The 115,343-nt window shown below is 67.4% G+C and carries 101 protein-coding genes, 1 tRNA gene and 1 other RNA gene (1 of these 103 running past the window's edge); 83 read left to right on the top strand and 20 right to left on the bottom strand.

Annotated features, from left to right (window positions below):
- The 5 genes from VF167_13985 to VF167_13965 all read left to right on the top strand — a co-directional run.
- Nucleotides 1-460 carry the 3' portion of a YkvA family protein gene (locus VF167_13985; protein ID HEX6926526.1) on the top strand. The gene continues 26 nt to the left of window position 1, outside the view, so 460 of the gene's 486 nt are visible here — the last part of the coding sequence; the start codon falls outside the window, past its left edge; the stop codon is at nt 458-460.
- Between the two features lie 154 nt (nt 461-614).
- Complete coding sequence (guaB, locus tag VF167_13980; protein HEX6926525.1) at nt 615-2,090, top strand: IMP dehydrogenase; 1,476 nt, start codon at nt 615-617, stop codon at nt 2,088-2,090.
- Nucleotides 2,091-2,109: 19 nt separating this feature from the next.
- Entirely contained in the window at nt 2,110-2,457 is a 348-nt protein-coding gene (locus VF167_13975; protein HEX6926524.1) for a hypothetical protein, read from the top strand.
- The gene (locus VF167_13970; GenBank protein ID HEX6926523.1) at nt 2,454-3,236 is read left to right on the top strand and encodes an enoyl-CoA hydratase-related protein; all 783 of its coding nucleotides are present in this window, start codon (nt 2,454-2,456) and stop codon (nt 3,234-3,236) included. The genes VF167_13975 and VF167_13970 overlap by 4 nt, the downstream gene beginning before the upstream one ends.
- A gap of 1 nt (nt 3,237) precedes the next feature.
- Nucleotides 3,238-3,432, top strand: a complete 195-nt coding sequence (locus tag VF167_13965) for a hypothetical protein (protein ID HEX6926522.1) — start codon at nt 3,238-3,240, stop codon at nt 3,430-3,432.
- Nucleotides 3,433-3,459: 27 nt separating this feature from the next.
- Here VF167_13965 and VF167_13960 read toward each other — a convergent pair whose 3' ends face one another.
- Nucleotides 3,460-4,464 (bottom strand): hypothetical protein, encoded by a 1,005-nt coding sequence (locus VF167_13960; GenBank protein HEX6926521.1) that lies wholly within the window; start codon nt 4,462-4,464, stop codon nt 3,460-3,462.
- A 57-nt stretch (nt 4,465-4,521) separates the two neighbouring features.
- On the opposite strand from VF167_13960, the gene VF167_13955 reads away from it, so the two are divergent.
- Nucleotides 4,522-5,874, top strand: coding sequence for a dicarboxylate/amino acid:cation symporter (locus VF167_13955; protein ID HEX6926520.1), 1,353 nt, complete (start codon nt 4,522-4,524; stop codon nt 5,872-5,874).
- A gap of 84 nt (nt 5,875-5,958) precedes the next feature.
- On the opposite strand, the gene lon is transcribed toward VF167_13955, so the two are convergent.
- On the bottom strand, nt 5,959-8,397 hold the full coding sequence (gene lon / locus VF167_13950) for an endopeptidase La (protein ID HEX6926519.1): 2,439 nt from the start codon (nt 8,395-8,397) through the stop codon (nt 5,959-5,961).
- Nucleotides 8,398-8,695: 298 nt separating this feature from the next.
- Between lon and VF167_13945 the strand changes: the two genes are divergently transcribed.
- The 3 genes from VF167_13945 (at nt 8,696) to VF167_13935 (ending at nt 12,372) form a co-directional block, all read left to right on the top strand.
- On the top strand, nt 8,696-10,204 hold the full coding sequence (locus VF167_13945; GenBank protein HEX6926518.1) for an arylsulfatase: 1,509 nt from the start codon (nt 8,696-8,698) through the stop codon (nt 10,202-10,204).
- A gap of 10 nt (nt 10,205-10,214) precedes the next feature.
- Nucleotides 10,215-11,276, top strand: a complete 1,062-nt coding sequence (locus tag VF167_13940; protein HEX6926517.1) for a glycerophosphodiester phosphodiesterase family protein — start codon at nt 10,215-10,217, stop codon at nt 11,274-11,276.
- A 100-nt stretch (nt 11,277-11,376) separates the two neighbouring features.
- Nucleotides 11,377-12,372, top strand: coding sequence for a sugar phosphate nucleotidyltransferase (locus VF167_13935; protein ID HEX6926516.1), 996 nt, complete (start codon nt 11,377-11,379; stop codon nt 12,370-12,372).
- 31 nt (nt 12,373-12,403) lie between these two features.
- Here VF167_13935 and VF167_13930 read toward each other — a convergent pair whose 3' ends face one another.
- Entirely contained in the window at nt 12,404-13,705 is a 1,302-nt protein-coding gene (locus VF167_13930) for a M20/M25/M40 family metallo-hydrolase (GenBank protein HEX6926515.1), read from the bottom strand.
- 77 nt (nt 13,706-13,782) lie between these two features.
- Here VF167_13930 and VF167_13925 point away from each other — a divergent pair, with 77 nt between their 5' ends.
- Nucleotides 13,783-14,187, top strand: a complete 405-nt coding sequence (locus VF167_13925; protein ID HEX6926514.1) for a hypothetical protein — start codon at nt 13,783-13,785, stop codon at nt 14,185-14,187.
- Nucleotides 14,188-14,193: 6 nt separating this feature from the next.
- Here VF167_13925 and VF167_13920 read toward each other — a convergent pair whose 3' ends face one another.
- Nucleotides 14,194-14,607, bottom strand: a complete 414-nt coding sequence (locus tag VF167_13920) for a hypothetical protein (GenBank protein HEX6926513.1) — start codon at nt 14,605-14,607, stop codon at nt 14,194-14,196.
- Between the two features lie 151 nt (nt 14,608-14,758).
- On the opposite strand from VF167_13920, the gene VF167_13915 reads away from it, so the two are divergent.
- From VF167_13915 to VF167_13900, 4 genes are all read left to right on the top strand, one after another.
- A complete protein-coding gene (locus VF167_13915; protein HEX6926512.1) occupies nt 14,759-16,120 on the top strand; it encodes an MFS transporter in 1,362 nt (453 codons plus the stop codon).
- Nucleotides 16,117-17,244 (top strand): hypothetical protein, encoded by a 1,128-nt coding sequence (locus VF167_13910; protein ID HEX6926511.1) that lies wholly within the window; start codon nt 16,117-16,119, stop codon nt 17,242-17,244. The genes VF167_13915 and VF167_13910 overlap by 4 nt, the downstream gene beginning before the upstream one ends.
- A gap of 26 nt (nt 17,245-17,270) precedes the next feature.
- A complete protein-coding gene (locus tag VF167_13905; GenBank protein ID HEX6926510.1) occupies nt 17,271-18,107 on the top strand; it encodes an HD domain-containing protein in 837 nt (278 codons plus the stop codon).
- Between the two features lie 210 nt (nt 18,108-18,317).
- Nucleotides 18,318-19,379, top strand: a complete 1,062-nt coding sequence (locus tag VF167_13900; protein ID HEX6926509.1) for a HEAT repeat domain-containing protein — start codon at nt 18,318-18,320, stop codon at nt 19,377-19,379.
- 161 nt (nt 19,380-19,540) lie between these two features.
- Here the strand turns inward: VF167_13900 and VF167_13895 are convergent, their stop codons facing one another.
- Entirely contained in the window at nt 19,541-21,973 is a 2,433-nt protein-coding gene (locus VF167_13895) for a glutamine--tRNA ligase/YqeY domain fusion protein (protein ID HEX6926508.1), read from the bottom strand.
- A gap of 142 nt (nt 21,974-22,115) precedes the next feature.
- Between VF167_13895 and VF167_13890 the strand changes: the two genes are divergently transcribed.
- From VF167_13890 to VF167_13850, 9 genes are all read left to right on the top strand, one after another.
- Complete coding sequence (locus VF167_13890; GenBank protein HEX6926507.1) at nt 22,116-22,985, top strand: sugar nucleotide-binding protein; 870 nt, start codon at nt 22,116-22,118, stop codon at nt 22,983-22,985.
- Between the two features lie 84 nt (nt 22,986-23,069).
- Nucleotides 23,070-24,506, top strand: a complete 1,437-nt coding sequence (gene gltX, locus VF167_13885) for a glutamate--tRNA ligase (GenBank protein HEX6926506.1) — start codon at nt 23,070-23,072, stop codon at nt 24,504-24,506.
- 152 nt (nt 24,507-24,658) lie between these two features.
- On the top strand, nt 24,659-25,309 hold the full coding sequence (lexA, locus tag VF167_13880; GenBank protein HEX6926505.1) for a transcriptional repressor LexA: 651 nt from the start codon (nt 24,659-24,661) through the stop codon (nt 25,307-25,309).
- Entirely contained in the window at nt 25,302-25,853 is a 552-nt protein-coding gene (gene tadA / locus VF167_13875; GenBank protein HEX6926504.1) for a tRNA adenosine(34) deaminase TadA, read from the top strand. Before lexA ends, tadA begins: the two co-directional genes overlap by 8 nt.
- A gap of 89 nt (nt 25,854-25,942) precedes the next feature.
- Entirely contained in the window at nt 25,943-26,494 is a 552-nt protein-coding gene (pyrR, locus tag VF167_13870; GenBank protein HEX6926503.1) for a bifunctional pyr operon transcriptional regulator/uracil phosphoribosyltransferase PyrR, read from the top strand.
- On the top strand, nt 26,495-27,469 hold the full coding sequence (locus tag VF167_13865; protein HEX6926502.1) for an aspartate carbamoyltransferase catalytic subunit: 975 nt from the start codon (nt 26,495-26,497) through the stop codon (nt 27,467-27,469).
- Nucleotides 27,466-28,755 carry a dihydroorotase gene (locus VF167_13860; GenBank protein ID HEX6926501.1) on the top strand — a complete coding sequence of 430 codons (1,290 nt, stop codon included), beginning with the start codon at nt 27,466-27,468 and terminating at the stop codon, nt 28,753-28,755. Before VF167_13865 ends, VF167_13860 begins: the two co-directional genes overlap by 4 nt.
- Entirely contained in the window at nt 28,752-29,870 is a 1,119-nt protein-coding gene (locus VF167_13855; GenBank protein HEX6926500.1) for an HD domain-containing protein, read from the top strand. The genes VF167_13860 and VF167_13855 overlap by 4 nt, the downstream gene beginning before the upstream one ends.
- A 22-nt stretch (nt 29,871-29,892) precedes the next feature.
- Nucleotides 29,893-30,873 (top strand): zinc ribbon domain-containing protein, encoded by a 981-nt coding sequence (locus VF167_13850; GenBank protein HEX6926499.1) that lies wholly within the window; start codon nt 29,893-29,895, stop codon nt 30,871-30,873.
- An 89-nt stretch (nt 30,874-30,962) separates the two neighbouring features.
- Here VF167_13850 and rpsT read toward each other — a convergent pair whose 3' ends face one another.
- Nucleotides 30,963-31,223: a 30S ribosomal protein S20 gene (rpsT, locus tag VF167_13845; protein HEX6926498.1), complete on the bottom strand. Its 261-nt coding sequence runs from the start codon at nt 31,221-31,223 to the stop codon at nt 30,963-30,965.
- A 186-nt stretch (nt 31,224-31,409) separates the two neighbouring features.
- Here rpsT and VF167_13840 point away from each other — a divergent pair, with 186 nt between their 5' ends.
- From VF167_13840 to VF167_13800, 9 genes are all read left to right on the top strand, one after another.
- Nucleotides 31,410-32,060 (top strand): site-2 protease family protein, encoded by a 651-nt coding sequence (locus VF167_13840; protein HEX6926497.1) that lies wholly within the window; start codon nt 31,410-31,412, stop codon nt 32,058-32,060.
- Nucleotides 32,057-32,815 (top strand): segregation/condensation protein A, encoded by a 759-nt coding sequence (locus tag VF167_13835; protein ID HEX6926496.1) that lies wholly within the window; start codon nt 32,057-32,059, stop codon nt 32,813-32,815. Before VF167_13840 ends, VF167_13835 begins: the two co-directional genes overlap by 4 nt.
- Nucleotides 32,805-33,347 carry an SMC-Scp complex subunit ScpB gene (gene scpB, locus VF167_13830; protein ID HEX6926495.1) on the top strand — a complete coding sequence of 181 codons (543 nt, stop codon included), beginning with the start codon at nt 32,805-32,807 and terminating at the stop codon, nt 33,345-33,347. Before VF167_13835 ends, scpB begins: the two co-directional genes overlap by 11 nt.
- Nucleotides 33,337-34,215: a pseudouridine synthase gene (locus tag VF167_13825; protein ID HEX6926494.1), complete on the top strand. Its 879-nt coding sequence runs from the start codon at nt 33,337-33,339 to the stop codon at nt 34,213-34,215. Before scpB ends, VF167_13825 begins: the two co-directional genes overlap by 11 nt.
- A gap of 133 nt (nt 34,216-34,348) precedes the next feature.
- Entirely contained in the window at nt 34,349-35,341 is a 993-nt protein-coding gene (locus tag VF167_13820; GenBank protein HEX6926493.1) for a MoxR family ATPase, read from the top strand.
- Nucleotides 35,342-35,343: 2 nt separating this feature from the next.
- Nucleotides 35,344-36,282 (top strand): DUF58 domain-containing protein, encoded by a 939-nt coding sequence (locus tag VF167_13815; GenBank protein HEX6926492.1) that lies wholly within the window; start codon nt 35,344-35,346, stop codon nt 36,280-36,282.
- Nucleotides 36,279-37,286 (top strand): DUF4381 family protein, encoded by a 1,008-nt coding sequence (locus VF167_13810; protein HEX6926491.1) that lies wholly within the window; start codon nt 36,279-36,281, stop codon nt 37,284-37,286. Before VF167_13815 ends, VF167_13810 begins: the two co-directional genes overlap by 4 nt.
- Nucleotides 37,283-38,269 carry a VWA domain-containing protein gene (locus VF167_13805; protein HEX6926490.1) on the top strand — a complete coding sequence of 329 codons (987 nt, stop codon included), beginning with the start codon at nt 37,283-37,285 and terminating at the stop codon, nt 38,267-38,269. Before VF167_13810 ends, VF167_13805 begins: the two co-directional genes overlap by 4 nt.
- Nucleotides 38,266-40,023, top strand: a complete 1,758-nt coding sequence (locus tag VF167_13800) for a VWA domain-containing protein (protein ID HEX6926489.1) — start codon at nt 38,266-38,268, stop codon at nt 40,021-40,023. Before VF167_13805 ends, VF167_13800 begins: the two co-directional genes overlap by 4 nt.
- 62 nt (nt 40,024-40,085) lie before the next feature.
- Here the strand turns inward: VF167_13800 and VF167_13795 are convergent, their stop codons facing one another.
- From VF167_13795 to VF167_13770, 6 genes are all read right to left on the bottom strand, one after another.
- Nucleotides 40,086-43,430: a VCBS repeat-containing protein gene (locus VF167_13795; protein ID HEX6926488.1), complete on the bottom strand. Its 3,345-nt coding sequence runs from the start codon at nt 43,428-43,430 to the stop codon at nt 40,086-40,088.
- Between the two features lie 302 nt (nt 43,431-43,732).
- The gene (locus VF167_13790) at nt 43,733-45,289 is read right to left on the bottom strand and encodes a RagB/SusD family nutrient uptake outer membrane protein (GenBank protein HEX6926487.1); all 1,557 of its coding nucleotides are present in this window, start codon (nt 45,287-45,289) and stop codon (nt 43,733-43,735) included.
- 42 nt (nt 45,290-45,331) lie between these two features.
- Nucleotides 45,332-48,328, bottom strand: coding sequence for a TonB-dependent receptor (locus tag VF167_13785; protein HEX6926486.1), 2,997 nt, complete (start codon nt 48,326-48,328; stop codon nt 45,332-45,334).
- A gap of 609 nt (nt 48,329-48,937) precedes the next feature.
- Complete coding sequence (locus VF167_13780) at nt 48,938-50,218, bottom strand: ABC transporter permease (GenBank protein ID HEX6926485.1); 1,281 nt, start codon at nt 50,216-50,218, stop codon at nt 48,938-48,940.
- Nucleotides 50,211-51,152 carry an ATP-binding cassette domain-containing protein gene (locus VF167_13775; GenBank protein HEX6926484.1) on the bottom strand — a complete coding sequence of 314 codons (942 nt, stop codon included), beginning with the start codon at nt 51,150-51,152 and terminating at the stop codon, nt 50,211-50,213. Before VF167_13775 ends, VF167_13780 begins: the two co-directional genes overlap by 8 nt.
- Before the next feature lie 153 nt (nt 51,153-51,305).
- Nucleotides 51,306-51,542, bottom strand: a complete 237-nt coding sequence (locus tag VF167_13770) for a cation transporter (GenBank protein HEX6926483.1) — start codon at nt 51,540-51,542, stop codon at nt 51,306-51,308.
- Nucleotides 51,543-51,677: 135 nt separating this feature from the next.
- On the opposite strand from VF167_13770, the gene upp reads away from it, so the two are divergent.
- The gene (gene upp, locus VF167_13765; GenBank protein ID HEX6926482.1) at nt 51,678-52,316 is read left to right on the top strand and encodes a uracil phosphoribosyltransferase; all 639 of its coding nucleotides are present in this window, start codon (nt 51,678-51,680) and stop codon (nt 52,314-52,316) included.
- A gap of 37 nt (nt 52,317-52,353) precedes the next feature.
- On the opposite strand, the gene VF167_13760 is transcribed toward upp, so the two are convergent.
- A tRNA-Ile gene (locus VF167_13760) sits at nt 52,354-52,427 on the bottom strand.
- The gene (locus tag VF167_13755) at nt 52,418-52,591 is read right to left on the bottom strand and encodes a hypothetical protein (protein HEX6926481.1); all 174 of its coding nucleotides are present in this window, start codon (nt 52,589-52,591) and stop codon (nt 52,418-52,420) included. The genes VF167_13760 and VF167_13755 overlap by 10 nt, the downstream gene beginning before the upstream one ends.
- A gap of 237 nt (nt 52,592-52,828) precedes the next feature.
- On the opposite strand from VF167_13755, the gene VF167_13750 reads away from it, so the two are divergent.
- Entirely contained in the window at nt 52,829-54,460 is a 1,632-nt protein-coding gene (locus VF167_13750) for an HD domain-containing phosphohydrolase (protein HEX6926480.1), read from the top strand.
- A 115-nt stretch (nt 54,461-54,575) separates the two neighbouring features.
- Nucleotides 54,576-55,157, top strand: a complete 582-nt coding sequence (locus tag VF167_13745) for a hypothetical protein (protein ID HEX6926479.1) — start codon at nt 54,576-54,578, stop codon at nt 55,155-55,157.
- Nucleotides 55,158-55,414: 257 nt separating this feature from the next.
- Here VF167_13745 and VF167_13740 read toward each other — a convergent pair whose 3' ends face one another.
- The 3 genes from VF167_13740 to VF167_13730 all read right to left on the bottom strand — a co-directional run bounded on the left by VF167_13740 (nt 55,415) and on the right by VF167_13730 (nt 60,540).
- Nucleotides 55,415-56,521, bottom strand: a complete 1,107-nt coding sequence (locus tag VF167_13740; protein ID HEX6926478.1) for an alpha-hydroxy acid oxidase — start codon at nt 56,519-56,521, stop codon at nt 55,415-55,417.
- The gene (dgoD, locus tag VF167_13735) at nt 56,515-57,720 is read right to left on the bottom strand and encodes a galactonate dehydratase (GenBank protein ID HEX6926477.1); all 1,206 of its coding nucleotides are present in this window, start codon (nt 57,718-57,720) and stop codon (nt 56,515-56,517) included. The genes VF167_13740 and dgoD overlap by 7 nt, the downstream gene beginning before the upstream one ends.
- 471 nt (nt 57,721-58,191) lie before the next feature.
- Nucleotides 58,192-60,540, bottom strand: a complete 2,349-nt coding sequence (locus tag VF167_13730; GenBank protein HEX6926476.1) for an EAL domain-containing protein — start codon at nt 60,538-60,540, stop codon at nt 58,192-58,194.
- A gap of 286 nt (nt 60,541-60,826) precedes the next feature.
- Here VF167_13730 and secD point away from each other — a divergent pair, with 286 nt between their 5' ends.
- The 40 genes from secD (at nt 60,827) to VF167_13530 (ending at nt 101,970) form a co-directional block, all read left to right on the top strand.
- A complete protein-coding gene (secD, locus tag VF167_13725) occupies nt 60,827-62,497 on the top strand; it encodes a protein translocase subunit SecD (GenBank protein ID HEX6926475.1) in 1,671 nt (556 codons plus the stop codon).
- A gap of 12 nt (nt 62,498-62,509) precedes the next feature.
- Nucleotides 62,510-63,478, top strand: coding sequence for a protein translocase subunit SecF (gene secF, locus VF167_13720; protein ID HEX6926474.1), 969 nt, complete (start codon nt 62,510-62,512; stop codon nt 63,476-63,478).
- Between the two features lie 83 nt (nt 63,479-63,561).
- Entirely contained in the window at nt 63,562-64,323 is a 762-nt protein-coding gene (locus VF167_13715; GenBank protein ID HEX6926473.1) for a TatD family hydrolase, read from the top strand.
- Between the two features lie 11 nt (nt 64,324-64,334).
- Nucleotides 64,335-66,116: a DNA mismatch repair endonuclease MutL gene (gene mutL / locus VF167_13710; protein HEX6926472.1), complete on the top strand. Its 1,782-nt coding sequence runs from the start codon at nt 64,335-64,337 to the stop codon at nt 66,114-66,116.
- Complete coding sequence (miaA, locus tag VF167_13705) at nt 66,113-67,153, top strand: tRNA (adenosine(37)-N6)-dimethylallyltransferase MiaA (protein ID HEX6926471.1); 1,041 nt, start codon at nt 66,113-66,115, stop codon at nt 67,151-67,153. The genes mutL and miaA overlap by 4 nt, the downstream gene beginning before the upstream one ends.
- Entirely contained in the window at nt 67,150-68,316 is a 1,167-nt protein-coding gene (gene bshA / locus VF167_13700; GenBank protein ID HEX6926470.1) for an N-acetyl-alpha-D-glucosaminyl L-malate synthase BshA, read from the top strand. The genes miaA and bshA overlap by 4 nt, the downstream gene beginning before the upstream one ends.
- A gap of 54 nt (nt 68,317-68,370) precedes the next feature.
- Nucleotides 68,371-69,180, top strand: a complete 810-nt coding sequence (locus VF167_13695; GenBank protein HEX6926469.1) for an undecaprenyl-diphosphate phosphatase — start codon at nt 68,371-68,373, stop codon at nt 69,178-69,180.
- Nucleotides 69,177-70,028: a carboxylating nicotinate-nucleotide diphosphorylase gene (gene nadC, locus VF167_13690; GenBank protein ID HEX6926468.1), complete on the top strand. Its 852-nt coding sequence runs from the start codon at nt 69,177-69,179 to the stop codon at nt 70,026-70,028. The genes VF167_13695 and nadC overlap by 4 nt, the downstream gene beginning before the upstream one ends.
- The gene (locus VF167_13685; GenBank protein ID HEX6926467.1) at nt 70,025-70,828 is read left to right on the top strand and encodes a biotin--[acetyl-CoA-carboxylase] ligase; all 804 of its coding nucleotides are present in this window, start codon (nt 70,025-70,027) and stop codon (nt 70,826-70,828) included. Before nadC ends, VF167_13685 begins: the two co-directional genes overlap by 4 nt.
- A gap of 131 nt (nt 70,829-70,959) precedes the next feature.
- Nucleotides 70,960-72,261, top strand: coding sequence for a 3-phosphoshikimate 1-carboxyvinyltransferase (gene aroA, locus VF167_13680; GenBank protein ID HEX6926466.1), 1,302 nt, complete (start codon nt 70,960-70,962; stop codon nt 72,259-72,261).
- Nucleotides 72,258-72,950, top strand: a complete 693-nt coding sequence (gene cmk / locus VF167_13675; protein HEX6926465.1) for a (d)CMP kinase — start codon at nt 72,258-72,260, stop codon at nt 72,948-72,950. The genes aroA and cmk overlap by 4 nt, the downstream gene beginning before the upstream one ends.
- A gap of 132 nt (nt 72,951-73,082) precedes the next feature.
- Entirely contained in the window at nt 73,083-75,125 is a 2,043-nt protein-coding gene (locus VF167_13670) for a 30S ribosomal protein S1 (GenBank protein HEX6926464.1), read from the top strand.
- A 132-nt stretch (nt 75,126-75,257) separates the two neighbouring features.
- Nucleotides 75,258-76,808, top strand: a complete 1,551-nt coding sequence (locus tag VF167_13665; GenBank protein HEX6926463.1) for an acyl-CoA carboxylase subunit beta — start codon at nt 75,258-75,260, stop codon at nt 76,806-76,808.
- A gap of 177 nt (nt 76,809-76,985) precedes the next feature.
- On the top strand, nt 76,986-78,488 hold the full coding sequence (accC, locus tag VF167_13660; GenBank protein HEX6926462.1) for an acetyl-CoA carboxylase biotin carboxylase subunit: 1,503 nt from the start codon (nt 76,986-76,988) through the stop codon (nt 78,486-78,488).
- Entirely contained in the window at nt 78,485-79,843 is a 1,359-nt protein-coding gene (locus tag VF167_13655) for a class I SAM-dependent RNA methyltransferase (protein ID HEX6926461.1), read from the top strand. The genes accC and VF167_13655 overlap by 4 nt, the downstream gene beginning before the upstream one ends.
- The gene (locus tag VF167_13650) at nt 79,843-80,340 is read left to right on the top strand and encodes a biotin/lipoyl-containing protein (protein HEX6926460.1); all 498 of its coding nucleotides are present in this window, start codon (nt 79,843-79,845) and stop codon (nt 80,338-80,340) included. The genes VF167_13655 and VF167_13650 overlap by 1 nt, the downstream gene beginning before the upstream one ends.
- A 5-nt stretch (nt 80,341-80,345) precedes the next feature.
- Entirely contained in the window at nt 80,346-81,989 is a 1,644-nt protein-coding gene (locus tag VF167_13645) for a methylmalonyl-CoA mutase family protein (protein ID HEX6926459.1), read from the top strand.
- A gap of 90 nt (nt 81,990-82,079) precedes the next feature.
- Nucleotides 82,080-82,388 carry a zinc ribbon domain-containing protein gene (locus VF167_13640; protein ID HEX6926458.1) on the top strand — a complete coding sequence of 103 codons (309 nt, stop codon included), beginning with the start codon at nt 82,080-82,082 and terminating at the stop codon, nt 82,386-82,388.
- Nucleotides 82,389-84,080 carry an arginine--tRNA ligase gene (argS, locus tag VF167_13635; protein HEX6926457.1) on the top strand — a complete coding sequence of 564 codons (1,692 nt, stop codon included), beginning with the start codon at nt 82,389-82,391 and terminating at the stop codon, nt 84,078-84,080. It abuts the gene before it with no gap.
- Between the two features lie 21 nt (nt 84,081-84,101).
- A complete protein-coding gene (locus VF167_13630; protein HEX6926456.1) occupies nt 84,102-85,031 on the top strand; it encodes a PfkB family carbohydrate kinase in 930 nt (309 codons plus the stop codon).
- Nucleotides 85,024-86,058, top strand: coding sequence for a phosphoribosylformylglycinamidine cyclo-ligase (gene purM, locus VF167_13625; protein HEX6926455.1), 1,035 nt, complete (start codon nt 85,024-85,026; stop codon nt 86,056-86,058). The genes VF167_13630 and purM overlap by 8 nt, the downstream gene beginning before the upstream one ends.
- A 5-nt stretch (nt 86,059-86,063) precedes the next feature.
- Nucleotides 86,064-87,182 (top strand): hypothetical protein, encoded by a 1,119-nt coding sequence (locus tag VF167_13620; GenBank protein HEX6926454.1) that lies wholly within the window; start codon nt 86,064-86,066, stop codon nt 87,180-87,182.
- On the top strand, nt 87,139-88,281 hold the full coding sequence (gene ribD, locus VF167_13615) for a bifunctional diaminohydroxyphosphoribosylaminopyrimidine deaminase/5-amino-6-(5-phosphoribosylamino)uracil reductase RibD (protein ID HEX6926453.1): 1,143 nt from the start codon (nt 87,139-87,141) through the stop codon (nt 88,279-88,281). The genes VF167_13620 and ribD overlap by 44 nt, the downstream gene beginning before the upstream one ends.
- A 1-nt stretch (nt 88,282) precedes the next feature.
- Nucleotides 88,283-88,927, top strand: a complete 645-nt coding sequence (locus VF167_13610) for a riboflavin synthase (GenBank protein HEX6926452.1) — start codon at nt 88,283-88,285, stop codon at nt 88,925-88,927.
- Nucleotides 88,928-89,105: 178 nt separating this feature from the next.
- Nucleotides 89,106-90,410, top strand: a complete 1,305-nt coding sequence (locus VF167_13605) for a bifunctional 3,4-dihydroxy-2-butanone-4-phosphate synthase/GTP cyclohydrolase II (GenBank protein HEX6926451.1) — start codon at nt 89,106-89,108, stop codon at nt 90,408-90,410.
- On the top strand, nt 90,376-90,855 hold the full coding sequence (gene ribE, locus VF167_13600; protein ID HEX6926450.1) for a 6,7-dimethyl-8-ribityllumazine synthase: 480 nt from the start codon (nt 90,376-90,378) through the stop codon (nt 90,853-90,855). Before VF167_13605 ends, ribE begins: the two co-directional genes overlap by 35 nt.
- Nucleotides 90,852-91,265 carry a transcription antitermination factor NusB gene (gene nusB / locus VF167_13595; protein ID HEX6926449.1) on the top strand — a complete coding sequence of 138 codons (414 nt, stop codon included), beginning with the start codon at nt 90,852-90,854 and terminating at the stop codon, nt 91,263-91,265. The genes ribE and nusB overlap by 4 nt, the downstream gene beginning before the upstream one ends.
- On the top strand, nt 91,262-92,386 hold the full coding sequence (locus tag VF167_13590) for a glycosyltransferase family 4 protein (GenBank protein HEX6926448.1): 1,125 nt from the start codon (nt 91,262-91,264) through the stop codon (nt 92,384-92,386). The genes nusB and VF167_13590 overlap by 4 nt, the downstream gene beginning before the upstream one ends.
- A 7-nt stretch (nt 92,387-92,393) precedes the next feature.
- A complete protein-coding gene (hprK, locus tag VF167_13585) occupies nt 92,394-93,359 on the top strand; it encodes an HPr(Ser) kinase/phosphatase (GenBank protein HEX6926447.1) in 966 nt (321 codons plus the stop codon).
- Nucleotides 93,352-93,771 carry a hypothetical protein gene (locus tag VF167_13580; protein HEX6926446.1) on the top strand — a complete coding sequence of 140 codons (420 nt, stop codon included), beginning with the start codon at nt 93,352-93,354 and terminating at the stop codon, nt 93,769-93,771. Before hprK ends, VF167_13580 begins: the two co-directional genes overlap by 8 nt.
- Nucleotides 93,746-94,234 (top strand): PTS sugar transporter subunit IIB, encoded by a 489-nt coding sequence (locus tag VF167_13575; protein HEX6926445.1) that lies wholly within the window; start codon nt 93,746-93,748, stop codon nt 94,232-94,234. The genes VF167_13580 and VF167_13575 overlap by 26 nt, the downstream gene beginning before the upstream one ends.
- Nucleotide 94,235: 1 nt before the next feature.
- Nucleotides 94,236-94,904: a PTS sugar transporter subunit IIC gene (locus VF167_13570; protein ID HEX6926444.1), complete on the top strand. Its 669-nt coding sequence runs from the start codon at nt 94,236-94,238 to the stop codon at nt 94,902-94,904.
- Complete coding sequence (locus VF167_13565; protein HEX6926443.1) at nt 94,901-95,650, top strand: PTS system mannose/fructose/sorbose family transporter subunit IID; 750 nt, start codon at nt 94,901-94,903, stop codon at nt 95,648-95,650. The genes VF167_13570 and VF167_13565 overlap by 4 nt, the downstream gene beginning before the upstream one ends.
- Entirely contained in the window at nt 95,650-95,919 is a 270-nt protein-coding gene (locus VF167_13560; GenBank protein ID HEX6926442.1) for an HPr family phosphocarrier protein, read from the top strand. The genes VF167_13565 and VF167_13560 overlap by 1 nt, the downstream gene beginning before the upstream one ends.
- Nucleotides 95,920-97,704: a phosphoenolpyruvate--protein phosphotransferase gene (gene ptsP, locus VF167_13555; protein ID HEX6926441.1), complete on the top strand. Its 1,785-nt coding sequence runs from the start codon at nt 95,920-95,922 to the stop codon at nt 97,702-97,704. It begins immediately after the preceding gene.
- A gap of 51 nt (nt 97,705-97,755) precedes the next feature.
- Nucleotides 97,756-98,937 (top strand): methionine adenosyltransferase, encoded by a 1,182-nt coding sequence (gene metK / locus VF167_13550; protein ID HEX6926440.1) that lies wholly within the window; start codon nt 97,756-97,758, stop codon nt 98,935-98,937.
- An 86-nt stretch (nt 98,938-99,023) separates the two neighbouring features.
- Complete coding sequence (locus VF167_13545) at nt 99,024-99,545, top strand: bifunctional nuclease family protein (GenBank protein ID HEX6926439.1); 522 nt, start codon at nt 99,024-99,026, stop codon at nt 99,543-99,545.
- 4 nt (nt 99,546-99,549) lie between these two features.
- Nucleotides 99,550-100,545, top strand: coding sequence for a hypothetical protein (locus VF167_13540; GenBank protein ID HEX6926438.1), 996 nt, complete (start codon nt 99,550-99,552; stop codon nt 100,543-100,545).
- Between the two features lie 6 nt (nt 100,546-100,551).
- Complete coding sequence (recO, locus tag VF167_13535) at nt 100,552-101,346, top strand: DNA repair protein RecO (GenBank protein ID HEX6926437.1); 795 nt, start codon at nt 100,552-100,554, stop codon at nt 101,344-101,346.
- Nucleotides 101,347-101,466: 120 nt separating this feature from the next.
- Nucleotides 101,467-101,970, top strand: coding sequence for a hypothetical protein (locus VF167_13530; GenBank protein HEX6926436.1), 504 nt, complete (start codon nt 101,467-101,469; stop codon nt 101,968-101,970).
- Nucleotides 101,971-102,027: 57 nt separating this feature from the next.
- Here the strand turns inward: VF167_13530 and VF167_13525 are convergent, their stop codons facing one another.
- Together VF167_13525 and VF167_13520 are read right to left on the bottom strand one after the other, a co-directional pair.
- Nucleotides 102,028-102,387, bottom strand: a complete 360-nt coding sequence (locus VF167_13525) for a C4-type zinc ribbon domain-containing protein (protein ID HEX6926435.1) — start codon at nt 102,385-102,387, stop codon at nt 102,028-102,030.
- 16 nt (nt 102,388-102,403) lie between these two features.
- Nucleotides 102,404-102,856 (bottom strand): PTS sugar transporter subunit IIA, encoded by a 453-nt coding sequence (locus tag VF167_13520; protein ID HEX6926434.1) that lies wholly within the window; start codon nt 102,854-102,856, stop codon nt 102,404-102,406.
- Nucleotides 102,857-103,064: 208 nt separating this feature from the next.
- Here VF167_13520 and dusB point away from each other — a divergent pair, with 208 nt between their 5' ends.
- Together dusB and ssrA are read left to right on the top strand one after the other, a co-directional pair.
- Nucleotides 103,065-104,060 carry a tRNA dihydrouridine synthase DusB gene (gene dusB, locus VF167_13515; GenBank protein HEX6926433.1) on the top strand — a complete coding sequence of 332 codons (996 nt, stop codon included), beginning with the start codon at nt 103,065-103,067 and terminating at the stop codon, nt 104,058-104,060.
- Between the two features lie 418 nt (nt 104,061-104,478).
- Nucleotides 104,479-104,855, top strand: a transfer-messenger RNA (tmRNA) gene (gene ssrA / locus VF167_13510).
- A 102-nt stretch (nt 104,856-104,957) separates the two neighbouring features.
- Here the strand turns inward: ssrA and VF167_13505 are convergent.
- Nucleotides 104,958-107,261, bottom strand: a complete 2,304-nt coding sequence (locus VF167_13505; GenBank protein ID HEX6926432.1) for a CDC48 family AAA ATPase — start codon at nt 107,259-107,261, stop codon at nt 104,958-104,960.
- Between the two features lie 431 nt (nt 107,262-107,692).
- Between VF167_13505 and VF167_13500 the strand changes: the two genes are divergently transcribed.
- The 6 genes from VF167_13500 to sucC form a co-directional block, all read left to right on the top strand.
- A complete protein-coding gene (locus VF167_13500) occupies nt 107,693-108,547 on the top strand; it encodes a hypothetical protein (protein ID HEX6926431.1) in 855 nt (284 codons plus the stop codon).
- A gap of 131 nt (nt 108,548-108,678) precedes the next feature.
- Complete coding sequence (gene rfaE1, locus VF167_13495; protein HEX6926430.1) at nt 108,679-109,692, top strand: D-glycero-beta-D-manno-heptose-7-phosphate kinase; 1,014 nt, start codon at nt 108,679-108,681, stop codon at nt 109,690-109,692.
- Nucleotides 109,693-109,705: 13 nt separating this feature from the next.
- Nucleotides 109,706-110,110: a RidA family protein gene (locus tag VF167_13490; protein ID HEX6926429.1), complete on the top strand. Its 405-nt coding sequence runs from the start codon at nt 109,706-109,708 to the stop codon at nt 110,108-110,110.
- Nucleotides 110,111-110,150: 40 nt separating this feature from the next.
- Entirely contained in the window at nt 110,151-111,527 is a 1,377-nt protein-coding gene (locus VF167_13485; protein ID HEX6926428.1) for a phosphomannomutase/phosphoglucomutase, read from the top strand.
- A gap of 3 nt (nt 111,528-111,530) precedes the next feature.
- Nucleotides 111,531-114,215: a UPF0182 family protein gene (locus VF167_13480; protein HEX6926427.1), complete on the top strand. Its 2,685-nt coding sequence runs from the start codon at nt 111,531-111,533 to the stop codon at nt 114,213-114,215.
- A 277-nt stretch (nt 114,216-114,492) separates the two neighbouring features.
- A partial coding sequence (gene sucC / locus VF167_13475) for an ADP-forming succinate--CoA ligase subunit beta (protein ID HEX6926426.1) occupies nt 114,493-115,343 on the top strand: 851 nt, incomplete at its 3' end.

Here is a 115,343-nt window from a genome sequence, read left to right as displayed (position 1 = left end):
CGAGGTCACGCGCTTCGACGCGTCCGCGACGGGCAACGGCGACCTGCCCTCGATCCAGCGACCGCGGCTGCGGCGTCGGGAGCGCGCCGAGGTTCGAGATCGCGAGACGATGAAGCAGCTCATCCGCGACCTGCCGAAGTTCCTGAAGCTGCTCTGGGCGCTGTATCGCGATCCCCGGGTCTCGCTGTTCGACAAAGGGTTGGTGCTGGCGACCATCGCGTACATCCTCATGCCGATGGATTTCGTCCCGGACTTCATCCCGGTGTTGGGTCAGGTCGATGACATCTACCTGCTCGCCCTGGCACTCGACCGCCTGCTGAACAACGCCGGGGTCGACGTGCTGATGGAGCACTGGGAAGGGGAGATCGCTAGCCTGGAGATGGCGATTGCCGCGCTGGACAAAGCGGGGTCGTTCCTGCCGGAGCAGGTGAGGAACCTCCTGCACCAGAAGGTGACATGAGCGAGGCCGCGCGCGGTTGACTCGCCCTCCTGCTCCAGCTAATATCCCGCATGGAGCACCCGAAAACCAAAGTCTCAGTCGACGCTCGCCGTGTCTCGAGCCTCCTCCGCGGAGGGGCCGGGATGGGCGAGCGTCCTGCTTATCAGGAGGGGTCATGATCCGGTCGCAGAACTACCCCGCGCGAATCATCGGCGAGGGGCTCACCTTCGACGACGTCCTGCTCGTCCCCCGTCACTCGACGATCCATCCGACCCAGACCGACGTCAGCACCCAGCTAACGCGTCAGATCCGCCTCGCGATCCCGCTCATCTCCGCCGCCATGGACACCGTCACCGAGTCGCGCATGGCGATCGCCATGGCTCGCGAGGGCGGGTTGGGCATCATCCACAAGAACATGACGATCGAGCGGCAGGCGGAGCAGGTCGACCGGGTCAAGCGCTCGGAGAGCGGATTGATCCTGACGCCCGTGACGATCGGCCCCGACGAGCCGCTGCGTGAGGCGCTGCGCCTGATGGACCAGTACTCCATCAGCGGCGTCCCGGTGGTGCAGGAGGACGGGCGCCTGGTGGGCATTCTCACCAGCCGGGACCTGCGCTTCGAGACCGACATGGAGCGGCCGGTCAGGTCGGTGATGACGCGCGAGGAGCTGGTGACGGCACCGGCGGGCACCTCGATCAACGAGGCCGAGGGCATCCTGCAGCGGCATCGTATCGAGAAGCTGCCGGTGGTCGACGAGGAGGGTCGGCTGCGCGGGTTGATCACCTACAAGGATATCATCAAGCGACGCCAGTTCCCGAACGCGAGCAAGGACGAGAACGGAAGGTTGCGGGTGGGCGCGGCGATCGGGGCCTCGCCGCACGACCTCGATCGTGCGCGGGCGCTGGTGGATGCGGGGGTGGATGTGCTGGTGGTGGATACGGCGCACGGCCATGCGGAGGCGGTGCTCAGGGCTGTGGGCCGCGTGCGAGAGGCCTTCCCGGATACCCAGCTCATCGCTGGCAACGTGGCCACCCGCGAGGGAGCGCGGGCGCTGCTGGAGCGCGGGGTCGATGCGGTGAAGGTCGGGGTGGGCCCGGGGTCGATCTGCACCACGCGGGTCGTGACCGGGGTGGGCGTACCCCAGCTCACCGCGGTGATGGAGGCGGTCGAGGGAGTGGAAGGGGAGGTGCCGGTGATCGCGGACGGCGGTATCAAGTACTCGGGAGATATCGTCAAGGCGCTGGCGGGTGGCGCGCACTCCGTCATGATGGGCTCGATGTTCGCCGGCACGGAGGAGAGTCCGGGCGAGGCTTTCCTGCTCGAGGGGCGCCGCTACAAGACCGTGCGCGGAATGGGAAGCCTCGGCGCGATGCAGGAGGGTTCGGCGGACCGGTATTTCCAGGACAGCGCGGACGCGCGGAAGTTCGTCCCGGAGGGGATCGAGGGCCGCGTGCCCTACAAGGGGCCGGTCGCGGACACCATCTACCAGCTCGTCGGCGGACTCCGCTCGGGAATGGGATACCTAGGCTGCGCCAACATCGATGAGCTGCGCACCGAGACCCGGTTTGTGCGCATTACGGGTGGCGGTCTACGCGAGTCACACCCGCACAACGTGACCATCACCCGCGAGGCTCCCAACTACAGCCTGTAGGGGGACGGAGGCGTTGCCGATGCCCAGAGTCCAGCTCCGCTACCTCGCCCACGCCCGCTCGGGCGACAAAGGCGACACGGCGAACGTGGGCGTGATCGCCCTCCACCCCGATTACTACCCGATCCTCGTCGAGGCGCTCACCGTGAAGCGGGTAGCGGAGCACTTTGCGGGCATCGCCCACGGTGGGGTGGAGCGCTTCGAGCTGCCGAACCTGCACGCTCTGAACTTCCTGCTCCACCAGGCGCTGGGAGGTGGCGGTACGGTATCCCTCAAGACGGACGCTCAGGGGAAGACCCTTTCTACCGCAATGCTCCGGATGGAGATCGACGTCCCCGAGGAGATCGCCAGGAGGGTGGCGCCGAAATGAGCTCTGACCGGGCGGATCCGCTGCTGGTGGAAGTCGAGGAGGGAGTGGCGTTTCTCACCCTGAACCGCCCGGAGAAGAGGAACGCCCTCAATGCGGTGCTGGTCGGCCGCCTCCGGGAGGCGATCCCGGAGCTGGAAAACGACGACGCGGTGAGGGTCCTGGCCCTCCAGGGGGCGGGGAAGGACTTCTGTGCGGGGGCGGACCTGCGCGAGATCCAGCGTGCAGCGGATGGCCCGGTGACGGAGAACCTCGCCCACGCGGCAGTGCTCGGCGACCTGTTCATCCAGCTCCGGAAGTCACCCAAGCCGAGCGTCGCGATCGTACGCGGGAGGGCTCTGGCGGGTGGGTGCGGGCTGGCGAGTGCCTGTGACCTGGTTCTCGCGGAGCGATCGGCGAGGTTCGGCTACCCCGAAGTGGGGATCGGCTTCGTTCCGGCCATGGTCATGGCGATCCTGCGTCGCAACGTCGGCGAGAAGAGGGCATTCGAGCTGGTGGCGCTGGGCGAGACGATCGACGCGGCTGAGGCCGAACGGATCGGCCTGGTGAATCGCCTGTTCGAGGATCAGGAGCTGGAGGCGGGTGCCGCGGAGCTGCTGCGGACGCTTGCCGGCCGAAGCGCGACCGCGGTCGCGCTGTCCAAGCGCCTGCTGTACGATCAGGAGGGCATGAGCTTCGACGCCGGGATCCGGGCCGGCGCCGAGATCAACGTCATCGCCCGCCTCACCGCCGACGCCCGTGCCGGGATCGCCGCCTTCCTATCGCAGCGCGGCGGAGGCTGAGGTGTTGTTCCGCCCCAGTCGCGAGCCCGGCAACCCCCGCTTCGTGAACTGGCGGGTGGGTCTCTTCTTTCTGGGCGCTGGGATCTGGATCGGGGCGCTGATCACGGGGCGCCCCGAGTTTACCGGAGTGGCGATCGCCGTGCTCTTCCTGGGGTTGGTCCTCGGGCTGATCGGGCGACGAAGCGGATCGGATTGAGCAGCGGTCAATCGCGATCGACGCAAGCTACCTGACCACGTGACGCGCCATGCCCACCACGTCCACACGCTCGCCCTCGATCTCCACCCACCCGCTGACCGTGTAATGGGCTTCGACCCCGCGCCTGCCGGTGCGCTCTACCTGACCGGTTTCGGCCGTGAACTCGTGCGCCTCGATCCGGCCGCGAATGCCGGCGGCCGGGACCATCAGGTCCCATCCAGCGGGAATCTCCCGGCGAGCTTCCAGAACCGGTCGGCCGCCGCGGTGGGTGAGCTGAACGCCGCTCCATTCACGGGTGCTATCAGCAGTACGCAGCAGGGCGAAAGCGGGGGCCTCGGTCCCTGGCCGATCCGCCGGAGCCGCACTGCCCAACAGGAGCACGAGCGAGTCTCCGCCAACGAGTAGCAGTTGCTCGCTGACGCCGGGTGGATCGGCGCCCGGTCGGCGCAGGTAGACCAGCTCCAGCACGGCGCCCGCCGAAGTCTCGCCCCCGACGCGCAGCGTCCCGCGGGCAAGCTGCACGTGCGAGGCGGGCCCCCGGCTCCACTGGCCGAGATTCGGGCCTAATTGCAACGCCAGGCTTTTCCCTCCGCGGCGGAACCAGAGGGCCTCGACTTCCGCCGCGTCGCCGGCAGCGATGCGCAGGGGGCCGTGCGGCACGACGGCCCAGGGGCTTCCGTGCGCCCCCGTGGTCCACTGCTCGTTCAGGAAGGTATCCCACTGGGCGCCGTGGCCCAGCCACCCGCGCACCTCTCGCGAGCGGTTGCCGGCGTCGTCCGTGGTGCTAAAGGCTAGCACCGACACCAGCGGCTCGGCACCGCGCTGGCCGGCGAAGATGAGCTCGCGTGTGTGCCTCGGAGGGACCGCGGCGGAGTCGGTGGCCGTGGCAGATGGGTCGACGCCACCATCCGGGGCGCAGGCCGCCAGGTGCAGGAAAGCCGCGGCCGCCCACGCGTGCCGCAGAGCGCGGACTGGCCATTTCCTGCTCCGCCCAGCGCGGGAGGGGTCGCCCAATCCAGCTTGCTCCGACACCGCGCGCGGCTCTAGTTTCGCGGCATTTCTCTGCCCGTCCACCGAATCGCTCTCAGGATGCAGCTCTACACGAAGATCACGATCGGGCTCGGGCTCGGGGCCGCTGTCGGCATTGCCGTCAACCTGACGGGATTCGCCGAGACCCCGTTCTGGGTGGCCAACGCGCTGCCCCTGCTCACCTTTGTCGGTAACGCCTTCATCCGCGGCATTACCATGATCGTGGTGCCGCTGGTGGTGGCGTCGCTGCTGATGGGGGTCGCCTCCCTCGGAGACATTCGCAAGCTCGGGAGGATCGGCGGGAAGACCGTCACCTACTACATGGCAACGACGGCGATTGCGATCACCGTCGGCTTGCTGCTGGCCCTCGCGGTTCGCCCCGGTAGTCGCATCGATCCCGTATCGCGAGACGAGCTCAGCCGGGAGTTCATCGGGCAGGCTGAAGGAACCGTCCAGGTGGCGGCGGCGAAGCCAGGAACGCTCGACGTGTTGCTCAACATGATCCCGAGCAACCCGGTGCAGGCGGCGGCCGAGGGCAACATGCTCCCCCTGATTATCTTCGTGCTGATCTTCGGAGCGGCCGTCTCGCTGCTGATCCCGGAGCGTCGTGACGCCGTGGTGACCTTCTTCGCCGCGGTAAACGACGCCTCGATGATCATCATCGACTGGATCATGCGGCTCGCCCCGTATGCCGTGTTTGCGTTGATCTCCGCGGTGGTCAGCCGGTTCGGGCTGGACGTGCTGCAGAGCCTGGCGATCTACGCCGCAGTGGTGGTCGGGGGACTTCTGCTGCACATGCTGGGCACCTACAGCCTGATGGTGGGTGTGCTCGGCCGGATGAACCCCCTGGAGTTCTTCCGGCGCATCCGGGGAGTGCCCCTGATCGCGTTCTCCACCTCGTCGTCCAACGCCACCCTCCCCGTCACCATGGAGACGGCGGAGGAGGAGCTGGGGATCTCGAAGGGAATCTCCTCTTTCGTCCTTCCCCTCGGGGCGACCATCAACATGGACGGCACGGCGCTCTATCAGGGCGTCGCGACGGTGTTTATCGCGCAGGTGTACGGTGTCGATCTTCACCTTTCCGAATTGCTGACGATCGTCCTCACCGCGACGCTGGCCTCGATCGGAACCGCAGGGGTTCCGAGCGCCGGCATCGTGATGCTGATTCTGGTGCTGCAATCGGTTGGGCTGGGAGGGCAGGCCGCCGCGGGCATCGCGCTCATACTCGGCGTCGACCGAATCCTGGACATGCTCCGCACCGTCACCAACGTCACCGGCGATCTGAGTGCCGCGCTCATCGTCGCCCGCTCGGAAGGCGAGCCGCTGAGTCCGAGGCGGGTCGAGCACGAGATCGAGCTGGGCCCGCCAGCCGGCATCGAGCCGGCCGATGCCGCACGCGAGACGGACGGCTGAGACGCGGGGAATTCCGAAGAACAGCGGGGTGACGCAGTCCCGCGGCCTCGTCGCGATGGCCGACGGTCGTCGGCGTCGGCCCGCTTACGCGTCGTCGTTCGGGGATTCGGAGCTCTTCGAGTCCTCTTCCTCCTCCTCGCGCCCCCGGGCGGCCGCGCGGGCCCGGCGGCCGCCGCTGCTGGCAGGGGTCCGCCGGCGCTGCCTCCGTGTGCGCTCTTTCGCGGTGAGCGCCAGGTCGAAGACCTCGTCCATGTGCTCCACCATGTGGAAGTGCATGGACTCGCGCACGTCCTCCGGCACGTCCCGCAGGTCCCGCTCGTTGCCTGCCGGGAGCACGACGTCGTAGATGCCGGCCCGGTGAGCGGCCAGCGTCTTCTCCTTCACCCCGCCGATCTCCAGGATCCTTCCGCGCAGGGTGACCTCTCCGGTTACCGCGATGTCGTGCCGTACAGGCCGCTCCGACAGCGACGACGCGATGGCGAGGGTGACCGCGACGCCCGCGCTCGGGCCGTCCTTCGGGGTGGCACCCACCGGAAAGTGAATGTGGAGGTCGGTCTCCCCAAAGAGCGAATGCGCGATTCCTAGCCGGTCGGCCCGCGAGCGAACGTATGAATAGGCGGCGTTTACCGATTCCCGCATCACCTCGCCGATCAGCCCGGTGATGATGAGGCGGCCGGTGCCGGGCATCCGCAGGGCCTCGATGAACATCAGCTCACCGCCCGCCGCGGTCCACGCGAGGCCGGTCACCACGCCGATTTCTGGCCGGCTTTCGGCTTCGGTCGGGAGATAGCGGGGAAGCCCCAGCACCTCCTCGATCATGTCGCGCGAGAGCGTCCAGCGGGTCGCCTCACCGGTCGCCTTCTGGTGGGCGATGAAGCGGAGCACCGCGGAGAGCGAGCGCCGAAGGTTTCCGAGCCCGGCATCCCGCGCGTACCCGCGGGTGAGGAAGACCAGGGTGTCTTCATCCACCTCGATCTGCTCGCCGGTGAGGCCGTGCTCTTCCACGAGCGCGGGGAGGAGGCACTTGCGGGCGATCTCGACCTTCTCCTCGGGGGTGTAGCCGGCGATACGGATCTCGATCAGGTGGTCGCGCAGGCTGCGGGGCACCCGGTAGAAATCGATGGCCGTTGCGATGAAGATCGTGTTGGTCAGGTCGAAAGGGAGGTCCAGGTAGCGATCGAAGAACCCTTCCCGATTGGCGGGATCGAGGAACTCTTCCAACGCCTCCACCGGATCCCCCTCCACGTTTCCCAGCCCGACCTCGTCCATCTCCTCGAGCAGGTAGACCGGATCGGCCACGCCCGCCTCGCGAAAAGCCGAGATCAGCTTGCCGGGTTGGGCGCCGCTGCGTGAGCGGCGGATCCCGATCAACTGACTCTCGCCGCGTCCGCCGAGATCAACCCGGACCAGAGGTCGATTGAGTCCGCGCGCCACCGCCTCCGCCAGCGTGCGCTTGCCCACGCCGTACGGCCCGACGATGCAGGGGACCAGCCCGGCTACGCTGCCGCGCAGGGTCGCCACCGAGAGCACCTCCAGGATCCGACGCTTCACGTCTTCGAGCCCCAGGTGGCGCTCGTCCAGCGCCTCGCGGACGGCCTCCAGGTCGATCTCGGCGTGGTCGCTCAGTCGCTCCCAGGGAATGTCCAGCACCACATCGACATAGTTTCGGATCTCCATCGCCTCACTGGAGCCCGGCGCGATATTGCGCAGCCGCTCGGCCTCTCGACGAGCGACGGAGGCGATGTTGGAGGGGAGGCCCGCCCGGTCGATGCGGCGCAGGAGCTCGACTGAGTCCTTCTCGGCTGGATCGATCTCGCCGAGCTCTGCCTGAAGCGCGGAGATCTGCTTGCGGATCTCCGCCATGCGCGGACCCGGGCGGCCCTTCCCCGGGGGCATTGCGGTCTCTGCCCCGTCGACTTTCGCAGCGCTCTCGGCGCGACTCTGGACCTTCATCCACTCGCGGTCCAGCACCTCTCCCACGTAGTCCAGCCTCTCCCGCACATCCAGCCGCTGGAGGACCTGGTCTTTGTCGGCCACGCTGAAGTGCGCCAGGGTCGCGACCAGGTCGGCGAAGCGGCCGGGGTCGCTGGCGTTGCGCCGCAGGATGCGGGGGACTTCGGCAAGTCGCTCCACCCGTGCGCCAATACCGCCCAGCGTGGTGAGGATCCGCTCGATCCGCTTCTTCGCCTCCTCCTCGGGGATGCTCGTTTCCTCCACCAGCCGCGGAAAAGCCGTGTAGTAGCCGTTCTCGAAGCGCACGTTCTCCAGGTGGACGCGAATGATGCCCTGGAGTGTCGCCTGGACCAGGTTGCCCGGCAGGTTCAGGCGGTTCAGCACGCGGGCAATGACCCCCACCTTCTCCAGCGAGGCTGGTGGGATCTCGTCCTCCTCTTCCTCGGTGACGACCAGCGCCACGACCAGCGACTTGCCCGGGTGGAGGCCGAGGACTTCGACGTTCGGCGGGAAGCCGACCTGCAGCCCGGTCGCCCCGGTAGGAAAGATCACGGTGCTGGTGATCGGCATGACTGGGATCCGGTCCGGCAGTGCGGATCGGAGGGATTCGATCGGGTCGAAATGGATCCTCTTGCTCTTCGGCATCGGTGCGGGCGCGGGAGATTCGTTCGCGTTGTGCTTCTCCGACCGAGCGAGCCGCGCCGCAAGATACAATCCGCCCGCAGTACTTGCCGGGATTGTTGCTTTGGTGCACCGTACGCGAGGCGGCGCGCCAGCTGGCCTTCACAGATCAGCCGCTGTCGATCCCGGTGCAGTTCGTGCCGATCGTTCGGGGCTGACGCGCGCCAGGCGTTCCTTGGAGGCGACCGTGACCCGATTCTGCCGCTTGTTCGCGTCCGTCGTTACCGCGGTCCTGACCGCCGGGGCGACTACGGCCTGCTCCGGATTTTCGTCGGAGTCGCGTCCGGAGGCGCTGCGCCAGGCAGCGCTGCCGCCCAACATCATTCTCATCCTGGCCGACGATCTCGGTTCGGCCGATCTCGGTGCGTATGGGGGCACCGCCATCTCGACGCCGTCGCTCGATCAGCTTGCGGCCGAAGGCCTGCGGTTCACCCGTGCGTATGCCGGCAACACGGTTTGCGGGCCGTCGCGCAGCACGCTGATGACCGGCCTGCACATGGGCCACACGCCGGTGCGGTCGAATACGGGCGGTGTCTCGCTGCGCGACGAGGATGTCACGCTGGCCGAGGTTCTCAAGGCAGCAGGCTATGCCACCGGAGGTTTCGGAAAGTGGGGCCTGGGTGAGATCGGTACGCCGGGGGTGCCCGAGCGGCAGGGATTCGACGAGTTTTTCGGCTTCTACCACCAGATTCACGCGCACGAGCACTTCCCCGCCTTCCTGTACCGGAACAGTGAGCGTGTCGAGCTGCCGGCCAATCGTGGCTTCTACGACGGTTCCTTCGGCGAAGGGCGTGGCGTCGGCCCGATACCGCCGCAGTCGCCGTCCGGGGAGCGCTATCAGTTCGCCCACGCGCTCATCGTCGAGCGCATGAAGGAGTTCATTCGCGCGCACCGCGACCGGCCGTTCTTCGCCTACGGCGCATGGACACCGCCGCACTCGCGGTGGGAGGTGCCGGAAGACGATCCGGCCTGGCAGCTTTACGTCGATCGCCCCTGGCCGCTCGAGGCGAAGGCCGCCGCGGCGTTCACGTCGATCGTCGACCGGCACGTCGGCGAGATCGTGGCGCTCGTCGACGAGCTCGGCATTGCCGATCGCACGATTATCCTGTTTGCCTCCGACAACGGCGGCCTGACGACGCTCAACCGTGAGCCGCTGCAAACGAACGGGATCCTGCGTGGCGGCAAGACGACGCTGTGGGAGGGCGGCCTGCGCGTGCCGTTCATCGTGCGCTGGCCGGGGCGGATCAAGCCCGCGACGACGGATCATCTGACGTATTTTCCGGACCTGCTACCGACGATCGCCGAGCTTACCGGCGCATCGGAACACGTGCCGGCGAACATTGACGGGCTGTCGCTCGTTCCGGTGCTAGTTGGTGCCGAAGCCGCCGGACGCGCGCCCGAATCGCATGACTACCTCTACTGGGAAGACGCGGATATCGACTGGACCAGCGTCCGGTATCTTGCCGAAACCACGCTGCGGCAGGCCGTGAGGAGCGGACCATGGAAAGCGATCCGGCCGGGGCCCGGCGCGCCACTGCAGCTCTACGATATCGAACGCGATCCAGGCGAAACGACCGACGTGGCCGCCGATCATCCGGACGTCGTCGCGCAGATCGAGGCGTGGATGCGCGAGGCACACGTCGAGCCACCTCCGCAGGACGAACCGCCCCGGCTCGAAGGGCGTATGTACCGCTGAGGGGACGGCCATGAGGCGCACGACGTTCGTCGTCCTGTCCGCCGCGGCAGCGGCCGCGGCCCTGGCCGTCCTCGCGGCGGCGCTGACGGCGGCTCACCCCAGGACCGCGCAGGTGCGTGCGGTCGATCTACACGTTTTCGCGCTTGAAACCGTCGACGACCTGCGGGCGCTGTATCGCTACCAGCCCGACGGTCCACCGCTGCTGCACGCACATCGCGGCGGTGCTCGGCCGGGCTTTCCGGAGAACGCGCTGGAAACGTTCGAGAATACGCTCAGACACACGTGGGCGGCGCTAGAGGTCGATCCGCGGTGGACGCGTGACGGCGTGCTCGTGCTCTTTCACGATCCGACGCTCGAGCGCACGAGTACGGGGCACGGCCGCGTGGCTGACCACACGTGGGCGGAGCTCCAGCAACTACGGCTCAAGGATCCTGATGGCACCGTCACGCCGTACCACATTCCCACGCTCGATGAGGCGCTCGCGTGGGCGAAGGGGCGGACCGTGCTGCTGCTCGACGACAAGGGCGTCGACATCCTCGAGCGTGCCCGCGCCGTGCAGCGCCAGCAGGCGCACGCGTGGGCGATCGTCATGGCCTACAGTTTCGACGACGCTCGGCGCCTGTACGAGTTTGACCCCGACATCCTGATGCAGGTCTTCCTGCCGGACGCAGCAGCGGTCGAACGGTTCGAGGCCACCGGGGTGCCGTGGCGGAACGTGGTGGGCTTCGTGACGCATACCGAGCCGTCCGAGCCCGATATCTTCCAGCGGCTTGCGGCCAGAGGCGCGCTCGGCGTGCTCGGCACCTCACGCACGGTCGACCGTGCGTACCTGGCGGGGAAGATCGATCGTGACGGCTTTGTCGCCGGCTACCGGCGTGCCATCGCCTCGGGGGCGCAGATTGTCGAAGCCGATCTGGCCGTCGAGGCGGGTGAGGCGCTCGAGCCGCTGCGGGCGGCGGCAACTGCAAAGCGCGGCTTCTTCCGGATTCAGGCGCGGCCGTCGATTCTCCCTTCTGCGCTCCTCGGTGGTCTAAGGTCGGGTCCTGTCTCCGCGGCCCGGGACCTGCTTTGACGCCAAAACCAGGCAAGCCTATCTTCCGCGCGCGCCGGGGTGGACCGAGCCCCGAGCCCGCTTGGACCCAACCGTTGGCATCGAGAGGCAAGGAGAGACCGTGAAAGTCGTCATTCCTCTGGCGGGGAAGGGAACGAGGCTACGGCCGCACACGCACGTGACGCCCAAACCGCTGCTTCGCGTCGCGGACAAGCCCGTCATGAGCTACATCCTCGACGACCTGCGGGAGCTCGGCGTCCACGAGGCGGTGTTCATCACCGGCCACCTCAAGGAGCGGGTCGAGGAGTACATGGCCGAGGAGTACCCTGACTTCCGGGTGCACTACGTCGAGCAGCCTGTGCAGAATGGAACTGCCGGCGCGGTGCAGCTCGCCCGGCCGTACATCGACGAGGATCTGCTGATCATCTTCGTCGACACGCTTTTCGATGCGGATCTCAGCGTCGTCAAGCGCCTGCCGGACGACGTGGCGGGCGTGATCTGGGTGAAGGAGGTGGAGGACTACCAGCGGTTTGGCGTGGTGGTGACGGACGAGGAAGGCAACATGCGGCAGATCATCGAGAAGCCGTCGGAGCCGATCTCCCGTCTCGCCAATATCGGCCTCTACTACATCCGCGACTGGAAGCTGCTCTTCGAGGGGATCGACCACACCCTGAATTCTCCCCCGGGGCCGAGCGGTGAGTACTACCTGACCGATGCTTTCCAGTACATGATCGACCGCGGGGCCAAGATCCGCACGATCCCCGTGGAGGGGTGGTACGATGCCGGGAAACCGGAAACGCTGCTGGAGACCAATCGCCACGTCCTGTCGACGCGTCGCGCGGCGCGACCGCCGGAGCGGCCGGGCGTGGTCGTCCACGACCCGGTCTACGTCGCTGACGGGGTGGAGCTGGACGATGTGGAGATCGGGCCCAACGTGACGGTGGGGAAGGGGAGTCGGCTGCGAGGCTCCCGCCTGCGTGACACCATCATCGGCAAGAACTCCCGTCTCGTCGACTGCAACCTGCACGATTCCCTCGTGGGCAACGAGGTCGAGCTGGTGGGGGTGAAGGGGCGGGTGGACGTCGGGGATCACTCGATCGTCAAGCTCGAGGCATGATCGGGAAGCCGGCGCCGACCCTGGCGCCGGCTCACTCCACTCCCGCTGCGCAGAGCACGGTCAGCAGGGCCCTCTCCAGTCCGAGCACACCCTCCCGGTTGCAGAACCACTCCTCGGTGGTGTGGATGCCGCCGGACTCTCCCCCCGCGCCCAGGGCCACGGCGGGGATTCCCAGAGACAGCGGCACGTTCGCGTCGGTCGAGGAGGCCACCAGCTCCGGTCGGGCACCCACCATGCGGGTTGCCGCCACCGCGGCGCTCACCAGCGGCGCCGTCTCGGGGATCTGACCGGAAGGGCGATCTCCGATCACGCGGACAGTCAGCTTCAAGGCCTCCGATCCGGCCCGCCGCTCGCGGTTCTCCCCATCGACCACTTCCTGGAAAGTCCGGCGACACGCCTTCTCGAGCTCGGCGACGGCCTCACTGGCCTCCCCACGGAGATCCAGCTCGAGCCAGGCGGTCGCCGGAATCGCGTTGACGGTGGTGCCCCCGCCAGCCCGCGCGACGGTCAGCGTCACCTTTGATCGCGCGGGGCCGTGCAGGCGCAGGATCCGATCGATTCCGCGGCCGAGGGCGTGCAGGGGATTCGGTGCGCCCCAGTCGGACCAGGAATGGCCGCCCGGGCCGGTGATCTCCACCCTCAGCCGCCGCGCCCCGATGGCCCGGTGCACGATGCGGCGGATCCCCGATCCGTCCAACGCGATGAACGCGGAGGGGCGGGCCAGGTTTCCACCGGGCCGGAAGAGGTGCTTCGCGCCGCGCAGATCGCCGATCCCCTCCTCCCCGACCGTCCCCGCGAACCAGATCGGAGCCCGCGTCCGCATCCCGCTCTCCACCAGGACGCGCGCCACGGTGAGGAGCGCCGCCACCCCGCGCGCGTTGTCCGTCACGCCGGGAGCATAGACCCGGTTTCCAACGTGGCGGGGGATCAGGTAAGTCTCGGGTCCGAAGACGGTGTCGAGATGCGCCGACAGGACCACCGGAGCCAGTTCCGGTTGGCTCGCTCCCGGCAACCCGGCGAGGACGTTACCGACCTCGTCGACGTGCGGGCGGCACAGGCGTAACGCATCAAAGCGCTTACGGACGAACTCGGCCCGCTGGCCTTCGTGGAGCGAGGGAGCCGGGATCGTGACGATCCGGAGCTGCTCCGCGAAGGTCTCCTCTTCGAGTTGACGAATGAGCGCTCGCGCGCGCCTGGCCGCGGGTCGCGTCAGCAGATCGTTCAGGTTCATCGGCTCGGATGCGGGAGGGCGATCCCGCCCATTGTGGCTCGCGGCAGGAATGTCCGTCAACTCGCGCAGCACGGTGATCCGCGGTCGGTCCGCCGACGGCACGGCTGGTGCGGACGCCCGTGGCGAGAAGCGCTCATGATCGCCCCCCTCGTGCCCACCAGCCTCGAACCGGAACGGCCGTGAAACGCTGGAGAGGAAGAATCGCCGCGTGGGAGCAGGCCCTGCGGCGTGCCCCGCTGGGCGTCGTCGTTCTCGGCACCATCCTCGGTCTGCTGGGGGCCGGATCCCTGCTCGGCGGGATCTATCTCGCGCTCGCCCGTCCAGATATCGGCTGGCGCGTGTGGCTCGGCGTGCTGGCTATCGGTCCGCTTTCCCTCTACGTCGCCGTACGACTGGTGAGCCTGGCCGCCTGGACCTGGTCGACGATGATCGTCCTGCTCGTGCTGTTGTTGATCTCCTCATGTGCGCGCGCCTGGATCACACCCGAGATCCCCACCGTTCCGATCTTCGAGATCCTGATCGAGCTGGCCACGCTGGGATACCTGGCCAGCCCTTCGGTCCGCCGGGCCTTCGGCCGAGCCTGATCCCGATCACTGCGTGCTGGCCGGGATGTTCGACTCCAGGGGGGACCGGCCGATGGCCATCACCCCACCGATGATCAGCAGGATCGCCAGCCCCACGCCCGCGAGTCGCAGGAGGTGGGCGCGGCGGTGTTCAGTCGTCTTACGAGCCATAGAACCGGCGGCGTGGGCGGCCACGACGGCGAGGATCATCATCATCAGGTGACCCATCAGCGCCCCATAAAAGATCCCGGCAACGATGAGGCCGAGCCCCAGCAGGACCTGCAAATCGAGCACGCCTGTGAAGACGGACATCGTGATTCGGTCAGCCCTGGTGGCAGCGCGCCGGGTAGCGAGCCCGTGCGCAGCGAGCACGATCACCACGAGGGCCATCAACAGCACGAGGTAGCGAACTCCCGAATGCGCGTGATACAGGGCAGTCATGGTCGGGGATCGATAGTGGTTGCAGGGTTCAGCGGATGACCATACCACCGGCGGCTGGGCGGGGCAACGCCCTGCGATCTGGCTGCACCGCACACCGCAAGTATATTCCACGCCTTCTGACAGACCACCTCCCTCCACTCGTATCCGCTCGATGATCGACGACCCGCAGCCCGCGAAGCCTCGCGCCGTCCTCGCCCGCCTCGGGCTCGACCGGCCGGAGCTGCGCGCCTGGGCAATGTACGATTGGGCAGTCTCGTCCGTGCAGACGACCATCATGGTCGCCGTCTTCCCGATCTTCTACAAGCTCGTGGTGGCGCGTGACCTTCCCGACGAGGTGTCCACCGGCTACATCGCGGCGGCGAACAGTGTCGCCATGGGGCTGATCGCCGTGCTCTCTCCCGTGTTGGGTGCCCTCGCCGACTACACGGCCGCGCACAAGCGACTGCTGGGTCTCTTCATGGGTCTGGGGGCCTCGGCGGTGGCTGCCATGTTCTTCCTTCGCCAGGGCCACGTCTGGCTGGGCTTCTGGCTCTTCGTGGCCGCCCTCGTTGGCGCCGCGGGGAGCATGGTCTTCTACGAGTCGCTACTTCCCCACGTCGCCTCCGAAAACGAGATCGACCGCGTCTCCACTGCGGGCTACGGGCTGGGGTACGCTGGAGGCGGAACCCTGCTGGCGCTCAACCTGGCCTGGATCCTGTTCCCGGGAGCCTTCGGGCTGAGCTCCGCGGACTCGACCCTGCCGACGCGGCTGGCCCTGCTCTCGGTGGCGGCGTGGTGGGTGCTCTTCTCCGTCCCACTCTTTCGGCGGGTGGCCAATCCCCCGCGAACCCTCGAGCCCGACGAGACGCCGCGCACGCAGCCGGTGCGGGGCGCCTTCATACGCCTCTGGGAGACACTGCGGGCACTACGAGGCTATCGACAGGCCTTCCTGATGCTGCTGGCCTTTCTGGTCTACAACGACGGGATTCAGACCATCATCAAGATGGCCACCGCTTACGGGACCGACCTGGGGATCGGTCAGAACGCTCTGATCGCGGCCATCCTGATCGTGCAGTTCGTTGGAATCCCCTTTGCCTTTCTCTTCGGCATGCTCGCCGGTCGCATCGGCACCAAGCCGGCCATCTTCACGGGTCTCGCAGCCTACACGGCGATCAGCATCCTCGGCTATTTCATGACCAACGCGCTGCACTTCTTCGTGCTGGCAGGACTGGTCGGTATGGTGCAGGGAGGAACTCAGGCCCTCAGCCGCTCGCTCTTCGCCAGCATGGTACCGCCGCACCGGTCGGGTGAGTTCTTCGGGTTCTTCAGCGTGTTCGAGAAGTTCGCGGGCATCTTCGGACCCCTCTTCTTCGCGGTGAGCCTGGCCGTCACCGGGTCGAGCCGCAATGCGATCCTCTCCGTGATCCTCTTTTTCGTGGTGGGTGGCTTGCTGTTGGCCCTGGTGGACGTACAGGAGGGGCGGAGGGTGGCGCAGGAGGCGGAACTGGGTGTGCGTGAGGTAGGCGCGGCATGACGTTCAGCGGGTCGGTGACCGACGGGAGCGCGCTCACCGTGGGTCGGGCCACCGTGGAGGTCTTCCGCATCTACGACGTGGCGGAGGAGATCGACCTGGTCGCGGTCGAGTCGCTGCTGGTTCAGCAGCAGCCGGTGGCCCGGATCCGGCTACAACGTGTGGCGCCGAAATCCATAGCCTTCGGTGATCCACCGGTGGTGACGGATCTGGTTGCTCCTCCGCTGGATGTGGGAGGGGTACGCGCGCTCACGCGGGCGTCGGCCCGCATCTACGGCTTCGGCGCGATCTCACTCTCGCTGGAGGTGGTGATGCCGGGCGCGATGGAGTGGCCAGGGTTCGAGCGTTTTGCGCGCGAGGCCGAGCGGGAGGCCGCGCTCCTTCCCTTCTGGCGCACGGGCCTGGAGCGCCTGCTCACGGTGCTCGCGCCGGCTCTCGAGTCGCCGCTCAGCAGCTACATGGAGGAGGACTACTGCGTCGTGACCGTGCGCTCGCTGGAGCCGGCGACTACCGCCGAGGAGCTGATGCAGCGTGTCGATCTGATCCCGCTGCTGACGCAGGAACCCAAACCGCTGGGGCCGGCGGCCAGGCGCGACGTGTTCCGCTACACGCACTCCTATTACCGCGACGACCTGGTGATCCTGACGTGGGATCGGGCGTTCGTCCTCGAACCGTCGGAGGACGACGACATTGCCGACCTGCTCGAAGTGGCCAACGCTCAGCTTCTGGAGCTTCGCTATTACGACGCGCTGCTCGACTCCGAGCTGCCGGATACCTACCGCCAGGCCGCCGAAGTGCGGACTGCCAACGCGCTGTTCAGCCGCCGTTATTCCCGCGCGGCAAACCAGATGCGTGCGCTGGTGGCTGAGGTGACCGAGATCACCGAAAAGGTCGACAACGCCTTGAAGGTCACCGAGGACGTCTATCTGGCGAGAGTCTACTCGAGTGCCCTCGAGCTCTTCCGCGTGCGCTACTGGGCGGAGTCGATCGATCGCAAGCTGGCCCTGATCCGCGACACCTACACCGCCCTGTATGACGAGGCGATGGCGACCCGGGCCGAGTGGCTGGAAGCGGCTATTGTTTTCCTGATCGTCCTCGAAATCGTAATGGCGTTCGTCTTTACCTGATTTCGTTCAACAGACCGAGCAAAGCGATGAGTGAAGATAGAGGGGATGCGGGCTTTGACCGCACTGTGGAGGGGCGGTTCGCGCAGCGGGTCGTCTTCAACGTGCCAGGGCGCGGGAACCCGAAGTTGCGGCATATCATCGAGCGGGTGAACAGCGACGACGACCTCTATGCCCTATGGCTGGCGGCGAACGTCAACGCGGTCGAACGGTTGGGAATGACGGACCACGGTCCGGTCCATGTGAAGATCGTGATGAACATCGCGGACAAGCTCTACCGCCTCCTCGCCGATCACGGAGTGGAGGCAGGGGTGATCCGCAACTACGGTCTGTCGCGCGACGACGCGGAAGTGGTGGTAGTGCTGGCCGCCCTGCTGCATGATGTGGGAATGTCGGTCCACCGCAGCGATCACGAGGCCTTCTCCCTGTTCATTGCGGAGCCGAAGGTGCGGGAGCTCCTGGCGGATCTCTACGACGGGCCGACCGCCACGATCATCCGCAGCGAAGTGCTGCACGCGATCATCGCCCACCGCTCCGGCGGGAGGCCGCTCACCCTCGAAGCCGGCATTGTGCGCGTGGCGGACGCGCTGGACATGGCCAAAGGCCGCTCCCGAATTCCCTTTACGGCCGGCTCGATGAGCATTCACTCGATTTCCGCCGCCGCCATCGAGGCGGTGCACATCGAGAACGGCTCCGACCGCCCCGTGCTGGTGCGTATCGACCTTTCCAACTCCGCTGGAATCTTCCAGCTCGATCAGCTCTTCCGGGAGAAGCTCGCCGGCAGCGGTCTGGAGGGGTACATCGATCTGGAGGTGAATCTGGTGGGCGAGGCGGAGAAGAGGCTGGTGGAGTCGTACAGGCTGTGAACGGCGGTTATCCGTTGGACGTTATCCGCTATCCGTTATCAGCGATCCGCTATTCAGTTGCAGTTATCAGTTAGCACCTGGCGGTTCCCCGGCCTCCAGCCAAGCAGATCCCCTGGCGGTGAGGCTGCATAACGGATGACTCGTCCCGACGGATGACGGACACCGTACAACGGATAACGGATAGCGGATAACGGATAACCCCCAACAATCATGGCCCCCCGCCACCATCTCTCCACCACCGCCGCCCTGCTCGCCCTGCTCTGGGGAGTTTGCCCCGCTCTGCACGCGCAGGACGTGCGACTCGACACCATCCCGGTGGCGGTGGTGGATCTGTACGGCCTGAGTACGGTTTCGGAGGTCGTTGTCCGGCGGGCGCTGGCGATCGCTCCGGGTGCTCCGATTCCTGATTCCGCAGCCAGAGCTGCGGCGATCGCGCGGGTCGAGAGCATTGCGGGGGTGCGGAGCGCGCGCTTCAATGCGGTCTGTTGTGCCGATTCCCGAGGCTTGCTGGTCTATGTAGGAATCGAGGAGGAGGGCGCGCCCACGTTTCGCTTCGCGCCGGCGCCGACGAGTGACATTCGCCTGCCGGACGAGGTGGTGGCTGCGGGGGAGGCGTTCGCAGTCGCCTTCGCGGATGCCGTCGCTCACGGCGACTTCGCCGAAACCGACACCGCGGGTCACGCGATCATGCACTGGCCGGCTGCCGGGGCGGTGCAGCGCCGCTTCGTCGATCTCGCCGCGGAGTTCGCCAGCGAGCTACGAAACGTGCTGCACAACTCCGCCCATCCCGAGCAGCGCGCCCTCGCCGCCCAGGTTCTCGGTTATGCACCGGACAAGGCTGCAGTCGTTTCCGACCTCAGCGACGCGCTGCACGATCAGGATGAAACCGTGCGGAACAATGCGGCGAGGGTGCTCGCGCTCATTGCGCTGCTCGCGCAGCGACGCCCCGAGCTGGGCATCGAGGTGCCGTACGAAGCCTTCCTCGCTATGCTGCAATCCCCCGTCTGGACGGATCGCAACAAGGCGTCCTTCGCCCTGGCGCAGCTCACCACGAACCGCGATCCGGAGCTGATCTCGATACTCCGCCAGCGCTCCCTCCCCGCGCTCCTGGAGATGGCGCGCTGGAACCACCTTGGCCACGCCGGCCCCGCTCTCACCATCCTGGGGAGGATCGCCGGACTGCCGGAAGCCGAAATTTCCGCAGCGCTCGCCGCTGGAAATCGGGAGGCGATTCTCGCGGCGGCGGAAGAAATCACGGATGGCGAGCCGTGACCGCGTACTCACGGTGCTCAGCCGGTTGGCTAAGGTGCGAAGGGCCAGGCCCCGATCTCGGAGCCGGCCCCTCGGGCCCGACCTATAGCTGAAAGCTGATAGCGGTCAACGGACAACGGATACCGGATAACGGATAACGGATAACCCAAAGCGCCAACCACTCACCCAGTCTTCTCCGCTACCACCTCTCTCACCACCTCCGGATTCGCCCGGCCGCCGGAGCGCCGCATGACCTGGCCGATGAAGAACCCCATCAGACCCGTCTTGCCCGCGCGATACTCCTCTACCTTGTCAGGGAACTCCGCAAGGACGGCGATCACCAGCGGCTCGAGCTGACCGCGGTCGCTGATCTGCCGCAGGCCCAGTTCGTCCACGATGGCGGATGCGGAACCCTCGCCATGCACCAGCCGAGCGAGCACTTCCCGGCCTCCGCTGCTGGAGATCGTGCCCGTCTCCACCAGCTCCACCAGCTCGGCCAGGCTCTCGCCGGTGATGGGTAGCTCCGCAACGGCCCTCCCCTGCGCCTCCCGCGGCAACTCGTGAATGATCCAGTTGGCCACCGCCCGCGCGTCCACGCCGGTCGCGATCGCCTCGTCGAAGAGCGCCGCCGTGGCTCCGTCGCGCGTCAGGATCTCCGCGTCCTCCGCGGACAGGCCGTAGTCCTCCCGGTACTGCTTCCTGCGCTCTACCAGGCGCGGGTCGCGTGCTGGCTCGGCGCTGCCGGCCCGCGGCTGGGTCCGGGCGGGGGCCTTCTCGGCCGTCTTGGCCTTTCCCTCTCTGGTCTTCTCTTCCTTCCGCCGAGGCCTCGTCGTCGCCGGCGTGGTCTCCGCCGCTGCTGCCGCCCGCTCGTGCTCCGCGCGCGCCTTCGCCCAGGTGTCGCGTAGCGTCACCGTGCGATTGAAGACGAGGTGGTCGGGCGCGCTATCGTGCAGGTCGCTGCAGAAGTAGCCGAGCCGCTCGAACTGGTAGTGTGAACCGGGAGGATCATCGCGCACACTCGGCTCGATCATCGCCCGGTCCACCACGACCAGCGAGTTGGGATTGAGATAGTCGGTGAAGTCGCCCTCCGCTTCGTCCGGATCGGGAATGGTGAAGAGACGATCGTAGAGGCGCACCTCGCAGGGGAGGGCGTGCTCCGCGGAGACCCACTGGATCGTCCCCTTGACCGTCTTTCCTTCCCGGGCCTTCCCTCCGCGCGTCTGCGGATCATAGGAGCAGCGGAGCTCCACGACCCTCCCGCTCTCGTCGTGCACCACCTCGTCGCAGCGAATGATATAGGCGTAGCGCAGCCGCACCTCGGCGCCCGGGGAGAGACGGTAGTAACCCTTCGGAGGATCTTCCCGGAAATCCTCGCGGTCGATGTAGAGGACTCGGGAGAAGGGAAGCTTCCGGGACCCTTCGCGACCGACGTCGTGGGGGAAGTAGGGAGCGTCCAGATGCTCCACTTCACCCTCCGGGAAGTTGGTGAGTACCACCCGCAGCGGGTCCAGCACGCAGAGCACACGCGGTGCCTTGGTGTTCAGGTCGTCGCGGATGGCGAACTCCAGCTTGCCGATATCCACCCGGTTGGCAGTCCGCGCCACTCCGATCGTCTCGCAGAAGTTGCGGATCGACTCGGGGGTGAACCCCCTCCGCCGCAGCCCGGCGAGGGTGGGCATGCGCGGATCGTCCCATCCGCTCACCTTCCCCTCCCGCACGAGCTGCAGCAGCTTGCGCTTGCTGGTGATGGTGTACTCGAAATTCCGCCGCGCGAACTCGTACTGCCGGGGGCGGGAGTTCTCCGGGATTCCAACCGGCCCACCGCGGGGGATGTTGTCTACCACCCAGTCGTACAGCGGACGGTTGTTCTCGAACTCGAGCGTGCAAAAAGAATGGGTGATCGACTCGATGGCGTCCTCGATGGGGTGGGCGAAGTCGTACATCGGGTACACGCACCACCGGTCGCCCGTCCGGTAATGCGCCGCGTGGCGGATGCGATAAAGGATGGGATCGCGGAGCAGCATGTTGGGGGAGCTCATGTCCAGGCGCGCCCGCAGCACGTGCGCTCCATCCGGGAACTCGCCATCCCGCATCCGGCGGAAGAGGTCGAGGTTCTCCTCGACGGTCCGATCGCGGTACGGGCTGGGCCGTCCGGGCTCCGTCACGGTTCCCCGGTACTCGCGGATCTCCTCTTCGGATAGCGAGTCGACGTACGCCTTGCCCTCGCGAATGAGATGCTCGGCGAAGGCGTACATCCGCTCGAAGTAGTCCGAGGCGAAATAGAGGTGCTCTCCCCAGTCGTAGCCGAGCCAGCGGATCAGGTCGATCGCTGACTCGACGTAGATCATGTCCTCGGTTTCCGGGTTGGTATCGTCGAAGCGGAGGTGGCAGCGGCCGCCGGTCTCCGCCGCGATGCCAAAGTTCAGCACGATCGACGTGGCGTGACCGATGTGCAGGTACCCGTTCGGTTCCGGGGGAAAGCGGGTCACGATGAAGTCGTGCTTGCCGCTCCGGAGGTCCTCCGCCACGATGTTGCGGAGAAAATCCTGCCCCGGGCCGCCGGTAGGGGCCTCGGGCGTGCGTACCATGTCGGCTTTCGCGTGCGTGCTGTCCACGATCCGCCGTTGCTCGTGTCGATGGTGCGTTTGACCCCGCGTCACGCGAGATCGCACGATCGCGGAAAGAAACCTTGAATTTTACTCTTTGGCGGGCGCGACAACAACCACGCGCAGGCCCGAAACACCCACGAAAAAGGGTATGCGCCGAGTGATCGTGACGGGTGGGGCGGGTTACCTGGGCCAGGCAGTAGTGGCCGCTGCCCCGGATGACTGGGAATGCCACGTCACGGAGCGAAGGACGCCCGCGCCGCGCGGAATCCGCCATCCCTGTGATCTCGCCGATGCCGAAGGAGTCGCAGCCCTCTGGTCGCAGCTCCACCCGGACCTGGTGATCCACACCGCCTACGGCACGGAGGACGGAGAGCGCGACATCTGGCTCGCCACCCGCAACGTCGTCGACGCCACGATTGCGGTCGGCGCCGACCTCCTGCACATGAGCACCGATCTGGTGTTCGACGGGGAGAGCGGCCCGTATGGCGAGGACGCGGAGCCCTCCCCGGTGCACGAGTACGGCCGCTGGAAGACACAGGCCGAGCGCTACGTGCGCCAGCGGGCGCCGACCGCCGCGGTGGTGAGGGCCTCGCTCATCACCTCGTTCGACCCGCCCGACCCCCGCACCGCCTGGGTGGCCGCGGGCCTGAGAGGGGAGACCGCGGTAACCCTCTTCGTGGACGAGATCCGTACGCCGATTTTGCGGGAAGACCTCGCGACGCAGATCGTCGAGATCTGCCAGTTGCCGGCCCTGGACCGCTCAGGCGTCTGGCACCTGGCCGGGCCGGAGTCGCTCAGCCGCTATGCCATCGGAGCGCTCGTCGCGAGCGCGTATGGCCTGTCCACGCAGCGGCTGCGCGCAGCACGCAGCCCGCGCGATCAAGATACTGCGCGACCGCGCGACATTCGCCTGCTGACCCGCCGGGCCGATGCTGTGCTCTCGCATCGCCCCCGCTCGCTCAGCGAGGCGGCCGCCCTGGCGAGCGCGGCGCTGGCGCCCGCCGCGGCGGGCCGATAAGATCGTGAGCTTTCCCGCGCCCACCGCTTGTGCGGGATATCGCCGCCGCTGGATGGGTTGAAGAGGAGTCTGGAGAGAAGGAGCATGACGGATCGCCCGAGGTTTCGGTTCGCCCCGAGCCCCACCGGATATCTGCACGTCGGAGGTGCGCGCACGGCGCTGTTCAACTGGCTGCTGGCGCGCCAGCTCGGGGGTGTCTTCGTTCTGCGGATCGAGGATACAGACCGGGAGCGATCCAGCGACGAGATGACCGAGGCCATCCTCGACGGCATGCGATGGCTGGGCCTCGATTGGGACGAGGGCCCCTTTCACCAGGCGGACGGATTCGAGCGACACCGGCGGGAAGTGGATCGCCTGCTCGAGTTGGGTCACGCCTATCGGTGTTTCTGCACGCCCGAGCAGCTGCAAGCACGGCGCGAGGCGCTCGGGGAGGAGTACCGCTACGAGCGTACCTGCCTCGCGGTGCCGCCCGAAGAGTCCGAGCGGCGGATGGCCGCCGGAGAGCCGTTCGCGGTCCGTTTCCGCGTGCCCGAGGGGTCGACCGAGTGGGACGACCTCGTGCACGGGCCCACCCGCTGGCGCAATGAAGACATCGAGGACTTCGTGATCCTGCGCACCGACGGCACGCCGATCTACAATCTCGCGGTCGTATCCGACGATATCGCCATGCGGATCTCGCACGTGATCCGCGGCGACGACCACCTCTCCAACACGCCGAAGCAGATCCTCCTCTACCGGGCGCTGGCGGCGCCGGTGCCGCGGTTCGCGCACCTGCCGATGATCCTGGGGCCGGATGGAAAGCGCCTCTCGAAGCGGCACGGCGCGACGTCCGTCGGGGAGTACCGGGAGCGCGGGTTCCTGCCGCAGGCGCTGGTCAACTTCCTCGCTCTCCTCGGCTGGAACCCAGGGGACGAGCAGGAAATCATGACGGTGGACGAGCTGGTTCAGCGATTCAGCCTCGAGCGCGTCAACAAGAAGAGCGCGGTCTTCGACCCCGAGAAGCTCGAATGGATGAACGGCCAGCACATCTCCCGTCTCTCGGGTGAGGAGCTGCTGCCGCTGGTGGCGCCGCGCCTGGTGAAGGCCGGCCTCACGACCGAGGAGGAGATCGCCCAGCGGCGCACGTGGTTCGCCGAGCTCCTCGACCTGCTGAAGCCGCGTGCGAGGACGCTCGACGGGTTCGCGCCGCAGGCCCGTGCCTACCTGGCCCCGGTGATCGAGTACGAAGAAGCGGCGGTGGCGAAGCACTGGAAGGAGCCGGAGCCCACGATCCGGCGCCTGGAGGCGGCGCGCACGGCCCTCAACGAGGTCGAGCCGTGGGAACCGGCGGCGGTGGAGCAGGCGCTACGGGAGGCCGCGGAGGGGCTCGGCGAGGGTTTCGGCAAGATCGTGCACCCCCTGCGGTTGGCATTGACCGGCGCGGCCGTCAGCCCCGGCATCGACGCGGTGATCGTGCAGATGGGGCGGGAGCTGGTGCAGCGCCGTATCCAGGCCGCGATCGAGACTCTGAGAGACCGCTGAGACTTCCGAAGATCGGCCCGGCAAACCCCTCTCTGTGCCTGGTCAGGGAGAACGTTGACACCCCAGAATGCCCCGTCTAACTTCGACGGATGGGGGCCGGCGTCGGCGGTTTCCCGCCTTTCCGCACAGGTTCTTCTTCATCGGAGGGGGATATGCCGGAGCCACTGTCCAAGATGGAGCGCCGTATCCTCGACTACCTCATCGACTACCTGAAGCGGAACACCTACCAGCCCAGCATCCGGGAAATCGGCAAGCGCTTCGGCATCAAGTCCACCAAGACCGTCTCGGAGTATCTGCAGTCTCTGGCGGACAAGGGGTACATCGAGCGGGAAGCCTCGCGGTCGCGGGGCGTTCGTATCGTCGGTCTGGAGCTGCAGCGACCCGACACCATCACCATCCCCTACTACGGAAAGATTGCGGCGGGTCAACCCGCCCTGCAGCGCGACCACGTGGACGCGGAGTTCTCACTGGACCCGAAGCTCGCCGGCACCGCCGAGGCGTTCTTCCTGGAGGTGCACGGCGACAGCATGGAGGGCCTGGGGATCCTCGAAGGAGACCTGGTGCTGGTGGAGCCGGTGCGGGAGGGCGAGGTCCAGAACGGCGAGATCATCGCCGCTCGCCTGGGTGGGGAAGCCACCGTCAAGCGCTACTTCCGCCGCAACATGGACGTCGTTCTCGAGCCCGCCAACCCGGACTACGCCCCCATCCTGGTGAAGGAGTACGAGGACTTCGCGGTCCTCGGCAGGGTGGTCGGTCTCTTCCGGCGCTTCACTGCCCAGCACACGCAGGCGATCGGTGCGTAAAGGGGTGAAGCCGGTCGATCAGGGCACGGTCGGGACCCCGGCGGCGCAGCCGGGGTCCTTTTCTTCGTCCCCCTTCGCGGAGGAGGACGTCCGCTGGATGCGCGAAGCCCTGGCCGAGGCTCGCGCCGCCGCCCTCGACGACGAGGTCCCTGTGGGGGCTGTCGTGGTGGGGCCGGAGGGCGAGGTCACGCGCAGCCGGAACCGGATCCGTGCGGCGCACGATCCCACGGGGCACGCGGAGATGGTCGCCCTCCGCGCCGCCGCGGCTGCGGTGGGCGATGCCCGCCTGCGCGAGCTCACCCTGTACGTGACCCTGGAGCCGTGCGCAATGTGCGCCGGAGCGATCGTGCTCGCACGCCTGCGACGCGTGGTCTTCGGTGCTTACGACCCCAAGGCGGGAATGTGCGGATCGCTCGAGAACATCGTCCAGGACCCGCGCCTGAACCACCGGGTAGAGCTGCTCGGCGGCGTGCTGGCGACCGAATGCGGCGAGGAGCTGAGGCGATTCTTCCGGGCGCGAAGGCGCGGCGGAGCGACACAGTGATCGAGTGCGCAGGTCGACCCTCCCGGCAGCCGCTACGAACCCCTATCTTCCGGCACCGGAGCTGACCGGACACCCCACCCGCGGAAGGCATGAGCGAACAAGAACGCCAGGTCCTGCTCGACGAGCGCAGCCTGGAGCGCGTGCTCGCGCGCATGGCGCGCGAGGTCGTGGAGAAGGTTGCCGATCTCGATTCCCTGGTCCTGATGGGGATCCATCGCCGCGGCGTGGAGCTCGCCCGGTGGATCGCCGCCGACATTGCACGGACGGAGGGCATTCCCATCGCCACGGGCAGTCTGGACATCACCCTCTACCGCGACGATCTCATGGCGATCGGGCCGCGGCCGGTGGTCGGGGAGACGCGCCTCCCGGATGGAGGGATCGACAACAAGATCGTCGTCATCGTCGACGACGTACTCTATACCGGTCGCACCGTGCGCGCCGCCCTCGACGAGCTGGCCGACTTCGGGCGACCCCGCCGAACCCTCCTTTGCGTCCTGATCGACCGCGGCGGACGGGAGCTGCCGATTCATGCGGACATCGTTGGAAAGCGGTACACGGTCGAGGGGCGCGACCGGGTCGAAGTGCTGGTCAAGGAGGTCGACGGACGGATGGGTGTTGAACTGGTGAAGGGAGGGAGTTAGGTGGCTCAGGCGCTCTTTCCCCCACTCGGAAAGGACCTCGTAGGGCTGGAGGGGCTCACCCGCGAGCAGATCATCGGGATCCTGGACACCGCGGAGCCGTTCAAGGAGATCTCCGAGCGGCCGATCAAGAAGGTCCCTGTTCTGCGTGGGAAGACCATCGTCAACGCCTTCTTCGAGAACTCGACGCGCACGCGCATCTCCTTCGAGTTCGCCGAGAAGCGGCTCTCCGCGGACACGGTGAACTTCTCCGCCGGAGGCTCCTCGGTGGCCAAAGGGGAGACGCTGGTGGACACCGCGCGCAACCTCGAGGCGATGCGGATCGATATGGTGGTGATTCGCCACAGCTCCTCGGGCGCGGCGCGCTTCCTGGGCGAGCGCATCGCCTCCAACGTGGTGAACGCCGGAGACGGAAAGCACGAGCACCCCACCCAGGCGCTGCTGGACATGCTCACCATCCGCGACCACCTCGGGCGGCTCGAGGGGGTGAAGGTGTGCATCGTCGGCGACATCCTGCACTCGCGCGTGGCACGCTCCAACATCATCGGCCTGCGTACAGTGGGCGCTGAGGTGGCGGTCTGCGGTCCGGCCACCCTGATGCCGGCCAGGATCGAGGAGCTGGGAGTGACCGTGTTCCGCCGGGTGGAGGAGGCGATCGAGTGGGCGGACGTGCTCAACGTGCTGCGGCTGCAGCTGGAACGGATGCAGGCAGGATTCGTCCCTTCGCTACGTGAGTACAACCGGGTGTTCGGCATCACCGAGGAGCGGCTCGCCCGCGCGCCGCGGCAGCTGCTGATCCTCCATCCCGGCCCGATGAACCGCGGGGTAGAGATCGACTCGGCCGTGGCCGACGGGCCCCATTCGGTGATCCTGCAACAGGTGACCAACGGAGTGGCTGTGCGCATGGCGGTACTCTACCTGCTGGCCGGCGGAAAGCCCGAGGCGGCGGAGGCGGCGAAAACCGAGGTGGCGCTGTGAGCCGGGTCCTGATCACCGGTGGTCGGGTCGTCGACCCGTCCCAGGGACTCGACCAGGTGTTGGACCTGCTCCTGGTCGACGGCCAGGTAGCCGAGCTCGGGGAAAATCTCACCGCCCCGGAGGGCACGGAGCGGATCGACGCGCGCGGCCTCGTGGTCACGCCCGGGCTCATCGACGTGCACGTACACCTGCGCGAGCCGGGTGGCGAGCATAAGGAGACGATCAGAAGCGGGGCGCGCGCGGCGGCGGCGGGCGGTTTCACCGCCGTGGTGGCCATGCCCAATACCAGCCCTCCCATCGACAACCCGGCGGCTGTGGGGTTCGTTCGTGCGGCGGGGATGCGTTCCGGCGGCGCCCGCGTCTATCCGGCGGGGACCATCACCGTGGGCCAGAAAGGCGAGCAGCTCGCCGAGTTCGGCGAGCTGCAGGAGGCCGGCGCCGTCACCGTCACCGACGACGGCCGGCCGGTGATGAACGCCGGGGTGATGCGCCTCGCCCTCGAGTACGCGCTGTCCTTCGATCTGCCGGTCTCCGTGCACGAGGAGGATCTGAATCTCTCCTACGGCGGCTCGATGAACGAGGGGATCATCGCTACCCGTCTGGGACTGACCGGCATCCCGAACGCCGCTGAGGACGTCATGATCGCCCGTGATCTCTTTCTGGCGGAGCTGACGGGCGGGCGCCTGCACATCCAGCACGTTTCGACGCGCGAGGGAGTGCGGATGATCCGTGAAGCCCGCGCCCGAGGCGTCCGGGTGACCGCGGAGGCTACGCCGCACCACTTCACCCTCACGGACGAGGCGATCGAATCCTACCGCACAAACGCCAAGATGAACCCGCCGCTTCGCTCGGCGGAGGATCGTGACGCGGTGCGGCAAGGCGTGGCGGATGGAACGCTGGATGTGATCGCCACGGACCACGCCCCCCATCACTACGACGAGAAGGAGCAGGCGTTCGAGGACGCGCCGAACGGGATCGTGGGGCTGGAGACCGCGGTGGGGCTCTCGATGTCCGAGCTGGTGCACACGCGCCTCATCGACCTCCCGACGTTGGTCGAGCGGATGAGCTGCGCGCCGGCCCGTGCCTTCTCTCTGCCGGGGGGAACCCTGCGGCCGGGGTCTCCAGCCGACGTGACCCTGATCGACCCCGACCTCGAGTGGACGATCGACCCGGAGCAGTTCCTCTCGTTGAGCCGGAATACCCCCTTCGCGGGCCGCCGCGTGCGGGGGCGGGCGGTGCGGACGCTGGTGGGCGGAGTCACGGTCTGGACCCTTCCTTCTCGATGAGCGGCGACGCCGCGCAGGCGGGCGTGCCGATCCCCAGGCGCCTCACTCCGCGGGAGTTCTGCGATGGTCATCCCCGGACGCGGGTGGCCGACCTTCGCGACGGCGACGAGGTGGTCGGCATCTTCATCGTCCACGAGGCCCGGCGGGCGGAGTCGCGTGCGAACAAGCCTTACCTGCGGCTCGTGCTGGGCGACGCCACCGGCACCATCGACGCATTCGTCTGGGACGAGATCGAGCGATGGGAGGCCGCCTGCGTGGCCGGCAACGTGGTCGGCATCCGTGGCAGGGTAGGGAGCTTCCAGGACCGGCTGCAGCTGAAGGTGCTTTCTGTCGACGAGCTCGAGGCTGAGCCCTCCGACTTCGAGCTGTTGCTGCCCACCTCGCCGCGGCCCAGGGCCCGGATGGAGGCCGAGCTCGATGCGCGCATCGCCTCGGTGCGCGACCGAGGCCTGCGAAAGCTCCTGTACCGCTGTGTGGGTCGCGGGACCGAATTGGGCCGCGCCTTCCGGGTACACCCCGCCGCGCAGCGGAATCACCACGGCTACCTGGCGGGACTGCTCGAACATTCCCTGTCCGTCGCGGGCTCGTGCGAGCAGCTGGTCGAGCATTATCGCGAGCAGGGGGTAGAGCTCGACCGTGACCTGCTGGTCACGGCTGCGTTGCTCCACGACATCGGCAAGGTTCGGGAGTTGAAACCTCCGCCGCTTTCGGGGTACACCACCGAGGGACGGCTGCTCGGTCACATCGTGATCGGGATTCAAATGGTCGCTCGCGAGGCCGAGACTATAAGTGACCTCCCGCGCGACCGGTTGCTCCTTCTCCAGCACCTCATCGCGAGCCACCAGGGCCGACCGGAGTGGGACAGCCCGCGTACCCCGCAGATGCTGGAAGCGCTGGTGCTGCATTACGCCGACGACCTCGATGCCAAGCTGAACGCAGCCCGTCAGCTCCTTTCTGGCGTGGAGGAAGGCGATTGGTCGGCTTACGACCGGTCCTTCGGGAGGGCGTTCTTCAGGCCCGAGTCGGCGACGCCGCCCGAGCCGGCCACCGAGCAGGAGCCACGAACGCCGGAGCTCGGCTTCGACCTCTTCGCCGGGGAGCAGGGCGCATCCTGATTGCCTTTTCCCTTTTACGAGCATGACTCCTTCCGAACAGCAGCAGACGGGAACGGAGACCACGGCCGAGCTATTGGCGCGGCGGACCCAACTCCAGGAATGGCTTGCCCGACTGGACGAGGTGGGCAGTGATATTCCCGCCCAGGTGGCCCGGCGCGTCCGCGAGGACTACGAACAGCGGCTGGCGGCGGTGATGGCCGAGCTGGCCGCGCACTCGGAGGCGCTGGCCAGCGATCGCGAGCGCCTCGAGGAACGGCTCCTTGCTGCGGCCGAGCGACATGATGCCGCGATCGAAGCGCTGGAGGAGGCGCGTCTGCGGCACAGGATCGGCGAGCTCTCCGACGAGCACTGGGAGGAGCGCCGTCCGGGGTTGGAAGCGGAAGTTGCCGCCGCGGCCGAGGAGCGCGCGAAGACGGAGCGCGAGATGGCCGCGCTGGACGACCTCCTCCGCCAGGTCGCGGTAGGCACTCATGATGACGAGGCTACAGTTGAGGACGGTGGTCCTGCGGCGGCGACGCCTGCGGACGGGCCGGCGTGGGACGCGGATGCTCCGGTCTCCGAGGCGCCGCAACCTACCTCGTTTGCCGACGCCGCGGCCGAGTGGGATCCCGATCTGCCGCTCCTGGAAGAGGTAGTCGTACCCGCGCCGCAGGAGGACTCGGCGGAGGGAGGGGAGGGATCCCGGGAGGGATCTGCGCATCCGCCCCAGGCCTCCTTCGGCGGCGTCGCCGCGCCGGACGATGAGCTGGTGGAGATCACGGCCTTTGCCGCGGAGGCGGAGGCGCTCGCCAACGAGCTCGACCCGGAGCATCGCGACGACGACTACGCATTCCTCCAGGAGCTCGATCGGGCGATCGCCGCCACGGCGCCGCGCGCTCCCGCCGAGGAGGACGTGCCGTCTGCCGAGACCCGCCCGCAGCCCGGATTGAAGTGCCCGGAGTGCGGCTACTCCAACGATCCGGCCGCCTGGTACTGCGGCGTGTGCGGCGTGGATCTGGGATGATCCCGCCCTCGAGGCGCCTATCGTGAACAAGGAAAAGCGCCCCGCCGGAGGGATCCGGCGGGGCGCTTCGTCCGCTGAACGGCGTCGATTCAGACGCTGACGCCGCGCTCTCTCGCCACGCGGGAGAGCTTCGACTTGAGGCGCGCGGCCTTGTTGGGGTGAATGAGCCGCTTGCGGGCAGCGCGGTCGAGCAGGGACTTAGCCTGCAGGAACGCGGCTTCGGCCCCCTCACCCTCTGCCAGGCGGGCCTTCTTGATCGCGGTGCGGAGCCGGGAGCGGGCTGCCTTGTTCCGCTGCTCACGGATCTTGTTGGTCCGCATCCGCTTCTCAGCGGACTTGACGTTCGGCAAAACAGGCCTCCGGTGGAACGAAAGGGTAATCGTCAATCTTCTGACACAAGCGTTAAGAATAGACGTAGAGCGGAGAGATGTCAACGCATTGCCGCCTTCGGGCGTGCACGCGCGCAGTCGGGGAGGGTGACGATTTCCCGGAAGGGCGGCTTTGACATGCCTTCGTGCCCGCGCTAGCTTCTCGCCATGCAAGACCTGATCATTCTCCTACCTGTCCTGATTTTCTCGATCGTGGTCCACGAGGTGGCCCACGGGTGGGTGGCGCGGCAGCAGGGTGACCCCACGGCATACATGCTGGGGCGGATCACCCTGAACCCGATCCCGCATATCGACCCGATCGGAAGCATCCTGGTCCCCGTGTTGCTCGCCCTGGCCCCGGGAGGGCTGATCTTCGGCTGGGCGAAACCGGTTCCGGTCAACCCGCGCAACTTCCGCAATTACAAGCGAGGAGACATCCTCGTGTCGCTCGCCGGGGTGGCGTCGAACTTCCTGCTGGCGATCGCCTTCACGGTGGTGATGGCGCTGAGCGAGTGGCTGCTGCGCCTGGTGCCGGACCTGACGACCACCTGGCTGATCCTGCGGACCATGGCGCAGTACGGGGTCTACATCAACTTCGTGTTGATGCTCTTCAACCTGGTCCCGATCCCGCCGCTCGACGGCTCGCACGTCTTCGCCTACCTGCTGCCTACGCGTCTCGCCTACCGCTACCGGCAGATCGGCATGGGGGGGACGGTCATCGTGCTGCTCCTGCTCTGGGTGACCGGCTTCACCTTCCTGCTCGTCCCCCTCAACTGGCTGTACGGTGCGGCGATGGTGTTCAAGGGAATGCTGGTGTGACGTCCGCTGCCGCCGCCGCACAGCTCGAAGTCGATCCCTTCGTCGTAGGCCTTGACCGCTTCCAGGGGCCGCTGGACCTCCTGCTGCACCTCATCCGCAAGCAGGACATCGACATCTTCGACATCCCCATCGCTCGCATCACGGCCCAGTTCCTCGCCGCCATCCGGGAGGTGGATCGGTTGGAGCTCGACCGCGCGGGCGAGTTCGTGGAGATGGCGGCGACCCTGGTGCGGATCAAGGCGCAGATGCTCTTCCCGCGTCACGAGGAAGAAGACGCGGAGGATCCACGGGCCGACCTGGTGAGGCGGCTGCTGGAGTACGAGCACTTCCGCGAGGCGGCGGATCGACTTGAACAGGCGGAGCGGGAGCGCGCGCGCCACTTCCCTCGCGGGTTCACCGAGCCCCGTGCAGTACCTTCGCTGGCCGAAGCGCCACTCGAGGTCACCTGGGACGAAGTATGGGCAGCGGTGCTCGCGCTGGTGGAGAGGCTTGCGGAGCCGGAGCCCGGCTACACCTTCGCTGCGAGGCCGGTACGGATCGAGGAGAAGATGGAGCACGTCCTGGCCGCGCTGCGGCGGCGCGAGCGCATCGAATTCGCCACCCTCGTGGCGCCCTGGGGTACGCGCATGCATGCGGTCGCCTCGCTGCTCGCCTGCCTGGAGCTGAGTCGACGCAGTCTGCTGCGGCTACGACAGAGCGCTCCTTTCGAGGCGCTCTGGGTGTATCGAGCGAAGGTTACGGACGATGCGGCCTAGCCGGATCATCGAAGCGGTTCTGTTTGCCAGCGAGGCGCCCCTGAGCGCTGAAGAACTGGCCCGTGCGGACCCGGCGTTCGACGAGGAGGTAGTGGAGCGCCTCATCGCCGAGCTGCGGGCCGAGTACGAGCGCGAGGGGCGAGCCTTCGACATCTACGAGATCGCCGGAGGCTACCAGCTGCTCACCCGACCCGAGTTCGCGTCCATCCTCGATCGGTTCCATTCGGTTCCCGTGTCGCCCAAGCTGTCGACGCCGGCCCTCGAAACGCTGGCGATCATCGCTTATCGGCAGCCCGTCGGGCGGGCGGAGATCGAGGAAATCCGGGGCGTGGGATCCGGAGGGGTACTACGCACGCTGCAGGAGAGAGGGATCATCGACGTGGTCGGCCGCGCGGAAACGCTCGGGCGGCCGCTCCTTTATGGCACGACCCCCGCGTTCCTCGCACACTTCGGCTTCCGGTCGCTGGCCGATCTGCCGCGTCCGGAGGATCTTCCCGTCGTTCTTGCGAGGGCCAACGGGGATGGACAGTAAGACGGTCCGGCTACAGGCTTACCTCTCCCGCGCCGGTGTCGCCTCCCGTAGAGCTAGCGAGGAGCTCATCCGCGCAGGCAAGGTGCGGGTGAATGGCGCGGTCGCCGAGCTGGGGATGAGCGTGGATCCCGCGGCCGACGTGGTCGAGGTCGAGGGGCAGGTCGTCGCGCCCCAGCGCACGCAGTGGGTAGCGATCCACAAGCCCAAGGGGTACGTGACCACGCGTGAGGACCCGGAGGGGAGAAAGACGGTGTACGACCTGCTCCCCGAACACCTCCGGCACCTCTTCCACGTAGGGCGCCTCGACCGTGACAGCTCGGGCCTCCTCCTGCTCACCAACGACGGGATAGCGGCCAATCGCCTGTTGCACCCGCGGTACGGCACCACCAAGGAGTACTGGGCCGACGTCGAGGGGCTGCCCACCGACTCCGCACTACGGCAGCTGGTTACCGGTGTGGAGTTGGAGGACGGTACGGCCAGGGCCGAGTCGGTGGAGGTGCGGAGCGAGGTCCGGCCGGGGGTGATCCGCCTGGCCGTCGTCATGCGGGAGGGGAAGCGACGGGAGGTGCGCAGGATGCTCGAGGCCGTCGGGCATCCTGTGCGTCGGCTCTTCCGCCGGCGCTTCGGGCCGGTCGAGATTGGCCGCCTGGCGCCGGGCAAGTGGCGCTACCTGACGGCAGAGGAGATGGCGGCCCTCGGCAGCAAGGACGAGCGTCCGGTAGCGCCGCCCCGCGGGCCTCGCGGACCTCGCGAATCTCGGGGCGGCGCACGCCGGGGGCGGCCGAAGCAGAAGCCGGTGGCGACGGAGACCCAGGCGCCCCGGACAGACTCCCCGCCGAGGGGTCGTGGCAGGCGCGGGAATCGGTGAGGTCGGTGCGAGGTAAGGCCTCGCCTCCGCGCCGAGATATCCTGTCCTCCGTGTCGTCGCCGCGAGCACGTCGCTGTCGAGAAGCTGCCGGCGCACGCGCTGAAGTGCGTCAGGCTACACCAGCACTGGACCCATGGAACGCACTGCTGCTGACCGCGAAGTCCCGTCTGCCCCTGCCGGCGATACCCTGACCCGGCGGATCGTGGGGGAGGTGCACAAGCGGGTGGTCGGTCAGGAGTACATGATCGAGCGGCTGCTGATCGGCCTCCTGACCGGTGGGCACGTGCTGTTCGAGGGAGTGCCGGGGCTGGCGAAGACGCTCACCGTCAAGACCCTCTCCGAGACGATCGACGCAACCTTCTCCCGCATCCAGTTCACTCCGGACCTGCTGCCGGCCGACGTGATCGGCACGGTTGTCTACAATGTGCGGACCGGCGAGTTCGTCCCGCACCGCGGACCAATCTTCGCCAACATCGTCCTGGCCGACGAGATCAACCGGGCGCCGGCGAAGGTCCAGGCGGCACTCCTGGAGGCGATGCAGGAGCGGCAGGTCACGGTAGGCGGCGACACCTTCGCGCTGCCGGAGCCCTTCCTCGTGCTCGCCACCCAGAACCCGATCGAGCAGGAGGGGACCTACCCGCTACCGGAGGCGCAGGTCGACCGCTTCATGCTGAAGGTGGTGGTCGGGTATCCCTCACGGGAGGAAGAGAAGGAGATCCTCCGCCGGATGTCCGGCGGTGTGCCGATCCCGGTGGAGGTCGTGGCCACGCCCGCCGAGATACTGAAAGCCCGGCGCGCGATCGCCCAGCTCTACCTGGACGACAAGATCAGCGACTACATCATCGACCTGGTCGCCGCCACGCGCGACCCCGCGTCGCTCGGCCTCAAGGACCTGGTGCCGCTGATCGAGTTCGGGGCCTCGCCCCGGGCAACGATTGCGCTGGCCATGTGCGCACGAGCTCACGCCTTTCTGCGCGGGCGAAGCTACGTGATCCCGGAAGACGTGAAGGCGGTTGCTCCCGACGTGCTGCGCCACCGGGTGATCGTGACCTACGAGGCGGAGGCCGAGGAGATTACCTCCGACGACATCGTGCGGCGCGTGCTGGCGGCGGCTCGGACTCCCTGAGCATGCTCCGTCGACCCACGCCCGAGCCGCTCCGCCGTGATCCGATCCCCGCCTCGCGCGAGGTCCTGCGGCAGGTCCGCCGCATCGATCTGCGCACCCGAGGGCTCGTCAACTCGCGCTTTTCCGGCGAGTACCAGTCGGTCTTCAAGGGGCAGGGGATCGAGTTCGCCGAGGTCCGCCAATACCTTCCTGGCGACGACGTCCGTTCCATCGACTGGAACGTCACCGCACGCCTGGGCGAGCCCTACCTCAAGCGCTACCACGAGGAACGGGAGCTCACCGTGCTGCTCGTGGTGGACTTCTCCGGCTCGCAGCGCTGGGCCTCGCGCGGCCGGCTGAAGTCGGAGGTGGTAGTGGAGGTGGCAGCGACCCTCGCCATGTCCGCCATTCGCAACAACGACCGCGTGGGGCTGCTGGTCACCACCAGCGCCGTGGAGTGGTTCGTACCTCCTCGCAAAGGGCGCCGGCACGTCCTGCGGCTGGTGCGCGACCTACTGGCATTCGAACCCCGGGATCGCGGCACCAACCTCTCGGCGGGGTTGGATTACGCACTCCGGCTCGCCCCCAGCCGCTCCATCATCTTCCTCTTCTCGGATTTCCGGCTGGGTGACGGCTGGGACGAGTTCGGCAGCACGCTGACCGCGGCGGCGGCCCGCCACGACGTCGTGGCCGTGCACCTGGCGGATCGGCTCGACGAAGCCCTGCCCGCGGTCGGTCTCATCGAAGTGCGCGACCCGGAGACGGGCCAGGTGACCCCCCTCGACACCTCCTCCCGTCAGGCTCAGGAGGCATTCGCGAAGGCAGTATCGCGCGATGCCGAGGAGGCCCGGCGCCTGTTCCGCCGGCGACGCGTGGACGAGATTCGCTTGCGGACCGACGCCCCGTTCGGCCGCGAGCTGCTCGCCTTCTTCCAGCGTCGGGAGCGACGTCGACGGCGATGAACGCGGCGGGATTGCTCGCGTGGGCCATCGCGTTGGCGACATTGCTCCAGGCACCTCCGAACGTCCAGGACCCGGCGGACGGCGATTCGGCCGCCGTGGGCAGGGCCGCTGTCCCACCGTCCCAGCCTTCCACCTTCCCGCTGACCGCAAGTGCCGGAATCGCCCCCGATACGGTCACCGTGGGCGATCACTTCCGGGTGCGCCTGCAGGTCGCCGCACCCGAGGGTGCGACGGTGGAATTCCCGCCTTTCCGCCTGATCGAGCCGGTGGAAGCGGCCGACTCCCTGCGGGTCGCGCGCGATTCCGCGGGCCACTGGATCGCCACGTACACCCTCGTCGCCTGGACCCCTAGTGACTCGCTGGTCGGATCCTTCCCCATTCGGGTTCGCGGGGCCGACGGTGTAGTCAGTGACCGGCGCGTGCGGCTCCGCCTACCGATCGTTCGCTCTGTCCTCCCCGCGGACACTTCGCTACACGTCCCTCGTCCCGCCAAGGCAGTGCTCCCGATGGCGCAGCCCGTCCCGGTGGGGCGTGGCTGGGTCGTCCCCGTCGTGTTGCTGCTGGTGCTGGTTGCCGGAGTTGCGTGGCTCCTTCTGCGCGGGCGCTCCAGGGCCGGACACAGGGAGGTCGACCCGCGCGCCGCCGCACTTGCCTCACTGGATGCCATCGCGCGCGAGCGTCTGCCGGAGCGAGGGCTGATCGAGGAGTACCACGTGCGTACCTCGCGGGTGCTGCGCCGGTACATCCGCGAGGCGGCCGGTGTGGGAGAGGACCTCACCACTACCGAATTGATCGACCTTCTGGAGCGCACTGGCCACGACGGGGCGCAGGTGGCCGCCCTGGCGAGCCTGCTCTACCGCGCCGACCAGGTCAAGTTTTCCGGCCGCGTCACGGATTCCGAGCTGGCGGAGATCCGGATGTATGAAGAGCAGATGCGCAGATGGGTTTCGGCCTGGCCGCCAGCACCGGCGGACGCGCATCCGGGGCGTAAGGAGGCCGCATGAGCCTCGGCTGGGGCGAACCCCTCTGGTTGGCCGGGCTGGTGCTGATCCCACCGTATCTGTGGTGGCTGCTGCGGGGCCGGCGCGCGTATCTGCCACTTCCGTCCGCGGCAGAGCTCGGCGCAGCCTCGACGACGGCGCGGTGGCTCGTCCTGCTTCCACTCCTGCTGCGCGGGCTGGTTCTCGCCTTGCTGCTGGTGGCGCTGGCGCGGCCGCGCACCCCTGGGCGCATCGTCGAGGACGCCAGCCTCGGCGTCCCGGTCGTAGTCGCGATCGACCTCTCCTCCTCCATGCTCGCGGAGGATTTCCAGCCTCGCAATCGCCTCACCGTCGCCAGGGAGACCGTCGCTTCCTTCATCGAGGGACGCACGAGGGATCCGATCGGTCTGGTCGCCTTCGCCGGGGAGGCCATCACCGTCTCCCCGGTGACCACCTACCGCCCCGTGCTGCTCAATGCCCTGCGTGGGTTGACCGTGGGACTGCTCGATGACGGCACCGCCATCGGTGACGGACTCGCGATCGCGGTGAACCGGCTCCGAATGCTGCCGGGGCGTGAGCGCGTGGTGGTGTTGATGAGCGACGGCGAGAACAACCGCGGCGCCATCGCGCCGCTGGACGCGGCGGCGGCCGCAGCCGCGCTGGGGGTGAGGGTCTTCACCATCGGTGTGGGATCTCAGGGAGTGGCGCGCGTGCCGGTGGAGCGGGTAGGGGGAGACCTCGTCTACGCGGAGCAACCGGTGGGGATTGACGAGGCCCTCCTGAGGCAGATCGCCGAGATGACGGGTGGTCTGTACTTCCGCGCCACCAATCCGGCTGCGCTGCGCGCGATCTACGAGGAGATCGATCGCATGGTCGCGACGCCGCTGGAGGAGCGTCGACGGGTCCTGTACGAAGAGTGGTATCTACCGGTTCTGCTGGCGGCCGGCCTGGTGCTGGCGATGGAATGGCTGCTCCGTGGCTCGCGTTGGGGGGTGGTACCCGGATGACCTGGCATCCCACCGTTGGCCTGGCGTTCGGAGCCGCGATCCTGCTGCTGGTGGCGGGCGGCCTCTTCCTGCACCTGCGTCGGCGTCGTCGGGTCGCGGAGGCCTTCGGCGATCCTATGCTGCTAACTCGCCTCGTCGGGGTCGACCTGCGGCGCGTTCCCTGGTCGAGGGTGTTGCTGGTGATCGGCGCGGCGATGGCGCTGGCGGGTGCCCTCGCCGATCCGCGGTGGGGAATCGGGGAGGCGGATAGCTCGGTGCGGGGTGGACCGGTCGTGCTGGTGATCGACGTGTCCAGCTCGATGCTGGTCGAGGACGGGACGCCGACCCGACTCGCCGCGGCGCGGACGACAGCGGCGGGGCTCGTTTCAGAGCTTGCAGGGGTGCCGGTGGGGATCGTGGTCTTTGCGGGTCGGGCCTACGCACTCGCCCCTCCCACCCGCGATGCGGGCGCCATCGACCTGTATCTCGACGCGCTCGACACGCGCATGATCACGCAGACGGGGTCGGCCCTGGCCGGGGCGATCCGGCAGGGCGTGGGGCTGCTGCTGGCCGGGGGAGGGGAGGGAGGCAGCCTGGTGGTGATCTCCGACGGGAACACCATGGAGGAACGCGACGATCTGGAAGAGGCGATCAGCCTCGCGCGCCGGGCCCGCATTCCGATCGTCACCGTCGGGGTGGGTTCGGTCGAAGGGGGGCCCGTGCCCGATCTCGACCCGGCGACGGGCGAGCGAATTGGATACAAGCAGGACGCGGTCGGCCGGCTGGTGCAGTCGCAACTCCACGAAGGCCTGTTGCGGGCCATTGCTTCCGGGACGGGCGGCGAATACCTCCCGATGGGTGAAGCGTCCGCGGAGCGCCTGGCCCGGCTGGTGAGGGGGGTGGCGGGCTGGGGAGCCGGGCAGGAGGTGTCGGGGCCGCCACGCTTTGCCTGGCTCGCAGTGCTCGCCCTGCTTCTGCTGGCGTTGGAGGCTCTTCTCGCCCGTGGCCTTAGAGGCCGGTTGGTCAGGAGGAACCTGGGCGGCGGCGTCGCGGCCCTGCTGCTGGCCCTCTCGGCGGGCTGCGCCGATCCCCGGGCTCCGTCCCCGGAAGCGGCGGATCAGCCGGTCGATTCGGTTGCGATGTACCGCCGAGTCGCCGCCGCGCAGCCCGGTGAGTCGGTGCCGCTTTACAACCTCGGAACCGTCCTCCTGCAACGGCAGCGCTTCGAGGAGGCCCGACCCCCGCTCGAGGCGGCCACCCGGGCTGCAGAGCCGGAGCTTCGTCAGCGCGCACGCTACAACCTGGGGAACACCCGGCTCGAGCCCTTCTTCACCCCGGGAGGCGCCGCTCCGCGGGATCGCGAGGAGCGCCTTCGACTTCTGCGCGACGCGATCGAAGACTACCGACAGGCCCTCCGGCTGGATGCGGACGACGTGGACGCGAAGTGGAACCTCGAGCTGGCGCTGCGCCTCATGCGGGATGAGCGGACGCGGCCACCCGAGCCCGAGCCGCCCGATCCCCCCGAGCCGGAAGGGCCTGGCGCCGGCGGTGGAGGTGGTGGAGGAGGCGGCGGAGCCACTGGTGATGGCGGCCGAGGGGGCGGCGGTGCCGGCACGCAGGATCCACTACCTCAAGCCGGGTCTGGTGGACTGGATCGCCCCAGTATGAGCCGCAAGGAGGCCGAGGAACTACTCCAGCAGGCCGCGAATCGCGAGGTGGGGGTCCAGCGGGAGACGCTGGAGAAGCCGCAGCCGCGCGGAGGAATAGCGCACTGAGCGAGTCGACACCAGCTCTGCGATTGTCCGCGCGGGGCGCATGCTGCGCGGTCGGCGGTTGCTCAGCGTGCCGCGCTCAGCAGCACGGGCACGTCGTTGTTCCGGGCAATGAGAATATGGCTTTCGCCGTCCGGTCGCCGGACCACGCCCATTCCGCGCACCTCCCCCTCCACCGAGAGCCCGCTTTCCGCTGGATCCACCGCCTCGAATCGTCCGCCTCCCAGGCCGAGGAGCAGCACCCCATAGGTCGCGTCGTATGCGCCCCGCAGGGGTGTGACGCCGCTGAAGTTACCCCCCAGCAGGAGGTCCACCACTCCGTCGCCGGTGAGATCCGTCGCCAACGACGCGTAGATCGGTGCGAACTGAGCTTCCGCCGGCAGCGTCTGCAGGTGGAAGCGCCCGTTCTCGTCGCGCAGGGCAACCGAGCTCGCGAACTGCCGCGCCTCGAAGGCCTCTGCGCTCTCGATCTGATCGGGGGTGAGGATCTCGTCGAGCTGACTGGCCCCGAAGGACGCATAGGTCGGGAAGCGCTCGCGCAGCGGCGGGATCGCCTCGAGCAGCTCGTCGCGCCCCAGCAGCGGATAGCTCTCCTGCCCGTGGAAGAGGGTGATGATCTGCTGCAACTGCCCGGTCCGCGCGAAGTCTCCGACGAACATCCGCACCGGCTGTTCGGCCGATCCGCGGATGTACGAGTTCAGGCCCAGGTTGCCGAGCACCAGGTCTTCACGCCCGTCTCCATCCAGGTCGGCTGCCTGCGCGTGGTTCCACCATCCCTCCGTGCCCGCCAGCCCCACCTCCTCGGTCCGCTCGACCAGCCTACCCCCTTCCACCCGGAAAAGGCGAACCGGCATCCACTCGCCCACCACCACCAGCTCCCGCGGTCCATTCTGCCCCGATTGCAGCCACGTCGCCGAGGTGACCATGCCCACCTGCCGCAACTCGGGGGCGAGTTCGTCAGTGACGTCGGTGAACCGTCCGCCATCGTTGCGGAGTAGGTAACTGCGAGGGATCTGTCCGTAGGCGCGCGCCACGACCCGCCCGCCGACGAACAGGTCGGTGTCGCCGTCGCCATCAAAGTCGCCGGGCGCCACGACGGAGCCGTTCTCGAACATCGGTGGGAGAGCCTCCGCAACTCGGGTGAACTCGCCCTGTCCATCGTTCAGGTACAGGCGGTCGAGCAGCGCCTCCGAGTTGCCCCAGAACTCGTTTCCTCCACTCACCACGTAGAGGTCGAGCGCCGCATCTCCGTTGGCGTCGAAGAAGGCCGCATCGACGTCCTCGTGCAGGCTATCCGCGCGAAACGTTGCTTCCGAAATGGGCAGAAAGCTTCCATCCGGGCGCTGCGCGAGCAGCCTGCTCGGCTGCCACTTCGCTCCCCCGAGAAACACGTCGTCCAGACCATCTCCGTTGACATCCCCCACTGCCAGCGCCGGCCCTTCCCGCGAGACCATGTGCGGCATGAGCGGCTCGCGGTTGAAGTCGAAGTACTCGTTCTCCTCGTGCGCGTAGGCGAGGCCTTGGGGCAGGGGCACCTCCTGGATGACCGGCTGCGCGTCTCCAGACATCCCTTCATCTCCTGCTAAGCCTAGCTCTCCACCTACCGCGTCGAAGTAGTCGCCCGCCGCGTCCTCCTGCGAGAGGGTCAGCGTGGTATCTGCCGGCACCGCGGTGAGCACCTGGAAGCGTCGATCCGGCCAGATGACCACCAGGGAGTCGACCCGCTCGGCAGCGCCAAGTCCGAAATGCACGCGAGGATCCACGGACGACTGGAATCCCCGCGTGGGCACCTGCTCCGCCATCTGGGTGACATCCCCGTGCCGGACGATCACCTTCGCTCCGATCCCGGCGGTGTTCCTCTCGCTGCCGCGCAGGCTCACCTTCAGGTAGTGGTTGCCGCCAATCTCGCGCGCCCGATTCCGGTAGATGGAGGCCGGCGCCCCGATATTGTTGACGACGAGGTCCAGCGCGCCGCTGTTGTTCAGGTCCACGTAGGCGGCGCCGTTGGAGAAGCCGGCTTGGCCCAGCCCCCACGCCTCGGCCATGTCCGTGAAGGTGAGGTCGCCGTTGTTGTGGAAGGCGAAATTCGGGATCGCCACCTGCGGCATATGGTCGCGTACCGCGAGGTTCTCCCTGGTGATTCCGGCCGCAAGCGAGCGCTGCACCGACGCCTGGCCGACGAACTGGATGTAGTCGAGGTCGTTGGGCCGTCTGAAGATGCCGTTGGTGACGAAGAGGTCCTTCAGGCCGTCGTTGTCGAGGTCGGCGAACAGCGTCGCCCAGCTCCAATCGGTGGCGTGTACGCCCGCGAAGTAGCCGATCTCGCTGAAGCTTCCGTCGCCGCGGTTCAGCTGCAGGGTGTTCCGGGCGTACTGGGGATGGTAGCCGAGTTGCTGGCGCAGCTGGAAGGTCCGGAAGCTCTCCGCGTTGGCGGAGGTCTTGAGAATCTCCTCGCGGGTGGGCAGCATGTCCGCGACGTAGACGTCCGGCCGGAGGTCGTTGTTGAAATCGGCCGCATCGACCCCCATCGAGAAGCGGCTCGTGTGGCCCATCGCCTCGCGCAGTGACTCCGTGAAGGTGCCGTCGCAGTTGTTCCGGTAGTAGAGGTCGTCCCCCTCGAAGTCGTTCGCGACGTAGATGTCGATGCAACCGTCGCCGTTCAGGTCGCTGGCCACGACCCCCAGGCCGTAACCCTCTGCGTTCGACAGGATACCGGCGGCCCGGGTCACGTCCACGAAGTGGTTGCCGTCGTTGCGGAAGAGGCGGTCGCCGGCGGTGGGGTGGGGCGTCAGGTTACGTGGGGTGCCGCGCTCGTCGTGTGTCGAGTGGTTGAGGAGGTACAGGTCGAGGTCCCCATCCGCGTCGTAATCGACGAAGAGAGCCTGGGTGGAGTATCCCGCGTATTCGAGGCCGTACTCCGTGGTGCGATCGGTGAAGGTTCCGTCGCCGTTGTTGACGTACAGGATGTTCCCTCCCCGGGAGGAGAGATAGTCCACGCCCGACACGTAGATGTCGAGCGCCCCGTCGCCGTTCACGTCGGCCATGGTGGCCCCGCTCGTCCAGCTGTCCGGACCGGCCACGCCCGCCCGCTCGGTGACGTCCTCGAAGCGGTAGTTCCCGTGATTGAGATAGAGCCGATCGGGACCGAGGTTGGCGGTGAAGAACAGGTCGGGGTACCCATTCCCATCCACGTCTCCCACGGCCACGCCCCCGCCATTGTAGTAATACAGGTAGTTGAGGATGTTCAGCTCCGGATCGACCGGGAGATCGTTGCGGAAGGTGACCCCGGTCTGCTCAGGTGGCAGCAGCTCGAAGAGCGCCTCGTCCGGCGCGTCCCGCGAGCAGCCCATCCACAGCCAGGAGCAAAGAAGCAGAAGCGTACCGATCGGTCCGGGGCGAGGTATCACCATCGTCGCTGGTCGAGAGCTCGGGGGAAGGGGAGCGCCGGGAGCGCGCATGTGGCACTCGGCGCGGCGATTTCGCGCCGCCGTCGCGCTCGGACCTGAGTGCGCTCGGCAAATTTAAGAGCCGGATGGGCGTGGAGGGAAATGTCAGTCGTCGGTTGTCCGGGATCGTGCTTTGGTCCAGCTGCCGCCGGGCTGTTCTGAAGCGGGAGGGCTCTATCAACATGACGCCCCGCCCGGCGAGCCGGGGCGGGGCGCCAGCGGGTCCGGCCATCGCGGGCCGGACCCGACCGGTTGAAGGTGGAACGTCAGTAACCCGGGTTCTGCGTGAGCAGCGGATTCGCGTCCAGCTGCGTCTGCGGGATCGGCATCAGCACCCGGAAAGGTTCGGTCTGAGGCTTCTCGAACCACGGGTCGGTCCACTTTCCGTGGCGGATGAGGTCCGTCCGCCGCTTCGCCTCGTCCATCAGCTCGAAGAGGCGCTCATCCAGGATGGCGTCCCGGACCTGCGCCTGCGACAGGCCGGCGGGCAGCGGCTTGTCCGGGTCGAACGCCCGGGCTCGCACCTGGTTGATCAGGTCGATCGCTTCCGCGGTGCGACCCAGCTCATTCGCGGCTTCCGCCTTGATCAGGTACATCTCCGCCAGGCGGAAGATCGGGAAGTCGTTGCCGTGGTTGCGCAGCTCGGCGTTCGGGTCGACCGGCCACTTGTAGACGCGGGCTCCCTCACCCTCCGTAGCCTGGGTGATGTCCCTGAAGTCGACGGTGAACACCAGCCGCGCCCCCGAGCGGTCGTTGACGGGCGCACCCGTCACGAGGTGCACCTGCGGTCCGACCAGGAAGATGCTCTTCCGTAGGTCGTCGTCGTCGAACTTCTCGTAGGTCGGCGGCTCCACGGCCCGTCCGTTGAACGGCGACGGGTCGTACATGTTGTAGTGCATCCGGTCGCTGATGAAGTCGATTCCGACCCCGGTCAGCGGCGCCCTCGCCGAGACGAAGACGATCTCCGACGAGTTGAAGTTGTCCGCCCGGAAGTTGGCGAACCAGTCCTCTTCCAGGGCGTAGGGGCCGTTGATGACACGATCGGCTGCGTCGTAGGCATCCTGCCAGCGGGCGGTCCCGCGCTGCAGCCCGGCCTCGGTCACCTCACCCGTGAACACCTCGGCGTTCAGGTAGAGCGATGCCAGCATCGCGTCCACCGCGCCGCGCGTCACGCGCCCGTAGTCCGTGGACGGCCACGAGACCGGGAGAACGTCACGCACCGCGAGGAGCTCCTGCTCCACGAAGTTGAACACTTCCGCCCGGCTCGCCCGCTCCCGCGGGGCGATCTCGGTCTCCGTGACGATCGGCACCCCGCCGAACAGGTCCATCAACACGTAGTAGAACCAGGCTCTCAACGCCCGGGTCTCCGCGACGATCACGTCCTTGTCCGCAATCGGCAGCGGCTCGATGGCCTCGAGCAGGACGTTGGCGCGGGCGATTCCCTGGAAGGCCTGGTTCCAGGCGCCGTTTACCGTGCCCAATCCGGAGGGGCTGTTCGGCGTCCACGCCTGGCGCTGCGCTTCCAGGTGGGTCCCGTTGTCGTACCAGTCCTGGCCGCGGGTGGGAATCACCTGCTCGTCGGAGCTGATCGTGTTGACGTAGTGGTAGTTCCCCGTCGCGACCGAGTTCAAAGAGTTGTAGACCGCCGCCACCCCTGCCCGAACCTCCTCTTCGTTGTTGTAGAAGCTGTTCGGGGTGATGGCGCTGAACGGTTCCTCATCGAGGTCGGTGCAGCTCACCAGCAGCGCGAGCCCCGCCAGCAGGCCAGTGGCCGCCGCCCGCGCGCCTCCGCCGGACCAACCCTGCTTTCGTATGGTCATCATCTGCGTTCGCCTCTGTAGGAATGATCTCGTCCCGGTCTGTCCCTAGAAACCAAGGCTGACGCCCAGCGTGAAAGTGCGCGGATTCGGGTAGTTCAGGTAATCGATGCCGCGCGAAGCCAGGCCTGCGGCGGTGTGCGCTTCCGGATCGTAGCCGCTGTAGTCGGTGATCAGGAACAGGTTATCCGCGGAGAGATACACCCGCGTGTCATTCGCTTGCGGAATCAGCCGCGTGAGCGGAACGCGATACCCGAGGGTGATGTTCTGCATGCGGATGAAGGAACCGTCCTCGATCCACCGCGAGGAGAAGATCGCAGGCTCGCGGATGCCGGTCGGATCGTTCAGGGCGGACTTCAGGAAGTTCTTATCCTGCAGGGCGTTGCCCTTGGTCGAGTAGACCAGGGCGGTGTTGTTGAGAATGTCCTGGCCAAAGACGCCGCGGACGAGGAAGCTCATGTCGAAGCGTCCGGCCACGAGCTGTCCGCGACCGCTCAGCGAGAAGTCCGGGTTGGCGTCGCCGAGCACGCGGTAGTCGTCGGCGCCGGGGCTGGTGGTCTCCCCGACGAGCCTGCGGCTCACCTCGTTGCCTTCTTCGTCGAGGGTCACCTCGTAGTCGTTGAACAGCTGCTGACCAGCCGAGTTGACGCCCACGAACTCGGGGCCGAAGAAGGTTCCCAGCGGATGTCCCGGCATGATGCGCTGAGACACCTGGCCGCTCTGGCCCTGGCCGCTCACGTTGCCGGTGGTGATGAAGGCCGCCTCACCCAAGCTGACGACCTCGTTGCGCTCGACCGACCCCACGATGCCGAGCGTGAGCGACAGGTTTTCCCGCCGGATGGCGTTGGCGTCGAGCGCGAACTCCACGCCGCGGTTCTCGACCTCACCGACGTTCTCCAGCCGATTGGACTGCACGGCCGGCTGCGGGACCGGCACGGTGAGGAGCAGGTCGTAGGTGTTCTTCTGGTAGTACTCGATCGACCCGAAGACCAGGTTGTCCAGCAGCCCGTAGTCGATCCCCACGTTCCACTGCTCCGTCTCCTCCCAGCGGAGGTTCGGGTTGGGGTTCCGGTTGGGGGCGACGCCGATCACCACCTGCTCCCCGAAGGCGGCGCGTGAACCCGGAGTCAGCGTGATCAGCGACGAGTACGGGTCGATCTCCTGGCTCCCCTGCAGGCCCCAGCCGGCCTTGATCCGCAGCTCCGAGAAGGGGCTCCCCTGCATGAAGCTCTCCTGGGCCAGCGACCACGCACCGGAGACCGCGGGGAAGACCGCCCACTTGTTCCCGGCGCCGAACCGCGAGGAGCCATCCCGCCGGAGCACGCCGGTCAGGAAGAAGCGGCCGTCATAGCTGTAGTTGGCGCGCGTGAAGAAGGAGACCAGGCGGCTGTCGGTGCGCCCCGACCCGGAGGGCTGCTGCACACCGCCCGCTCCCAGGTTGTAGTAGCCAAAGGCGTCGGTGATGAAGTCCTGCGCCTCGGTATTCGCGGTGACGGTCGAGTAGTCGTTGAACTCGTATCCGCCGAGCAGGTCGAAGGTGTGAGGGCCTCCGCTCAGATTGTACGTGAGGTACGACTGGAACGTGTTAGTGGTGTTCGCCCGGGTGGCGATGAGCGCCTGACCGTTGGTGGTCGCCCCCAGCGGGTTGTTCTTGGGATAGTAGGCGCTGCGTACGCCGTCGCTCCGGTCGGTGCCGAGGTTGAGCTGCAGCGTCAGGTTCGGCAGCAGGTCGAAGTCGGCGGTGACGTTACCGAGGATGCGACGCGAGGTCCCGTCGTCCTTGATCTGCTCGGCAATGGCGACCGGGTTGCGGATGGTCACCGCGCCGGGGCCGATCTCGAAGAACTGCTCCACGCCGGTCTCGGGGTCGACGACCGTCACCGGGTGGGTCGGGTTCATGATCAGCATGTTGGTGAACGCGGTCCCGGTGAACCCAGCCGTGTTCTCGTACGGAACGTAGTCGTTCTTGACCTGCGTAGCATTCAGGTTCAGGCCCAGGCGCAGACGGCCGTTGAAGGCCTCCTGGTCGGCACTGACACGTCCGGACAGGCGCTCCAGGCCGCTGCTGCGGACCACGCCCTCCTGGTTCAGGTAGTTCAGCGAACCGCGGTAACGAGTCCCGCCCGACCCGCCGGAGAAGGAGAGATTGTGGCTGTGCGTGATTGCACTGCGCAGCAGCTCGTCCTCCCAGTCGGTATTCGCCGTGCCGAGGTTGTCGAGCCGTGCGGGATCGAGCTGGCCGGCCGCGACCTGCTCCTGTACGAACTCGCGGTACTCGTCACCCGTGAGCACGTCCAGCTTCCGCGAGGGGCTCGAGGAGGCGATGTAGGTGTCGTAGACGAGCTGCGTCTGTCCCTCTGTGCCACGCTTGGTGGTGATGAGGATGACGCCGTTTGCACCACGGCTGCCGTAGATGGCGGTTGCCGAGGCGTCCTTCAGTACGGTGATCGATTCGATGTCATTCGGGTTGAGCATGCTGAGGGGGTTGCGCGGGAGCGAGTTGTTCTGACCCAGGCTTCCCGGCTCGACCTCGGTGTTGTTGATCGGCACACCGTCGATCACGTACAGCGGCTCGTTGCTGGCGCTGATCGAGGTGCCGCCGCGGATGCGAACGTTGACACCGGCCCCGGGGCCGCCGTCGTTCTGGACGATCTGCACACCCGCAACCCGCCCTTCGATCAGCTCCGTCGGCGCGGTCACCTGGCCGACGTTCGCCTCGTCGGCATTGACGGTGGCGACCGAACCTGTGATCGCCTCACGCCGCTGCGTGCCGTATCCCACCGCCACCAGCTCCTCCAGCATCACCGCGGAAGGCTCCAGGGTGAAGTTGGCGGTGGCGGTGCCGCCGGCGGTCACCGTCACGGATTGCTGCTGTGTCCCGTAACCGATCAGCGATGCCTGTAGCTGGTGCGTACCGGCCGGAACCTGGGTCAGCTCGAAGCGCCCGTCCGGCCCGGTCACGGTCCCGCGTTGCGTTCCGAGGATCACCACGCTCGCACCCGCCAGCGGCTGCTGAGAGCTAGCGTCCACGACGGTGCCGCTCACGGAGCCGGCCTGCGCCTGGGCGCCAGAGACCGGTACCGCGAGCAGTAATAGCAGGAACGCTAAGATGAGACGAGTGAGTGACATGTGCATGCCCTCCGGAGTAAGGGAGCGGTAGCCGCAACGCCGACGGGCGTTCGGCCTTTTTCGCGGCGGCGACGAATCGCAGGGGCCGCCGGGTTGAGGTGGAAGGATGGGCCCGAGCCACGCGGACCTCAGCCCGGGGGGAAAGCCGAGGTTGGGGGTGGAAGAATCGACGTAAACCATGTTGCGGTCGGTAGATCGCCATGCGTTTACGTGTATGGATACTGGTAACGGTCGTGCGGATCAGGACAGGCGCACCTCCAGGTTAAGCGGTTTGGAAAGGTATGACCGCGGAACCCGCCGCGGGTGCCGCGGAGCGGTGAGGTCGACGTACCTGGATCGAGTGCATGTGCGGAGGCCGGGAGGGAACGCCGCGGGTGCCGGGTTCCGCGCCGCTATGCGGCAACGGGAGAGCACACCCACGGATACGGTGGCCGTAGATCGGGTGCAGTATCATGCAAAAATCGCGCTACGTCAATGCTCCTTTCCGATGACCGATATCGATACAAAATCAAGAGATGCGCCCACTCAGGCGGTACGTAGCCAGCGCAGGAGTTCCGCAAACGAAGGACGCTTCCCGGTGCTCAGGATGCCAATGCGATAGATCTTCCCGGCGAGCGAGCCCAGCACCAGCACCGAGGCCAGCAGCAGCACCAGAGTGGCCGCCGTCTCCAGCGACCCGGTGCCCCCGGCGCCGATACGCATGGGCATCGCCAGCGGCATGGTGAGCGGTATCCAGCTGAGCACCAAAGCCAGCGTGCTCTGCGGCGCCGAGACGATCACGCCCGTCATCATCATGGGGATGATCAGCGGCATGATCAGCGGGAAGGTGAAGCGCTGGGCGTCTTCGGAGCTGGCCGCGGCGGCACCGGCCGCGGCGAAAAGGCTCGCATACAGGAAGAACCCGAGCAGCAGGTAGCCGATCACCATTGCCACCAGCGAAAGCTCGACGCGCGAGAACAACCCGGACACCATTCCGGGCTCCGCTCCGCTGGCGCTCAGGATCGGCTGCACCGGCCCCACCAGCGCCACCGCGAGCCCGATCCAGATCGCGATCTGCAGCAGCGCCGCCAGCCCGACGCCCAGGACCTTGCCCAGCATCAGATGGGAGGCCTTGATGGACGACACCAGGATCTCGGCGATCCGGTTCGTCTTCTCCTCCTGAACGCTCTGCAGTACCTGCACCCCGTACAGCAGGATCAGCATGTACAGCGCGAATCCCACCATGATCGAGAAGAGCATGCCGGCTTCGGCGCCCTCGCCGGTCTCCCCCTGGCTGGTCAGGCGCGCCGCGTTCAGCTGCACCGGCGCCATCACCTCGGCGAGGATCGCGGCGTCGATGCCCGCTGTCTCGAGCCGCCGCGCCTGAACCGCGGCGGTGGCTGCGTCCCTCACCCGCCTCTGGAAACCCACGTCGGTCACCGTCCGCGCGCGATACTGCAGCGCGCCGCCCTCTACGACGTCTTCCGGGATGATGATGAAGCCGTCGAGCCGCTCGGTCACCACTGCCTGGACCAACGAGTCCAGAGTCGCCGGCGCGGGTGAGGTGATCACGCTGGCGTACACGCGATCATCGTTTTCGTCGGCCGATTCGGAGAGAACGGCGGCGAGCTCCGCGCCTAAGCCGGTGCTCGATTCGTCCACAATGCCGAGGAAGCGGTCCTCGCCGCCCGCCCAGCGCGTCGACAGGACGGGCAGGAGCAGCACGAGCAGGAAGAAGACGGGCGTGAGGATCGTGCTGAGCAGGAAGCTCCTGGAGCGGACCCGCTCGAGGAATTCGCGACGCAGGACGATGGCGAGCTCACGCATGCGCCACCTCCGCATGTCGGGGCGACACCCCCTTGCGACCGACCTTGGCTACGAAGATCTCGTGCAGTGATGGCTGCACGTGCTCGAAGCGCACCAGCGGGGTTTTCAGCCCGCTCACCGCGGCCAGCAGCTCGCGAGCGTCCTCGTTGCGGCGAAGCTCCAGCTCCCAGCCGTCCTCGGTGGGAGAGATCGAATCACAGGGGACGCGCTCGATCAGCGCGCGGGCTTCCTCCGTGACTGACTCGAACTCGATCCGCCAGCGCCGACCCTGGTGCTGGCGTCGAACCTCGCGCAGCTCGCCGTCCAGTATCTTGCGCCCTTCCGCGATGATGCAGACGTATTCGCAGAGTTGCTCGGCCTCGGCCATGTTGTGGGTGCTGAAGATGACGGTACGTCCGTTTCGCCGGGCCTCCAGCATCGTCTCCCGCAGCACCTCCTGGTTCACGGGGTCGAGCCCGGAAGCGGGCTCGTCCAGCACCAGCAGGGCGGGGGAATGCAGTACGGTGCAGATGAACTGGACCTTCTGCTGCATTCCCTTGGAGAGTGTCTCCACGCGCGAGCGCCGCCAGTCCTGTAGGCCCATTCGCTCCAGCCAGCGATCGCCCGCCGCTCGCGCCTCGCTGGCCGTCATCCCCTTCAGCCGACCGAAGAAGACGATCACGTCCAGCACCCTCATCTTCCGGTAGAGGCCCCGCTCCTCTGGCAGGTAGCCGACCTGGCGGAGGATGCCCCGATCCTCGAAGGGATCGACGCCGAGCAGCTCGGCCCGGCCCCGATCACGTGCGATGATCCCCATCGCCATCCGGATGGTCGTGGATTTTCCGGCGCCATTGGGACCGAGAATGCCGTAGATAGTGCCGGCCGGAACGGTCAGGCTCAGGTCATTTACGGCGAGGTGATCGGCGTACCTCTTCGTGAGACCTGTAAGCTGCATTGCGGTCTGCATCAGGCGAGACGTTCGGCGTGACCGTGGTAGGAACGGGAGCGGGAAGCCAAACCGGCGCGGACAGGAGAGATGACCGCGCCGGTGATCGCTCCGGCGGAAAGATAGGAAAAGTAGGACGAAGCGAAAGGTGACCCGAGTCGCTCAGGGGGCGCCGGCTACATCCTGGCCGGCAAGCTCCGCTTCGTAGCCGCTCTCCCGCACCGCCTCGACGAGTTGTTCGGGGGCGACGGCGGACTCCTCGTACTCGACCTCAGCCGCCCCGGACTCGAGGTGGACGGTGGCGTTCCGCACACCCTTCTGGTTGAGGAGCGCCTTCTCTACCGTCTCGACGCAGTGCCCGCAACTCATCCCCGCCACGTTCAGGCGAGCTGTTCTCATGGTCCTCCTCGTGTGGAAGGTGACCCCCGACGCCGGGGCAGATTTCGTACCGATGGCGCGCGTCGCCGTGCGCGTTGCCTGAAACGATCGTCCCCCCCTAGAATGCGGCACGCCAACCACTCCCCAGGGATCGCCGTGACCGAATTTCCGAACCTGGTGGTCCTCGACCATCCGTTGATCCGCCACAAGCTCACGGTGCTGCGTGATCGGCGTACCTCCAAGAAGAAGTTCAAGGAGATGGTCGACGAGATCGCGATGTTGATGGCTTACGAGGTCACCAAGGATCTCCCGCTCGAGGAGGTGGAGATCGAAACCCCGCTCGAGGCGACTCGCCAGTGGCGCCTCAAGGGGAAAAAGCTGACCGTGGTGCCAATACTCAGGGCAGGGCTGGGAATGGTGGAGGGGGTGGTGCGTCTGATGCCCTCCGCCCGCGTGGGCCACATCGGGCTCTATCGCGATCACGACACCCTGCTCCCGGTGGACTACTACTTCAAGATCCCCCGGGACCCGGAAGCACGCGAGTTCATCGTGGTGGACCCGATGCTAGCAACCGGCGGGTCCGCCGCGGCCGCCGTCGCCGCTCTCAAGTCGCAGGGAGCGTCCCGCGTCCAGTTCATGTGCCTGGTCGCCGCACCGGAGGGCGTGCGGAAGATGCTGGAGGAGCATCCCGACGTTCCGGTGTACGCCGCTGCCCTGGACCGCGAGCTGGATGAAAACGGATACATCCGCCCCGGCCTTGGCGACGCCGGGGATCGGCTCTTCGGCACACGATAAACCCCCTGACGCGCCTCAGCGCGCCAGGGGGCGAACATGGGCCTGGTGGGACTCGAACCCACGACCTAGCGATTATGAGTCGCGTGCTCTGACCGACTGAGCTACAGGCCCGTGGCGCGACCAGGCGCGCTTTCTTCAACGTACGGCAATTCAAAAAAGATAGTAGAACCGCCGGGCGCGATCAACGCGGGTTTACCGCGCCCGCGTTTCGGTCGGCTGATCCGGCCGAGCGTCAGGCCGCGGGCCGGCTGGTCGATGCCGTTCTCTTGGGTCATGGGGTCTCCGCTCTTCGGCGCGAGACACCGGCGAGCACTTCCGAACGCTCCCCCTCCTAGGCGACAAAATGCAAGGACTCCGCACAGGAGTGATCCTAAAGGTACGTTCCAAGGGCGACGATACTGGGGAGACAGGGGCACGATGCGGTCGCGGGGGCCGGAGTCGACTCCCGGGCTTCTGCGGTTGGGGCGTAACGAAGTATGCGGAAGGGGATGTGGTGACACCCTGGTTCTGCGGTGAAGCAGTCCGGTGATGGAGCGAGAGCGGCGATGAGGCAACTGGTGGAGGCGGCCCACGAGTCCACCCGCGCCGGGCGCTGGGACGAAGCGCTGGCCGCCTACGAGGCGGCGCTCGCCGACGCCCGCCGCTGGGCGCGCCCCGATGATGTCGCTGACATCCTGCGACGCGTCGGGTCCATCTACGCCGCCCGCGGCGAAATCGAGGTGGCCGCAGATCTCTTCGAGGTCAGTCGGCTGGTGGGCGAGCTGAACGAGCTCCCCTCGATGGTGGCCAAGGCGTTGATCGGCCTCGCCTCGATCGTCCAGTCGCGCGGAGAGCTGGACGAAGCGGAGGATCTGTACCTGCGCGCCGGCGCGCTCGCCCAGTCGGTCGGCGACCTGCGCACCGCGGGAATGGCCGAGCAGAATCGCGGCGTCCTCGCGAACATCCGGGGCGACGTGGTCGAGGCGATCAATCGCTACGAGAGCGCGCTCGCCCGACACGAGGCGCTCGGCGACCACCGACTCGCCGCCCTCACGCTGAACAACCTGGGGATGGCGCACGTCGACATCGGCCGCTTCGAGGCAGCCGATCGATGCTTCCGCGAGGCGCTCGACCTGGCCGACGCGTGCGGCGAGACCCGCGTCCTGGGCATGGTCTCCCTGAATCGGGCCGAGCTGCTGCTCAAGCGACGCGCGTTCACCGAGGCACGCGACACCTGCGACTTCGCGGTGGAGATCTTCAAGTCCCTGGGGGCCCTGCCCAGCCTCGGCGAAGCGCACAAGTTCTACGGCGTCCTCTACCGCGAGACGAAGCAGCTCGAGCTGGCCGAGATCGAGTTTGATCGGGCGGTCGAGCTCGCCCGGCACTGCGAGGATCGGTTACTGGAGGGAGAGACGGAGAGCGAGCGCGCCCTCCTCTACCTCGCGAGCGGTCGCAACGCCGACGCCCTGCGCAGCCTGAATCGATCTCATGCGATCCTCAGCAGCCTGCAGGCGCGGCGCGAGCTCGCGGATCTCGATCAGCGCCTCGACCTGCTCGAGGAGACCTTCCTCAAGGCGGTGAAGGCGTGGGCCGAGACGATCGAGTCCAAGGACATGTACACGGCGGGGCACTGCGAGCGGGTAGCGGACCTCGCCTGCATGCTCGCCGAAGCGGTGGGGATCACCGGCCGAGAGCTGACCTGGTTCCGGATGGGGGCGATGATGCACGACGTGGGGAAGATCTCCGTCCCGGCCGACATCCTCAACAAGCCCGGGCCGCTCACGGCTGAGGAGCGGGCGGTGATGGAGGCCCATACCTCCGCCGGAGACGAAATCGTTGCCGGGCTCAGCTTCCCCTGGGACATCCGGCCGATCGTTCGCAGCCATCACGAGCACTGGGCCGGAACCGGCTATCCCGACGGTCTGGCCGGGGAAGAGATCCCGCTGCCAGCGCGTATCCTGTGCGTTGCCGACGTGTTCGATGCGCTCACCACCGCCCGATCGTACAAGCCCGCATACGGACTCGAGGAGGCGTTGCACATCATGGGTGAGCAACGGGGCCGCATCTTCGACCCGCACCTCTTCGACCTGTTCGTCGCGCTGATCCGCAGTCGCGAGGCTGAGGTCCGAACACCGGATTCGAGCCCCGCGAGCGCACCCTGCTAACCCTTCTTACCGTACCGGCGAGCGTGGCGGCGACGAACGATCGCCGCGCGCCTGTCCGGATGACGATCCGGGTAATCCACCCGGGCGTTCTCCTCTACTCTTCCTGGAGGCTCGGATGATCCGCACGTCGCTCCGCCTGTTCGCGCTGGTCGGCACCCTCGTCGTCTCGCTATCCGCCTGCGCCGATGGCGGCTCCCCGCTCGAGGTCCGCTCCGCCCTGGATGTGCGCGTTGGCGGTCCGTACCTGTCTCTCTCTCCGGTGCAGCATACCGTGCGGGTACTGGAGCGCTCGGTTCCCCTCTCCGAGGACCTCGTCGTGTCGAAGGTGATCGGAAGCTCGGGCGGTGTGATCGAGCTACCGGCCGCGGGGCTGCGCCTTACCGTGCCGGCGAATGCGCTCCAGCGGCCGACCGAGATCTCCGTTCGCGCCCACGCGGGGACGCTCGTCGCCTATTCCTTCGAGCCGCACGGGACGCATTTCGCCCGCGTGGTGACCGCAGAGCAGTCACTGGCAGGAACCGTTGCGGAAGGCACCAGCGTCCGCGCGAGCGCGCGCGGCTACTTCTCCGACCCCGAGTCGGTCGATTGGGATTCCAACCGCGCCGCCGTCAGCGAGGTGAGCCTAGTACGCGAGGCCGGTGAGGCGGTGGAATTCTATCTGAATCACTTCTCCGGGTATCTGATCGCGATCGATTGAGAACGGCCGGTGATTCGTTGACCGTTGTCCGCATTGGCCTTTGGCCGGAAATACGAATTACGAATTACGAATTACGGACGTAGAACCCTTCAGCTTACGCTGTGGGGCGGTGAGGCGCCTTCCGCCGTCCGGGACCCTCAATTCTTCCGTAGGGCAATATCCAGCACAATCCGGCGGGAACGCCGGCACAATTCGTAATTCGTAATTCGTAATTTGGTGCGAACGGACAGCGGATAGCGGCTAGCGGCTAACCCCCTCTACCACACCACTCCCGCATCCACCTCGCCCACCGACGCCCGTCCGCACAGCGCGAGGGCCAGCTCGAGTTCGCGCACGAGTATTCGCACAGCGCGCTCGACACCCGTGGCTCCGGCGACTGCCAGGCCGTAGAGGTAGGGCCGGCCGATGAGCACGGCGGCGGCCCCCAGCGCGAGCGCCTTGACCACGTCGGTGCCGCGCCGCACGCCTCCGTCCATCAACACGGGGACGCGGCCGTCGACGGCGGCGCTCACCTCGCGGAGTGCGTCGATGGTGGCGGGAAGGGTATCGAGGTTCCGCCCGCCATGGTTCGACACGATGATCCCATCGACCCCCTCGGACACGGCGCGCTTCGCGTCGGCGGCGGTAAGGATGCCTTTGAGCAGGAGCGGGACGCGCGCGGTCGCCTTCAGCCAGCGCACGTCCTCCCAGGTGGCCACGACTCGTTCGGGCGTGAGGATCTCGCGGCGTCCGCGGTTCAGGTCGTCGAGGTGAGGGGTGGAGACCCCGGGCGGCAGCCGGAAACGGCTGCGCGTCTGCCGGTCTCGGACACCGATCACGGGGGTGTCCACGGTGAGCACGAGGGCGTCCACGCCGGCCGCTTCGACCCGCTGCACGAGAGCCTCGGAGGCCCCGTGGTCACTCTGCAGGTAGAGCTGGAACCAGAGGGGAGCGGTGGCCGCCGCGGCGATCTCCTCGATGGACGTGTTGCTGCCGGTGCTCACCACCCAGGTGGCGCCCGCGGCACCGGCTCCGCGGGCGGTGGCAATCTCCCCCTCGGGGTGGATCACCCGGTGGTACGCAGTGGGGGCCAACAGGATCGGGAAGGGAAGCGTCCGCCCCAGCAGCGACATGCGCAGATCGATCTGCCGCACGTCCTCCAGCACGCGCGGGCGCAGGCGGATGGTGTTGAAGGCCGAACGGTTCCAGCCGAGGGTGATCTCGTCCGCCGCGCCGCAGCTGACGTACTCGTACGCCATCCGCGAGAGGCGGCCCCGGGCCGCCACCTCCAGATCCTCCAGGTTGAACACCGAGCCCAGCGGATCCGCCTCCCGTTCACGCAGCGGCCGCGGACCGCCTTCAGGGCGGGAAGCCTCGTTCACCATTCGGTGATGGCGCCGTCGGCGGTGCGCCAGATGGGGTTGCGCCACCGGTGTCCGATCTTCGCCATCTCGCGCACCCTTGCCTCGTCGATCTCGATCCCCAGGCCCGGGCCGGTCGGCCGCTCCACCCAGCCGTCGCGCACCGCGAAGACCTCCGGCGAGACGAGATAGTCGAGCAGGTCTGCCCCCTCGTTGTAGTGAATCCCCAGGCTCGTCTCCTGGATGATGGCGTTGATGGAGGCGAAGTCGACCTGCAGCGCGGCTGCGAAGGCGATCGGTCCAAGCGGACAGTGCGGCGCGAGCGCCACGTCGTACGCCTCGGCCATGGCGGCAATCCGACGCACTTCGGAGATGCCGCCCGCGTGGCTCACATCGGGCTGAACGATGTCCACTACCCCTGCCTCGAGCACGCCCTTGAAATCCCAGCGAGAGAACATCCGCTCGCCGGTGGCGATAGGGATGCTCGAGTAACCCTGCAACGCCGCCAGCGAATCGTTGTTCTCGGGGAGCACGATCTCTTCCACGAACATGGGACGGAAAGACTCCAGCTCGCGCAGCAGCACCTTCGCCATCCCTCGGTGGACCCGTCCGTGGAAGTCCACGCCGATCCCGAAGTCGGGGCCAACCGCGTCGCGCACGGCGGCCATCCGATCGATGACCCCTTCAACGGCGCGGGGCGAGTCGATCCATTCCATCTCGGGGCAGGCGTTCATCTTCACGGCGCGGTAGCCAGCCTCCGCCCGGCGCAGAGCGGCCTCGGCCGCGCTCTCGGGCCGATCGCCGCCGATCCACCCGTAGACCCGCATGCGCTCGCGCACCGCTCCCCCCAACAGGTCGTGGACGGGCACCCCGAGCGCACGCGCTCGGATGTCCCACAGCGCCTGGTCGATGCCGGCGATCGCGCTCATCAGGATCGGCCCGCCGCGGTAGAATCCGCCCCGGTAGAGCGTCTGCCACAGGTCCTCGATGCGGGCGGCGGACTTGCCGATGATCAGGTCCGCCATCTCCAGGACCGCGGCGTGCACCGTATCTGCTTTCCCCTCGACCACCGGCTCGCCCCAGCCGACCAGCCCCCCTTCCGTGGTGAGTTTGAGAAAGAGCCAGCGTGGCGGGATCTTGAAAAGCTCGAGCGACCGCACCCTCAGGTCGCGCTCGTCGGAGGAAGAGAAATACTCGGCGGTGGCGGATGGACTGGCAGTCATCTGGCCTGGCAGTTCGATCGGGTGACGAATGCGGATAACCTGGGGATAGAATGCCACTGCCTCAGCCATCCCGCACCCCCCAGGACCACACCTATCGGTCTGCTATGGTAAGACCGTCTCTGCCAAGGTGAAAAGAATTCCGACTGCTGGAAAAAAATTCGCGATATCGGGACCGCAGCGGGGAGTACGGGAAGCTGTTGGTGACCGAGAAAAGCCAATAAATACAATGACTTATCGAAAATCGACGCGAAATGTAGGGTGGTGGTCCGTGGCTTGCTGCCTTCCTGAGCAAGCTCGAGAACCCTTTCTTCCGCGCCTCAGGGACGGGAGCCGATGTCCAAGCTTCTCCTCCGGGAGCGACATCCGATCGCAGATCCGCACGTGGCCGCGCAGAATGCCTTGCTCGTGTGCCGTCCGCGCGGGTACTGCGGCCCGTTCATCAACCAGGAATACTACAACGCCTTCCCGGATTCACTCTGGAACGGAAAAGGGGATTGTGTCCTCTGTGGGAGCACGCGGGACGTGGCCCGGGAGGAGGCGTTGAGAGACAGGGTGCTGCGGGGCTAACTCTCCTGCGAGTCCCGCAGTAGACCGCGCGGAGTCGTCCGGCTCCGCGCGGTCCTCGTTTTTCAGCACACTGGACAGCGGGGCCGGATTCGCCGGTTGGCGACGGGTCGACGGGGCGAAGAAGTCCTGCACTGCCTGCGCGGCGAGCGGGGGAGAGATCAGGTAGCCCTGCGCCTCGTCGCACCCCAGGCGCCGCAGCTCGTCCAGCTCTTCGGCATACGAGACGCCCTCGGCGATTACCCGGAGTCCCGCGTCACGGGCGAGACGGATGACCCCTTCCACCAGCTTCGCCCGGCGTCCATCCGTGCGCAGTGCCTCCACCAGGGATCGATCGATCTTCACCCCCGCAATCGGTAGCCGGTCCAGGTAACGGAGCGAGGAGAGCCCGGTGCCGAAGTCGTCCAGGACCAGCGGGGTTTCGAGGGCGCGCAGCTCCTGGAGGGTCTCGGTCGCGGCTTCGGCGCCGACCATCACCGATGCTTCCGTGATCTCCAGGCGAAGGCGCCGGGGGGGCAGGTCGGCAGCCCTGAGCGCCTCGCGCACCCGATCCGCCAGGCCGCGCTGGCCGAGCTGCTTCACCGAAAGGTTTACGGCGACCCAGGGAGCGGGAGAGTCGCCCTGTGCCTCCCAACTTCGTGCTTCCCGGCAGGCCTGGCTCAGGACCCACTGACCCAGCTTCAGGATGAGGCCGGTCTCCTCGGCCACCGCGATGAAGTCGTTAGGGTGAAGCTCCCCCAGCTCGGGGTGATCCCAGCGGACGAGCGCCTCGAACCCCACCACGGCGTTGGAGCCCAGCTCGATGATGGGCTGGTAGTCGATCCGGAACTGCCCGGTCTCCAGTCCGCGCCGCAGGTCGCTCTCGAGACGGAGGCGCGAGACAGCCTCACGATGCATCTCCCGGTCGAACACCTCGTACCGTCCCGGGCCGGCTGATTTGGCCCGATACATCGCCATGTCCGCCGCCTGCCAGATGTAGTCGGCCTCCGTCATGTGGGTGGCGCTCTGCACTACGCCCACGCTGGCGGAGGTCACGATCTCGTAGCCTCCGAGCTGCACCGGCTGGGAGAGCGCGCTCAGCGTGCGGTTGGCCACATCGATCGCGGTGTCGCCGGCCCCGGTATTCTCGAGCAGAATGGCGAACTCGTCACCGCCGAAGCGGGCCACCGTGTCGCCCGGACGCACGCAGTCCAGCAGCCGGGAGGCCACCACGCGGAGCAGCTGGTCCCCGACGTGATGACCCAGGCTGTCGTTCACGATCTTGAAGCGGTCCAGATCGAGGAAGAGAACCGCGAAGCGTAGCAGCGGGTTCTTCCGCTGCTTCTCGATCGCGTTGGACAGCCGCTCGTAGAAGAGCGTCCGGTTCGGCAGACCGGTGAGCGGGTCGCGCATGGCCACGTCGAGGAGGCGGCGCTCCGTGCGCCGCCGGTCGGTGACGTCCTCGCAGCAGGTGACCAGGCCGACCGGCTCGCCGGACGCGTCGGTGACCACGTCAGACCAGAGACGCACCTCGAATCGTGAGCCGTCCTTGCGAACGTTCACCGTTTCCCGGGTCCAGCTCAACGCCTCCTCCGGCTTCAGCGGATCCGTCTGTCGGTGCTCCGGCGGGCCGAGGACGCTCGCGGGCATCCCGATCATCTCTTCGACGGAATAGCCGTGCATGCGTGCTTCCGCCGGATTCGTGTACACGATCCGGCCGGAGAGGTCGGTGACCGTGACCCCCAGCGGCAGGTTGTCCACCGCCTTCGCCAGCACCCTCACCACCGTCTCCAGAGCACGCCGCTCCTGCTCGCCGACCTCGGCCAGCAGGTCCTGGGGCGTCAGAGTGGCGAGGTCCTGGAGGGCCAGCCGCTGCTCGGGGGTCCAGCGGCGTTCGACCACGTCCATCACGTAAAGGCAGCCATGGATCGCGGGAGCCTGAGAGCTGAAGGGAACGCCGAGGAAAGATCGCGGGAAGGTCGCCTCCCCGTCGGGTCTGTCGACTGTGCGGATCAGCTCGAAGGGCTCCCCGCGCAGAACCACCTGGCGCGCGAGCTGGGCGACGACGACCTCCGCATCGACCGGTAGGCCGCGGCACAACAGGCTTCCGCTTCTGCCCTGCTCGTCATCGGCATCCTGCACCAGGTAGACTCCGGCATAGGGTGCGCTGGTCGCAAACCGCGCCAGCCGCAGCAGGATGTCGGTTCGCTCACCCTCCTGCGGGGAGCGGCGGCGGTCCGACTCGGGGGACAGTGATCGGGCGGGTAAAGCGGTCACGGGCTCGGTGATCGGTTGCTGGGCTCTGGCTCGCGCCGGTGGCGCGGCGGCCACCTCCCTTCGCGGGTGCAGGACAGGGTGCAGGACCCCCGCATTGGAGGGTCGGCCGGTTCGCTGAAGAGCTTGAGTGACGCTGCCGAATCCGTGTCTCCTCAACCCCGGTCGCGAGTTGACAATGAGGGATCGTGCCGGGTAACTTCCGGAATTCCGGTCGCGGCCCGCCGGCCCCAGGGCGGCGGGCCAATGCTTTCCTTCTTCCTCCCCGGTGGGAGCGGCAACCTCTCCGATGTTCGAATCGCTCAAGTCGCGCTTCATCCTGATCTTTGCGTTCGCGGCGCTGAGCGTCTGGACGCTGGTCCAGCAGGGTGTGCTTCTCGGCCTCGACCTCAGGGGCGGGACGCACCTGGCGGTCGAGATCCTGGATCCGACCAATGCGCTCTCGTCAGAGCAACGGGCGGACGCGATCGATCGCGCACTCCAGATCATCCGGACGCGCGTGGACGAGTTGGGGGTCGCCGAGCCCACCATTCAAAAGGCCGGGGATCAGCGCATCCTGATCGAGCTCCCCGGCGCGACTGCCGAGGACCAGCAGCGGGCGAAGGACGTCATCCAGCGCTCTGCTTTCCTCGAGTTCCGGATCGTCCGCCCCATCTCCGAGCTGCAGGATGTGCTGCCCCGGATCGACCGGTTCGTGGCGCAGAAGTACGGGACGGGCCCGGTGACCGCCGACAGCGCGGAAGCCGAGGCTGCCCCGGGAGGTATCGCCGGAATCTTCGAGCCGGGCGGGGAAGGGGCGGACAGCGCGGCCGGCGCCGCGGGCGACAGCGCGGCCGACGCCGCTGCCGAAGGTACGGCCGCGGAAGACACCGGCGCGCGTGCCAGCAGCGATACCGCCGCGTCGGCGAGGCCCTTCAGCTCGAAGCTGGCGGCGACGGGCGGGGGCGAGATGCTCGCCGTGGCGGTCGAGGATCTCCCTGCCATGGAGCGCTACCTCGCCGATCCCGAGGTGCAGGCGCTGCTCCCGCGCGGCACCGAGCTGGTGTTCGGCTATCCGCAAGCGCCTCCGGGTGAGGAGGAGCAGTTCCGACCGCTCTATCTGCTCGAGACCGAGCAGATGATGACCGGCGAGGAGCTGGAAGACGCGCAGGCACAGCGGGATCCGCAGTTCGGTTATCCGATCGTGACTTTCCAGCTCAGCCGGCGCGGAGGGCGCGCATTCGAGCGCGCGACCGGCGCGCACATTGGCGAGCAGATGGCCATCGTCCTCGACAACCGGGTGTTCAGCGCCCCGGTGATCCAGTCGCAGATCGGCACGAACGGCCAGATCGAGATGCAGGGGAGCACCATCGAGGAGGCGCGTGACCTCGCACTGGTGCTGCGGGCCGGCGCGCTGCCGGCGCCGATCACCATCGTGGAGGAGCGCAGCGTGGGTCCCTCGCTGGGTGCGGACTCCATCGAACAGGGGATGCTCGCCGGGGCGATCGGCATTGCGCTGGTCGTGATCATGATCGTCGGCTACTACCGTATCTCCGGCGTCATGGCGGTGCTGGCTCTGGCGCTGTACGTCCTCTACATGCTGGGCATCCTCTCCAGCCTCCGGGCGGCGCTCACCTTCCCGGGCATCGCCGGCATCGTGCTCTCCGTGGGTATGGCGGTGGACGCGAACGTGCTCATCTTCGAGCGAATACGGGAGGAGCTTGACATCGGCAGAAGTGTGCGGCCGGCGGTGAACGAGGGTTTCAAGAACGCCCTACCGGCCATCATCGACTCGAACCTGACGACACTGATCACCAGCCTGATCCTGTTCCAGTTCGGAGGGACGGGCCCGGTGCGCGGCTTCGCGGTGACGCTCGGCATCGGCATCGTCGCGTCCATGTTCACCGCGATCTTCGTGACGCGGACCTTCTTCATGCTATATCTGGAACGGCGCGGTACCTCCGCTCCCCTCAGCATCTGACCGGGCCACCTCATGCGCATCTTCGAGAACGCGAACTATCCGTTCCTGGCCTGGCGCCGCCGCGCTTACATCGTTTCCGCCGCCCTGCTCCTGGTCAGCATAGGCGCGATGGTGAGGAACGTGCTCGATCCCTCGCTCCGGTCCTGGGCCAACTACGGCGTGGACTTCACCGGCGGTACCATCGTCCAGGTGAGCTTCGCCAATCCGACGGACGTGGAGGACATCCGCGCGATCGAGGGGGCGGGTGACTGGGAGATCTACCGGTACGGCACCGGGGACGAGTTCATCATCCGCATGCCGACCTTCGCACAGGGCACTGAGCAGGACGCCTCGGAGGTCGTCAAGGCCACGCTGGACGCGGAGTTCGGCGAGAACGCGGCGACCGTCGTGCGGACCGAGGCGGTGGGGCCGAAGGTGGGGCAGGAGCTGCAGCGGAAGGCGCTGCTCGCCATCCTGCTCTCCCTCGGCGCTACGATGATCTACCTCGCCTACCGCTTCGAGTGGCGGTTCGGGCTGGCGGCGGTGATCGCGACCGCCCACGACGTGCTGCTCACGCTGGGTTACATCGCGCTCTTCCGCACCGAGGTGTCGCTCTCGACCGTAGCGGCAATGCTGACGGTCGTCGGCTACTCCCTGAACGACACCATCGTGGTCTTCGACCGGATCCGGGAGAACCTCCGTCTGCCGCATCGCGGGCAGACGCATACAGAGATCCTGAACCGGTCGGTCAACGAGACGCTCCCGCGGACGGTGCTCACCGGGCCGTCCGTCCTGGCGACCTTGCTTTCCCTCGCCTTCCTCGGCGGGCCGGTAATCCGGGACTTCGCCCTCGTCCTGATCGTCGGAACGGTGGTCGGAACCTTCTCGTCGATCTTCGTCGCCACCCCGATCCTGCACCTCGTGGAGCAGAAGTGGCCGCATCGCGAGAAGAAGATAGGTAGTTCGGCGTCGGCCTCGCGCCGGCAGTCGGCGACGGTCTGACCGACGCTCCCGACGTTACCTCCCGAGCCGTCGCGACGACCGCGGCGGCTCGTGCCGTATCGACCGGAGAAGCCAGCAAACGGATGATCGATTCCCACGCCCACCTGACCGACGAGCGCTTTGGCGACGACGTCAACGAAGTCATCGCCCGCGCCGGTGCCGCCGGGGTGGAAGTGATCGTCACGGTGGCTACCTCCACGGCCGATCTGCACCAGGCGATCGGCCTCGCGGAGCAGCACCCCGCGGTGTACGCGACCGCGGGGATCCATCCGCACTCCGCAGGCGAGTGCTCTGGTGACACGCTCGAGGAGGTGAGGAGGGCGGCTGCGCATCCGCGCGTCGTGGCGATCGGCGAGACCGGCCTCGACTTCCACTACGACTTCGCCCCACGGGCGGCGCAGATCGACTGCTTTCGCGCGCAGCTGCGGCTCGCGCGTGAGCTCGATCTCCCGGTGGTGGTCCACGCACGCGAGGCGGATGACGACGTCGCCCGCCTGATCACCGAAGCAGGGCCACAGGTGCGCGGGGTGCTGCACTGCTTCTCCAGCGGTGCGGCGCTGCTCGAGTGTGCCCTCGAGCTGGGCTGGTACGTCTCCTTTGCCGGGATGATCACCTTCAAGAAGTTCGATGCCGTCGACCTCCTGCGCCGGGTGCCGCTTGAGCGGCTGCTGGTGGAGACAGACAGCCCCTACCTCGCCCCCGTGCCATTTCGTGGCAAGCGAAACGAGCCGGCGTACGTCACGCGGGTGGTCGAGGTCGCGGCGGAGCTCCGGGGCGAGGAGCCCGCGCAGCTCGCCCGGGCCACGGCTCGAAATGCCCGGCTCTTCTATCGGATTCCCGACTGAACGGTTCAGCGATGGCTCGCAGAATCCGGATCCTGCCGGACAGCCTCGTCAACCAGATCGCCGCCGGCGAGGTGGTCGAGCGCCCGGCGTCGGTGGTGAAGGAGCTGGTAGAGAATGCGCTCGACGCGGACGCTACGCGCATCTCCATCGCCATCCGTAACGGCGGCAAGACCGAGATCCGGGTAGCCGACGATGGCTGCGGGATGAGTCGCGATGACGCGCTGCTCAGTCTTGACCGCCACGCAACCAGCAAGCTGGACGAGCGCGATGACCTGACCGCCATTCGCACCCTCGGCTTTCGGGGTGAAGCGCTGCCATCTATCGCCTCGGTGTCGCGGTTTACGATGGAGACTGCCGAGAGCGGCGCCGAGGGCACTCGCATCAGCGTGACCGCGGGACGCATCAGCGACGTCGCCGCTTGCGCCCGTCGGCGCGGCACCACCGTGGTGGTGCGCAGCCTGTTCCACAACGTGCCTGCGCGCGCGAAGTTCCTCCGTAGCTCCGCCGCGGAGGCTCGAGCGGTCAGCGAGGTGGTGACGACGCTGGCACTTGCCCACCCCGGCGTCGCTTTCGACCTGGAGTCGAACGGCAAGGAGCTTCTCTCCGTCGAGCCCACGGCCGATCTGCGGGTGCGCGTCGCCGCGCTATGGGGGGAGGAATACGCCGGCGAGCTTATTCCGGTCAGCGCCGTGACCGAGGCGGTCCGGGTGGACGGGCTGGTGCAGCGTCCCCGCAGCGCCACGCCGGGGGGACGCCGGGCATACCTGTACGTGAACGGACGCTCGTTCGCCGATCGAGCCCTCCTTCGGGCGGCCGATCGGGCCTATGTGACCACGATTGCCCCCGGATGCCGGCCGGCCCTGTTCCTCTTCCTCCACGTCGCTCCGGAGCGGGTCGACGTGAACGTCCACCCGACGAAGGCGGAGGTCCGCTTCCGCGAGCACGCCGCGGTGGAGGCCGCGGTTGAGGAGGCGGTGCGGGCAACGCTGCGCACGTTGGAGAGCTCGCCCACCCTCGGCCGTACAGGCCGGGTGGCAGAGACGCGGCCGCCGCGGGTGCCGACACCCGTCCCCGGCGCCGAAGAGCTGGCGCCGCGCGGCAGGGGCGAGGCGGCCCCCCAGATGAGCCTCTTCGTGGCTCCGGCGGTGGACCCCGCTGCGGGCGAGGCGTCGGGCGAGGACTCCTCTCAGGCCGGACCGCTGGAGAACGATCCGGGCGCCGTCCGCCCGATGCTCTGGCAGATTCACAATACCTATCTCCTGGCGGAGACTCGGTCCGGGCTGATCATCGTAGATCAGCATTCTGCGCACGAGCGCGTGCTGTACGAGGAGATCATGGCCAGCTTCGACGCGGGGGATCGTGAGTCGCAGCGGCTTCTCTTCCCGCTCACCCTGCGCCTCACCCCAGCCGAGCTGGCGTTGGTGGAAGAGCTGTCGGGCCTTCTCACTCGCATCGGGTTCGAGATCGAGCCCTTCGGCGGCAATACCATCATCGTGCACGCGGTGCCGCAGCCGCACCCCTACTTCGACGCGGAGCGCTGCCTCCGAGAGATGATCGCCGAGCTCACGGATGGGTCGCCCTTGGTCGACGCGGCGCGAAACCAGCACCAGCGGCTGGCGCTCACCTTCGCTTGCAAGGGGGCGATCAAGGCGGGACAGCGGCTCTCCCAGACGGAGATGAGCGAGCTCTTCGACCGCCTCTTCGCCACCGAGCTACCCTACCACGACATCCACGGTCGACCCACCATCATCCAGCTTCCCCTGGCGGAGATCCACAACCGCTTCCGGCGATGAGCGGCCCCGGGAGTCCGGCTGCGCTTGCCATCGTGGGCCCTACCGCCTCGGGCAAGACCGCGATCAGCATCGAGGTGGCCCGCCGTCTGGATGGTGAGGTCATCTCCATGGACTCCCGTCAGGTCTATCGCGGGATGGACATCGGCACGGCCAAGGCGACGCCCGAGCAGCGCACCGCGGTCCCCCACCACGGCCTCGATCTGGTCGATCCCGACGAACGCTTCAGTGCCGGAATGTTCGCCCGCCGTGCGCGCCGCTGGATCCAGGAGATCCGCGGGCGGCGCCGCGTGCCGATCCTGGTCGGGGGGACCGGATTCTTCCTCCGCGCCCTCACCAACCCTATCTTCCGCGAGCCCGATCTGGACCCGGAGCGCCGCGCGGCGCTGCGTCGCTTTCTGGAGCAACAGCCCACCGAGGAGCTGGAGCGATGGCTCTCCCGGCTCGATCCCGAGCTGGGGGAGCGATTTCGTGCGGGCACCGGGGGAGGCGGGAGGCAACGAATCCTGCGCGGCCTGGAAATGGCACTGCTCACCGGATTCCCGCTGAGCTGGTGGCAGCGGCACGGTGAACCCGAGGCGCCGCCGGTCCCGGTGCAGGTATTCGTGCTGAACCCGCCGCGGGAGCGGCTATTCGCCGCGATCGATGCGCGCGTCGACGAGATGCTGCGCCGGGGACTGCTCGAGGAGGTGCGAGCGCTGGCGGAGCGCGGCTACCACGGAAGGCACCCCGGGATGAACGCCACCGGCTACATCGAGCTGCTCCCGGTGCTGCGGGGCGAGAGGGATCTGGAGAGTGCCGCCGATCTCGTGCGTCGTAACACCCGGGCGTATGCGAAGCGGCAGCTCACCTGGCTGCGCCACCAGCTCCCGCCCGGGGCGGTGTGGCTCGACCCGCTCGAGCCCGGGAGCGATCCCGTCCAGCGGATCGTGGAGGGCTGGCTCGCCAGCCAGGAGCACGCAGGCAAAGAGCATGATCGGTACGGGAACCCGAACCAGGCCCGCTCCCGTGAGACCCAGGAAGGACGAGATCCGGTATGAAGATAGGGATCACCTGCTACCCCACATATGGCGGCTCGGGCGCCATTGCTACCGAGCTGGGGATCGAGCTGGCGGAGCGGGGGCACGAGGTACACTTCATCACCTACGCGCAGCCGTTCCGTCTGCCGCGCTTCATGGAGCGCGTCTACTTCCACGAGGTGGAGACGATCCGTTATCCGCTCTTCGAACACTCCTCCTACTCCCTCTCGCTGGCGGCGACCATGTACGAGGTCGCCATGCGCCGCGATCTCGACCTGCTCCACGTCCACTACGCGATCCCGCACTCGACCTCCGCCTGGATCGCGCAGCAGATGCTCCCGCCAGGGCATAGCCTGAAGATCATCACGACTCTGCACGGCACGGACATCACGATGCTCGGGCAGGAGCGGTCCTTCTGGGAACTGATGCGTTTCTCGATCGCCAAGTCGGACGGGATCACCGCGGTCTCGGAGTACCTCAAGCGCGAAACGGTCGACCGCTTCCACATTCCCTCCCGCGCGGTGGAGGTGATCCCGAACTTCATCGATCCGGCGGTCTACGATCGCGACCGCTATCCCTGCCGTCGCTCCGCCTTTCTGGCGGACGGGGAGAAGCTGCTGATCCACGTCTCGAACTTCCGTCCGGTAAAACGGGTGCGTGACGTGATCGCGATCTTCGAGCGGGTGCAGCGCCAGGTGCCGGCGAAGCTGCTGCTGGTGGGCGATGGCCCGGAGCGCACTGAAGCGGCCGCGGAAGCGGATCGCCTGGGGCTGGAGGACCGGGTGATCTTTCTGGGGAAGCAGGATACGGTGGCGGAGCTGCTCGCCTGTTCGGATCTCTTCCTGCTCCCCTCCGCCACCGAGTCGTTCGGGCTGGCGGCGCTGGAGGCGATGGCGAGCGGCACCCCCGTGGTCGCCACCGCGGTGGGCGGGCTGCCGGAGGTGGTGGAGGACGGCGTCACGGGCTTCCTCGCCCCCCTGGGAGATGTGGAGACGATGGCCGAAAAGGCGATCGAGATCCTGCGGGACGCCGAGCGCTGGTCGCAGATGAGCGCGGCTGCGCGCGCGGTCGCCACCGAGCGGTTCAGCGCAGAGCGGATCGTCCCGATTTACGAGCGGTTTTACGAGACGATCCTGCAGCGGAATGGTGAAACGAGAGTGCAGGGCGGGGTGGAGCATGGCTAACCGCGGATCGGCGACGCGAGCCTCGGCGGGAGGACCGGTGGGGAAGGTGCGCCGGTGATCGATCTCCTGCTCATCAAGGCGTTCATCCTGGGCATCGTCGAGGGAGCGACGGAGTTCATCCCCGTTTCCTCGACCGGCCATCTGATCATTGCGAGTGAGTGGCTGGACTGGAAAGGCGACCAGGCCGACGTCTTCATCGTCTTCATTCAGCTACCGGCCATCCTCGCCGTCGTGTGGCTGTACCGGAAGAAAATCTGGGAGGTGATCCGGACGCTGCCCTCGCGCTGGCAGAGCCGGCGGCTGGCATACAACCTGGTGCTGGGGACGCTTCCGGCCGTAGTCGTGGGGCTTCCCACCGACCGCTGGGTGGAGGAGCACCTCTACACGGTTCCCACCGTGGCCGCCGCGCTCATCGTCGGGGGATTGCTGATCTTCTGGATCGAAGCGAAGCACCATCGCAGCTTCGTGGAAAGCATCGATGACATTCCGATGCGCCTCGCGCTGGGCGTCGGGATGATCCAGGTGCTGGCGATGCTCTGGCCGGGCCTCTCCCGCTCTGCCGCAACCATCATGGGGGGACTCCTGCTCGGCCTCTCGCGCGTGGCGGCGACCGAATTCTCCTTCTTTCTGGCGATTCCCGCGATGGTCGGTGCGACCGCGGTGAAGCTGTGGGAGTACCGGGAGCTGATGACACCCGCCGACGTTCCCGTCTTCGCGGTGGGTGCCGTCGTCTCCTTTGTCTCGGCCCTGATCGCAATCCGGGCTCTGGTCGCCTTCGTGTCGCATCACAGCTTCCGCGGCTTCGCCTGGTACCGCATCGCCATCGGGGTGCTACTGCTGTTCGTCTTCTGGGGGCCGCTATGAAGCCGTACGCCATGCTCTCTACGCACGAGTTGGTCCTGGCGGCGCTCGCGGAGGACATCGGCGATGGCGACCGCACCACGCTGTGGACGGTTCCCGCGGGCGCCGTGGCGCAGGCGCGGATCGTGGCCAAGGCGCCCGGAGTGATCGCCGGGATCGAGGTCGCCCGTGAGGTCGTATGCGCCGTGGATAGATCCGTAGAAATGTCCCCCCAGGTGAAGGATGGAGATTCGGTTGAAGCTGGGGACCTGGTGATGACGCTGCATGGGTCCGCGCGCTCCCTTCTCTCCGCCGAGCGGGTGACGCTGAACTTCCTGCAGCGGCTCTCGGGGGTAGCCACCCTCACGCGGGAATACGTTCGGCGGGTCGAGGGCACCGGCGCGCGCATCCTCGATACGCGCAAGACCACCCCGGGAATGCGCCTCCTCGAGAAGGCGGCCGTCCGCGCCGGCGGCGGGACGAACCACCGGATCGGGTTGTTCGACATGGTCCTGATCAAGGAGAACCACATCGCGGCGGCGGGAGGGATTACCGCCGCCGTGGAAGCCGTGCGGGCGCAGAACCGGGAGGGGCTCCGGGTGGAGGTGGAGACCCGGAACCTGGAAGAAGTGGACGAGGCGCTGCGCGCCGGGGTAGACGTCATCCTTTTCGACAACATGCCCCTGGAGATGCTTCGCGAAGCGGTCGCACGCGTGCGAGCATCCGGCACCGGAACGCGGACGGAAGCCTCCGGCGGCGTCACTCTGGAGACGGTGGGCGCTATCGCTCGCACCGGGGTGGATTTGATCTCCGTGGGGGCGCTAACGCACTCGGCCCCTGCCCTGGACCTGTCCATGTTGATCGAGGGATGACGGACGAGCCCGCCGCCACATGGGAGGGGTGTGAGGCGGAAGCGCTGGCGGAGCGGTGGGGCGCACCGGCCGTGCACCTCTTCCGGCGGGTGGGATCGACCAACGACGTGGCTCGGGGGCTGGCGGCGGCCGGGTGCGAGCCGGGCACGGTGGTCATTGCCGAGGAGCAGGTGGCCGGGCGCGGCCGGGCGGGGCGTGTCTGGTCTTCTCCGTCCGGCCTCGGCCTCTGGTTCTCGGTGGTGGTGACCCCGCTGGACGCCGCCTCCACCGCGGTCCTCCCGCTACGGGTCGGGCTTGCCGTAGCTCAGGCGCTCGACCATTTCCTGCCGGGGGAAACGGTAGGCATCAAATGGCCCAACGACCTGGGGGTGGCCGGGCGGAAGCTGGGGGGCATCCTGTGCGAGGCCGCGTGGGAGGGGACAGTCCTGCGCGCGTTGGTGGCGGGCGTGGGGCTCAACGTACTTCACGCCGAGGGCGATTTTCCCCCAGAGCTGCGTCCGCTGGCGACCTCGCTGCGCCTCGCCGCGGAGTTGCCCCCGCAACGGCTCGACGTGGCCGACCGTGTGATCGCGGCGGTCGTTGCCACCGCCCGGCTGCCCGAGCCGCTGGACGTTGCGGGGCTGGCCAGACGGGACCAGTTGCGGGGGCGAGCGATCGCGGTCGCGGATCCGGCGACCCGGCGGGTCATCGTGGAAGGGGTGGCCGCCGGCATCCTCGCCGATGGATCCCTCCAGGTGCACGGCCCCTCCGGAACGCGGTCCGTGCGGTCGGGGACTGTGTGGCTGAAAGCTCGAGGTTGACGACTCCCGGCAGCGCACAACCCGAATCGTAGCCTGAGTCGACGGAGGGCGCTCATCGCTTGCTTCCATCCCCGGGCGACGCCACGTTTCCGGCCACAGCCGGTGTCGATCTGTCATCTTCCAGGACGAGAATGACGAGCACCATTTCCGCCGAGGTTCGCGTACCCGGCGATAAATCCCTGACGCACCGAGCCTTGATGTTCGCCGCCGCCGCGCGCGGCGAGAGCCGACTCTCCGGCCTGCTCGCGGGGGCGGATTGTCGGAGTACCGCGGCCGTATTGCGCGCCCTCGGCGTTTCCATCCCACCCCTCCCCGCGGACGGGGGTGAGCTGCGCATCAACTCCGTGGGGATCGAGGCGTGGCGGGCGCCAACCGAGATCCTCGATTGCGGAAACAGCGGCACCACGGTCCGCCTGATGATGGGGCTGCTCGCGGGGAGACCCTTCTGCGCCGCGCTCACGGGCGACGCTTCGCTGCGCTCGAGGCCGATGCGGCGGGTGACCGAGCCTCTGAGCCGGATGGGGGCGAGAGTGAGCGAACTGGGAGATCCGGATCGTCTGCCAGTGGAGCTCTGCGGGGGCGTCCTCCAGCCGCTCGCCCACCGCTCGCCAAAGGCGAGCGCACAGATCAAGAGCGCGGTCCTGCTTGCCGGCATCTCGGGTCGCGTTCCAGTGGAGGTCTGGGAGCCGGGGCTCTCGCGCGATCACACCGAGCGGATTCTCCGCTCGCTCGGCGTGAGCATCACGGGTGAGGCGCCGGCCGAGGGCGGCTGGCGGGTCAGCTTGGAGCCGCCCACCGGTCCGCTGCCCCCCCTGGAGATGGACGTGCCGGGCGATCCTTCCTCGGCTGCCTTCCTGATCTCCGTTGCGCTCCTTGCCCGGGACGGCGAGCTGCTCGTTCCGAACGTGGGGATCAACCCCACCCGGACCGGCTTCCTGACGGCGGTGGGGCGGATGGGAGGACGGGTGGAGGTACTCAACCAGCGCGAATCCGGCGGGGAACCGGTGGCGGACCTGCTGGCGCGACCGGCCCGCCTGCGGGGCATCGAGATAGGCGGGGACGAAGTGCCCAGCATGATCGACGAGCTGCCGGTGCTGGCCGCGCTGGCGGCCCGGTCAGAGGGGGAGACCATCGTTCGCGGCGCGGAGGAGCTGCGGGCGAAGGAGAGCGACCGCATCACTGCGGTGGTCGACAACCTGCGGGCGATCGGCGTGGAGGCGGAGGAGCTTCCGGATGGCTTCATAGTGCGCGGCAGCGACCGGCCTCTGAAGGGCCGGGTCCGCACCTACCACGACCACCGCATCGCCATGGCCTTCGGGGTGCTCGGGGCCTTACCCGGGGTGGAGCTGGAGATCGAGTCGCCGGAGATCGTGGACGTATCCTTCCCCGGCTTCTGGGAGACGGTGCGGGGGCTGGGAGGAAGACGGTCGTGAGCCGTCGAGAACGGGGGATCATCGTCGCCATCGACGGGCCGGCCGGCTCCGGCAAGAGCTCTACCGCCCGCGCGGTGGCGACGGAGCTGGGCTACCTGCACCTCGACTCCGGGGCCTTCTACCGGGCCCTCACCCTGGCGGCGCTGGAGGCCGGGATCTCTCCGGAGCGCTGGCCGAGTCTCGATGGCGACGATCTCCGCTCCCTGGGGGTGGAGTGGAAGGTGACCGATGACGGCATTCGCCTGCGCGTGCGCGGGCGCGACGTCACCTCCGATCTGCGCTCTCCCGAGGTGAACGCGCACGTCTCCGCCATGGCGGCTGTTCCAGCGGTACGAGATTGGCTGTTGGAGGCGCTCCGCGCGGTGGGCGAGGGTGGAGGGCTGGTGGCAGACGGCCGGGACATCGGCACGGTGGTCTTCCCCGATGCCGAGCTGAAGATCTTCCTCGTCTGCGATCCCGCGGAGCGTGCCCGGCGTCGCCTGCTCGAGCAGGGAGTGTCGGCTCCGAGCGCGGAGGAGATCGAGGGCGAGGCGGCTCGACTCGAGGAACGAGACCGGCTCGATTCCACGCGCGCCGTTGCACCGCTCCTGCGAGCCCCGGACGCCGTGCAGCTGGACACCACCAACCTCGATTTTCCCACGCAGGTTCGGGCGATCACCCGCCTCGCGCGCGACCGCCAGTCAGGTTGACACCCTCGTCACCGATGGGTACATTTGAACGTTTCTCTATGGAGGACCTGGTCTTCCACGTCCATCACCTCTCACCCATTCGAGTGACCTGAGAGACCGGGTCGTTCGAATACGGAAGGCAGCATCTTTTTCATGGTCGATCAGACGACGCAGGAGCAGACTCCCGACCTCCACGTCAACCCGTCGCCGACGGACGGGGTTGCCGTCGACGACGAGCTCACCACGAGTGAGATCGCCGAGCGTGCGCGCTCGGTGAACATCCGCCCCGATCTCTTCGATGAGGAGGAGTACGACCCCGAAGAGTACGAGGCGATGCTGGAGATGTACGAGAACACCCTCACGAACATCGAGGAGGGTGAGATCGTGAAGGCCCGCGTCCTCCGCGTAACCGACAAGTCGGTGATCCTGGATGTCGGGTTCAAGAGCGAGGGGTCTGTCAACCGCGACGAGTTCAAGGATCCCGATGCGCTGAAGCCGGGTGACGAGGTCGAGGTCTACCTCGAGAATCTCGAGGACGAGGACGGCGTGGTGGTCCTCTCCAAGAAGAAGGCCGATTTCCTGCGCGTCTGGGAGAAGATTCGGGAGGCCTACGAGCAGGGCACTCCGGTTCCGGGGGTGCTCACCCGCAAGATCAAGGGCGGCGTGACCGTCGACCTGATGGGCGTCGATGCCTTCCTGCCGGGCTCGCAGATCGCGCTGCGTCGGGTTCCCAACATCGAGGACCTGATCGGCGAGACCTACGACTTCAAGATCATCAAGCTCAACAAGCGCCGGCGGAATATCGTGGTCTCCCGCCGCGTGCTCCTGGAGGCGGAGCGCGAGGTCAAGCGCGAGAAGCTGAAGAAGGAGCTGGAGGTCGGGCAGGTTCGCCGCGGCGTGGTCAAGAACATCACCGACTTCGGTGCCTTCATCGATCTGGGGGGGATGGACGGCCTGCTCCACATCACCGACATGAGCTGGGGGCGGGTCGGTCATCCCAGCGAGGTGGTGTCGATCGGCGACGAGCTGGATGTGAAGGTGCTCGACATCGATTGGGAGCGCGAGCGCCTCTCGCTGGGCCTGAAGCAGCTGCAGCCGTACCCGTGGACCGACGTGGACAAGAAGTATCCGGTCGGTTCGCGTGTCCGCGGGCGGGTGGTCTCGATCACCAACTACGGCGCCTTCATCGAGCTGGAGAAGGGTGTCGAGGGGCTGGTGCACATCTCCGAGATGAGCTGGACGCGCAACGTCCGCCATCCGAGCAAGATGGTCTCGCTCGGAGACGAGGTCGAAGCGGTGGTGCTGAAGGTCGATCCGCAGGAGGAGAAGATCTCCCTCGGCATGAAGCAGATCGAGGAGGATCCGTGGCACACCCTGCCGGAGAAGTACCCGGTAGGGACCCGGCTCACCGGCAAGGTGCGCAACCTGACCTCCTTCGGGGCTTTCGTCGAGATCGAGCCGGGCATCGATGGCCTGGTGCACATCTCGGACATGAGCTGGACGAAGCGGATCCAGCACCCCTCCGAGGTGGTTCGCAAGGGCGACGACGTCGAGGTGGTCATTCTGGGTGTGGACGCCGACAACAAGCGCATCTCCCTGGGCCTCAAGCAGACGCAGGAGGATCCCTGGGGCGAGATCGCGCAGGCGTACACACCGGGCAGGCAGATCACCGGCACCATTTCCCGCCTGCAGGACAAGGGCGTGGCGGTGGATCTGGGCAACGACATCGAGGGCTTCGTCCCGCTGTCGCAGATCGGGGTCACCGGGCTGCAGAACCCCGCGGACCTCTTCGCCGAGGGCGATGTCCTCGAGATGGAGGTCACCGAGGTCGATCCGGAGAATCGTCGGATCGTGCTGAACGTGCTGCGGGTGCCCAAGCTCGAGTCGGGTGAGGTGATCCAGCCCGCCAGCGCTCCGGCGCGCTCGGGGGAGGCCGAGGCGTCCGCGGAGGCCCCGGGGGAAGCTCCCGCGGCAGAAGCCGTCGAGGGGGCTGTGGCCGAGGCCGCGCCCGCGGTGGAGGAAGAGGCGCCTGCGGTGGAGGAAGAGGCACCTGCGGTAGAGGCCGGTGGAGACTCGGCCGAGGAGCCGGTCGCCGAGGCGGAGCCGAGCTCGGAGCCGGCTGCAGAGGCGCCGGAGGCTGCGGCGCCCGAAGAGGCTGGGAGTGAGGAAGAGGGAGAGGCGGAAGAGCAGAAGTAGCCTCTTCCCGGTCAGAGCAGGAAAAAGGGCGCGGAGCCTTCGGGTTCCGCGCCCTTTTCTTTGCGGTCGATCCGTTGCAGGCGCTATTATCCGGCGGTCCTCTACGACCGGAACCCGAGATCGGAATGCCGCATGTCGATGCGTCGGAAGCTGGAGGAGCTCGAGGAGCTGCGCAGGCAGGCTGAGCTCGGTGGGGGAGAGAGACGGATTGCCCAACAGCACGAGCGCGGGAAGCTGACCGCGCGCGAGCGCCTCGCCGTCCTCCTGGACGAGGGATCGTTCGTCGAGCTCGATCGCTTCGTGGTGCACCGGGCAAGCGGTTTCAACCTCGAGAACGAGAAATACCTGGGAGACGGGGTGGTGACCGGGTACGGGACCATCCAGGGTCGGCTCGTCTACGTCTTCTCACAGGACTTCACGGTCTTCGGCGGCTCACTCTCGGAGGCGCATGCGGAGAAGATCTGCAAGGTTCTCGATCTGGCCCTCAAGAACGGTGCGCCGGTCATAGGTCTGAACGATTCAGGCGGTGCGCGGATCCAGGAAGGGGTGGTCTCGCTGGGCGGCTACGCCGACATCTTCCTGCGCAACACCCTGGCCTCCGGCGTCGTCCCGCAGATCTCGGCGATCCTGGGCCCCTGCGCCGGGGGCGCCGTCTACTCGCCGGCAATCACTGACTTCGTCTACATGGTGTCGGGGACGAGCTACATGTTCGTCACCGGGCCGAACGTGGTGAAGACGGTCACCCACGAGGACGTCACCATGGAGGAGCTGGGTGGGGCCGCCACCCACGCCTCGAAATCGGGCGTCGCGCACTTCGCTTGCTCGAGCGAAGTCGACTGCCTCCAGCGCATCCGCCAGCTCTTCGACTACATCCCGCAGAACAACCAGGAGGATCCGCCGCGACGGGAGACTCAGGACCCTTTCGACCGGGCCGACGAGGAACTTCTCGACATCGTTCCCGATCACCCCAGCAAGCCCTACGACATGCACGCGGTGATCTCCCGAGTGGTCGACGACGGCATCTTCTACGAAGTGCATGGAGACTATGCCGCCAACATCGTCTGTGGCTTTGCCCACCTGGGCGGGCATTCGGTAGGGATCGTCGCCAACCAACCGGCCGTGCTCGCGGGCGTGCTGGACATCGACGCTTCGGTGAAGGCGGCGCGGTTTGTACGCTTCTGTGACGCCTTCAACATCCCCCTGCTCACCTTCGAGGACGTGCCCGGCTTCCTACCGGGGGTGGGGCAGGAGCACAGTGGGATCATCCGCCATGGGGCGAAGCTGCTCTACGCCTACTGCGAGGCCACCGTGCCGAAGGTTACCGTGATTACCCGCAAGGCCTACGGCGGCGCCTACGACGTGATGAGCTCCAAACACATCCGCGGGGACATCAACTACGCCTGGCCGACGGCGGAGATCGCCGTGATGGGACCGAAGGGCGCGGTGGAGATCCTCTACCGCCGCGAGATCGCCGCCGCCGAGAACCCCGCCCAGCGGGCCGCCGAGCTGCAGCAGGAGTACGCGAACCTCTTCGCCAACCCCTACGTCGCCGCCGCGCGAGGGTACGTGGACGACGTGATCGATCCGCGGGAGACCCGGGCGCGGGTGATCAGCGCCCTGGACATGCTGCAGAACAAGCGGGACTCGAACCCGCCGAAGAAGCATGGCAACATCCCGCTGTGAAGAGTCGTGCTTTCTGGCAAAAGCCTGAGTCTACCACAGGAGGACACGGAAGGGTTGCGGAGAGGACGCAGAGGATCGTTTCGATCTACCTGGAATTCCTCCGACTCTCAGCGCGTGGTTATAGCAATTCTGGATGAACAATTACAAACCGTTGTAATTGCTTAATATAGATTAATATTGTTCAAGAAGATTCTAGTAGCCAATCGGGGTGAGATTGCCCTGCGGATCATCCGCGCTGCGCACGAATTGGGCGTGCGTGCGGTGGCGGTGTATTCGGAGGCGGATCGGCTGGCGCCGCACGTGCTGGCGGCGGACGAGGCGTACCTGATCGGGCCCGCGCCCTCGGCGCAGAGCTACCTGCGTATCGATACGCTGCTCGAGGTGGCGCAGCGCTCCGGGGTGGAGGCGGTGCACCCCGGCTACGGCTTCCTCGCCGAGCGCGCGCCGTTCATCCGGGCGGTGGAGGACGCGGGACTGCGCTTCATCGGGCCCTCCGCGACGGCGGTGGAGGAGATGGGCGACAAGACGGCGGCGCGGCGGCGGGTGATGGCTGCGGGCGTGCCGGTCGTGCCGGGCACCAGCGAGCCCGTGGCCGGGGCCACCGACGCCGCACGGGTTGCCTGCGAGGTCGGTTTTCCCGTGCTGCTGAAGGCGGCCGCCGGGGGCGGCGGGAAGGGAATGCGGGTGGTCCGCGAGGAAGGGGAGATCTCCCGCGCGCTGGAGGCGGCGCGCAACGAGGCCCGCTCTGCCTTTGGCGACGACTCCATCTACATCGAGAAGTTCCTCGAGGGGCCTCGGCACATCGAGATCCAGGTGCTCGCCGATGCGCACGGCAATACGCTGCACCTGGGCGAGCGCGAGTGCTCGATCCAGCGCCGTCACCAGAAGATGATCGAGGAAGCCCCCTCCCCGGTCCTCACCCCCGAGGAGCGGGCACGCATGGGGGAGACCGCCGTCGCCGCCGCGCGCGCGGTAGGCTACGTAGGCGCGGGCACCGTCGAGTTCCTCTACCAGGATGGTGACTTCTATTTCCTGGAGATGAACACCCGCATCCAGGTGGAGCACCCGGTGACCGAGATGGTGACCGGCATCGACCTGGTGCAGTGGCAGATCCGCATCGCCGCCGGCGAGCGCCTTCCTTTCTCCCAGGAGGAAATCGCCTGGACCGGGCACGCCATCGAGTGTCGGATCACCTCCGAGGATCCGGCCAACGGCTTCCTGCCCTCGACCGGGCAGATCCGCGAGCTCGGCGTCCCGGGCGGGCCGGGCGTACGGTGGGACGGCGGGATTGCACCCGGGTTCGAGGTGGGTCTGCACTACGATCCCATGTTGGCGAAGCTGATCGTGCACGGACCGGATCGGCCGAGCGCGATCGAGCGGATGAAGCGGGCGCTGCGCGAGACACGCCTGGTCGGGGTGCACAGCAGCATCCCCTTCCACCTGGCAGTCATGGACGAGCGGGATTTCCGTGCCGGCCGGCTCGACATCCGTTACCTGGATCGTCACCAGGCAGATCTTCTCGAGGCGGGCCCCGACGCCGAGGCCATTCGCGCCGCGGCGCTCGCGGTGGCGCTGCTCGAGGAGGAAGAGCGTGAGCGAATCCGGGTGCGGCCCGCCAGCGGCGGGACCGCCGGCGCGCCATCCCCCTGGAAGCGTTCGGTGGGTTGGAGGGGGCGGTGACCAGCGACAGCGGGGGACGAGGTCGCCGTCCGCGGGCTCCCATGCAGGGGCGGGTGGTGCCCCGCCGGCGGCCTGCGCCGCGCGCACAGGTGTCGATCGAGTCGATCGCGGCGGGGGGAGAAGGGGTTGGCCGACTCCCGGATGGGCGTGCGGTCTTCGTGCATCGAACGGCCCCGGGCGACACGGCCGAAGCAGAGGTAGTGGAGTCCCATGCTCGCTGGGCGCGTGGGCGGCTGCTGCGAGTGCTCACCCCCGGGGCCGGCCGTCGCGAGGCGCCCTGCCCGTTCTACCGGCGGTGCGGCGGGTGCACTCTGGAGCACCTGCGGTACGAGGCCCAGCTCGAGGCCAAGGGGCGCATCGTCGCCGACGCACTGACGCGGATCGGGCACCTTCCCGTCGACCCACCCGCGGTCGTCCCTTCGCCCCGCACCGAGCGGTATCGCAACCGCGTCTCCTTCGCCCTGCGCAGGGCGGAACGGGGGCGGGTGCTCGCCGGCTTTCACGCCCTGGCCTCACCTGACGAGATCGTCGATGTCGACGGGCGCTGTCTCCTGCCGGAGCCAGCGATTGCCAGGGTATGGGATCTCTTGCGAGAGCACTGGGGCCCCGACGCCCAGCGCCTCCCCTCGGGCGAGCAGCTCCGATTGACGCTGCGGTCGACTACGGCCGGGGCGGTGTCGCTACTGGTCGAGGGGGGCTTCTCCCCTGGACGCCCGCAGGAGCTGTTGGAGGCCGTGGAAGGCCTGAAGGCGATCTGGCATCGGCCGCCGGACGGGCGAGCGAGGCTCCTGGCGGGATCACCCGCCCTCGAGGAACAGTGGGGTGGCGAAATCATCGCTGTCGCCGCCGACGCCTTTCTCCAGGTGAATCGCGAGGCCGCGGCGCTGCTGGAGGCCCACGTGCTCGAGTTGGCGGGTGACGTAGCGGGCCGGCGGGTGGTGGATGCCTACTGCGGCGTGGGGATCAATGCCCGCCGCCTGGCCCGAGCGGGTGCCCAGGTGGTCGGCATCGAGCTCGACCGAGCAGCGATCGCGGCTGCCCGGGAGCCGCAGGTGCAGGGCGCCGAGTTCCTCGAGGGGACGGTCGAAGCGCTGCTGCCGGAGGTACTTCCCGCCTCGCTCGTGATCCTCAATCCCCCGCGCAGTGGGGTGGCACCGGAGGTCGTGAACGCATTGCTCGAGTCACCCGCGGAGTCTGTCATCTACGTCTCCTGCAATCCCGCCACCCTGGCGCGGGACGTGAGCCGGCTGGCATCGCACTACCGGCTCCAGGACGTGCGAGCCTTCGACCTCTTCCCTCAAACCGCGCACGTGGAGACCGTAGCACTGCTCACCCTCGACCAGGGTCTCGCCTGATGCGCTACTACGTCACGCTCGCGGGGCGCACGGTGGAGGTCGAGCTCACGGACGGGCGAGCCCTGGTGGACGGCCAGGAGGTCGATGTGGAGCTCGCCAGCGTGCCGGGGAGCACGCTCAGGCACCTGCGGGTGAACGGCGTCGGTCACACCCTGGATGTTCGCCGCGGCGAAACCCGAGGGGAATGGGAGGTCGGGGTGGGCGGGCGCAGCTTCGCGACCTCCATCGTCGACGAGCGCACGCGTGCCATACGTGAGCTTGCGGGGACGCACGCGACCCGGACGGAGCGAACCGTCACCGCACCGATGCCGGGTCTGGTGGTCCGGGTAGAGGTCGAGGAGGGGCAGGCGGTCAGAGCGGGGCAGGGGGTGGTTATCGTCGAGGCGATGAAGATGGAGAACGAGCTTCGCGCCCCGGGTGACGGCGTAGTGGCCCGCGTGGAGGTGACCGCGGGACAGACGGTGGAAAAGGGCGCCGTGCTGATCGTACTGGAGTGACTCGCATGGAGAAGCACCCGGAATCCCAGCGTGCTCGCTGGGAGGAGGAGACGCTGAAGCCGGCGCTCGCACAGCATCCCGAGCGCCGCGAGCGCTTCATGACCTCCAGCGACATCGAGGTCGAGCGGGTTTACGATCCGCTGTCGAGCCCGGTCGACTACGCGCGCGACCTGGGGTATCCCGGCGAACCACCGTACACACGGGGCATTCAGCCAACCATGTACCGCGGCCGCCTCTGGACCATGCGCCAGTACGCCGGCTTTGGCACCGCCGCGGAGACCAACGAGCGATTCCACCTGCTCCTCGCCGCCGGACAGACCGGGCTCTCCACCGCTTTCGACCTGCCCACCCAGATGGGCTACGATTCGGACCACCCGATGGCGGTAGGCGAGGTGGGTCGAGTGGGTGTCGCGATCGACACCCTCGACGACATGCGGGTGCTGCTGCAAGGCGTGCCGCTGGGGAAGGTCTCCACCTCGATGACCATCAACGCCACGGCCGCCATTTTGCTCGCCCTGTACGTGGCGGTGGCCGACGAGCAGGGGGTCCCGCGGGCGCAGCTCTCCGGCACCACCCAGAACGACATCCTCAAGGAGTATATCGCGCGCGGCACCTTCATCTTCCCGATCGAGCCGAGCCTGCGCCTGGTCACCGACATCTTCGCCTTCTGTCGCGACGAGCTGCCGCGTTGGAATCCGATCTCGATCTCCGGCTACCACATCCGCGAGGCCGGATCCACCGCCGTGCAGGAGATCGCGTTCACCTTCGCCAACGCCGTGGAGTATGTGCGCCGCGCCCAGGCGGCTGGCCTTCGCATCGACGATTTCGCGCCGCGCCTCTCCTTCTTCTTCGCCGCGCACAACGACCTCTTCGAGGAGGTGGCCAAGTTCCGGGCCGCGCGGCGCCTCTGGGGACGGCTGGTGCGGGAGAGATTTGGCGGATCGGAGAAGAGCGCGCGCCTGAGATTTCACACCCAGACGGGAGGCTCCACCCTCACCGCCCAGCAGCCGCTCAACAACGTCGTCCGGGTTGCCGTGCAGGCGCTCGCCGCGATTCTCGGGGGAACGCAGTCGCTCCACACGAACGGCTACGACGAGGCGCTCTCGCTTCCTACAGGCGAGGCGGCCACACTCGCCCTGCGCACCCAGCAGATCCTGGCGCACGAGTCGGGCGTCGCCTCGACGGTGGACCCTCTGGGTGGCTCCTACTACGTCGAGGCGCTGACCACCGCGATCGAGGAGAAGGCCGTGCGCTATCTCGAGGCGATCGAGAAGCTGGGCGGGGCGTCTCACGCGATCGCCTACATGCAGGAGGAGGTTCACCGCGCGGCCTACGAGCACCAGCTCGCGGTGGAGTCCGGCGATCGCATCGTCGTGGGCGTCAACGCCTACCAGGAGGACTCCGGTCCTGCTGAGATCGAGCAACCGGACTACAGCGCTTTCGAGGCCGCCCAACGCGAGCGGCTCGCCCTCCATCGTCAGCAGCGCGATGCCCGCCTGGTCGCTGACCGCCTCAGCGCCCTGAGAAGCGCGGCGGCCGGCTCGGAGAACCTCGTGCCGCTCATCATCGGCGCGGTGAAGGATGGCGTGACCCTGGGGGAGGTCAGCGACGCGTTCCGGGAGGTGTGGGGAGTGTATCGGGCGGCGTAGGGGGGTCGGCGCGTTGCCCGAAAGTTAGAGAATAGTTAAATTTTCTTGTTTGTCGTTGTGCCCGTTCAGGTATCCGGGAGACCAGAGTCCATGCCTACGTACGAGTATCGCTGCACGGCCTGTCAGCACGAGTTCGAGTTGTTCCAGCGAATGTCAGACGAGCCGGGGGCGGATTGCCCGCAGTGCGGGACGGCCGCGGAGCGTCTTCTTTCCGCCGGTGCGGGGTTGCTCTTCAAGGGTTCGGGCTTCTACATCACCGACTACCGTAGCGAGAGCTATAAAAAGGCCGCCCAGGCCGACTCGGCCAACGGCGAGTCCAAGGGCGACAAGAAGGGCGGCGCCGATTCGAGTTCAAAGGCCAGCTCCCGCACGGCGACGGCGTCGAGCAAGGGCGAATAGATGCCCGTAGAGCAGCTTAGAAATGAGATCGTGCGAGTGCTTCGGGAGATGGGGGTCGAGCAGCCCCCGGAGGTCTCTCTGGAGCGCCCGCGGAACCCGGAGCACGGTGATTTCGCCACTAACGTCGCGATGACGCTCGCCCGGCCGCTCCGCCGCCCTCCGCGCCAGATCGCGGAGGAGTTGGTGGAGCGGCTGGACCTTACCGGGGGCGGAATACAGTCCGCGGAGGTCGCCGGCCCCGGCTTCATCAATTTCCGCCTGGCGGGCGACTACCTGCTGGACGGGCTGCGCGCGATCGTGGAGCAGGGCCGGGATTTCGGCCGCTCCAACGAAGGCGCGGGGCAGCGTGTCATGGTGGAGTTCGTCTCAGCCAATCCCACCGGGCCGCTCCATATCGGCCATGGGCGGCAGGCCGCGCTGGGAGACGCGGTGGCCGAGCTGCTGGCGTGGACCGGCTGGAGCGTCTACCGCGAGTTCTACTACAACGACGCGGGGGAGCAGATCGCCCGCCTCACCCGGAGCGTCTGGGCTCGCTACCAGCAGGAGCTCGGGGAGCAGGTCCCCTTCCCGGAGGACGGCTACCACGGGGACTACGTCGTCGATCTCGCCCGTCAGCTCATCCAGTCGGAGGGTGATCGCTTTCGCGGCGACGACTCCCAGGAGGCGCTGGAGGCGATGCGGCGCTTTGCAGTGCGCGAGCTACGCGCCGAGCAGAACCGCGACCTCGACGCGCTGCGCGTCCATTTCGACAACTTCTTCCTGGAATCGTCCCTCTATGACAGCGGACGAGTGCAGGAGACGATCGATCGGCTGCGCGAAACCGGGCTCGTCTACGAGAAGGACGGGGCCCTCTGGCTGGAGACTACACGCTTCGGGGATGACAAAGACCGGGTGATGGTCAAGAGCAGCGGCCACCCGACCTATTTCCTTCCCGACGTCGCGTATCACCTCACCAAGTGGGAGCGCGGCTTCCATCGCGCCATCAACGTCCAGGGGTCCGATCACCACGGGACTGTGGCTCGCGTGCGCGCGGGGCTACAGGCGCTCGGCCTTCCCGAGGGGTACCCCGAATACGTGCTGCACCAGATGGTGCTCGTGGTGCGCGGCGGGGAGGAGGTCAAGTTCTCGAAGCGGGCGGGGAACTACGTCACCCTGCGTGACCTCTATGAGGAGGTGGGCGTCGACGTCACCCGCTACTTCTTCCTGATGCGGCGGGCCGAGGCGCAGCTCACCTTCGACCTCGATCTGGCGCTGGATCATTCGGAGAAGAACCCGGTCTACAAGCTCCAATACGCCCACGCCCGCATGTCGTCGATCTTCCGCCGGGCCGGGATGGCCAGCGGGGACGAGGTCGACATCGGCGCTGACCTCTCGCCGCTCACCGCCGAGGCGGAGCGGGAGATCATCAAGCTCCTCCTGCGTTTCCCCGAAGTGATCTCCTCCTCAGCCGAGCGCCACACGCCGCACTCGGTCTGCGAGTATCTGGAAGAGCTGGCCGGAGCGGTGAACTCCTGGTACCACTCCGGCAACCTCGCCCCGGAGCTTCGCGTCGTCGGGACCGAGGTGCCCCCGGAGGTCAGTCGTGCCCGGCTCGTCCTCGCCCGCGCCATCCAGCTCGTGCTCGCCAACGGCCTGCGGGTTCTGGGCGTGAGTGCGCCCGAGCGAATGGAGCGTCAACCCGAAGCAGCCTGATCCCCCCTTTCTTCGGCTTCCATGTCACTTCTGGTGGTGGGCAGCATCGCCCTCGACACGGTGGAGACGCCCTTCGGCCGCGCGGAGGATGCGATCGGCGGCTCCGCCACCTTTTTCGCGGCCTCCGCCTCGGCCTTCGGCCCGGTGCAGGTGGTGGGGGTGATCGGGGAGGATTTCCCCGTTGACGCACTGCGCTTCCTGAGCGACCGCAACGTCGATCTCACGGGGGTGGAGACCGCCCCGGGCGAGAGCTTCCGCTGGTCCGGCGTCTACAACTTCGACCTTTCCAACCGGGAAACGATCGAGACGCGGCTGGGCGTTTTCGCCGATTTCAAGCCGCGCATTCCGGAGGCGTTCCGCGCGAGCGACTGGGTCTTTCTGGGGAACATCGATCCGCGGCTGCAGCTCGACGTGCTCGAACAGATCGAGCGTCCGCGCTTCGTCGCCTGCGACACCATGAACTTCTGGATCGAAGGGTCGCGCGCGGCTCTCATCCAGTTGCTGGGGCGGGTGGATCTGCTGCTGGTGAACGATGCGGAGGCCCGTCAACTCTCGGGCGACTTCAACCTCGCCCGGGCGGCGCGATGGATCCAGGCGCAGGGCCCCCGCTACGTGATCATAAAGAAGGGCGAGCACGGCGCCATCCTCTTTACCCCCACGAGCATCTTCTTTGCCCCGGGCTATCCGCTGGAGGAGGTCTTCGACCCCACCGGCGCGGGGGATGCGTTCGCGGGAGGGTTGATGGGATATCTGGCGCAGGGGCGCCGGATCAACGACGAGGAGCTGCGACGCGCTGTCGTCTACGGCTCCGCGATGGGTTCTTTCGCCGTGGAGCGCTTCTCGGTCGAGCGCTTCCGTGATCTGAAGATCGCCGAGATCGACGAGCGTGTTCGTCAGTTTCTGGAGATGACCAGCTTCCAGCTTCCGCTGCAGGGGGATCTCGATGACTGAGCGCGGCCTCTCTTACCGGGATGCTGGCGTCGACATCGACGCCGCCAACCGGGCCAAGGGCGGCATCGCCGAGCTGCTCCGTTCCACCCGCACGGAGGATACGCTGTCCGAGCTGGGCTCCTTTGGCGGTCTCTACCGCGTCCCCTCGGGATTCAGGAAGCCGGTGCTGGTGGCGAGCGCGGACGGAGTGGGGACTAAGCTGAAGCTCGCCTTTTTGACCGGACGTCACGACACCGTGGGCGAGGACCTGGTCAACCACTGCGTGAACGACATTCTCGTGCAGGGCGCCCGTCCCCTCTTCTTCCTGGACTACGTGGGCATGGGCCGGCTGGAGCCGGGTACGGTCGAGGCGCTGGTAAGCGGCATCGCCCGGGGGTGCCGGGCGAACGGGTGTGCCCTGCTCGGCGGCGAGACGGCGGAGATGCCGGATTTCTATGCGCCCGGAGAGTACGACCTGGCGGGCACGATCGTGGGGATCGTCGAGGAGGACCGGGTGCTCGACGGCTCGCGGGTGACCGCCGGAGACGTGGTGATCGCGCTGCCCTCTTCCGGGCTGCACACGAACGGGTACTCACTGGCGCGCCGCATCGTCTTCGAGCGGATGGGGCTGGGGGTGGACGATCCCTTCCCCGAAGAGGAGGGAACGGTGGCGGAGGTGCTCCTCCGGGTACATCGCTCCTACCTGAAAGCACTGCTGCCGCTCCTGGAGGGGGACCGGATCCATGCGCTGGCGCACATCACCGGCGGTGGCCTGGTGGAGAACGTGCCGCGCGTTCTCCCGGAAGGGCTGTCGGCGCGTATCCGGCGAGATTCGTGGCATGTGCCGGCGACATTCCGCGTTCTCCAGCGCGAGGGAGGGGTGGAGGAGGCGGAGATGTTCCGGGCGTTCAACATGGGAGTGGGGATGGTGGCAGTGGTCGCGCCCGCCGACGCCGAGGCTGTAGTGCACGAGCTCCACGAGGCGGGAGAGCAGGCATGGATCGCGGGCGAGATCGTCGCCGGGAACCGCTCCGTCGAGCTGGTCTGAGGGGAATGCGCATGCATCAGCGGTGGTTCGGGGCGGTACTGGCGCTGTTTCTGGCGTTCGCTCCGGCCTCGGTGCACGCGCAGGAGCGAGGTTTCGAGGGTGCCTGCGCGGAGCTGGAGGGTGGTCCGGTGGGCACCCCGTGCTACGTCGCCGCGCAGGCGGCGCGGTCCGTCGCCCCGCAGGTGGCCCTGCTGCTCACCGGGGGCAACCCGACTATCGGGACCGCCTCCACGGGCGGTTTTCGCCTGCGAATCCTGCCGGGAGTGAGCGCGACCGCGAAGGTCAACCTGTACGGGGCGCGTATGCCCGATCTGCGGGAGGTGCGCACCAGCTCGACCGACGCGATGAGCTTCGGTCAGCTCGCGTTCCCCACGGTCTCGCTCTCCGCGACCGGTACTGTTGCCGTCCTGCCCGGCTCCAGCATCGCGCCGACCGTCGGCGGTATCGGAGCGGTCGATCTGCTCGCAAGCGCCACCTGGGTGCCGCTGCACGCGCTCGGCGACGAAGGCTTCCACAGCGGGTCGGCCCAGGTGGGCTTCGGCGCGGGGGCACGCCTGGGCATCCTGCGGGAGTCCTTCACCACGCCCGGCGTCGCCCTCTCGCTGATGTACCATCGCCTGGGTACTGTCGAGTGGGGCGAGGCCTGTCCGGACGGCTCAATCGCCGCTTCGCGTCGGGGCCCCGGCTACACGCTGGAAGAGGGGACGTGCTTTCTCGTCGATACGGGTTCCACCGATCCGGGGACGCTGGGAGACTTCGCCTTCGACCTCAGCGGATGGAGCTCTCGTCTCGCGGTGAGCCGGCACCTGCGCGGCCTCGGCCTCTCCGCGGCCGTCGGTTACGATCGGTTCTCGAGCGACGCAGAGGCGGGCGCGCGGGCTCCCGGCTCCGGCGAGATCATTTCCACCGATGCGTTCGCGCGCGTTCGCCAGGTCGAGTTCAATGAGGGGCGGTGGATGGCCTCCGTCGGTGGCTCCTATTCCGTGCTAGTCACGACCTTCGCCGCAGAGCTGGGGTGGATGCAGGGTGGTGATGCGTTGAGGGGGTATCCCGCATCGGTCAGCGACTTCGAGCCGGGTGATGGAATCTTCTTCGGAAGTCTCGGGATCCGCGTCGCGCTCTGAGGTTGCCGCGGCGGCCTCGCCGGCCGACCATGCCTACATGCGTCGAGCGCTGGTGCTGGCGGAGCGCGGCTGGGGGAGAGTTGCGCCCAATCCCCTCGTCGGCTGCGTGCTCGTGCGGGACGGCGAAGTCGTGGGCGAGGGATGGCACGCCGAGTACGGGCGCGCCCACGCGGAGGTTGTGGCGCTGCTCGCCGCCGGCGAGAGGGCGCGCGGCGCCACCGCTTATGTCACGCTCGAGCCCTGCTCACACCACGGCAAGACACCACCGTGTACCTCAGCGTTGATCGAGGCTGGGGTGGCGCGGGTCGTCTACGCGGCGTCCGATCCTCACCCGGCTGCGCGCGGAGGTGCGGAGGTGCTGCGGGCGGCGGGGATTCCAGTCGTGGGCGGCGTGGAGGAGGCGGTGGCGCGCGACCAGAACGCATCCTTCTTCCATCGATACTCCCCCCTGGGGAACGAGCGCCCCTGGATCGAGCTCAAGCTCGCCCTCTCGCTCGACGCCCGCATCGCCGACCGGCGTGGGCAGTCCTCGTGGATCACCGACGAAAAGGCTCGCGCCGAGGTCCACCGCCTGCGAGCGGGACACGACGCGATCTGCGTCGGGGTCGGCACGGCGCTCGCGGACGATCCCAGGCTGACCGTCCGCGGTGCCATCGAGCCGCGGGTGCCGCCCGTCCGTGTCGTCTTCGACCGTTCCCTTCGCCTTCCCACGGACAGCACCCTGGTGCGCACGGCCAACGAAGTGCCGGTCTGGATCGTCTGTGCTCCGCAGGCGGATCCGGCGCGGCGCGAGGTGCTCGAGCAGCGTGGCATCGCCCTGGTGGAGGCGGAGGACCTGCGTCAGGGGTTTCGGGCGCTCCGGGAGCGCGGAATCGGCTCCGCCTTCGTGGAGGGAGGCGCGGGAATCGCGGGGGAGTTGCTGCGCGAGGGGATGGTGGATCGCCTTACACTGTTTTATGCGCCGGTGCTGCTCGGCGCGGAGGCGCTGTCGCCCTTCACCCTGGAGGGATGGGAGCTTGGCGAGGCCCCGCGCTGGCGGCGCTTCCGGACGGCCGCCTTCGGGCCCGACACCTTGATCTCCCTCGCGAAGCCTGACTGAGATGTTCACCGGACTGGTTGAAGAAGTCGGCCACATTCGCAATCCCCGTCCCCTCGAGAATGGGCGCGCCTTCCAGGTGCAGGCGTCCGCCGTGCTCGAAGGCATGGCCCTGGGGGACAGCGTTGCGGTGGACGGCGTCTGCCTTACGGTTACAGCGCTGGCGCGCGACGGCTTCGAGGTTCAGGCGGTGGCCACGACGCTGGAGCGCACCACGCTGGGCGAGTACGAGCCCGGACGGCGGGTCAACCTCGAGCGGGCGCTGCGGCTCGGAGACCGACTCGGGGGACATCTGGTTCAGGGGCACGTGGACGGGGTGGGAACGGTGCGCTCCGTCACGCCGCTCGGCGAACTGGTGCTGATCGACGTGGTGGTGCCGGACGAGGTCGTGGAACTGACGGTGCTGCACGGTTCGATCGCCGTGAACGGGGTGAGTCTGACCGTCAACGATCTACCGGAGCGGGGCGTGGTGGGGCTGTCGATCATCCCTTATACATGGGAACACACGGCCCTCTCCGATCTTCAGCCGGGCGATCGCGTGAATCTGGAAGGCGACCTCATCGGGAAGTACGTCCGTCAGCTCCTCGGCCGCCCTGCCCGCGAGCGCTCCGCCGGGGCGGAGGATCTGTTGCGAGGATGGGGGTATTAGCTGAGAAGCTAGAAGCTAGAAGCTAGAAATAGAGGTTGGAAGCCAGGAGCCAGGAGCCGGAAGTTGGGAGTCGCCAGGCCGGTCGAGTCGGGGTCCAGACAGGATAGCGCCGGAACGCTCGATGTTGGCGAACCCCATTCTAGCTTCTAGCTTCTAACTTCTTTCTCAAAAGTATCTTATGTCCTTCGACACCATAGAAGCCGCCATCGAGGATATCCGGGCCGGGCGCATCGTCATCGTCGCCGACGACGAGGACCGGGAGAACGAGGGCGACCTCGTCTGTGCGGCGGCGGCCGTGACCCCGGAGATCATCAACTTCATGGCCACGCATGGTCGGGGGCTGATCTGTCTGGCGCTCACGCCGGAGCGGGCGGACGAGCTGGACCTCCGTCCCATGACGGACGTGAACACCGAGGCGCAGCAGACCGCCTTCACCGTCTCGGTCGATGCGAGCGCGCGCTTCGGGGTCACCACCGGGATCAGCGCAGCCGACCGCGCGCGCACCATCCAGGTCTGTGTCGATCCCAACACCAAACCGTCGGACCTGCGTCGCCCGGGGCATGTCTTCCCGCTGCGGGCGCGTCCCGGCGGCGTGCTGCGACGGGTCGGCCAGACCGAGGCTTCGGTCGATCTCGCCCGCATGGCCGGTTTCCCTCCTGCGGGGGTGATCTGCGAGATCCTGAACGAAGACGGATCCATGGCGCGCCGGCCCGAACTGGAAGTCTTCGCCCGGACCCACGGCCTCAAGTTCATCACCGTCGCACAGGTGGTCGCCTACCGCCTGGCGCGCGAACGGCTGGTTCACCGCGAGGCGGAGGCCACCATTCCCACTCCTCACGGAGAATGGAAGATCGTTGCCTATCGGAACGACGTGGACCAGTTCGAGCACGTCGCGCTGATCAAGGGGGAGATCGCCGGCCGCGAAAACGTGCTGGTGCGCATGCACTCCGAGTGTCTGACCGGCGACGTCTTCCACTCCCTGCGCTGTGACTGCGGAGAGCAGCTCGACGCGGCGATGCAGATGATCGCGGCGGAGGGCGCCGGGGCGATCGTCTACCTGCGCCAGGAAGGGCGGGGAATCGGGCTCGTCCACAAGCTCAAAGCGTATGCGCTGCAGGACGAAGGGCTCGACACGGTGCAGGCCAACGAGGCGCTCGGATTCCGAGCGGACCTGCGTGACTACGGCATCGGCGCGCAGATCCTGATCGACCTCGGACTGTCGTCCATCCGGATCCTGACCAACAATCCCAAGAAGATCGTCGGCCTGGAGGGGTACGGCCTGACGGTAGTGGAGCAGGTGCCGATTCGCGCGGTGCCCAACCCGCACAACGTGAGCTATCTCTCCACCAAGCGTGAAAAGCTGGGCCATCTGCTCCCCATCGGGGACGCGATGGAGATTGCGAGCGGCACTGCGGCCGCGCGCGACCCTCGACAGGCGAATGCGGACGATGATCGAGCACATCGGCAGGCTTCAGGCGGGTGACGGGAGATTCGGGATCGTCGTCAGCCGGTTCAACGAGAGCATCACGCGACGCCTGCTGGAGGGGGCGCACGACTGCCTGATCCGGCATGGTGTTCCCGAAGACCGGATCGAGGCGGTGTGGGTACCCGGCGCGTGGGAGATCCCTGTGGCGCTGCGCGCGCTCGTCCGCTCGGGACGCTTCAGCGCCCTGATCGCACTCGGAGCGGTGATACGGGGATCGACGCCGCATTTCGACTACGTTGCCGGGGGTGTGGCGAACGGGGTGGCCAGCGTCGGCCTGGAGAGCGGCCTGCCAGTCATCTTCGGGGTGCTGACCACCGACACGATCGAGCAGGCGCTGGAGCGGGCGGGAACCAAGGCGGGGAACAAGGGCTGGGACGCGGCCCTCGCAGCGCTCGAGATGGCGGACCTGATACCCCGACTCGCTGGAGCGGACGAGCGGTGAAGGAACGCAGCCGTGCCCGCGGCTGGGCGCTGCAGGCACTCTACGCCTGGGAGGCGAGGGGGGAAGGGGCCGACGCGCTCCTCATCGCCTTCGAGGAGCTGGCGGACCAACTACGTATCTCCCCCCGGAACCGCTTCTATGCGGAGATCCTGCTGCGGCTGATCGCCAACAACCTGGAGACGATCGACCGGACCATTCAGCAGCATCTCACCAACTGGAGCCTGCCGCGACTCTCGGTGATCGACCGGAACATCCTTCGCATCGGCGTGGCGGAGCTTCTCTACGTGGACGACGTGCCACCGCGCGTCACCATCCGCGAGATGATGCACCTCGCCGAGCGCTACTCGACGCCGGAGAGCCCTCGCTTCGTGAACGGCGTCCTGGATGCGGTGATGCGGGCCCCCAGGTGAAGCTCCTGCTGCTCAACTGGCAGGACCGGATGAATCCGTTCGCGGGCGGGGCGGAGGCGCACCTGCACGAGATCTTCGGGCGCCTGGCGCAGCGAGGGTTCGAGATCACCTTCCTGGTGTCGAGCTGGGAGGGCGCGGCGCCCCGGGAGCGGATCGACGGGATGGAGGTGCTGCGCACGGGCAGCCGATACACCTTTTCCGCCGCCGCCCCGGCTTTCTATCGCCGGGCCCTGCGCGGACGGTCGTTCGATCTGGTCGTCGAAGCCCTCAACAAGGTTCCCCTCTTCTCTCCGCGCTGGAGCGAGCGGCCGACCATGCTGGTGGTTCACCATCTCTTCGGAACCACCGCCTTTCGCGAGGCGGCCTTTCCGCTGGCGGCGGCGACCTGGCTGCTGGAGCGTCCGCTGGCGCGGGTCTACCGCGGGCTCCCCGTGGAGGCGATCTCGGAGAGCACGGCCGAAGATCTCGTCCGGAGGGGTTTGCGGGCGCAGGACATCCGTGTGATCCACCCCGGCGTCGATCTCGACTTCTTCACCCCCGACCCGTCGGAAGGCCGACTGGAGGAGCCCACCTTCCTCTATCTCGGAAGGCTTAAGCGCTACAAGGGAGTCGACCTGATCCTTCGCGCCATCGCCAACCTGGCAAACGAGGGCGTTCCGGCGCGGCTGATCGTGGCCGGCCGCGGCGAGTATCTGGAGGCGTTGCGCTCGCTTGCGGCAGAGCTTGGCCTCTCCGACCGCGTCGATTTCGTGGGGTTCGTCACCGAGGAACAGAAGCGTCGGCTCTTTCGACAGGTCTGGGCCAACGTCTTCCCGTCCCCCAAGGAAGGTTGGGGAATTACCAACCTGGAGGCGGCGGCCTGCTCCACGCCGACCATTGCCAGCGACTCCCCGGGGCTGCGGGAGTCGGTGCGCCACGAGCAGACCGGGATCCTCGTTCCCCACGGCGACATCCCTGCGCTTACGGAGGCGCTCCGCCGCCTTGCCCGGAGCCCTGAAGAGGTGCGCCGCCTCGGCGAGCGCGCGCGCGAGTTCGCGCTGGGCTTCAGCTGGGACCGCGCCGCGCAGGAAACCGAGGACCATCTGCTAGAGCTGCTGGGATCACGCCTGCCGCACGCATGAGGATCGTATGCAGAAACAGCCGCTGACGATCGAGCACCTGCTCCGCCTCAAGAAGGAGCGGCTACTCCTGGAGCCCCTGACCGGCGAACGTGGACTCACGCGCGTCATCCGCGGGCCGGACATCTCCAGCCCCGGACTGGTTCTCACCGGGTTCACCGAACGTTTTCCTTCCGAGCGTATCCAGGTACTGGGCGAGACCGAGATCGCCTTCCTCAACCACCTGAACCCGGAGGATCGGCGGCGGGCGCTCGAGGTCTTCTTCTCGTTCAACATTCCGGCGGTGTTCGTCACCAAGGGTCAGGCGCCTCCCGATCCTTTGCTGGAGATCGCCATCGGGCGCGGGACGCCTGTAATCCAGTCGCAGCTCCGCACCTCGGAGTTCTACGATCGAATCAAGCCCTTCCTCGACGAATATTTCGCCCCGACCGTGACCATGCATGGATCGCTGGCGGACGTGTACGGAGTGGGGCTGCTCTTCGTCGGGAAGAGCGGGATCGGGAAGAGCGAGGCCGTGCTCGACCTGATCGAGCGCGGTCACCGTCTGGTGGCCGACGACATGGTGATCATCTCGCGCCGCGGCAACGAGGTGCTGATCGGGCGCGGGCACGAGCTCCAGCGTCATCACATGGAGATCCGCGGCGTCGGGATCATCGACATCGCGCACCTCTTCGGCATCCGCGCCATCCGGCAGCAGAAGCGGATCGAGGTGATCGTGCAGCTCGAGGTGTGGGAGGAGACCGCGAACTACGACCGCACGGGGCTGGAGGCGCAGTCCATGGAGGTCCTCGGCGTGAAGTTGCCGAGGGTTGTGGTTCCCCTGAACCCGGGCAAGAATATCACGGTAATTGCAGAGGTGGTCGCCATGAACCACCTGTTGAAGTATTCCGGCGTGGATTCGGCCGCCCTATTCAATCAGCGACTCATCCGGCGGATGGGTGGTACGGCCGAATATCTCGAGGAGGATTATGAGTGACGGGGTTCGCGGGCTGATCATCAGCCACTCCTCGCTGGCGGAGGGGATGGCCGCTGCGGTCCGCAAGATTACCGGGGTGGGGGAGGAGGCGCTCTCGTCGCTCTCGAACGAGGGGCGTGGCCCCGATGAGCTGTTGGAGTCGATTCGCGGTGGCTGCGGTACCGACGCGGTGATCCTCTTCACCGACATGCCTTCCGGGAGCTGCGCCCTGGCGGCCCGCAAGGTCGTGGCACAACGACCGGCGACGGCGCTGGTCTCGGGAGTCAACCTCCCGATACTGCTGGAGTTCGTTTTCCATCGGGACCTCCCACTGCCGGAGCTGGTCGATCGGCTCGTGGAGAGCGGGCGGCGGGGCATCACGGCGGTGTGTACGGAGGGGACGGCACATGCCGATCACACTGCTCCGCGTTGACGAACGGCTGATCCACGGCCAGGTCGTGGTCGGCTGGGGAGAGCGGTATCACGTCGACCGGATCGTAGTGGTGGACGACGAGCTGCGCCGGAGCGAGTGGGAGCAGGAGCTCTACTGCCTCGGCGTGCCGCCGAACGTGGACGCCGCCTTCGTGGACGTGGAGGAGGCCCGGTCGCTGCTCCCTCAATGGCACTCCGACCCGAAGCATACCTTCGTGCTCGTCCGCGACGTGCCGACCCTGGCCCGACTCGCCGAGGCCGGTCTGCTGGACGGGCTGGAAGTCAATCTCGGCGGCATCCATTCGGCGCCTGGAAGGCACCGAGTGCTGCCGTACCTCTTCCTGAGCGACGAGGAGATGCTGGATCTGCGACGCATCGCGGACCGGGGCGTGGCCATTAGCGCCCGGGATGTCCCTGCTTCGCGAGCGATCCCCCTGGCGGAGCTGCCGGATCATCGACACTGAGATGCTCCCGGGCCCGGTGACGACCGTCTGGCTGCTGCTGCTCGGCGGGTGGATGGCCGTGGATGGCACCAGCGTGGGCCAGATCATGGTCTCGCGCCCTCTGGTAGCCGCGACGCTCGCCGGCTGGGTGGTCGGCGATCCGCTCGCGGGGCTGACGGCAGGGGTCCTGCTGGAGCTTTTTCATCTCGCCGTACTCCCGGTCGGGGCGGCTCGTTACCCGGAGGGGGGCCCGGCGTCGGTGCTGGCGGGGTCGCTCTATGCGTTGTCCGAGAGCGTGCCCGGGGCGCTCCTGGTCACCGTGGCCTTCGCGCTGCTCTGGGAGTGGGTGGGCGGGGAGACGATGCGCGTGATGCGCCAGATCAATGTGCGGGTGGTGGCGGGACCTGATGGCAGCGGTCGTGCGGAGCACATCCAGTTGAGGCACTTCGCTGCCATAATGCTGGATTTCTTCCGTGGAATGTTGCTGGTGGGGGTGGGGATGCTCTGCCTCTCTGCCCTCCTTGCCGTGTCCGCGAACTACTGGGGAGTCGCCCCGGAGGTGGCGCGGCTGGCGACCGGTGCCGTGGCGGTGGGGCTCTTCGCGGCCACATTCGGCATCTTCCCCGGCAGGGTGCGCCTCTTCCTGAGCGGGGTGGCGGCGGGACTACTCTTCGTGCTCCTGCGGGGATGACGAGACTGCCGAGAAGCGTGACGCTGCGGGTCCTTCTCCGCAGCCTGATGGTGCAAGGATCGTGGAACTACGAAACGCTGATCGGGACAGGCTTCGCGTTCACGATACTCCCGGTGCTGCGGTACATCTACCCCGAAGATACCGCGGCTTTCCGGGCGGCGCTGTCACGGCATACGGAGGTGTTCAACAGCCACCCGTACCTGGCGACCGTGGCGGTGGGCGCGGTGGCGCGGCTGGAGTCGGAAGGTGCCGACCCGATCATCATTCAGCGCTTCAAGAGCGCGCTCCGCGGGTCACTCGGCTCGATCGGCGATCAGCTGGTCTGGACGGCCTGGAAGCCCGCCACGGTGATGATCGGGCTGGTACTCGCAGTGGCGGGGATGGCGTGGGGGCTCGTCCTCGCGGCCTTCCTGGTAACCTACAACATCCTGCACTTCGGCATCCGGATCTGGGGATTGAAGATCGGGATTTCCTGCGGGCTGGAAGTCGGCCGGATTCTGAGGGACGCTCCGATCCAGAAGATCGCCCGGCGCTCGGGCGACGTGGGGGCGTTGTGCGGGGGCTTCGGAGTGGCGGTGGCCACGGCCGACCTGCTGCAGGACTCACACTGGAACCCGATTGCGATCGTGTCCGCGGCCGCAGCCATCGTCGCCGGCGCCTGGCTGGGCCCTCGCGCCCGTCTCCTTTTCGGAACGGTGCTCACGACCGCCTGGCTCCTCGCTATCGTCTTCGAATGGATTCGGTAATGGAACGCAGTATCGAGGTGAAGATCGCCAACAAATACGGGCTCCACGCGCGCCCAGCCGCGGAGTTCGTGAAGCTGGCGAACCGGTTCTCCAGCGATATCTGGGTGAGAAAGGACGATGTGGAGGTGAGCGGCAAGAGCATCATGGGGGTGATGATGCTCGCGGCGGAGCACGGCTCTACCATCGTCATCCGGGCTGCCGGCGAGGACAGCGGCGAGGCGTTGGAGGCACTTCAGGCGCTGGTCGCGAACGGATTCGGGGAGGAATAGATGGTGTCGCGCACCCGCGACGGAATTGCCGCTTCCCCAGGGATCGTCATCGGTCCCGCCTGGGTGCTCCGCACGGAGGCCCCCCCGGTCCCGCACGGGGGGATGATCTCCCCGTCGGACACGGAGGCGGAAGTCGAGCGCTTCGTCGCAGCGTGCGAAGCCGCCAAGGAGCAGATCCGCGCCCTGCAGGAGCGGACGCGTGAGACCCTCGGGCCGGTCGAGGCGCAGATCTTCGATCCGCAGCTGCTGATGCTCGAGGATTCGGACCTGATCGGATCCACCATCTCCTACATTCGCGAGAACAACCTCACGGCCGAGCGAGCCTTCGAGTGGCGCGTGCTGGAGTGGGAGGCGCAGTGGTCCCATACTGCCCACCCGATGGTGCTCGACAAGCTCAACGATCTGGCCGACGTACAGAGCCGGGTGCTGCGCCACCTGATGGGGTTGCCCGGGCCGGACCTGGACAGCCTGGGCGGATACGATCGGGTCATTCTGGTTGCCCGTGAAGTCACCCCGAGCGTGGCCGCGCAGCTCGACGTCGGACGCGTCATCGGGCTCGCGACCGATACCGGGACCCGCACCTCTCACAACTCGATCCTCGCCCGTTCGCTGAAGATCCCGGCGGTCGTGAACCTCGGCAATCTCTCCGAGGAGGTGCAGACCGGCGACGAGCTCATCCTCGATGGCCGCAACGGCCGGGTGATCATCCATCCCACGGAAGAGGAAAAGCGCAAATATCGCGAGATCGACTTCCAGGTCCGCGAGTGGGAGCAGGAGCTGCTCCTGCTCGCCCACCTCGAGTCGCAGACGCAGGACGGCGTGCGCGTCGCGCTGCGGGCGAACATCGACCTCCCCGGCGAGGCTCAGTCGGCCGCCGATCACGGCGCCGAGGGCATCGGTCTCTTCCGCACCGAGTTCCTCGTGGTGGGACGCAACTCCTTCCCCTCCGAGGACGAGCAGTTCGCGGCTTACCGGGAGGTCCTGAAAGTCTTCCCCGACAAGCCGGTCATCATCCGCACCTATGACCTGGGCGGCGACAAGTTCCCGGCCTTCCTGCACATGCCGAAGGAGGAGAACCCCTTCCTCGGCTGGCGGGCGATTCGCGTGTGCCTTGACGAGCCGCAGATGTTCCGAACACAGCTTCGGGCCCTACTGCGCGCGATGGAGCTGGGAGACGTGCGCATCATGATCCCGATGGTGAACGACATCTCCGACGTGACGCGCACGCGCGAGCTCCTGGACGAGGAGGTGGAGCGGCTCGCCGCTGAAGGGCAGCCGGTGAGTCGCGCTTACACCCTGGGGGCGATGGTGGAGACGCCGGCCGCCGCAATGATGGCCGCGGAGCTCGCCCGGTACGTCGACTTCTTCTCGATCGGTACCAACGACCTGGTGCAGTACACGCTGGCGGTCGACCGCGGGAATTCCCGACTGGCTGCCCTCTACAACCCCTTCCATCCGGCCGTGGTGCGGCTGATGCACCAGATCGCCAAGGCGGGGATCGAGGCGAACCGTGAGGTGAGCGTCTGCGGGGAGCTGGCGTCACATCCCCTGGGTGCATTCCTCCTCATCGGCATGGGTGTGAATTCGCTCAGCGTGGGCCCTTCCTCTCTTGCGGAGATCAAGAAGGTAATTCGCTCGGTCAACCAGGAGCGTGCGCGTATCGCCACGGAAGAAGCCATGCTTGCCACGGATGCCGATGAGGTCATCGAGGGACTGACTCGCGCCCTGAGCGAAGACGTCGATCTGGAGCGCTTCACCGGTTCCTGGAGCATCTCCGCGCCTTGATTCCCGGCCGCTGCGAACGGCCGAATATCGTCACCAGCGGCCGAGGATCTCGTGCCCAACAACCGCGCCCTCTTCACCTCCGAGTCCGTCACCGAAGGCCATCCCGACAAGATCGCCGACCAGATCTCGGATGGCGTGCTGGACGCCATACTGCTGCACGATCCGCACGGGCGGGTCGCCTGCGAGACGCTGGTGACAACGGGGCTCGCGGTGGTCGCCGGGGAGATCAGCACGACCACCTACGTCGACATCCCCTCGATCGTCCGGGGGATCCTGAAGTCGATCGGCTACACCGACGCTGCTTACGGCATCGACGCTGATACCTGCGCGGTGGTGACCACGATCGGCCAACAGTCGCCGGACATCGCGGCCGGCGTCGACACGGGTGGGGCGGGCGACCAGGGGATGATGTTCGGCTACGCGACGGACGAGAACGAGGCGCTCCTGCCCACGCCCATCCTCCTCGCTCATCGGCTCACGTACCGCCTGGCGGAGCTGCGCAAGAGTGGAGAGGTCGACTGGCTGCGGCCCGATGGCAAGGCCCAGGTCACGGTGGAATACGAGGATGATCGACCGGTACGAGTCGACACGGTGGTCGTCAGCACGCAACACTCCCCCGACGTAAGCCTGGAGCGAATTCGCCGGGAGGTGATCGAGCGGGTGATCGATCCGGTCATGCCCCCGGAACTCTACGACGCGCGTCGCTGCACCTTCCACATCAATCCGACCGGACGCTTCGTAATCGGCGGACCGCACGGAGACGCCGGACTGACGGGCAGAAAGATCATCGTCGACACGTACGGAGGGATGGGCCGACACGGCGGCGGCGCCTTCAGCGGCAAGGACCCGACCAAAGTGGATCGCTCCGGCGCCTACGCCGCTCGATGGGCGGCCAAGACCGTGGTTGCGGCCGGACTCGCCCGGCGCTGCGAGATCCAACTCGCCTACGCGATCGGGGTGGCAGACCCCGTCTCCGTGCGGGTCGATACTTTCGGCACCGGTCAGGTGGCCGAGGAGGCCATCTCCAGGGCACTGCGGGAGGTGTTCGATTTCCGCCCCGGCGGGATCATCGAAGACCTCGCCCTGCGCAACCCGATCTATCGCGCGACTGCGTCTTACGGCCATTTTGGTCGCGAGCCGCAGGCGCGCCGCGTGGACGGCCGCGAGGTTCGGCTCTTTCCCTGGGAAGAGGTCGACCGCGCGGAGGCCCTTCGCTCCATCGTGAAGGGCTGATCGGTGGAAACATTCTCCGTAATCCTCGGTACCGAGTGGGTGGCGCGCTCACTCCATCCGGGAACCCGCGGCACAGGGGCCTCGCCATGATCGAAGTACGGGTACAGAGCCTCGGAATCGACCAGGGAACAAAAAGCCCGGTCGTCATCCTGCAGGAGCTGAACGGCGATCGTATGCTGCCGATCTGGATCGGGCCCGGGGAGGCCAGCGCCATCGCCATGGAGCTGGCGGGCATGAAGTTCTCCCGCCCGCTCACGCACGATCTGGCGGCCTCCCTCATTCGTGGCCTCGGCGGCGCGCTGACGCGCGTGGTCATCACCAAGGTGCAGGAGAACACCTACTACGCCGAGATGGTGATCCAGCGTGGATCGGAGCTTTTCTCCATCGACGCCCGGCCCTCGGATTCGATCGCGATCGCCCTGCGAATGAAGGCGCGGGTGTTCACCTCGGAGGAGCTCCTCAGCCCGACGCCGATCGAGATGGTGTCGGAGGAGGATACGCCGCAGTTCCCACGCAGCCCCGGCGAGGGATCGTCGCTCTCGGCGGAGCAGCTCCAGGACTACCTTCGCAAGCTCAAGCCGGAAGACCTCGGTCGCTTCAATCCCTGATTTCGTGAAGTCTTCGATTTTCCGCGGCGCGGCGGCGGCTTTCGCCGCCGTTCTCATGGCTGTCGTGTCCGCGTTCGCGCAGTCTACGCCCGGGCGCACCCTCACGGGAACCGTCCTGCTCGAGGATGAGCCGGTACCCTCGGTTCCGGTAACGTTGCACCGCGTCACCGCGGAGGAGTCCGGGCCGATCGGAACGCAGGTCTCCGACAGCGAGGGGCGCTTCAGCTTCGACCTGCCGGCGCCGGATACCAGCGCCTTCGAGGTCTTCCTCGTAACGGCCGAGTACCACACCGTGCGCTACTTCGGGCAACCGGTGCACGGGGGCGTAGTCCCGGCCGATTACTCGGTGGCGGTCTACGATACGACCTCGGTGCTCCCGGGAGCCATCCGCGTGGCGCGCCGCGACATGGTGCTCCTCCCCGAGACGACCGGGGGGTGGGAGGCCAACGAGATCATCCGGCTGCACAACTCGGCGGACCGCACGCTCGTCTCCGCCGACGGGATGCCGACCTGGGAGATGCGGCTTCCGGCCGGGGTCACGGATTTCCAGGCGGGGGAGGGAGAGATGACGGCACCGGAGGTGGCCCGCATGGGCGACCGGGTTCTCCTCCTCTCCTCGATCCTCCCCGGCGACCGGGAACTCTTCATCCGCTACCGGATCCCGCCCGAGCTGGAGGAGGCCGTGCTTCCGCTCGGCACTGCCACCGACACCTTCCACGTCTTCGTCGGGCAACCGTCTCCGAGCCTCGAGGTGGAGGGGATGGCCACGACCAAAGTGGTGGAGGTGCAGGGTCAGCGGTTCGTGCAGTACGGAGTGACGGGGCTGGAGGCCGGTTCGGAGATCGCGCTGCGTTGGGACGCCCCTCTGACTCCACCGATCTCGCCCGAGGCCGCCGGGGCGGGCGCCGCGCTCCTGGTTCTGCTGGCGGGGAGTTGGTTCGCCGCTCGTGCCCGTTCTTCGCGCCGTTCGACTGCGCCGGCAACGCCTGCGTCAGGATGATTCGAAGTGTCTCGGGTAGACGATCGGGCTCTGATTCTTCAGGGGTTTCCGTACAGCGACACCAGTCGCATCCTGAAGTTGTTCTGTGAGCGACATGGGCTGCGTACGGTGATTGCCAAGGGGGCCATGCGTCCCAAGAGCCGTTTTGGCGGCGTGCTCGAGCCCTTCACCGAAGGGAGAGTTCAGTTCCACCTCCAGGACGGCCGCGAGATGCACACGCTCAGCGGGTTCGACCTGCTGCGCAGTCGCCAGTCGCTGGGGAGGAACCTCGTCTCTTTCGCTGGCGCGTCCCTGCTGGCGGAGCTGGCGCTACGCTTCGCCACCACCGAGGCCGATCCGGAGCTCTTTCATCTCCTCGTCCGAGAGCTGGACCGGTTGGGCTCTGTCGATGAGGACGCGGCGGCCGGCGTGGCACTGGCGGCGGTCTGGCAGCTCGTCGCGCGACTCGGATTCGAGCCGCGGCTGGATGCATGCGCGGGATGCGGGCGTCCGATCGGGCGAGACGAGGCGAGCCGCTTCGATGTCGAGGCCGGGGGGGTGGCCTGTACGCTGTGCCGTCCGCAGGGCCGCATGGTGGATGCGCGGTCCCGATATGAGCTCGCGCGGATGTGCCAGGGAGTTCCCGCGGTCGACGCAGGGTCGGACTGGGGACTGCATCGTGCCCTGCTGAGGGCCTTCGTGACGGCGCATCTCTCGGCAGAGCACCGGCTTCGGTCGCTGGACCTTTTCGTAGAGCTGCTGCCCCACCAGGGCGGTGCGGCCGGAGGCGGCACGAACGCCGAATCTTCAACTGTTCCTTGACCTTACCTGATCGGCGTCTCTATACTGGCGGGCGGAGGTCTACCGCTGCCGCCGCCGTAACACCGATCAAGCGCATGGTCATAGCGCAGCAAGTATTTACCCGCGAACAGCGAGGTGCCGATGGGGCGCACCCGGTCTGTTCTGCTCATCCTGGTGCTGCTCGCCGGCTCCCTCTCGCCGCCGGCCGGAGCGCAGGAGCAGGAGCTGAGATCGTCACCGCCGCTGGAGCGCGGTCGAACCTTCCAGCTCGAGCCGAACTACCCGAACCCGGTCAGCTCGGAAACGTACATCCCATTTACGCTCCACGGCGATCTGTTCCAGAATCGGGACAGCGTCGTCGTCTCACTGCGGATCTTCAATCCGTTGCGCCAGGTGGTCGCAATTCCGGACCTGGTGGACGAGGACCGCGGTGGCAGGATGCCGATCATCAACCTGGCCTTCCATGAGCCGGGGCGGAAGATCGCGCACTGGGATGGCAGGAACGAGGCCGGCCAACCACTCCCCTCGGGAGTCTACTACTGTCAGCTCGAGATTCGGGGCGAACCCGAGCCCCAGACTCGAAAAATCATCGTACTGAATCCGAGGAGACGACGCACGATCATTCCCTGGTTCGGCAATGAATGAGGCCGGTCCGCGACGATGCACGGACCGGCCTCTTTCGTTTCGCGAGGGGCCAGCGGGTCAGTCGATCAGGTACAGGAAACGGCCGCAGCTCTCGCAGAAGCGAAGTTCCTCGTTGCGTTCTGCATCGGAGGCGAGCGCGGTCGGCACCGACACGAAGCAGCCATAGCAGATCCCCCGGATCACCGGGACCACGACCCTTCCGCGTCGTCCCGCGAGCCGGCGATAGCGGCTCTGGACCCGGGGGTCGAGCGCCGCTTCCATCTCCTCGATCTTGCGAGTTAGCTCCTGCAGCGCGTTGTCGACCTGCATGGCGAAGAGCCCCTCCTCCACCTCCCGTTCCTCGGTTCGCTGCTCCAGCTCCCGTCGCTGCGACTTCAAATCCTGGATCTCCAGGAGCATCTCCAACTGCGGATTCATGCCTTCCTCCAGGGACTCAGATGCCTTTTTCTTCGAGCAGCGACAGGAACTCACGCGGACTCTGGATCTCGCGCAGCCGGGCGGCCACGTCGGGCTCCTTCGAAAATTGCGCGATCTTGCCGAGAACGGGGAGGTACTGATTGGATACTTCCAGCGGGGGCGCGACGATGAGGAAGATGAAGTAGACGGGCTGCTCGTCGATCGCCTTGAAGTCCAGCCCGGAGGGCTTGCGGCCGAAGGCCACTCGCAGGCGGTTGACCACCAGGGATCGACAGTGGGGAATGGCGATCCCTTTGCCGATCCCGGTGGAGCCCAGATTCTCTCGCCGCTTCAACATCTTGTAGAGGATGCCCTCGGATTTCTCGTCGAGGCCGAGGACGCCGATCAGCTCCTTCAGTACCTCATCCTTCGACTCCCCTTGCAGGTTGAGCTGTACAACGTCTTCCGTAAAAAATTCCCGAAGCTCCATGTGCAATATCCTCCCGGGGTCGCCGGAACGGTAGCAGTTCAAAAGTTGGAGTTCGGAATGTACGCCCCTGCTCGGATTGTGTCAAAGCAATCCCGCGCCGCAACGCGGGTTAGACACTTTCGAGCCGTGCGCCGACAAGGCTGCGGAGGCGGCTTCGCTGGGCGTGGGCGAGGTTGAGATAGCCCTGCACCGAGGCTATATTTACAGGATGCACCTGGATTTCTTTCAGCAGCTTCGCTCGGGTCGCGTACCCCTGTACCTCGCTCCGCAGGCGGGTGTGAGCGAGTCGCCCTTCCGGCGACTCTGCCGCAGCTTCGGGGCGGACGTGGTGGTGTCCGAGTTTGTCTCTTCGGAGGGAATCCGGCGCAGGGACCGCCGCACCCACGAGTATCTGCGCTTCGATGACGCGGAGCGGCCTATCGGGATCCAGATCTTCGGGGCCGACCCGGAGGCGATGGCCGAAGCGGCGGCGCTGGTCGAGGAGGTGTATGCCCCGGACTTCCTGGACCTGAACTTCGGCTGCCCGGTGAAAAAGGTCGTGAACCGCAACGGCGGGTCCGGGTGCCTGCGCGACCTCGATCTGGTCGAGAGGATCATCCGCTCGGTGCGGGCGGCGATCTCCATCCCGCTGACGGTGAAGGTCCGCAGTGGCTGGAGCGAGGAGATGCGCAATCCCGTGGAGATCGCGCTCCGCTGCCAGGACGCCGGAGCCGAGGTCCTCACCCTGCACGCGCGCACGCGCACGCAGATGTACGGGGGTCGCGCCAACTGGGACGAGATCGCAGCCGTCGTGGAGGCGCTGGATATCCCGGTGATCGGCAACGGGGACGTGTGGACGGGCGAGGACGCCCGCCGGATGCACCAGCATACCGGCTGTGCGGGGATCATGATCGCGCGGGGCTCGCACGGCTCTCCCTGGATCTTCCGCCAGGCGCGCGCCGCGCTGAGTGGTGAGCCGGTGCCCGCCGATCCCGACGTGGCCGAGCGCTTCCGGATCGTGCGGGAGCATGCGCAGCTCGCCATCGCCTACGAGCGGGACGAAGAGAAGGCGATGATCGAGTTCCGCAAGCACCTGGGCTGGTACACGAAGGGCCTGCCCAACGGCCGGATGCTCCGCCAGGAGCTCTTCTCGGTCACCCGCCTGGAGGAGGCGGAAGCGCTCCTCCGGGCGTACGAGGAGCAGGAGCTGGGGGTGGCGGCGTAGGGCGCCGGACGTGCCACGACGCCGCAGGGGCTCGTTGCCGTTCCGAGTCCGACCGTGGCATCCTGAAGCCAGACCCCGTCATCCTGAGGCCAGCGAAGGATCCCGCGTGGGCGCTGGCACTTGACGCGGCCTTTCGGTTCGCGCTTCGTGCGCCCTGCGCGAAATCCAACTGTAGGGTCGCCCCTTGTGGCAGCCTTGTGGCCGCGCGCACGAGAAAGCAGCGGTTGACGAGGCGGAACGCGGATTCTGTCCTGCTTGCGCCCGCAAGGGGCGCCCTTACGGGCCGGTCACGTGCCGTACCGAGCGGCACATCGAAAAAGGCCTTGCAGAACAATGACTTAAGCCCCGCGTCGAGCCGCTTCCGGACCTTGACTCGTGGCTCTTCTTTCGCTAGATTGTTTGACGCTGTTTGACAACTGGGGGTGACCTGGCTTCGACGCGTATTGTGAAGTCCTGGTTGCGTGCCGAGGTCTCCGAGTGCCTCGTAAAATAAGCGGAATCTATCAGTAACTGCGAACGATAACTTCGCTCTGGCTGCGTAAGTCGAACCCATAGGCGGTTCCTTCGCACCCGTCTGTCGTTCAGGCCCGCTCGAGTCGGGGCGGCAGGCGTCGCAAATTCGAGCCTGGCTCATTCCGGGGCCATGACCGGATGAGTGAGACTTACATGGCTGGCTCGTGAGAGGCCGCTCGCTGGCCGACGAACGGGCGAGGAGAAAGGAACAGCGAGATACGCACGTAGATACCGGGAGGGATCGATAGGCGGACAGGGGTTCGACTCCCCTCACCTCCACTGAAAACCCGCGCCTGGGAACGCTCCAGGCGCGGGTTTTTTGTGGCCTCCGACGCCGCTGTGGCGGGGTCGCGCGGTGCAGGGCAGTGGACAAGGACCGGACGCTCAGCTCCTCGCCGCCGCAGCCTCCATCGCGGCCTGGAATCCGATCGTGCGACCGCGCGGGTACTCGCGCTTCAGCGAATCCGCCAGCTCTTCGTATTCCTTCTCCATCTCCGGAGTCACCGACGCACGGGTGTCCTTGAGCGCGGCCTCGAAGAGGCGCATCGGCACCCGTTCGATCTCGAGACTCTCCCGCAGGGCGAGCAATCCGGCGCGACGCACCAGGTCCTCGAGGTCGGCGCCGGTGTACCCGCGGGTGGCGTCGGCGAGCCGTTGCAGGTCCACGTCGTCATCCAGCGGCATCCCGGAGGTGTGGATCTTAAGGATCTGCAGGCGCCCCTCGACCCCGGGCACAGGCACGTAGACCAGCTCGTCGAAGCGTCCCGGGCGAAGCAATGCCGGGTCCAGCAGCGTGGGACGGTTGGTGGCGCCGATCACCACCACGCCGCGAAGCTCCTCCAGCCCGTCCATCTCCGCCAGCAGGGTGTTGACCACCCGCTCCGTCACCGCCGGCTCGCCGAGCATCCCGCCGCGCTGCGGGACCAGCGAGTCGATCTCGTCGATGAAGATCACCGTGGGCGCCACCTGGCGCGCTCGCTGGAAGAGGCGGGCGATCTGCTGCTCCGACTCGCCGTACCACTTGGAGAGTAGGTCGGAGGACTTGGTGGCGATGAAGTTCGCCTCCGACTCCCGTGCCACCGCCTTCGCCAGCAGTGTCTTGCCGGTTCCCGGGGGGCCGTAGAGGAGGAATCCGTTCGCGGGCCGGATACCGAGCCGCCGGAAGGCCTCCGGGTGCTTGAGCGGGAGCTCGATCCCCTCGCGCAGCGTCTCCTTGGCCTCGTCGAGGCCCCCGATGTCGTCCCAGGAGACGTCCGGAACCTGGATCATGATCTCCCGCATGGCGGAGGGCTGGACCCGCTTCAGAGCGTTGAGGAAGTCGTTCCGGTAGACCCGCAGGTTCTCCAGCACCTCCGGCGGGATCTCGTTGCGATCGAGGTCGATCTGAGGCAGGGTACGGCGCAGCGCCTCAATGGCGGCCTCCCGGGTGAGGGCCGAGAGGTCCGCGCCGACGAACCCGAAGGTGACGCGCGCCAGCTCGTCGATGCTGACGTCCTCGGCCAGCGGCATGCCGCGCGTATGGATGGCGATCACCTCCCGCCGTCCCTGCTGGTCGGGCACGCCGATGACGATCTCGCGGTCGAAGCGGCCGGGTCGCCGGAGTGCCTCGTCGATCGCGTTCACGCGGTTGGTGGCACCGATCACCACCACGTTCTGGCGCGGCTGCAGGCCATCCATGAGGGTGAGTAGCTGAGCCACGACCCGTCGCTCGAGCTCTCCGGTGACCTCGGAGCGCTTGGGGGCGATCGAATCGATCTCGTCGATGAAGATGATGGAGGGGGCCTTCTCCTGGGCCTGCTGAAAGACCTCCCGAAGCCGCTCCTCCGACTCCCCGTAGTGGCGCCCCATGATCTCCGGGCCCGCGATGCTGAAGAACTCCGCGTCGGCCTCGTTGGCGACGGCCCGCGCCAGGAGCGTCTTCCCGGTGCCTGGTGGACCATGGAGAAGGACCCCCTTGGGCGGATCGATCCCCAGCCGATTGAAGAGCTCCGGATGCTTCAGCGGCAACTCGATCATCTCCCGCACCTGCTCGATGCTGTCGCCGAGACCTCCGATATCGTCGTAGGTGACGTCTGTGCGACGCATCTCCTCCGGCTCCGTGTACTCCGGGAGGAGCTCGATCTCGGTGTCCTCCGCCACCTGCACGATGCCGCGGGGCAGGGTGGAGACCACGATCAGCCGGATCTCCTGGAGTGCGAAGGCAGGCTGCTGTAGGAAGGTCTTGAAGATGTCCTCCGGGTACCGACCGGCGGCGGAGGGGCTGAGGGTGCGCTGGTAGACGGCGGTGGAGATGTGGTCGCCCGCGACCAGCGGCCGGCGGAAGAGCGTGCGACGCAGCAGTTCCGGCGACCCGGAGAGCCGCACGTTCTTCTGTCCGGGGGCGATGGTGATCCGCCGCGCCGGACGGACGTCCGCCTTCCGCACCTCCACCATGTCGCCCATGGTGACATCCGCATTTGCGCGCTGTAGGCCGTCCAGACGAATGACCTCCACGCCGACGTCCTCGGGGTAGGGGTTGAGGCCGATCGCGGCTGTGAGCCGCTTTCCCTGGATCGCGATGATCTCCCCCTCCTGGATCCCCAGCGTCTCGAACGCGCGGCGTCCCAATCGGGCCACCCCCTTGCCGGCATCTTCCGGCTTCGTGCCGGCCACCTGGAGCCGGACTACCCGCTCTTCGCTCTCGGCCATCGCAGTCGCTTCCCTAGTTCTCTGAGGTGAACTATGCCGCGCGGGTAGCGAGCAATTTTCGTGCGGCCCTCCGCACCGGTTCTCCACACTGTTTTCCACACCGGAATAGCATGGCGTGACGCCAGAATATTAGGCTACCTAACATCTATTCCTTGACGCTAAGGGCGATTGCCTCGGCGTCGTCTGGCGTCCGGATTTTATGAGGGACCTGCGCGACGTGCGCCGATCTTGCACCAAGGAGGGGCCGCGCCCCTTGCATGCCAGGCAATCCTGGCGCGTCCTTTTCCTGCTTCCGCCGTCCATCTTCCGGCCACGACGCCGAGGAAGTAGCCGGCCGCGCCGGGGTCAACAAGGCCTTGCCGTTCCCCGGGCGCCACACTAAATAGCATGTCATGTCGTTTGCGCCGAAGTATACGCCAGAGAAACTCAATATGAGCGACGCGTCCGTCTTACCTTATCGCACTGATGCTCTGGCGCTGAGCGAATGGCTGGAGGCGCGGGCGCGGGGCCGCAGCGCGGAGCAGTTGCGCAGCGCAGCGGATTCGCCGAAGGCGGTGGAAGGGACGGCTGCGGCTGCGGCGGCCCTGGGGTTCGTGGAGCCGCTGCACGGCGGGCTGACTGCGCTGGGGGAACAGTTCGCCCTCGGGGGCGCGGAGGAGCGGCGGCGGCTGCTGCGGCGGGCCGTCCTTGCGTATCCGCCGTATCGGGAAGTGATCGACGCGCTCGCCGACCGGGGCCAGCCGGTAGAGACCGAAGTGCGCTGGATCGAGGCGTTCTGGGCCACCCGAGGCCACGGCGGGAGCGAGAGCAATCGCCGCGAGGGGGCGGCGGCATTCGGGCGGCTGGTGGATTTCGCGGGGCTTGGCGAATACGTCCAGGGCCGGCGCGGCCGCCCGACACGCATCCGGTGGGTTGAGCGAACCGATGGCCGCGGCACCGCCGCCCCCGCAGCGCGTCCGCCACGGCCCCGAGCAGAGGAGGCCCCGGACCTGTTCGACGCCCCCGGAGCGACGCGGGAAGCGATCCGCGCGATCCCCACGCCGTCTCACCCGGTTCCACGCGAGTTCCCCGAGGCGCACGCGCGGCCGCCCGCACGCCCAGATGGTGCGGGCCGGGTGGAGGCACCCCGCTCCAGCGCGGGTGGTCGGGTGGAAGTCCCGGTGAACCGGATCACCGTCCCTCTCTCTGGGAACGCCGCCGCGCGCATCGAGGTCCCTCTGCGCCTCCCGTCGAGCGAGAAGCGCCGCCTGCTCGATCTGCTGGAGCTCCTGATCTCCGAAGAATGACCGCCTGGAGGGGCGGAAATCGGCGCTGGCTGCGCCTTTACACTCCCTCGCCCCCGGGGTACATTCCGCGGCTCGCTGGCGGCGGTTCGCCGCCTCTGATCGAAGCCTCTGCCGCAGTCCGTATTGCCGCCATGTCGCCGACCCATCCGCTGAGTGCCGAGCGCCTCGACACCATCCTCCAGCAGGCGGAACACGTCCGTGTTGCGGTGGTCGGGGACCTCATGCTGGACGTCTACCTGAGCGGAACCGTCTCCCGGATCTCGCCCGAGGCTCCGGTGCCAGTCGTGCACGTGCAGGAGGAGCGCAGTGCGCTGGGTGGCGCGGCGAACGTGGTGGCGAATGTGGTTCGCCTCGGGGCACACTGCGATGTGCTCGGAGTGGTGGGTCGTGACGCCGGTGCCCGGGCCATCCGGGAGGCGCTCGCCGTCCTCGGAAGTGGCGTGGTTCGTCCTCTGCTCGTCGAATACGCGGAACGGCCGACCACCACCAAGACGCGGGTGATGGCCCGCAAGCAGCAGGTGGTCCGCTTCGACCGGGAGGCGGAAGAGGATCTGCCGCCGGAGGCCGCCCACGAGCTCTGCGAGCTGGTTCGCGATAGCGCCCGCGCGGCCGATGTCATCGTGCTGGAGGATTACAACAAGGGGGTCCTCACCCCGGCTGTGATCCGCGCCGCCATGGAGGCTGCTCGGGAGCGGGGAATCCCGGTCGTGGTCGATCCGAAGTTTCGCCACATCTTCGAGTACCGGGGCGCCACGGTCTTCAAGCCCAACGCCTTCGAGCTCACCTCCGCGCTCGGTGTGCCGATCCGGCCCCATGACGACGCCTGGCTGGAGGACGCTCGGCAGCGCTTCGGGTGCGAGCACCTGCTCGTGACCCTCGGTGAGGAGGGGATGGCGTTGCAGTCGGCCGGGTCGGCCACTTTCCGCATCCCCACCGTGGCGCGGGAGGTCTACGACGTCTCGGGGGCGGGCGACACCGTCACGGCCTGCGTCGCGGTGGCGATCGCGGCGGGGGCCTCGATCCAGGAAGCGGCGGTAATGGCGAACGTCGCCGCGGGGATCGAAGTCGGGAAGCCAGGGGTGGCCACGGTCAGTCCGGAGGAGCTGCGGGAAGAGGTCCGCGAACTCATCGAATCGCTATCCTGAGCAAAGGAGTGGCATGGCGTCCATGCAGGTGATCCAGACGCCCGACGCGCCGGCCGCGATCGGGCCCTACAGCCAGGGGGTCGTGCACGGGGGCGTCCTCTACACGGCCGGTCAGATCGCGCTCGATCCGAAGTCCGGAGAGATCGTGGGAGAGAGCGTCGCCGAGCAGACCGAACAGGTGCTGCGGAACCTGGGGGCGGTGCTGAAAGCGGCCGGAGCGTCGTTCAGCACGGTCCTCAAGACCACCGTCTTTCTGCGTGACATGAACGACTTCGTGGCGATGAACGAAGTCTATGCCCGTTATTTTGTCGACCACCGCCCCGCACGTGCGACCGTGCAGGTGGCCCGGCTCCCGCGGGACGTGGCGGTAGAGATCGAGCTCGTCGCCGCCGTCCCTGAGAGCGGGAGCCAGGGCTGATCACACTCCTCCAACCTTCTCGGGAATTCTGGTAACCTTCATGGTGAATCCTCACGTTTTTCGGCAGTACGACATCCGTGGTGTGGTCGGGCGCGATCTCGACACCGGCTTTGCCGAGGCTCTGGGTCGCGCCTTCGGCACCATGCTGGTCCGTCGACGCGGAGGCGGCAGCGGCTACACGACTGCGCTCGGGCGGGACAACCGCGTGACCTCCGACGACCTGGCAGCCGGGATCCGTCGCGGTCTGGTGGCCGCCGGCATTCACGTGATCGACGTCGGGACCGTACCCACCCCGGTGCTCAGCTTTGCGGCGGCGGAGCTCGGCACCGACGGCGCGATCCAGGTGACCGGCTCGCACAATCCTCCGGAGTACAATGGCTTCAAGCTCACGATCGACGGCCGGTCGCTGTACGGACAGGCGATCCAGGACCTGAGAGCGCTGATCGAGTCGGAGGGCTTCGTCAGCGGGGAGGGGACGACGGAACGGCGCGACATGATGCCGCAGTACATCGAGTCGGTCGCCAAGCGGTTCCCCGTGCAGCGTCCGGTCAAAGTGGTGCTCGACTGCGGTAACGGCACCGGGAGCCTGGTGGGCGTCGACCTCTTGCGGGCGATGGGTCCCCAGGTCGAGGTCGTGCCGCTCTACTGCGAATCGGACGGCACCTTCCCCAACCACCACCCCGATCCGGTGGTGGATGCCAATCTCCAGGACCTGATCGCTGAGGTGCGGCGGACCCACGCGGACCTCGGCATCGCCTTCGACGGCGACGCCGACCGGATCGGCGCCGTCGACGACCGGGGGGAGATCGTGCGGGGCGACATCCTCGTGCTGCTCTTTGGCCTTGACCTGCTGGAACGCAAGGGACCGGGTCAGAAGGTGGTTTTCGACGTCAAGTGCTCGCAGGCGCTCCCCGAAGTGCTCTCTGCCGCCGGCGGAGTTCCGATCATGTCCGCGACCGGGCACTCGCTCATCAAGCAGCGGATGAAGCAGGAGAACGCGCCCCTGGCGGGCGAGCTCTCCGGCCACATCATGTTCGGCGAGGACTACTACGGTTTCGACGACGCGCTGTATGCCGCGGCGCTACTCATCTCCATTCTCTCGCGCATGGAGCAGCCGCTCTCACAGAGGCTTCAGGAGTTCCCCAGGTACTACTCGACCCCGGAGCTCCGCTACGCCACCACCGAAGAAGAAAAATTCGATATCGTGCGGCGGGCGGTGGAGCACTTCCGCGGCTCCTACGAGGTCGTCGACGTGGACGGTGCTCGGGTGCTGTTTGGCGACGGGTGGGGATTGATCCGCGCGTCGAACACCGAGCCGGTTCTGGTGGGACGGTTCGAGGCCCGCACCCCTGAGCGGCTCGGGGAGATCCGGGACCAGATGGAGAGCTGGCTCCGGGACCAGGGTATCAGCACCTGACCAATGATGCCGCGCCGGCGCCGGATCGCGGTCATCGGCTTCGTCCTGCTGGTGCTCGTCCTGGTGGGCGGGCGCCTGGGGGCGGAGTTCGTGGAGGACCTGCTCTGGTACCGGACGCTGAACATGCAGGGCGTCTTCTGGGTGCGCTGGACGGCCACGGTGGCCGTCCGGGTTACCCTGGCGCTGCTCTTCGCGGTCGGCATCTACATCAACCTCGCAGTCGTCACGCGAACGCTCGGGGCGATCCGGGTGCGGCGCCGGGTCGGCAACATCGAAATCGCCGAGCAACTCCCACAGCCCTACATCGTCGCCGTCCTCCTTTTCATCGCGGGCCTGTCAGGCTGGTGGCTCTCAGCCGGCATCTCCGATCCCATGGCGGTGCTCGCGGCCCTCCGCCACTCGCCGTGGGGCCTCAACGATCCCTTCCACGGACACGACGTCTCCTTCTACGTCTTCGTGCTGCCCATCCTTGACCAGCTCCAGGTGCTCTGCGGCCTGCTGGTGGCGTGGGCGGCGATCCTGGTGGTCTCCGCGTACGCGGTGACGGGTGCAATCAAGATCGCTGGCGGCCAGCTCCAGTTCTCACAGATCGCCCTCCGGCACCTGGGGGTCCTCGCGGCGATCTTCCTGGTGATCGTCGCCTGGGACCTCTGGATGGATCGTTACGGGCTGCTCCTCTCGGGGAACGGGGTGAGCGGGGCGATCGGCTACACCGACGTGCACGCCCGCCAGCCGGGCCTGTTGGTGATGTCGCTCCTCTCTGTCGCCACGGCCGGGGCAGTGTTGGTGGGGCTCTGGCGAGACCGCCGTCACATCGCGTTGATCTCGCTGGCGGTCCTGGTCGCCGCGGGCGTCCTGTCGCGAATCGTCGTGCCAGCGCTGGTGCAGAAACTGGTGGTGGAGCCGAACGAGGCCGCTCGGGAGCGCCCGTACATCGCCCGGCACATCGAGTTCACCCGTCGTGCGTACCAGCTCGACGACATGCGCACCGCACGCCTGCCGTACGGGGGTTCGTCCCCGCCGTCCGACTCGGCGGTGCTGCGGGCCATCTCGGAGGCACCCCTCTGGGACCCCCGCCCGCTGCATACGACCTTCAACGAGAAGGAAGCCCTCTACGCGTACTACACCTTCTCCTCCGTCCATCCGGACCGTTATGAAGGGGAGCAGGTCGCCATCGGGGTGCGCGAGCTGGATCCGAGCGCGCTTCCCAGCACCGCGCAGACTTGGCAGAACCTGCACCTGACCTACGTCAGCGGGCAGGGAGTGGTGGTGGCCTCCATGGCGGCGATGGCGCAAGACGGGAGCCCCGTCTACTACGTCCGCGACCTGGGCCCGCCGAGCCTCGCTTCGGGGGCGCCGCTATCACTGCAGATCGAGCAGCCGGAGATCTACTTCGGCGAGCGGACACTGGGTTACGTGGTGGTGGAGCCGGACGCCGAGCCGATGGGGATCCCCCTCACGTCCTTCTGGCGGAAGCTGGTCTTCGCCTGGGCGTTCCAGAGCCGCAACCTGTTGCTGTCGAGCAGCGTGGGGCAGGGGAGCAAGCTGGTCTACCGTCGCTCTATCGCCGACCGCGTGCACCGTGTCGCTCCATTTCTGCGTCTGCTGCCGACCCGCGGGCTGCTTCCCGTGATCCACGAAGGCCGCGTGGTGTGGATCGTGGACGGGTACACGGCCACCACCTCTTTCCCGCTGTCGCGGCGGGGGGCTCTGGAGGACCTCCAGGTCCGCTACGTCCGCAACAGCGTCAAGGCCACGGTCGACGCGATCACCGGCGAGGTACGGCTCTACGTCGTCGATCCCGACGATCCGATCCTGCGGACCTACGCGCGCTTCTTTCCCGGGCTGCTGGAGCCGCTGGATTCCATGCCGGAGGGCCTCCGCGCCCACCTGCGCTATCCTGCGCCTCTGCTGGAGCTGCAGGCCGCCGTCCTCGGGGATTACCACCTGCGTGATCCGAACCTCTTCTACGCGCGCCAGGACGTCTGGGCAGCGTCCATGGAGATCTACCGCGCACAGGAGCAGCAGGTGGGGGCGACCTACGCCACGCTGCCGCTGCCCGGCACTGACGAACCTGAGTTCCTGCTCACCCTCCCCCTCTCCGCCCGCGGCCGTCCGAACCTGGCGGCGCTCCTCATAGCCAGGAACGATTCGGACGTGTACGGTGAGCTGTATCTCTTCGAGCTTCCCCGCGAGGAGGTCGTCCCCGGGCCGCAGCAGATCGAAGCGCAGATCGATCAGAATCCCGAGATCTCGCAGCAGCTCTCCCTCTGGAAGGAGGGGGGAAGCCAGGTGATCCGAGGGCGGCTCCTGGTCGTCCCGGTGGACAGCACGCTGATCTACGTGGAGCCCCTCTTCCTGGAGGCCAACCAGGCGGCGACCCCTCAGCTCGAGCGGGTGATCCTCTCGAGCGGACGGAACGTGGTGATGCGTCCCACGCTGGAGGAAGCGGTCTCGGCGCTCTTCAGCGAGGATGCTCCGGCGACTACGCCGCCTCCTCCGCAGCCGGTTGTGACCCTGCCTCCGCAGCCCACCGGCCCTCGGAGCGACCCCTCCATCCAGCGCGTCCGGAGGCTGGTTGAACAGGCCGAAGCGCGACTGCGTGCGGGCGACTGGGCGGGCTTCGGCGAGAGCTGGAGAGCGCTCAAGCAACTGCTCGCCGAAGCCGATTCTACCGCCGATCCCTAAGTCCAGCCGCCGCTTGCCGCTCCCCCTGCCAGGGATTATCATTGCGCGGTTTCTATCGCTCCCTGCGATCTAGCGTTGCCGCGGGATCCGCTTCGCGGCGTGGTCCGCAGCGGCCCATCTCGGGCGCATCGGAGCGGAAACACGGGCACAGCCGCGCTGCCTCGAGCGGCCGGCAGTACGCCGCCGCCCGCGACCAGGTGGCGGCGTGCGTATGTAGATCCCGAACGGCCTGGAGCGTGAGCGCCGGCGGCCGTCTGCTCAACTACCAAGGAGCCGAATGAATATCCACGAGTACCAGGCGAAGGAGATCCTTCGCTCGCACGGGATACCGGTGCCGCCCGGGGAGGTCGCGGCGACGCCGGAGGAGGCGGAGAGGCTGGCCCGTCAGTATGGCGGGACGGTGGTGGTGAAAGCCCAGGTACACGCGGGGGGACGCGGCAAGGCAGGCGGCGTGAAGCTCGCTCGCTCGCCGGAAGAGGCTGCCGAGCACGCCCGGCGGATCCTGGGCATGGAGATCAAGGGCCTCCCGGTGCAGAAGGTGCTCGTGACACCGGCTGAGGACATCGCCAGGGAAGCCTACGTCGGCATCGTGGTCGATCGGGCCTCCAAGCGCGCGGTCTTCATGGTCTCGGCACAGGGTGGCGTCGACATCGAGGAGGTCGCCGCCACCAATCCCGAGGCGATCCGCAAGCTCGCCGTCGACCCGCGCTACGGGCTTCTGCCTCACCAGGCCTACTGGCTCGCCACGGAGCTCTACGACGACGCCAGGCAGCAGCGTGCCGCCGCGAAGATCATGAGCCAGCTCTACGAGGCGTTCCTCGCCTCGGGCGCCTCGCTGGCGGAGATCAACCCGTTGATCGTCACGCCTGACGGCGAGGTGAAGGCGATCGACGCGAAGATGAACATCGACGACAACGAGCTCTTCCGTCGGCCGGAGATCGAGGCCCTGCGCGACGAGAGCGCCGAGGCGCCCTCCGAGGTGGCAGCGCGACAGGCTGGGCTCACCTTCATCAAGCTGGACGGCAACGTCGGCTGCTGCGTCAACGGAGCCGGCCTGGCGATGGCCACCATGGATCTGGTCAAGTACTACGGCGGGGAGCCGGCCAACTTCCTGGACATCGGTGGGTC

The organism is Longimicrobiaceae bacterium, assembly GCA_036375715.1.
In the GTDB taxonomy this organism is placed as follows: domain Bacteria; phylum Gemmatimonadota; class Gemmatimonadetes; order Longimicrobiales; family Longimicrobiaceae; genus DASVBS01.
Note: the sequence above shows the minus strand (reverse complement) of the source record. Positions and strands in the feature narration are given on the sequence as shown.

Excerpts from the sequence above, each read along its gene's own strand:
- VF167_13650 (HEX6926460.1), top strand. The coding sequence starts at position 79,843 with ATGCGCTACTACGTCACGCTCGCGGGGCGCACGGTGGAGGTCGAGCTC.
- VF167_13890 (HEX6926507.1), top strand. The coding sequence starts at position 22,116 with ATGCGCCGAGTGATCGTGACGGGTGGGGCGGGTTACCTGGGCCAGGCA.
- VF167_13500 (HEX6926431.1), top strand. The coding sequence starts at position 107,693 with ATGAGCGACGCGTCCGTCTTACCTTATCGCACTGATGCTCTGGCGCTG.
- VF167_13970 (HEX6926523.1), top strand. The coding sequence starts at position 2,454 with ATGAGCTCTGACCGGGCGGATCCGCTGCTGGTGGAAGTCGAGGAGGGA.
- VF167_13575 (HEX6926445.1), top strand. The coding sequence starts at position 93,746 with ATGCCGATCACACTGCTCCGCGTTGACGAACGGCTGATCCACGGCCAG.
- secD (HEX6926475.1), top strand. The coding sequence starts at position 60,827 with ATGTTCGAATCGCTCAAGTCGCGCTTCATCCTGATCTTTGCGTTCGCG.
- lon (HEX6926519.1), bottom strand. The coding sequence starts at position 8,397 with ATGCCGATCACCAGCACCGTGATCTTTCCTACCGGGGCGACCGGGCTG.
- VF167_13795 (HEX6926488.1), bottom strand. The coding sequence starts at position 43,430 with ATGGTGATACCTCGCCCCGGACCGATCGGTACGCTTCTGCTTCTTTGC.
- VF167_13520 (HEX6926434.1), bottom strand. The coding sequence starts at position 102,856 with ATGGAGCTTCGGGAATTTTTTACGGAAGACGTTGTACAGCTCAACCTG.
- VF167_13825 (HEX6926494.1), top strand. The coding sequence starts at position 33,337 with ATGGACAGTAAGACGGTCCGGCTACAGGCTTACCTCTCCCGCGCCGGT.
- nadC (HEX6926468.1), top strand. The coding sequence starts at position 69,177 with ATGAAGCCGTACGCCATGCTCTCTACGCACGAGTTGGTCCTGGCGGCG.
- VF167_13545 (HEX6926439.1), top strand. The coding sequence starts at position 99,024 with ATGATCGAAGTACGGGTACAGAGCCTCGGAATCGACCAGGGAACAAAA.
- VF167_13605 (HEX6926451.1), top strand. The coding sequence starts at position 89,106 with ATGTCCTTCGACACCATAGAAGCCGCCATCGAGGATATCCGGGCCGGG.
- VF167_13805 (HEX6926490.1), top strand. The coding sequence starts at position 37,283 with ATGAGCCTCGGCTGGGGCGAACCCCTCTGGTTGGCCGGGCTGGTGCTG.
- VF167_13630 (HEX6926456.1), top strand. The coding sequence starts at position 84,102 with ATGTCACTTCTGGTGGTGGGCAGCATCGCCCTCGACACGGTGGAGACG.
- lexA (HEX6926505.1), top strand. The coding sequence starts at position 24,659 with ATGCCGGAGCCACTGTCCAAGATGGAGCGCCGTATCCTCGACTACCTC.
- VF167_13580 (HEX6926446.1), top strand. The coding sequence starts at position 93,352 with ATGAGTGACGGGGTTCGCGGGCTGATCATCAGCCACTCCTCGCTGGCG.
- VF167_13775 (HEX6926484.1), bottom strand. The coding sequence starts at position 51,152 with ATGCAGCTTACAGGTCTCACGAAGAGGTACGCCGATCACCTCGCCGTA.
- VF167_13505 (HEX6926432.1), bottom strand. The coding sequence starts at position 107,261 with ATGGCCGAGAGCGAAGAGCGGGTAGTCCGGCTCCAGGTGGCCGGCACG.
- rfaE1 (HEX6926430.1), top strand. The coding sequence starts at position 108,679 with ATGTCGCCGACCCATCCGCTGAGTGCCGAGCGCCTCGACACCATCCTC.
- VF167_13670 (HEX6926464.1), top strand. The coding sequence starts at position 73,083 with ATGGTCGATCAGACGACGCAGGAGCAGACTCCCGACCTCCACGTCAAC.
- ribD (HEX6926453.1), top strand. The coding sequence starts at position 87,139 with ATGGAATCTTCTTCGGAAGTCTCGGGATCCGCGTCGCGCTCTGAGGTT.
- dgoD (HEX6926477.1), bottom strand. The coding sequence starts at position 57,720 with ATGACTGCCAGTCCATCCGCCACCGCCGAGTATTTCTCTTCCTCCGAC.
- VF167_13645 (HEX6926459.1), top strand. The coding sequence starts at position 80,346 with ATGGAGAAGCACCCGGAATCCCAGCGTGCTCGCTGGGAGGAGGAGACG.
- scpB (HEX6926495.1), top strand. The coding sequence starts at position 32,805 with ATGCGGCCTAGCCGGATCATCGAAGCGGTTCTGTTTGCCAGCGAGGCG.
- VF167_13755 (HEX6926481.1), bottom strand. The coding sequence starts at position 52,591 with ATGACCCAAGAGAACGGCATCGACCAGCCGGCCCGCGGCCTGACGCTC.
- VF167_13565 (HEX6926443.1), top strand. The coding sequence starts at position 94,901 with ATGACGAGACTGCCGAGAAGCGTGACGCTGCGGGTCCTTCTCCGCAGC.
- VF167_13665 (HEX6926463.1), top strand. The coding sequence starts at position 75,258 with ATGTCGATGCGTCGGAAGCTGGAGGAGCTCGAGGAGCTGCGCAGGCAG.
- VF167_13780 (HEX6926485.1), bottom strand. The coding sequence starts at position 50,218 with ATGCGTGAGCTCGCCATCGTCCTGCGTCGCGAATTCCTCGAGCGGGTC.
- secF (HEX6926474.1), top strand. The coding sequence starts at position 62,510 with ATGCGCATCTTCGAGAACGCGAACTATCCGTTCCTGGCCTGGCGCCGC.
- pyrR (HEX6926503.1), top strand. The coding sequence starts at position 25,943 with ATGAGCGAACAAGAACGCCAGGTCCTGCTCGACGAGCGCAGCCTGGAG.
- VF167_13715 (HEX6926473.1), top strand. The coding sequence starts at position 63,562 with ATGATCGATTCCCACGCCCACCTGACCGACGAGCGCTTTGGCGACGAC.
- miaA (HEX6926471.1), top strand. The coding sequence starts at position 66,113 with ATGAGCGGCCCCGGGAGTCCGGCTGCGCTTGCCATCGTGGGCCCTACC.
- VF167_13770 (HEX6926483.1), bottom strand. The coding sequence starts at position 51,542 with ATGAGAACAGCTCGCCTGAACGTGGCGGGGATGAGTTGCGGGCACTGC.
- VF167_13790 (HEX6926487.1), bottom strand. The coding sequence starts at position 45,289 with ATGATGACCATACGAAAGCAGGGTTGGTCCGGCGGAGGCGCGCGGGCG.
- purM (HEX6926455.1), top strand. The coding sequence starts at position 85,024 with ATGACTGAGCGCGGCCTCTCTTACCGGGATGCTGGCGTCGACATCGAC.
- gltX (HEX6926506.1), top strand. The coding sequence starts at position 23,070 with ATGACGGATCGCCCGAGGTTTCGGTTCGCCCCGAGCCCCACCGGATAT.
- dusB (HEX6926433.1), top strand. The coding sequence starts at position 103,065 with ATGCACCTGGATTTCTTTCAGCAGCTTCGCTCGGGTCGCGTACCCCTG.
- aroA (HEX6926466.1), top strand. The coding sequence starts at position 70,960 with ATGACGAGCACCATTTCCGCCGAGGTTCGCGTACCCGGCGATAAATCC.
- VF167_13640 (HEX6926458.1), top strand. The coding sequence starts at position 82,080 with ATGCCTACGTACGAGTATCGCTGCACGGCCTGTCAGCACGAGTTCGAG.
- guaB (HEX6926525.1), top strand. The coding sequence starts at position 615 with ATGATCCGGTCGCAGAACTACCCCGCGCGAATCATCGGCGAGGGGCTC.
- VF167_13955 (HEX6926520.1), top strand. The coding sequence starts at position 4,522 with ATGCAGCTCTACACGAAGATCACGATCGGGCTCGGGCTCGGGGCCGCT.
- VF167_13940 (HEX6926517.1), top strand. The coding sequence starts at position 10,215 with ATGAGGCGCACGACGTTCGTCGTCCTGTCCGCCGCGGCAGCGGCCGCG.
- VF167_13485 (HEX6926428.1), top strand. The coding sequence starts at position 110,151 with ATGGTGAATCCTCACGTTTTTCGGCAGTACGACATCCGTGGTGTGGTC.
- VF167_13560 (HEX6926442.1), top strand. The coding sequence starts at position 95,650 with ATGGAACGCAGTATCGAGGTGAAGATCGCCAACAAATACGGGCTCCAC.
- VF167_13490 (HEX6926429.1), top strand. The coding sequence starts at position 109,706 with ATGGCGTCCATGCAGGTGATCCAGACGCCCGACGCGCCGGCCGCGATC.
- VF167_13975 (HEX6926524.1), top strand. The coding sequence starts at position 2,110 with ATGCCCAGAGTCCAGCTCCGCTACCTCGCCCACGCCCGCTCGGGCGAC.
- VF167_13820 (HEX6926493.1), top strand. The coding sequence starts at position 34,349 with ATGGAACGCACTGCTGCTGACCGCGAAGTCCCGTCTGCCCCTGCCGGC.
- VF167_13850 (HEX6926499.1), top strand. The coding sequence starts at position 29,893 with ATGACTCCTTCCGAACAGCAGCAGACGGGAACGGAGACCACGGCCGAG.
- VF167_13800 (HEX6926489.1), top strand. The coding sequence starts at position 38,266 with ATGACCTGGCATCCCACCGTTGGCCTGGCGTTCGGAGCCGCGATCCTG.
- VF167_13530 (HEX6926436.1), top strand. The coding sequence starts at position 101,467 with ATGGGGCGCACCCGGTCTGTTCTGCTCATCCTGGTGCTGCTCGCCGGC.
- mutL (HEX6926472.1), top strand. The coding sequence starts at position 64,335 with ATGGCTCGCAGAATCCGGATCCTGCCGGACAGCCTCGTCAACCAGATC.
- VF167_13810 (HEX6926491.1), top strand. The coding sequence starts at position 36,279 with ATGAACGCGGCGGGATTGCTCGCGTGGGCCATCGCGTTGGCGACATTG.
- VF167_13570 (HEX6926444.1), top strand. The coding sequence starts at position 94,236 with ATGCTCCCGGGCCCGGTGACGACCGTCTGGCTGCTGCTGCTCGGCGGG.
- ribE (HEX6926450.1), top strand. The coding sequence starts at position 90,376 with ATGATCGAGCACATCGGCAGGCTTCAGGCGGGTGACGGGAGATTCGGG.
- VF167_13900 (HEX6926509.1), top strand. The coding sequence starts at position 18,318 with ATGGCCCCCCGCCACCATCTCTCCACCACCGCCGCCCTGCTCGCCCTG.
- VF167_13525 (HEX6926435.1), bottom strand. The coding sequence starts at position 102,387 with ATGAATCCGCAGTTGGAGATGCTCCTGGAGATCCAGGATTTGAAGTCG.
- VF167_13840 (HEX6926497.1), top strand. The coding sequence starts at position 31,410 with ATGCAAGACCTGATCATTCTCCTACCTGTCCTGATTTTCTCGATCGTG.
- VF167_13480 (HEX6926427.1), top strand. The coding sequence starts at position 111,531 with ATGATGCCGCGCCGGCGCCGGATCGCGGTCATCGGCTTCGTCCTGCTG.
- VF167_13905 (HEX6926510.1), top strand. The coding sequence starts at position 17,271 with ATGAGTGAAGATAGAGGGGATGCGGGCTTTGACCGCACTGTGGAGGGG.
- ptsP (HEX6926441.1), top strand. The coding sequence starts at position 95,920 with ATGGTGTCGCGCACCCGCGACGGAATTGCCGCTTCCCCAGGGATCGTC.
- VF167_13740 (HEX6926478.1), bottom strand. The coding sequence starts at position 56,521 with ATGGTGAACGAGGCTTCCCGCCCTGAAGGCGGTCCGCGGCCGCTGCGT.
- VF167_13855 (HEX6926500.1), top strand. The coding sequence starts at position 28,752 with ATGAGCGGCGACGCCGCGCAGGCGGGCGTGCCGATCCCCAGGCGCCTC.
- VF167_13685 (HEX6926467.1), top strand. The coding sequence starts at position 70,025 with ATGACGGACGAGCCCGCCGCCACATGGGAGGGGTGTGAGGCGGAAGCG.
- bshA (HEX6926470.1), top strand. The coding sequence starts at position 67,150 with ATGAAGATAGGGATCACCTGCTACCCCACATATGGCGGCTCGGGCGCC.
- VF167_13745 (HEX6926479.1), top strand. The coding sequence starts at position 54,576 with ATGATCCGCACGTCGCTCCGCCTGTTCGCGCTGGTCGGCACCCTCGTC.
- VF167_13815 (HEX6926492.1), top strand. The coding sequence starts at position 35,344 with ATGCTCCGTCGACCCACGCCCGAGCCGCTCCGCCGTGATCCGATCCCC.
- VF167_13910 (HEX6926511.1), top strand. The coding sequence starts at position 16,117 with ATGACGTTCAGCGGGTCGGTGACCGACGGGAGCGCGCTCACCGTGGGT.
- VF167_13610 (HEX6926452.1), top strand. The coding sequence starts at position 88,283 with ATGTTCACCGGACTGGTTGAAGAAGTCGGCCACATTCGCAATCCCCGT.
- argS (HEX6926457.1), top strand. The coding sequence starts at position 82,389 with ATGCCCGTAGAGCAGCTTAGAAATGAGATCGTGCGAGTGCTTCGGGAG.
- VF167_13920 (HEX6926513.1), bottom strand. The coding sequence starts at position 14,607 with ATGACTGCCCTGTATCACGCGCATTCGGGAGTTCGCTACCTCGTGCTG.
- hprK (HEX6926447.1), top strand. The coding sequence starts at position 92,394 with ATGCAGAAACAGCCGCTGACGATCGAGCACCTGCTCCGCCTCAAGAAG.
- VF167_13620 (HEX6926454.1), top strand. The coding sequence starts at position 86,064 with ATGCGCATGCATCAGCGGTGGTTCGGGGCGGTACTGGCGCTGTTTCTG.
- VF167_13915 (HEX6926512.1), top strand. The coding sequence starts at position 14,759 with ATGATCGACGACCCGCAGCCCGCGAAGCCTCGCGCCGTCCTCGCCCGC.